Annotated in this window: 94 protein-coding genes, 2 pseudogenes and 4 CRISPR repeat arrays (1 of these 100 only partly in view); of the genes and pseudogenes, 59 read left to right on the top strand and 37 right to left on the bottom strand. The window is 68.1% G+C overall.

All coding sequences use genetic code 11. The annotated features are described in order from the left end of the window. Positions 1 to 810: 810 nt before the first annotated feature. From AB0H82_RS11120 to AB0H82_RS11075, 10 genes are all read left to right on the top strand, one after another. Positions 811 to 1,182 carry a hypothetical protein gene (locus AB0H82_RS11120; protein ID WP_362991142.1) on the top strand — a complete coding sequence of 124 codons (372 nt, stop codon included), beginning with the start codon at positions 811 to 813 and terminating at the stop codon, positions 1,180 to 1,182. A 70-nt stretch (positions 1,183 to 1,252) separates the two neighbouring features. Then, positions 1,253 to 1,765 carry a hypothetical protein gene (locus AB0H82_RS11115; protein ID WP_362991140.1) on the top strand — a complete coding sequence of 171 codons (513 nt, stop codon included), beginning with the start codon at positions 1,253 to 1,255 and terminating at the stop codon, positions 1,763 to 1,765. Between the two features lie 115 nt (positions 1,766 to 1,880). Beyond that, complete coding sequence (locus tag AB0H82_RS11110; RefSeq protein WP_362991138.1) at positions 1,881 to 2,468, top strand: hypothetical protein; 588 nt, start codon at positions 1,881 to 1,883, stop codon at positions 2,466 to 2,468. A gap of 497 nt (positions 2,469 to 2,965) precedes the next feature. Next, positions 2,966 to 4,171 (top strand): DUF932 domain-containing protein, encoded by a 1,206-nt coding sequence (locus AB0H82_RS11105; RefSeq protein ID WP_362991136.1) that lies wholly within the window; start codon positions 2,966 to 2,968, stop codon positions 4,169 to 4,171. Between the two features lie 1,167 nt (positions 4,172 to 5,338). Then, positions 5,339 to 6,208: a hypothetical protein gene (locus AB0H82_RS11100; RefSeq protein ID WP_362991134.1), complete on the top strand. Its 870-nt coding sequence runs from the start codon at positions 5,339 to 5,341 to the stop codon at positions 6,206 to 6,208. Between the two features lie 1,115 nt (positions 6,209 to 7,323). Beyond that, complete coding sequence (locus tag AB0H82_RS11095) at positions 7,324 to 8,199, top strand: hypothetical protein (RefSeq protein ID WP_362991162.1); 876 nt, start codon at positions 7,324 to 7,326, stop codon at positions 8,197 to 8,199. A gap of 683 nt (positions 8,200 to 8,882) precedes the next feature. Continuing rightward, positions 8,883 to 9,443, top strand: coding sequence for a hypothetical protein (locus AB0H82_RS11090; RefSeq protein ID WP_362991132.1), 561 nt, complete (start codon positions 8,883 to 8,885; stop codon positions 9,441 to 9,443). A 358-nt stretch (positions 9,444 to 9,801) separates the two neighbouring features. After that, a complete protein-coding gene (locus AB0H82_RS11085) occupies positions 9,802 to 11,268 on the top strand; it encodes a ParB N-terminal domain-containing protein (protein ID WP_362991130.1) in 1,467 nt (488 codons plus the stop codon). 83 nt (positions 11,269 to 11,351) lie between these two features. After that, positions 11,352 to 11,723 carry a hypothetical protein gene (locus tag AB0H82_RS11080; protein WP_362991128.1) on the top strand — a complete coding sequence of 124 codons (372 nt, stop codon included), beginning with the start codon at positions 11,352 to 11,354 and terminating at the stop codon, positions 11,721 to 11,723. Positions 11,724 to 12,186: 463 nt separating this feature from the next. Then, complete coding sequence (locus tag AB0H82_RS11075) at positions 12,187 to 12,708, top strand: single-stranded DNA-binding protein (protein WP_362991126.1); 522 nt, start codon at positions 12,187 to 12,189, stop codon at positions 12,706 to 12,708. A gap of 252 nt (positions 12,709 to 12,960) precedes the next feature. Here AB0H82_RS11075 and AB0H82_RS11070 read toward each other — a convergent pair whose 3' ends face one another. Continuing rightward, on the bottom strand, positions 12,961 to 14,757 hold the full coding sequence (locus tag AB0H82_RS11070) for a pentapeptide repeat-containing protein (protein ID WP_362991124.1): 1,797 nt from the start codon (positions 14,755 to 14,757) through the stop codon (positions 12,961 to 12,963). A 420-nt stretch (positions 14,758 to 15,177) separates the two neighbouring features. Between AB0H82_RS11070 and AB0H82_RS11065 the strand changes: the two genes are divergently transcribed. Next, the gene (locus tag AB0H82_RS11065; protein WP_362991122.1) at positions 15,178 to 15,864 is read left to right on the top strand and encodes a hypothetical protein; all 687 of its coding nucleotides are present in this window, start codon (positions 15,178 to 15,180) and stop codon (positions 15,862 to 15,864) included. Positions 15,865 to 16,012: 148 nt separating this feature from the next. Here AB0H82_RS11065 and AB0H82_RS11060 read toward each other — a convergent pair whose 3' ends face one another. Next, positions 16,013 to 16,399 (bottom strand): hypothetical protein, encoded by a 387-nt coding sequence (locus tag AB0H82_RS11060; protein WP_362991120.1) that lies wholly within the window; start codon positions 16,397 to 16,399, stop codon positions 16,013 to 16,015. On the opposite strand from AB0H82_RS11060, the gene AB0H82_RS11055 reads away from it, so the two are divergent. The 4 genes from AB0H82_RS11055 (at position 16,389) to AB0H82_RS11040 (ending at position 19,658) form a co-directional block, all read left to right on the top strand. Further along, positions 16,389 to 16,637, top strand: a complete 249-nt coding sequence (locus AB0H82_RS11055; RefSeq protein WP_362991118.1) for a hypothetical protein — start codon at positions 16,389 to 16,391, stop codon at positions 16,635 to 16,637. The genes AB0H82_RS11060 and AB0H82_RS11055 overlap by 11 nt on opposite strands. 397 nt (positions 16,638 to 17,034) lie before the next feature. Continuing rightward, positions 17,035 to 17,385, top strand: a complete 351-nt coding sequence (locus tag AB0H82_RS11050) for a hypothetical protein (RefSeq protein WP_362991116.1) — start codon at positions 17,035 to 17,037, stop codon at positions 17,383 to 17,385. A 120-nt stretch (positions 17,386 to 17,505) separates the two neighbouring features. Continuing rightward, positions 17,506 to 18,225, top strand: coding sequence for a hypothetical protein (locus AB0H82_RS11045; RefSeq protein WP_362991114.1), 720 nt, complete (start codon positions 17,506 to 17,508; stop codon positions 18,223 to 18,225). A 560-nt stretch (positions 18,226 to 18,785) separates the two neighbouring features. Continuing rightward, positions 18,786 to 19,658, top strand: a complete 873-nt coding sequence (locus AB0H82_RS11040; RefSeq protein WP_362991112.1) for a replication-relaxation family protein — start codon at positions 18,786 to 18,788, stop codon at positions 19,656 to 19,658. 539 nt (positions 19,659 to 20,197) lie between these two features. Beyond that, positions 20,198 to 21,445: a CRISPR direct-repeat array (repeat unit 29 nt; unit sequence GTGCTCCCCGCGTCCGCGGGGATGGTCCC). Positions 21,446 to 21,908: 463 nt separating this feature from the next. Here AB0H82_RS11040 and AB0H82_RS11035 read toward each other — a convergent pair. Further along, on the bottom strand, positions 21,909 to 22,595 hold the full coding sequence (locus tag AB0H82_RS11035; RefSeq protein WP_362991110.1) for an HNH endonuclease family protein: 687 nt from the start codon (positions 22,593 to 22,595) through the stop codon (positions 21,909 to 21,911). A gap of 186 nt (positions 22,596 to 22,781) precedes the next feature. Here AB0H82_RS11035 and AB0H82_RS11030 point away from each other — a divergent pair, with 186 nt between their 5' ends. Beyond that, entirely contained in the window at positions 22,782 to 22,994 is a 213-nt protein-coding gene (locus AB0H82_RS11030) for a hypothetical protein (RefSeq protein WP_362991108.1), read from the top strand. Between the two features lie 429 nt (positions 22,995 to 23,423). Here the strand turns inward: AB0H82_RS11030 and AB0H82_RS11025 are convergent, their stop codons facing one another. From AB0H82_RS11025 to AB0H82_RS10990, 8 genes are all read right to left on the bottom strand, one after another. Then, complete coding sequence (locus AB0H82_RS11025; RefSeq protein WP_362991106.1) at positions 23,424 to 23,582, bottom strand: hypothetical protein; 159 nt, start codon at positions 23,580 to 23,582, stop codon at positions 23,424 to 23,426. 25 nt (positions 23,583 to 23,607) lie between these two features. After that, on the bottom strand, positions 23,608 to 23,880 hold the full coding sequence (locus AB0H82_RS11020) for a hypothetical protein (protein ID WP_362991104.1): 273 nt from the start codon (positions 23,878 to 23,880) through the stop codon (positions 23,608 to 23,610). Positions 23,881 to 23,901: 21 nt separating this feature from the next. Beyond that, a complete protein-coding gene (gene tgmC / locus AB0H82_RS11015; RefSeq protein ID WP_362991102.1) occupies positions 23,902 to 25,044 on the bottom strand; it encodes an ATP-grasp peptide maturase system methyltransferase in 1,143 nt (380 codons plus the stop codon). Next, entirely contained in the window at positions 25,034 to 26,002 is a 969-nt protein-coding gene (gene tgmB, locus AB0H82_RS11010) for an ATP-grasp ribosomal peptide maturase (protein WP_362991100.1), read from the bottom strand. The genes tgmC and tgmB overlap by 11 nt, the downstream gene beginning before the upstream one ends. Continuing rightward, positions 26,002 to 26,211, bottom strand: coding sequence for a putative ATP-grasp-modified RiPP (locus tag AB0H82_RS11005; RefSeq protein WP_362991098.1), 210 nt, complete (start codon positions 26,209 to 26,211; stop codon positions 26,002 to 26,004). The genes tgmB and AB0H82_RS11005 overlap by 1 nt, the downstream gene beginning before the upstream one ends. A gap of 349 nt (positions 26,212 to 26,560) precedes the next feature. Beyond that, entirely contained in the window at positions 26,561 to 26,755 is a 195-nt protein-coding gene (locus AB0H82_RS11000; RefSeq protein WP_362991096.1) for a DUF397 domain-containing protein, read from the bottom strand. Positions 26,756 to 26,840: 85 nt separating this feature from the next. Then, the gene (locus AB0H82_RS10995) at positions 26,841 to 27,050 is read right to left on the bottom strand and encodes a DUF397 domain-containing protein (protein WP_362991094.1); all 210 of its coding nucleotides are present in this window, start codon (positions 27,048 to 27,050) and stop codon (positions 26,841 to 26,843) included. A gap of 29 nt (positions 27,051 to 27,079) precedes the next feature. Next, positions 27,080 to 28,009: a helix-turn-helix transcriptional regulator gene (locus AB0H82_RS10990; RefSeq protein ID WP_362991092.1), complete on the bottom strand. Its 930-nt coding sequence runs from the start codon at positions 28,007 to 28,009 to the stop codon at positions 27,080 to 27,082. Positions 28,010 to 28,310: 301 nt separating this feature from the next. On the opposite strand from AB0H82_RS10990, the gene AB0H82_RS10985 reads away from it, so the two are divergent. The 9 genes from AB0H82_RS10985 to AB0H82_RS10945 all read left to right on the top strand — a co-directional run bounded on the left by AB0H82_RS10985 (position 28,311) and on the right by AB0H82_RS10945 (position 34,339). Further along, positions 28,311 to 28,805, top strand: a complete 495-nt coding sequence (locus AB0H82_RS10985) for an ATP-binding protein (RefSeq protein WP_362991091.1) — start codon at positions 28,311 to 28,313, stop codon at positions 28,803 to 28,805. Then, positions 28,805 to 29,215: a DUF6415 family natural product biosynthesis protein gene (locus AB0H82_RS10980; protein ID WP_362991160.1), complete on the top strand. Its 411-nt coding sequence runs from the start codon at positions 28,805 to 28,807 to the stop codon at positions 29,213 to 29,215. The genes AB0H82_RS10985 and AB0H82_RS10980 overlap by 1 nt, the downstream gene beginning before the upstream one ends. A 47-nt stretch (positions 29,216 to 29,262) precedes the next feature. Beyond that, positions 29,263 to 29,697 carry a DUF6302 family protein gene (locus AB0H82_RS10975; protein ID WP_362991089.1) on the top strand — a complete coding sequence of 145 codons (435 nt, stop codon included), beginning with the start codon at positions 29,263 to 29,265 and terminating at the stop codon, positions 29,695 to 29,697. A gap of 281 nt (positions 29,698 to 29,978) precedes the next feature. Next, positions 29,979 to 30,548, top strand: a complete 570-nt coding sequence (locus AB0H82_RS10970; RefSeq protein ID WP_362991087.1) for a hypothetical protein — start codon at positions 29,979 to 29,981, stop codon at positions 30,546 to 30,548. 149 nt (positions 30,549 to 30,697) lie between these two features. Beyond that, entirely contained in the window at positions 30,698 to 31,189 is a 492-nt protein-coding gene (locus tag AB0H82_RS10965; protein ID WP_362991085.1) for a LuxR C-terminal-related transcriptional regulator, read from the top strand. Between the two features lie 253 nt (positions 31,190 to 31,442). Beyond that, positions 31,443 to 31,643, top strand: coding sequence for a DUF5999 family protein (locus tag AB0H82_RS10960; RefSeq protein ID WP_362991083.1), 201 nt, complete (start codon positions 31,443 to 31,445; stop codon positions 31,641 to 31,643). Then, the gene (locus AB0H82_RS10955; protein WP_362991081.1) at positions 31,640 to 32,791 is read left to right on the top strand and encodes a hypothetical protein; all 1,152 of its coding nucleotides are present in this window, start codon (positions 31,640 to 31,642) and stop codon (positions 32,789 to 32,791) included. The genes AB0H82_RS10960 and AB0H82_RS10955 overlap by 4 nt, the downstream gene beginning before the upstream one ends. A gap of 10 nt (positions 32,792 to 32,801) precedes the next feature. Beyond that, complete coding sequence (locus tag AB0H82_RS10950; protein ID WP_362991079.1) at positions 32,802 to 33,371, top strand: NUDIX domain-containing protein; 570 nt, start codon at positions 32,802 to 32,804, stop codon at positions 33,369 to 33,371. Between the two features lie 80 nt (positions 33,372 to 33,451). Continuing rightward, a complete protein-coding gene (locus AB0H82_RS10945; protein ID WP_362991077.1) occupies positions 33,452 to 34,339 on the top strand; it encodes a TauD/TfdA family dioxygenase in 888 nt (295 codons plus the stop codon). Positions 34,340 to 34,442: 103 nt separating this feature from the next. On the opposite strand, the gene AB0H82_RS10940 is transcribed toward AB0H82_RS10945, so the two are convergent. Beyond that, positions 34,443 to 35,216: a glycosyltransferase family 2 protein gene (locus tag AB0H82_RS10940; RefSeq protein ID WP_362991075.1), complete on the bottom strand. Its 774-nt coding sequence runs from the start codon at positions 35,214 to 35,216 to the stop codon at positions 34,443 to 34,445. 63 nt (positions 35,217 to 35,279) lie between these two features. On the opposite strand from AB0H82_RS10940, the gene AB0H82_RS10935 reads away from it, so the two are divergent. The 5 genes from AB0H82_RS10935 (at position 35,280) to AB0H82_RS10915 (ending at position 40,722) form a co-directional block, all read left to right on the top strand. Beyond that, positions 35,280 to 36,536, top strand: a complete 1,257-nt coding sequence (locus AB0H82_RS10935; protein ID WP_362991072.1) for a nucleotide sugar dehydrogenase — start codon at positions 35,280 to 35,282, stop codon at positions 36,534 to 36,536. A 52-nt stretch (positions 36,537 to 36,588) separates the two neighbouring features. Continuing rightward, positions 36,589 to 37,929 carry a hypothetical protein gene (locus AB0H82_RS10930; protein WP_362991070.1) on the top strand — a complete coding sequence of 447 codons (1,341 nt, stop codon included), beginning with the start codon at positions 36,589 to 36,591 and terminating at the stop codon, positions 37,927 to 37,929. Between the two features lie 41 nt (positions 37,930 to 37,970). Beyond that, positions 37,971 to 39,086 (top strand): glycosyltransferase family 4 protein, encoded by a 1,116-nt coding sequence (locus AB0H82_RS10925; RefSeq protein WP_362991068.1) that lies wholly within the window; start codon positions 37,971 to 37,973, stop codon positions 39,084 to 39,086. Between the two features lie 84 nt (positions 39,087 to 39,170). Beyond that, entirely contained in the window at positions 39,171 to 39,551 is a 381-nt protein-coding gene (locus AB0H82_RS10920; protein ID WP_362991066.1) for a hypothetical protein, read from the top strand. A gap of 421 nt (positions 39,552 to 39,972) precedes the next feature. Continuing rightward, positions 39,973 to 40,722 carry a hypothetical protein gene (locus tag AB0H82_RS10915; RefSeq protein ID WP_362991064.1) on the top strand — a complete coding sequence of 250 codons (750 nt, stop codon included), beginning with the start codon at positions 39,973 to 39,975 and terminating at the stop codon, positions 40,720 to 40,722. 31 nt (positions 40,723 to 40,753) lie between these two features. On the opposite strand, the gene AB0H82_RS10910 is transcribed toward AB0H82_RS10915, so the two are convergent. From AB0H82_RS10910 to AB0H82_RS10900, 3 genes are all read right to left on the bottom strand, one after another. Continuing rightward, a complete protein-coding gene (locus AB0H82_RS10910; protein ID WP_362991062.1) occupies positions 40,754 to 41,260 on the bottom strand; it encodes a hypothetical protein in 507 nt (168 codons plus the stop codon). Continuing rightward, positions 41,257 to 42,348 (bottom strand): helix-turn-helix transcriptional regulator, encoded by a 1,092-nt coding sequence (locus tag AB0H82_RS10905; protein WP_362991060.1) that lies wholly within the window; start codon positions 42,346 to 42,348, stop codon positions 41,257 to 41,259. The genes AB0H82_RS10910 and AB0H82_RS10905 overlap by 4 nt, the downstream gene beginning before the upstream one ends. A 174-nt stretch (positions 42,349 to 42,522) precedes the next feature. After that, entirely contained in the window at positions 42,523 to 42,795 is a 273-nt protein-coding gene (locus tag AB0H82_RS10900) for a hypothetical protein (protein WP_362991058.1), read from the bottom strand. A gap of 442 nt (positions 42,796 to 43,237) precedes the next feature. Between AB0H82_RS10900 and AB0H82_RS10895 the strand changes: the two genes are divergently transcribed. Further along, the gene (locus tag AB0H82_RS10895) at positions 43,238 to 43,582 is read left to right on the top strand and encodes a low molecular weight phosphotyrosine protein phosphatase (protein ID WP_362991057.1); all 345 of its coding nucleotides are present in this window, start codon (positions 43,238 to 43,240) and stop codon (positions 43,580 to 43,582) included. Positions 43,583 to 43,665: 83 nt separating this feature from the next. Here AB0H82_RS10895 and AB0H82_RS10890 read toward each other — a convergent pair whose 3' ends face one another. Further along, a complete protein-coding gene (locus AB0H82_RS10890; protein WP_362991055.1) occupies positions 43,666 to 44,859 on the bottom strand; it encodes a UDP-N-acetylglucosamine--N-acetylmuramyl-(pentapeptide) pyrophosphoryl-undecaprenol N-acetylglucosamine transferase in 1,194 nt (397 codons plus the stop codon). Between the two features lie 262 nt (positions 44,860 to 45,121). Then, positions 45,122 to 45,898: an alpha/beta hydrolase gene (locus AB0H82_RS10885; protein WP_362991053.1), complete on the bottom strand. Its 777-nt coding sequence runs from the start codon at positions 45,896 to 45,898 to the stop codon at positions 45,122 to 45,124. A 112-nt stretch (positions 45,899 to 46,010) separates the two neighbouring features. Here AB0H82_RS10885 and AB0H82_RS10880 point away from each other — a divergent pair, with 112 nt between their 5' ends. Beyond that, positions 46,011 to 46,838, top strand: a complete 828-nt coding sequence (locus AB0H82_RS10880) for a helix-turn-helix transcriptional regulator (RefSeq protein WP_362991158.1) — start codon at positions 46,011 to 46,013, stop codon at positions 46,836 to 46,838. A 906-nt stretch (positions 46,839 to 47,744) separates the two neighbouring features. Here AB0H82_RS10880 and AB0H82_RS10875 read toward each other — a convergent pair. The 5 genes from AB0H82_RS10875 to AB0H82_RS10855 form a co-directional block, all read right to left on the bottom strand. Next, positions 47,745 to 54,233, bottom strand: a complete 6,489-nt coding sequence (locus AB0H82_RS10875; RefSeq protein ID WP_362991157.1) for an RHS repeat-associated core domain-containing protein — start codon at positions 54,231 to 54,233, stop codon at positions 47,745 to 47,747. Between the two features lie 112 nt (positions 54,234 to 54,345). Then, positions 54,346 to 58,443: a LamG domain-containing protein gene (locus AB0H82_RS10870; RefSeq protein WP_362991051.1), complete on the bottom strand. Its 4,098-nt coding sequence runs from the start codon at positions 58,441 to 58,443 to the stop codon at positions 54,346 to 54,348. Between the two features lie 377 nt (positions 58,444 to 58,820). After that, a protein-coding gene (locus AB0H82_RS10865; RefSeq protein ID WP_362991049.1) for an IS5 family transposase occupies positions 58,821 to 59,638 on the bottom strand; the annotation gives its coding sequence in 2 pieces (ribosomal slippage) (positions 58,821 to 59,300 and positions 59,303 to 59,638; 816 coding nt in all). A 141-nt stretch (positions 59,639 to 59,779) separates the two neighbouring features. Next, positions 59,780 to 60,517 carry a DUF6082 family protein gene (locus tag AB0H82_RS10860; RefSeq protein ID WP_362991047.1) on the bottom strand — a complete coding sequence of 246 codons (738 nt, stop codon included), beginning with the start codon at positions 60,515 to 60,517 and terminating at the stop codon, positions 59,780 to 59,782. Between the two features lie 22 nt (positions 60,518 to 60,539). Continuing rightward, positions 60,540 to 61,235 (bottom strand): DUF6313 family protein, encoded by a 696-nt coding sequence (locus AB0H82_RS10855; protein ID WP_362991045.1) that lies wholly within the window; start codon positions 61,233 to 61,235, stop codon positions 60,540 to 60,542. A gap of 760 nt (positions 61,236 to 61,995) precedes the next feature. Between AB0H82_RS10855 and AB0H82_RS10850 the strand changes: the two genes are divergently transcribed. After that, positions 61,996 to 64,299 (top strand): hypothetical protein, encoded by a 2,304-nt coding sequence (locus AB0H82_RS10850; protein WP_362991043.1) that lies wholly within the window; start codon positions 61,996 to 61,998, stop codon positions 64,297 to 64,299. 76 nt (positions 64,300 to 64,375) lie between these two features. Here AB0H82_RS10850 and AB0H82_RS10845 read toward each other — a convergent pair whose 3' ends face one another. Continuing rightward, on the bottom strand, positions 64,376 to 65,059 hold the full coding sequence (locus AB0H82_RS10845; protein WP_362991041.1) for a hypothetical protein: 684 nt from the start codon (positions 65,057 to 65,059) through the stop codon (positions 64,376 to 64,378). A 198-nt stretch (positions 65,060 to 65,257) separates the two neighbouring features. Continuing rightward, positions 65,258 to 66,211 (bottom strand): IS481 family transposase, encoded by a 954-nt coding sequence (locus tag AB0H82_RS10840; RefSeq protein WP_362991039.1) that lies wholly within the window; start codon positions 66,209 to 66,211, stop codon positions 65,258 to 65,260. Positions 66,212 to 66,402: 191 nt separating this feature from the next. On the opposite strand from AB0H82_RS10840, the pseudogene AB0H82_RS10835 reads away from it, so the two are divergent. Beyond that, a pseudogene (locus AB0H82_RS10835) lies at positions 66,403 to 66,588 on the top strand (transposase); the annotation flags it as partial. A gap of 158 nt (positions 66,589 to 66,746) precedes the next feature. Next, positions 66,747 to 67,507: a CRISPR direct-repeat array (repeat unit 29 nt; unit sequence GGGACCATCCCCGCGGGTGCGGGGAGCAC). Positions 67,508 to 67,598: 91 nt separating this feature from the next. On the opposite strand, the gene cas2e reads toward AB0H82_RS10835, so the two are convergent. From cas2e to cas3, 8 genes are all read right to left on the bottom strand, one after another. Continuing rightward, a complete protein-coding gene (gene cas2e, locus AB0H82_RS10830) occupies positions 67,599 to 67,949 on the bottom strand; it encodes a type I-E CRISPR-associated endoribonuclease Cas2e (RefSeq protein ID WP_362991037.1) in 351 nt (116 codons plus the stop codon). After that, positions 67,946 to 68,929 (bottom strand): type I-E CRISPR-associated endonuclease Cas1e, encoded by a 984-nt coding sequence (gene cas1e / locus AB0H82_RS10825; protein WP_362991035.1) that lies wholly within the window; start codon positions 68,927 to 68,929, stop codon positions 67,946 to 67,948. The genes cas2e and cas1e overlap by 4 nt, the downstream gene beginning before the upstream one ends. A gap of 4 nt (positions 68,930 to 68,933) precedes the next feature. After that, positions 68,934 to 69,722, bottom strand: a complete 789-nt coding sequence (cas6e, locus tag AB0H82_RS10820) for a type I-E CRISPR-associated protein Cas6/Cse3/CasE (RefSeq protein WP_362991033.1) — start codon at positions 69,720 to 69,722, stop codon at positions 68,934 to 68,936. Continuing rightward, on the bottom strand, positions 69,722 to 70,468 hold the full coding sequence (gene cas5e, locus AB0H82_RS10815; protein WP_362991031.1) for a type I-E CRISPR-associated protein Cas5/CasD: 747 nt from the start codon (positions 70,466 to 70,468) through the stop codon (positions 69,722 to 69,724). Before cas5e ends, cas6e begins: the two co-directional genes overlap by 1 nt. Then, the gene (cas7e, locus tag AB0H82_RS10810; protein ID WP_362991029.1) at positions 70,465 to 71,658 is read right to left on the bottom strand and encodes a type I-E CRISPR-associated protein Cas7/Cse4/CasC; all 1,194 of its coding nucleotides are present in this window, start codon (positions 71,656 to 71,658) and stop codon (positions 70,465 to 70,467) included. Before cas7e ends, cas5e begins: the two co-directional genes overlap by 4 nt. Next, positions 71,655 to 72,350 (bottom strand): type I-E CRISPR-associated protein Cse2/CasB, encoded by a 696-nt coding sequence (gene casB / locus AB0H82_RS10805; protein ID WP_362991027.1) that lies wholly within the window; start codon positions 72,348 to 72,350, stop codon positions 71,655 to 71,657. Before casB ends, cas7e begins: the two co-directional genes overlap by 4 nt. After that, entirely contained in the window at positions 72,347 to 73,963 is a 1,617-nt protein-coding gene (gene casA, locus AB0H82_RS10800) for a type I-E CRISPR-associated protein Cse1/CasA (protein ID WP_362991154.1), read from the bottom strand. Before casA ends, casB begins: the two co-directional genes overlap by 4 nt. A 76-nt stretch (positions 73,964 to 74,039) precedes the next feature. Beyond that, positions 74,040 to 76,976, bottom strand: a complete 2,937-nt coding sequence (gene cas3 / locus AB0H82_RS10795) for a CRISPR-associated helicase Cas3' (protein WP_362991025.1) — start codon at positions 76,974 to 76,976, stop codon at positions 74,040 to 74,042. Positions 76,977 to 77,204: 228 nt separating this feature from the next. Then, positions 77,205 to 77,538: a CRISPR direct-repeat array (repeat unit 29 nt; unit sequence GTGCTCCCCGCACCCGCGGGGGTGGTCCC). A 191-nt stretch (positions 77,539 to 77,729) separates the two neighbouring features. Here cas3 and AB0H82_RS10790 point away from each other — a divergent pair. From AB0H82_RS10790 to AB0H82_RS10770, 5 genes and pseudogenes are all read left to right on the top strand, one after another. Next, positions 77,730 to 78,308, top strand: coding sequence for an SMI1/KNR4 family protein (locus tag AB0H82_RS10790; RefSeq protein WP_362991023.1), 579 nt, complete (start codon positions 77,730 to 77,732; stop codon positions 78,306 to 78,308). Between the two features lie 602 nt (positions 78,309 to 78,910). After that, positions 78,911 to 79,261: pseudogene (locus tag AB0H82_RS10785) on the top strand (DUF6192 family protein); the annotation flags it as partial. Positions 79,262 to 79,331: 70 nt separating this feature from the next. Beyond that, positions 79,332 to 79,913 (top strand): DUF6192 family protein, encoded by a 582-nt coding sequence (locus AB0H82_RS10780; RefSeq protein ID WP_362991152.1) that lies wholly within the window; start codon positions 79,332 to 79,334, stop codon positions 79,911 to 79,913. A 4-nt stretch (positions 79,914 to 79,917) separates the two neighbouring features. Continuing rightward, a complete protein-coding gene (locus AB0H82_RS10775) occupies positions 79,918 to 80,331 on the top strand; it encodes a hypothetical protein (protein ID WP_362991021.1) in 414 nt (137 codons plus the stop codon). Positions 80,332 to 80,355: 24 nt separating this feature from the next. Next, complete coding sequence (locus AB0H82_RS10770; RefSeq protein WP_362991019.1) at positions 80,356 to 81,210, top strand: IS5 family transposase; 855 nt, start codon at positions 80,356 to 80,358, stop codon at positions 81,208 to 81,210. 13 nt (positions 81,211 to 81,223) lie between these two features. Here the strand turns inward: AB0H82_RS10770 and AB0H82_RS10765 are convergent, their stop codons facing one another. Further along, complete coding sequence (locus AB0H82_RS10765; RefSeq protein WP_362991017.1) at positions 81,224 to 81,949, bottom strand: nucleotidyltransferase domain-containing protein; 726 nt, start codon at positions 81,947 to 81,949, stop codon at positions 81,224 to 81,226. Positions 81,950 to 82,078: 129 nt separating this feature from the next. Then, complete coding sequence (locus AB0H82_RS10760) at positions 82,079 to 82,762, bottom strand: GNAT family N-acetyltransferase (protein ID WP_362991015.1); 684 nt, start codon at positions 82,760 to 82,762, stop codon at positions 82,079 to 82,081. 427 nt (positions 82,763 to 83,189) lie between these two features. Next, a CRISPR array of direct repeats spans positions 83,190 to 84,199; the repeat unit is 29 nt; unit sequence CTGCTCCCCGCACGCGCGGGGATGGTCCC. A 271-nt stretch (positions 84,200 to 84,470) separates the two neighbouring features. On the opposite strand from AB0H82_RS10760, the gene AB0H82_RS10755 reads away from it, so the two are divergent. Continuing rightward, positions 84,471 to 85,601 carry an IS630 family transposase gene (locus AB0H82_RS10755; RefSeq protein ID WP_362991013.1) on the top strand — a complete coding sequence of 377 codons (1,131 nt, stop codon included), beginning with the start codon at positions 84,471 to 84,473 and terminating at the stop codon, positions 85,599 to 85,601. Here AB0H82_RS10755 and AB0H82_RS10750 read toward each other — a convergent pair. The 3 genes from AB0H82_RS10750 to AB0H82_RS10740 form a co-directional block, all read right to left on the bottom strand. Beyond that, positions 85,566 to 86,099, bottom strand: a complete 534-nt coding sequence (locus AB0H82_RS10750; protein ID WP_362991011.1) for a GNAT family N-acetyltransferase — start codon at positions 86,097 to 86,099, stop codon at positions 85,566 to 85,568. The genes AB0H82_RS10755 and AB0H82_RS10750 overlap by 36 nt on opposite strands. A gap of 293 nt (positions 86,100 to 86,392) precedes the next feature. Beyond that, on the bottom strand, positions 86,393 to 86,758 hold the full coding sequence (locus tag AB0H82_RS10745) for a DUF4440 domain-containing protein (protein ID WP_362991009.1): 366 nt from the start codon (positions 86,756 to 86,758) through the stop codon (positions 86,393 to 86,395). 1,157 nt (positions 86,759 to 87,915) lie between these two features. Continuing rightward, positions 87,916 to 88,440, bottom strand: coding sequence for a hypothetical protein (locus AB0H82_RS10740; RefSeq protein ID WP_362991007.1), 525 nt, complete (start codon positions 88,438 to 88,440; stop codon positions 87,916 to 87,918). 1,079 nt (positions 88,441 to 89,519) lie between these two features. Between AB0H82_RS10740 and AB0H82_RS10735 the strand changes: the two genes are divergently transcribed. The 19 genes from AB0H82_RS10735 to AB0H82_RS10645 form a co-directional block, all read left to right on the top strand. After that, positions 89,520 to 90,428, top strand: a complete 909-nt coding sequence (locus AB0H82_RS10735) for a conjugal transfer protein (RefSeq protein ID WP_362991005.1) — start codon at positions 89,520 to 89,522, stop codon at positions 90,426 to 90,428. Further along, complete coding sequence (locus tag AB0H82_RS10730; RefSeq protein ID WP_362991003.1) at positions 90,428 to 90,754, top strand: hypothetical protein; 327 nt, start codon at positions 90,428 to 90,430, stop codon at positions 90,752 to 90,754. Before AB0H82_RS10735 ends, AB0H82_RS10730 begins: the two co-directional genes overlap by 1 nt. Beyond that, positions 90,751 to 91,347, top strand: coding sequence for a hypothetical protein (locus tag AB0H82_RS10725; RefSeq protein ID WP_362991001.1), 597 nt, complete (start codon positions 90,751 to 90,753; stop codon positions 91,345 to 91,347). The genes AB0H82_RS10730 and AB0H82_RS10725 overlap by 4 nt, the downstream gene beginning before the upstream one ends. Beyond that, a complete protein-coding gene (locus tag AB0H82_RS10720) occupies positions 91,347 to 93,977 on the top strand; it encodes an ATP-binding protein (protein ID WP_362990999.1) in 2,631 nt (876 codons plus the stop codon). The genes AB0H82_RS10725 and AB0H82_RS10720 overlap by 1 nt, the downstream gene beginning before the upstream one ends. Then, positions 93,977 to 94,339, top strand: coding sequence for a hypothetical protein (locus tag AB0H82_RS10715; protein WP_362990997.1), 363 nt, complete (start codon positions 93,977 to 93,979; stop codon positions 94,337 to 94,339). Before AB0H82_RS10720 ends, AB0H82_RS10715 begins: the two co-directional genes overlap by 1 nt. Beyond that, positions 94,336 to 97,047, top strand: coding sequence for a hypothetical protein (locus AB0H82_RS10710; protein WP_362990995.1), 2,712 nt, complete (start codon positions 94,336 to 94,338; stop codon positions 97,045 to 97,047). Before AB0H82_RS10715 ends, AB0H82_RS10710 begins: the two co-directional genes overlap by 4 nt. Beyond that, positions 97,044 to 98,204 carry an NlpC/P60 family protein gene (locus AB0H82_RS10705; protein WP_362990993.1) on the top strand — a complete coding sequence of 387 codons (1,161 nt, stop codon included), beginning with the start codon at positions 97,044 to 97,046 and terminating at the stop codon, positions 98,202 to 98,204. Before AB0H82_RS10710 ends, AB0H82_RS10705 begins: the two co-directional genes overlap by 4 nt. Further along, positions 98,201 to 98,839: a hypothetical protein gene (locus tag AB0H82_RS10700; RefSeq protein WP_362990991.1), complete on the top strand. Its 639-nt coding sequence runs from the start codon at positions 98,201 to 98,203 to the stop codon at positions 98,837 to 98,839. Before AB0H82_RS10705 ends, AB0H82_RS10700 begins: the two co-directional genes overlap by 4 nt. Further along, the gene (locus AB0H82_RS10695; RefSeq protein WP_362990989.1) at positions 98,836 to 101,427 is read left to right on the top strand and encodes an ATP/GTP-binding protein; all 2,592 of its coding nucleotides are present in this window, start codon (positions 98,836 to 98,838) and stop codon (positions 101,425 to 101,427) included. Before AB0H82_RS10700 ends, AB0H82_RS10695 begins: the two co-directional genes overlap by 4 nt. A gap of 536 nt (positions 101,428 to 101,963) precedes the next feature. After that, on the top strand, positions 101,964 to 102,512 hold the full coding sequence (locus AB0H82_RS10690) for a hypothetical protein (protein ID WP_362990987.1): 549 nt from the start codon (positions 101,964 to 101,966) through the stop codon (positions 102,510 to 102,512). 332 nt (positions 102,513 to 102,844) lie between these two features. Further along, positions 102,845 to 103,390: an ATP/GTP-binding protein gene (locus tag AB0H82_RS10685; protein WP_362990985.1), complete on the top strand. Its 546-nt coding sequence runs from the start codon at positions 102,845 to 102,847 to the stop codon at positions 103,388 to 103,390. 15 nt (positions 103,391 to 103,405) lie between these two features. Then, positions 103,406 to 104,104: an SAF domain-containing protein gene (locus AB0H82_RS10680; protein ID WP_362990983.1), complete on the top strand. Its 699-nt coding sequence runs from the start codon at positions 103,406 to 103,408 to the stop codon at positions 104,102 to 104,104. A 5-nt stretch (positions 104,105 to 104,109) separates the two neighbouring features. Beyond that, positions 104,110 to 105,033 carry a hypothetical protein gene (locus AB0H82_RS10675; RefSeq protein WP_362990981.1) on the top strand — a complete coding sequence of 308 codons (924 nt, stop codon included), beginning with the start codon at positions 104,110 to 104,112 and terminating at the stop codon, positions 105,031 to 105,033. Next, positions 105,026 to 106,546 carry an ATPase, T2SS/T4P/T4SS family gene (locus AB0H82_RS10670; RefSeq protein WP_362990980.1) on the top strand — a complete coding sequence of 507 codons (1,521 nt, stop codon included), beginning with the start codon at positions 105,026 to 105,028 and terminating at the stop codon, positions 106,544 to 106,546. Before AB0H82_RS10675 ends, AB0H82_RS10670 begins: the two co-directional genes overlap by 8 nt. Then, positions 106,543 to 107,505, top strand: coding sequence for a type II secretion system F family protein (locus tag AB0H82_RS10665; protein WP_362990979.1), 963 nt, complete (start codon positions 106,543 to 106,545; stop codon positions 107,503 to 107,505). The genes AB0H82_RS10670 and AB0H82_RS10665 overlap by 4 nt, the downstream gene beginning before the upstream one ends. Then, positions 107,502 to 108,404 carry a hypothetical protein gene (locus tag AB0H82_RS10660; protein WP_362990977.1) on the top strand — a complete coding sequence of 301 codons (903 nt, stop codon included), beginning with the start codon at positions 107,502 to 107,504 and terminating at the stop codon, positions 108,402 to 108,404. Before AB0H82_RS10665 ends, AB0H82_RS10660 begins: the two co-directional genes overlap by 4 nt. A 49-nt stretch (positions 108,405 to 108,453) precedes the next feature. Then, positions 108,454 to 108,675, top strand: a complete 222-nt coding sequence (locus AB0H82_RS10655; RefSeq protein ID WP_362990975.1) for a hypothetical protein — start codon at positions 108,454 to 108,456, stop codon at positions 108,673 to 108,675. Next, entirely contained in the window at positions 108,672 to 109,076 is a 405-nt protein-coding gene (locus tag AB0H82_RS10650) for a TadE family protein (RefSeq protein ID WP_362990973.1), read from the top strand. Before AB0H82_RS10655 ends, AB0H82_RS10650 begins: the two co-directional genes overlap by 4 nt. Then, positions 109,073 to 109,297, top strand: partial view of a TadE/TadG family type IV pilus assembly protein gene (locus AB0H82_RS10645; protein ID WP_362990971.1) — the 5' end (the start) only. The gene runs 282 nt beyond the window's last position; the window shows 225 of its 507 coding nt (coding positions 1-225); it begins with the start codon at positions 109,073 to 109,075; the stop codon falls past the right edge of the window. The genes AB0H82_RS10650 and AB0H82_RS10645 overlap by 4 nt, the downstream gene beginning before the upstream one ends.

Below are 109,297 nucleotides of genomic sequence, written 5' to 3'. Positions count from 1 at the left end.
CTTCGCTCTGCCTCCGGCAGCCGAATACTCGCGGCCTCCGGCCGCTCCGTTTCGCGCGTCCCCGCGCGAATTGCCCGCCTCCGGCGGCATGTTGTGGAATGGGCCTCCGGCCATTCCACAACATGCGTTCCTCCGGAACGAAAAGAGATGTGAAAAGTTTGGGTGCCTCCGGCACTCACTTCCGGATGGGATTCTAAATACTCCGTATTTAAGATGAAGTTGACTTACCATCAGGCCTTATGGCCTGACCTTTTTTAGTGAATGCGATTCCCTCCGGGAATCACTAGGGAATTTCCAATTCCCTTCATCTGGTACATCATTTCCGGGAGAGATAAGCAAACTCCCGGAAATGCAAGGGTGGTTGGCCCTCCGGGCCAACCACATCGGACAGAGCCGCCAGGGGCGCCCTCCGGGCGCCGCTGTGGATCTGCGGCGCCCTCACAGGCTCGGCGCCCGGGCGCGGCACCCTGGAGCCGCGCAATACCTCCATCCCCCTCCCGAGCCCGGAGGCTGGCCATGTTCACCGCGTCCGCTCACCCCCCATCATTCAACGGGCACGGGGGCAGGGGTAGCAGAGGGGATGTCAGCGGGCCGACCATGCCCGGATAGCGTCGCCTACCTGCGGTGCCATCTGGGTCCCCTGCAAGTCGCCGCAACACCCATTGCAACCTCTATCGCAACGCCGTGGCGCAACATCCAGCGCAACCCGTAACGCAACAAGGGGTTCCCCCCGCGCCAGTGAAGACACTAATATTTGAAGTACTGGGGTGGCGCCCCCAGGAACCGCAAGGGACCAACGAAGGGGAAGACGTGGAGATCCAAATCTCTGGCGGAATCGTCCGGCGGGTGCGCGGAGGTATGGACGCGCCCATGAACGGCCTTGCAATCCAGGCTCGTACAGTCGCGAACTTCCTGCCCCTGCTTTGCCAGCGCGCAGGGGCGAAAATCGTCCACAACTCCGACGCGAATTACACCGGGATTCGCTTCGACACCAAGGTCGGCCCGGTCGTGCTGGAAATGCCAACGGGGGACGGCTCTTACCGGCTCGTGCACGAACTCATCGAACCGGACACGAACGGGCGCACTGAAGTTGAGATGCGTCGATTCCCGCAGATCTACAAGCCTCAAGGAGTCGCGCACATCACGGCTGAGTTCCTCCGGTCGCGCGGATTCCTGAACTAGTCCGTGCGCGGGGGCGCCCCGGATGGGGCGCCCCCTTCCATCCGCCATCACGGAAAGGGAAAGGCAAGCAGTGAATAACACACGAAGTGCGGAGCAGGTCGAGGAAGCCGGAGCGCCTCTCACCGACGCCGAGCAGGACCAAGCCGGTTATGCGCTGCGGCAGCTCGCCCGCAGCAGGACCGACCCGGACGCCCTGAAGATCCCGCAAGAGCAGTTGGATATGGTCCGGCCGTTCTTCGAACTGGGTTGGGCCCTGGGGGTACGCACCGGTCACACCGGTCCGGCCATGGCCGGTGTGCCGGTAGATCGCGCTACGGTCGCGCACGCGTGGGGCATGCTGCGATGTGTGCGGGTGGTGCCGCAGCTCGCCGGACCGGTGGTGTGGCAAAAGGTCAGGTATCACGGCAGCCTGACACAGCGTCACGGCGCCTACTGGGTCTACGCGATTCACACGTACACCGCGCCGTTCAGTGAGGTACCCGAGTCGCGCTATGACCTGTGTGACCTGCGTGGTGTCGGGGCGGTCAAGAACGTGCGGCGCATGAGTCTTACGCCGCTGCATCAGTTCCGCGCGCTTGCCTAAGGCGCAGGTCAGGGGGTGGGTTCACCCCACCGAAAGAAACACTATTATTGCAGTTGTTCGGGGGTGGTGGCCCCGCCCCCGAGCCCGCAGAAACCAACGTCGAAGGGGAACGGCAGTGGCAGACCAGGAAGCCCGGCAGATGCTGCCGGAGGTGCAGAAGTACCTCGAGACCGTCGAAGCGGCCGCCACGGCTCGCAACGCGGCCATCAGCGCGGCAGAGAGTAGGTACCCGGAGCGGTACAGCTCCAACGAGGACGGTCGGCGCCAGTACGCCGCATACGTCAAGCAGGTCAACAACGCCTATGAGGCTTGCCGCGTCACCTGGGAGGCCGCCTGGGAGGCCCTCAAGGCATCCAGTGATCCGCTGGTGAAGTGGATCGCCGAGAACTGCGCGGAGTACCGGGGCGAGGCTCGGCACGTCCTGGCAGCCCTTCCTGCCACGGTCGATGAGCTGGATGATCTGGCGGACACGCAGGGCTGGTGCGGGGTCTGGGGCGAACTCCTTCAGCGGGCCATTGACGCCGGTGTCGCACCCGGCGTCAATCCCCCGAGTCCGGCCAGGAAAGCTGTCTTCGAGCAGATCGATCAGGAAAGCTGCTGTGGCATAGGGCTGATGGCCCAGCGACGCATCAACAAGGCGCTGGACGCCCTGATGCAGGAAGCCCTGGCGGCTCAGGCCAGCACCACAGAGCCCCCGGCGTGACCGAGACGGGACAGCAGCCGCCTGAGCGCGAGTTACAACAACACCGAACCGCCGCGCCCTGCTTCCCCCACCCCGGCAGGGCGCGGCACCCCGGCGGACCTCCTGTCCGTCCGGCGGGGCGCCGTCCCGGCAGCCACACCCGTCAGCAGTGCCGAGAGGGGCGAGGCGCGCGAACAGCCGGGCCCCGGGTCCTCAGGGACCGCGGCCAAGACTGCAGCAGCAGCCGCACCCCGGTTGCCCCCTGGGGTGCCGCTCACCGCCCCCGCCCCGCGCCGGCGGTCGAGTCCCCTCTCCTCGGAGCAGCAGTGCCTGCTACGGATGCCCAGCTGCCAACTCGGACATGCACGCAGTTCCGGCCTGCCGTGGTCGGCGCCTGCTGAGGCTGAAGAACTCCAGCTCAGGGGTGGGTTCACCTCCGACCTAGACACACTATTATTTACATTTGGAAGCGGTGGCCCCGCTCCCGAACCCGCAGAAACCAACGTCGAAGGGGAACCGTGAGCATCACCGACGTAAACACCGCGTTCGCCGCCGAGAAGGCCGCACAGGTCGAAGCCGTCCGCGAACAAGAGCGCGCCCTGCAGGCCCGTGTCGATCGGGGCGAGGTCCGCATGATCGGCTCCGACCGGTACGAAGTCCTCACCGGCTGGGACCGGGGCGAGACGTTCACCGTCTCGCGCAACACCGAGGGGCAGATCCAGCAGATCATCGCCAACCACGGGCTCGACAGGCAGGCGGACGGGGCCATCGCCCTGTACACGTCCTCCCCGGCCTGGCACGGCCTCGGTCAGGTCATCCCCGGAGGCACCACGGACATTGACGAGGTGCTGCGTCTGTCCGGGCTCGACTTTGAGGTCACCACGGTGCCCGCCCTGTACGAGTGGCAGGGCGAGATGCGCGAGCACGCCGACCAACAGCACACCGTTCGCACCGACACCGGCGCCGCTCTCGGTGCGGTCGGCTCCCGCTACACACCGATCCAGAACCGGGCGGGGTTCGTCTTCCTGCAGGAACTGGTGAGCCGCTATGACGTGGTGTGGGAGTCCGCCGGACTCCTGCGCGGCGGGAAGCGCGTGTTCATCTCCATCCGCCTCCCGGAGGCGGTCACCGTGGATGCCGACGGCATCAGCGACATCGTGGTCCCGTACATCGCCGTCATGAATGACCACTCCGGCAACGGCCAGTTCCAATGCGTCGTCACCCCCTGGCGCCCTGTCTGTGCCAATACCGAGCGGTTTGCCGTCCGTGACGCCGTCACCCGCTGGGCCGTCCGGCACACCGCAGGAGCCACCAGCCAGATCAAGGAGGCCCGCCGCACCCTGGGCCTCTCGTCCCAGTACTTCGAGCGGTTCGCCGATGAGGAAACCGCGCTGGCCCGCACGGACATCGCCATCGCCGACTTCCACCAGACGATTGCCGACCTGTGGCCCCTCGACCAGGACGCCTCCAGCCGGAAGCGGACCAACCACGCCACCCGGCTGGACGCCCTCGACAAAGCATTCCGTACCGAGAGCGAACGCGTCGGACGGACCGCCTACGCGGCCGAGCGTGCCATCACCGGCTACCTCGACCACGTCACCCCCAGGCGCCCGCCGCAGTCCATGACCGAGGAAATCGCACGCGCCACGGCCGTACTCGAAGGCGCCGACGACGAGATCAAGAACAGGGCCCACCGGCGCCTGCTCCAGCTCCGCACCCGCTGAGTGCCGAAACCGGCAGCCTCAGCTGACAGACCCCCGTGCGGGCCAGGAACCTTCCCCGAGCCCGGCCCGCACGGGCCAGCCTTTTCCGGGGCCGCGAAGCGCGCGTTGCCACCCCGTTCAGGGAGGACGGAGCGTGCCCGCCCCCGCAGCGGCGGCGCGACGCGTCTGCGCAGCGGACCCCGGGCCTACTAAACGCCTGTTGGTCCCACGGGAGCAGTGCGGCCGGCCTCCGAAGCTCACCGCCCCTCCACAGCACGACCCGGTACGCAGGTAGGGCCGTTCAAGGACCCGACGGCAGGGGCTGCACCTGATGCCCCAGCCTGACGACGCCCTTCCGCGGCCCGCCGCATCCGCACCAGCTGCCGGGCAGCTGGCCCTCCTATCCCCGGTGACTTCGCCGAATGCCTCCAAGCGACGGTGTACCTGATCAAGTCCGCCGCGGACACGCCCTGGCGCAAAAGACGGCAGAGACAGAGACACCCACCGCCGTCATGTGTGCCTGCGCGAACCATGTCGCGCGCCGCAATGACCCGCCCGACATCCTCAACGTCCCCACCAGCGCGGCACCCCGCCCGGTTCCGCTTCCTCATACAGTGGGCAGTCCGAGGGCCAGGTGGACCGCTGCACATAGTTCGTACCCGGCCTGGCTGTTGATGCTGGCTGACCTCCCTGCTCGCAGTCCCCCAGATCGCTGGCACTCCCCGCCGACACTCAGTTCCTGATTGGAATCCTGGGAAGCGCAGGTCAAGGCCGCTTTGTGATCCGTGGGGCAGAAGTCGCCGTTCCGAAAAAGCGTCTCGGTGACAGTTGTTCGGAACGGCTCGCGCATCCGTAGTAGGCGCTTGGCCGGGAAGGCCGATGATCACGGTGATGCCCGTGTTCTTCCAGGCCGGTCCAGCTACCGGTACAGCCTCTCGTGCTCCGGCAAGAGCACGGATGCACTGTGGCGGAGGTATCCAATCAGGCACTTAAGCTAAGGGCTTTCACGAGAACCGCCCTCCGGCGGCGGCCGAGGTTCCAGACCACCGCACGGGCGGGAATGCGCCAGAGCGGCCCAAAGCGACACCGGACTCATGTTCGCCGTACGAGCATTCCCTTGTCGCTCGGGCCGACCGGCCGACACTCACAACTGAGGGCTTCTCGCCCCAGGACGGACAGGAATCGCGCATGTTCCGACTCAGACGACTGCGTGCCCTCTCGGCCGTGGTTGGCCTCGCTGCCATCGCGGCACTGGTCACCGGCACCGGAATCGCCCAGGCGCAGGACGAGGCCACGGCGCTCAAGCGCGTCCACAACGCCATGCAGATAGCCGATCCGTCCAATCCGGACGCCTTCTGCACGATCGGCGCGGTGGGCACGGATGATTACGGGCGCAAGATCGCTATCTCGGCGGGCCACTGTGGGGGCGGTCCGAACGCTGATCGCGAGATCCACGAGAACAACTACCCCGTCTACGACCGAAAAGACTTCGCATTCGGCCCGATCGGGTACGTACGGTACTTCAAGAGCCCCGAAGGGTCGACGATAGGACACCCGACCAAGGACTACATGATCATTGAATTGGTCCCGGAGGTCACGCCCTCGTCGCAGGGGCCGAATCTGAAGCAGACCGGGCAACTTGAGGTCCCCGGCGGAAAGCCCAGCCCAAACGCGATGAGCCCCGCACGCGCCGACGAGCGTCTGCTGGGCGCTGGCCTCTTCGACAACAATGAGCTTGTGGTCTCTGGCCAGTTGGGCGTCTGGTACGGCCGCATAACGAACAACTCGAACGGCATCTACCAGTCCTTCGCGCATCACGATGCCGGAGACTCTGGTGGCCCGGCCATCTGGCATGTGCCGGGCACCCCCTACCCCGCCGAGGCCAACGGCTTCCAGGCGGAGGGGCCTTGGGCCGGCATCACCAAGGCGCGCGTCCTCCACTTCCCGTTCTACGTCTACACCAGCTCGGCTAACATCCTCGCCGACCTACGAGCCCGCGACGCCGCCGACCCCGCCGACGTCTACGGAGCAGGCTTCGAGGTCACCACCAACACCTGAGCTGAGTGCCTGATTGGAATCCTGGGAAGCGCAGGTCAAGGCCGCTTTGTGATCCGTGGGGCAGAAGTCGCCGTTCCGGAGAAGCGTCTCGGTGACGGTTGTTCGGAACGGCTCGCTAGGCGCTTGGCCGGGGAGGCCGATGATCACGGTGATGCCCGTGTTCTTCCAGGCCGGTCCAGCTACCGGTACAGCCTCTCGTGCGTGCTCCGGCAAGAGCACGGATGCACTGTGGCGGAGGTATCCAATCAGGCACTCAGCGGCGGTGGCACCCTTCTGCTCGCCGAGGCCACCCGCACGCCGCCAACGAACCCTGTTCAGCGCTGCAATGACCACGGAGCCGCCGCAGCCAGTCCGGGGAACCCGCAGGTGAAGGGGTAGGTTCACACTCACCCAAAAGACACTAGTATTTGTCGTGTGAGAGGGGCGTCCCTCTTCCACCCCACCCATATCCCGCCCGGGCCGAGCGAAGAAGGCATTGTGCCGGGGCAGTTCATGTGCACCCGCAGCACCGGACAGTGGTCCACGCGCTCGCCGTACCGCTACCGCAGGCCCGGCCCGTACGGCCGCCCCCGCCACCGTCCCGCCCGGTGCGGAAGACACCCTGATCATGCGTTGGCTGATGAGCCTCGGTGAGCGCACCCGGCAAGCCGACAACCCCGTCCCCTGATGCCGGACCTGTACACCCAGCCGTCCTGGCCGCTCCTGACCAGCCGCCCGAACACAATAGGGAGCACACCTTGGCAACCTTCGACCACATCACCCACGAGCGCTGCGACGAGTTGGGCCGCGCCCTCACGGCGGCCAGTCTGCCCTGGACAGACAACGGCCGTCAGGACAACCCCGCCCTCTTGACCTACACCGCTACCGACGCTCATGGCCGCGAGTGGTGCATCAGCCCGGCCACCAGCAACCAGATCGTCCCGTCCCGTCCCGCGAGTATCTGGCAGGCCCGGTCCGCCGAGCTGATGCACCAGACACGGCCCATGTCCGCACAGGCAGTCGTCGACCACATCCGCAACTCCCCGACGCCCCGGCCCTCCGAGAACCGCCAGGACGAGCCCCTCGACGAGCGAGCATGCGTGCGGCAAAGCCCTGTACGCACCGAGCGCCAGACCATGCGGCGCGCCCTGCGACGCGAGATCACCGGAACCATAGGCCTGCTCGCCGACGAACACGATTTCCGTGCCATGCGGCGTTACCGGAGCTTCGCCTTCGACGACTGCGCGGCCTACTGGAACGCGGTCGAGGAGCTTCTCAAGGCGCGCGCCTCCCGGGGCATCTACACCACGGTGGCTCTCTTCGACCCGCAGGAGTATGCCGACTTCTGCGCCGACTCCGGCCTGGCCCCGGACGCCCCGTCCAGCCGGACCCGCTTCACCGCCGAACTCGCCATCATGGGCCCGGTCATCCCGTACGACGGCCAGCCGCTGTCCGAGCTGATCCCTGTCCTGATCGACGAAACGGTCCGCCAGGCCACCTGGGAGTACGCCTCCACAGCCTTGGCCCGCCTCGGCAACTGCGCCACCTGCGGCGAGGACATCGGTCGAGCAGCCTTGGCCCGTGCCGTGGAGCTCCTCTCCCGCATCCTCGACACGGCCCGGTCGGGCAACCACTCCCTCGTCTGCAGTGTGAGGGCGGCAGCGGCACCCGAACCCCTCATCTCCACCCTCCACGCAGCTACCGACGCCGACAGCACCGCGCCACTCGATGAAGCCGAAGTCCTCGAATTCACCACGGTTTTCGCCTTCGGCCTTGCGAGCCGGAGCCCAGGCGGGCTCGTCATGCGCACCACCGCCCCGAACACCACCGACCGGGCCTGCGGCTGGCGGTTTCGCGGGGGGCACCTTGAAGCCCTCACGGCAGGCGAGGTCTTCGACGCATACTGCACCGACATCGATTCGGGCGATCCCATCCCGCCGGAGCCAGCCGTCGACTACTGCGCGGCGCCCGATCTCGGGCAAGAGCGCCCGAAGCCGGGCCACCACCATTGAAGGGCCTCCGGAACACCTTCGGCCGCCTGCCTGACGCGCACAGGCGGCCGAAAAACCGCAGGTCGGGCGAGGGTTCACACCACCACTTCTCCGACCACGAAGAGTTCCATGGGCGAGTTGGCACAAAGAAAGGTGTGTCACTCATCCCCCGCCGACCGGCCTCCCTCCCCCTTCCAGTCTTGGGAGTTGCCGTGCTCCGACCGCTGATCCGCGCCCTGCGACCGGCCCGTCGGCGCATTACCACTCGCCGGGTTATGGCCAAGGTCGCGGTCCTGCCGTCCACGGCGCGCGAGACGTGCGGCCACGACGTCCGTGCCGGGGAGGCCATCGCCTACAACCGCGGTCGCGTCGCCGCCGCGACCGCCGTCGTCCTCTGCCGCAGCGGCTGCACGCTGCCGGTACACGACCTCGGCCTGGACGACGCCGTGCCCGCCCTCCGCCCCGATCTGGGGAACCTGCGCGGCCATCCGCCCCGTCCTCGCCGTCCTGGGAGCCGACGACTCCCTCCCGCTGACCCTCACACGCCATGCGGGGCGCCGGCCTGCGGGCCGACGCCCTGACCTGTACCGCCATCCAACCGACAGCAAGCCCGTCGACACGCTCGACCCGCGCCGAGGCGGATGGCGTCACCAAAGAGAGCGCTCACGATCCAGATCCCGTCGGCATTGAGGAAAGAAGGAAGCATGAGCAATAAGCAGACGGCCGCCGCGTTCACGGACACGGCGGCCGCCCGCCTCGCGGGCCAGATGATCGCCTCCATCAAGGCGGCCTCTCAGCGGATCAAGCAGGGGCCGGACGCCGACGGCACGCCGTGGGGCCCCGAGCACGCCGGGTACGCGCTCCTGCACTCGCTGGACCGCTGCACGGACGACCTGCAGGACCTGGTCAAGAAGAAGGGGTGGACGCTCCAGCAGACCGAGGTGCCCCGCACCTGGGGTACGCGGCGCGTGAAGGTCCACGCCCTGGAGACCGACGACATAGTGAACATCAGCGGCCGCTGGACCGAGGTGCGCGACGTGTGGGGTACCGAGGAGGGCCAGGACCCGGCCGAAGACCTAGGCGAGGACCACGACGACGTACCGAAGATCCGGGAGATCCTCGACCCGGCGCTGCCATACACGCGCCTTGCGCTGCGGGTGATCGACCCCGAGCGGTCGTTCCCGCACGAGATCGTGTGCGCGGTCATCGGCTTTGACTATCAGGACCTGGTCACGATGCAGGTTCCGGCGGTGCTCCATGCCTGACGAGGACCTGTTCGAGCCAGGCACCGCCTGCGTCACGAAGAAGATGCGCCCGCCGGCCTGCGGGAGAACGATGTCGTGACCGTCGACGGCATGTGCACATGAGCGGCGCAGGAACAGGGGCGCGCAGTGTCAGGCCGGTACAAGGCCGCTGTCCATTGCGCCCGTGCCGCCGCAGAGCACAGTGGCGGCCGGTTCCCTGTCCGGCCGCTGCGCAAAACGCCCTGGGGGCCCACTCCAGGAAGCCGCGTTTTCGCGGGTCAGAAGGTATCTAGACCCTCCAACAAGAAACACTATTATTTAACTTAAAGCGAGGGGCCCCTCACCCCCTCGCTGATCAGGCAAGGAGAAGGAGATCCCCATGGCCACCGCTGCCTCGGTCCCGGCCGACACCCCGGGTATCCACGAGGAGAACGTGCCTCAGTACGTCTATCTCGACCCGGCGCTGATTCTGCGTGATGAGCAGAACGCCCGCGAGCACGACACCGAGCCGGACCAGGAACTGATCGCCTCTGTCAAGGAGATCGGCGTCCAAGACGCCATCAGCGTCCGGCCCCTGCCCGACGGCACCTACGGTGCCTTCAAGGGCTGGCGCCGCGTCCAGGCGCAGCAGATCGCCAACGCGGCCGCTGAAGAGGACGGCCGCCCGGTCCGCAGGATCAAGGCGTACGTGCGCGACGACCTGGTCGGGCGGGACGGCTGGACGCGGTTCCTGTCCCTGGTGGAGAACAAACACCGCGAAGGGATGAGCGAGCGCGACATCCTGCGATCCCAGGAACTGTCCCTGATCGACATGAGCGACATCGAGCGGCGCCAGGCCGCCAGGGCCCTGGGGGTGGGCCGTAATGCCGCCACGCACGCCAAGGCTGCGCAGAGGCTCGACGACGCCGCGCTGCGCCGGGCGGCGGCCGGAGGCATGGACCTGGAGCAGACTGCTCAGCTCGCCGAGGTCGAGTCCATCACCGGTGCGGAGCGCCGTCTGCTCGCCGCTCTCCGGCGTGACCAGGAGGAGGGCCAGGGCGGGCGCGGGCACTGGGATCAGGAACTGGCCCTGCTGCGCGCCGAACATGACTACGTCGCCGAGCGCAAGAAGGTCCTGGCGAAGCTGGAACAGGAGGAGATCCCGGTACTGCGGGCGGCTTCGTGGGGAGAAAGGGACCCCTCCAAGCCGCTGTCCCAGCTCACCACCGGTCTGGGGAATCTGCTCACCGAGGAGAACCACCGCCGGTGTCCCGGTCACAGTGCCCGGCTGGATGAGGAGAACAGGCCGGTCTGGCACTGCGCCCGGCCGGACGAGCACGGTCACAAGGTCCGGCCGCAGCCCAAGAAGCCCCGCACGCAGGAGGACGAGCAGAGAGCGGAGGAGCGCCGCAAAGTCATTGCCTGCAACCGGGCGTGGAAGGCCGCCATCGGTCCGCGCCGTGCGTTTGTCACCCGGCTCGTGCGTATGAAGGCTCTGCCGGACGCGGCTCGCGTCTTCGCGCAAGACGTCCTTTTCACTGTTCCCTGCTTCTACAGCTCCTGGACGGACAAGCACGATTTCGAGACCGTCGCGTGCTTCCTGGGGGTCAAGCAGCCCCAGAACGCCGACCCGGCAAAGACGGCGGCGCAACTGCCCAAGACGCGTGTGGCGAGCGCCCTGTTCGCGCATGTCGCCGCTGCGTGTGAGTACGACATCCGCGAACCCAGGACCTGGTCGAACCTCACCGAGCAGCAGGCTCGCTACCTGTTGCTCCTGGAGGAGCTCGGCCAGAGCGACAACGGCAGCTACCGGCTGTCGGAGGTCGAGAGCCAGGCCGTGGCCAGCCACCGGCCCGCCGTCGCGTAACCGCGTTTCCCCAAGCCCCGGCCGGGCACGCCCGGTGCCCAGCTGGTCTCCCCATCCCTCGTGTCCCAGAGAGGCGAAGAGCAATGCCCATCACCATGGCCGAAGTCCGGCATTTCATCAGTCAGTTGCCCGATCCGACCGCCGTCGCGCAGGTCCAGGAAGCCGCCGCGAAGCGGCTCGGCGAGATCGATATGGCCGCGTATGCGGGCGTCGTGGCCGGACGACGGGCCCGCCTCAACGACTCCCTGCGCCCGGCCTTCCTGCGCCGCCTCACCGGCACCGTGCAGGAACGCAGCCGACGCGGTAACCGCCGCGCAGGCTTCCTGCTGGACGAGGAGTCCACCCGCGTCCTGCGTACCGACTCACGCAACAGCCGCTACCGCATCTCCGAGGACACCAAGCGCTTCCGGCTCTCGGACATCCCCGTCGCCTGCATGGATGTGATCGAGGACTGACCAGGCCATAGGGCGGCGCCCCGGAGAGGGGCGGTGTCTGCCAGCAACCGCAGGTCAACCGGCCGGTCTCTTCACGGCCCGGCTCGCGCACGAAGGGCCGCCCTGGCCGTCCAGCAGGCGTCGTCCCTCGACTCCGACGGCAAGGCGTATACCGCCCTGTGAACGCCGCACTGCACCGCCTGGCCCGCACGGACTGGAAAGGAGCTGCGCACGGTCGTCATCCCCGAGCACCGCTGTCCCCGCGCTGGTGCTCTTGCCCTTTGGCTGAGCAAGCACCGGAATCGGGGCGGCGCGCGCAGCGGCTGCCCCGGTCTCCCGTCAGCCGGAGCGCCCTGCATGACCGGGTGAGGCATCCGCCTGATGCGGCTCGCCTGGCGCCGCACGGCACTGTGGCGGGAAGCGCCAGCAGAGGGGTCAACCCGCGCCCATAACACACCATTATTTTCCCTTTGGAGGTGCTCGCATGGCCCCGTCCGTCACGCATGTGTCCGGCACTGTCACCGGTGACGTGGAGGTCCGCTTCACCGAATCCGGCGTCGCTGTCTGTCGGTTCCGCCTCACCGCGACCCCCACCCAGTGGGACGCCGCCGCACGAAAGTGGCGTGACGGGACCGCGCTCCACTACGTCTGCACCGTCTGGCGGGACCTGGCCCGCAACGCCACCGAGTCTCTCGTCAATGGTGTCGGCGTCCTGGTCAAGGGGCGCATCACGGAGGTCAGAAACAACTCCATCTATTTGAGCACCGATGACATCGGCATCAGCCTGCGCAGGCGCATCGCCTACACGGAGACCAGTCTGCCCAGTCCGGCCGCCGCTCCGATCATGCCGCCCCCAAGGCCTCAGCCGACAACCGCGTCCCGCACGGCCACCGGCCGACCGGGCAACCTGTCCGCTTGGTGGGAGGAGGAGAGGGTCTCCGGCTGGTCCTCCTCCAGTGCCTCTCCCACAGCCGCCGACGGCGCTCACCCTCTCGTTGGCCACTGAGCAGGTGCTTCTCTTCCTCAACGCCGCAGTTCAGAGCCCCTGTGGTGCCCGTGGGGCAGAGGTAGCCGTTCCATGACCGCGTTTCTGCAACGGAGATACCGACCGACATCATGGCGAAGGCTATGCCGGAAAGGCCGATGATCGCGGGCGTCCCCCCGCTTGGGCTAAGCGCCGCGCCATCAGTACAACTCTCTGAGGTGGGCCCCGGTCAAGGGATTCGTGATGGCCTCGCCGGAGGTACAAACACGCCCCTCAGGGACCTGTTGGCTGCCAGGCTGCTGGCAGGGTGAGTCCAGGTGGCACGGGGGTTCCTGCCGCCGGAACCAGGCCAGGCGGCGCTACACCCTGTGCGTCAGTCAGGTCGACCGTTCCGCCGGAGAACGTTGCCCTGTCGAAGTTGACCGTGCCGTCGAAGAACGTCGCCCCGTCGAAGTTGACCGTGCCGTCGAAGAACGTCGCCCCGTCGAAGTTGACCGTGCTGCCGGAGAACTCCGCCACGCCGAAGTCGACCGTGCCGCCGGAGAACCTCGCCGTGTCGAAGTCGACCGTGCCGCCGGAGAAGGTCGCCATGCGGAAGTGGACTGTGCCGCCGGAGAACGTCGCCTCATCGAAGTTGACCGTGCCGTTGGAGAACGTCGCCCCGTCGAAGTGGACTGTGCTGCGGGAGAACGTCGCCTCGTCGAAGTTGACCGTGCTGCCGGAGAACGTCGCCGTGTAGAAGTGGACTGTGCCGCCGTAGAACTGCGCCATGCCGAAGTCGACCGTGCCGCCGGAGAAGGTCGCCACCACAAAACTGACGGTGCCGCCGGAGAACTCCGCCGTGCGGAAGTAGACTGTGCCGGCGCAGAACGTCGCCACGCCGAAGTTGACTGTGCCGCCGGAGAACGTCGCCTCGTTGAAGTTGACTGTGCTGCCGGAGAACGTCGCCTCATCGAAGTTGACTGTGCTGCCGGAGAACTCAGCCACGCCGAAGTCGACCATGCCGTCGGAGAACGTTGCCACGTCAAAACTGACGGTGCCGCCGGAGAACCTCGCCGTGCGGAAGTGGACTCTGCCGCCGGAGAACGTCGCTCCGTCGAAGCTGAGAGCGCCGCCGCTGAACGTCGCCCCCTTGAAGTGGACTGTGCCGCCGCTGAACGACGCGCTGTTGCAGGACACCTTGCCGCTGGAGAACGACGCCCCGTCGAAGTGGACTGCGCCGCTGGAGAACGACGCCCCGTCGAAGTGGACTGCGCCGCCAGAGAACGACGCCTGGTCGAAGTGGACTGCGCCGCCGGAGAACGCGGCCCTGTAGAAGTCGACCTTGCCGCCGGAGAACGACGCCCTGTAGAAGTCGACCTTGCCGCCGGAGAACGACGCCCTGTTGAAGGACACCTGGCCGCCGGAGAACGTCGCTGCGGAGAAGTCTCCGCCGTCGAACGTGACGTCAGTGAAGTCAAAGTCGTGGCCCTGCCAGGAGTGGGCGTGCTCGGGTTCGAGACGGAGGTGGTCCCGGATGAGCCGGATGACGGTGTGCCGGACTTCCCGCAGCGACAGGTAGGTGTGCCGGGCTGCGGCGTCATCTGCCGGAAGGTCGGTCTTGGCGGTGTAGGGCAGGCGCAGGTAGGCACACAGGACATCGATGCAGGTCTGGCGCAGCTCGCGGGTGGGGGCGTCATCGGCGAGGCCGGCCAGGGCGTGCACGCCGCCCAGGCGCACGGCCGCGGAGTCGTCGCCGAGTTGGGAGACGGCGGTGGTGAAGCGTTCGGTGTGCAGGCGGGTGGCGTCTCGCAGGGCGCCGTCCTCGTCGACTCGCTGGCGTCGATAGGCGACGACCAGGGCGACCAGGGCGCCGGCCCCGGCGACCGCGCCGAAGGCCAGCTTCACCAGGTCGAAGAGCGTCTTGGAGTCGATGCGGTGTTCCTGTTTGACGTCGCGGGCGCCGAGCAGGTCCCACCCGGTGTAGAACACTGCGGCGGCCACGAGGAGTGCGGCGGTGAAGGCCGCGGCCAGGACGGGGCCGACCGGCCATAGGCGCAGGCCGCGCTGTTTCGTCCGGCGGCGGGGCACGGGTGGTCTCATACACCATCAGGACGGCCCGGGTCCCGCCGCCGGTTGCGGCAGGGCCGGCCTTTGCCGGCGCCCGCGACCGGCCCGGCTCCCGGAAACGGTGGCTCCTCCCGGCTTCCCCATCGGGCAGAAGTCGCCGTTCCGCGTCGGCGTTGCCGTAACGGGGATGGCGGACGGCAGTACGTCCCTAGCTAGAAGGGTGGCTATGCCAGGAAGACCGATGATCACGGGCGTCCCCGTCTCGCCACCAGTACAGCCCTCTGACGTGAGTCCCGGCAAGAGGCCCTTGATCGTCGCGTCGGAGGTTGAAAGACACCTACTGACCGCCCTTCCCCGCCCCCTCCTTCGCTCGCCCCGCCCTGCCCCGCGCGGCGCCGGTCCGCCTGCAGGTACCGCACTCTGCACAACGGCCGTACCGCCGTGCCAGAACGCGCCACCTCTTGTCCAACCCGGGCTGCCTCGCTGGCCGCGAACTGCGAGGAGCTGGCCGAGGGGAACCGGTTGACCAGGCTCTGCGTTGGCGGGGAGCGCCAGACGTCGGTCCGCACGGCCTTTGACCACTCCGACGCAGTCCTAAAGCCAGTTGTTGCGCGGCTCTTCGCTCTGCTCGGGCTGCATCCCGGGCGGGACTTCACCGCGGAGGTGGCCGTGGCCCTGCTGGGCGCCGCGCCAGCCGCTGCCAAGCGCCTTCTGGAGCAGTTCGTTACCGCTAGGCTGGTGCAGCGCACCGCCGCCGGCCGGTTTCAGTTCCACGCCCCCCTGCGGCTATCTGCCGCCGTACGCGCCAGTGCCGATCCAGACCGGGCGGAAGCCTGGCAGCGGCTGTGCCCGTGGCGTCTGGCCGTCACGGATGCCGCCACCGCCTTCGACTACAGCGGTCGGGCCCAACTGTCTCGGCCACACCCGGCGTCTGACCGGTTCGCCGACCGAGAACAGGCATCTGCCTGGTTGGACGAGGAGCGCGTCAACCTCGTCGCTGTCATCTGCCACGCTGCCCAGGCAGGTCCGCGCGTGTTCGCCTGGCAACTGACCGACCAGCTCCGCATGTGCCTCTACCGCTGTCGGCACCAGCGCGAGTGGGAGGCGGCAGCCACCGCTGCACTGTAGGCGGCGCAGCGAGACGGTGAGGTGCTGGTCCAGGCGTCAATGCAGCACAGTCTGGGCCTGCTGCAGGGTTATGCGGAGACCGCGCTGGAGACCCTGCACGGCGCACTGACCGGGTACCACAGCACCGCGTTCGCCCCTGGCGAGACAGCTATTCTGAGCAACCTGGCGCTCGTGCACGGCCAGCCAGCGGGGCCAGTTGCGCCAGGCACAGCAGTGGCAGAAGCAGGGCATCGGGGTTCTCTCCTGCCTCGATCGCGGAGTGCAGCTCAGTGGTGCGCTCGACACTCTGGCGGTGATCCATTCGTTCCTCGGTGAGTTCGGCCCGGCCGTGGAGCGTGTCACCGAGGTGATTTGAATCTGCCTCAAGGAAGACACGCCGCAGGCTCTGATCAGCCCGCTGATCAATCGGGCCCTCGCGTACCACGGGCTGGGTCGGTACGAGGTGGCCCTGGCCGACAGCACCGAAGCTCTGCGCCGCTGTCAGGACCATCACGACCGCCACGACGAGGCGAACGCCCCGGGTGGTGGCGATCACGCACCGCGGCACCGGGCGCGCCGACCTGGCCGCCATCCAGGCTGAGCTGGCGCTCCAGGCGGCCCGCACGTCCGGTGACCCGGCCAGTGAGATCGACGCCCTGATCACGGGGAGCAGCGTGGACCAGCTGCGCGGAAACATAGCCAGCGCCGTCGTCCTGCTGAGCAATGCCTTAACGATCGCCGAGCGCCACGGCTTCCGCCAACAGCACGCCGAGGTACAGACCTGGCTGTCCTAGGCCTCCCTCGCCGCGGGCGACGCCGACCGCGCCGCGGACCACGCGGAAGACGCCCTCGCTACAGCTCGTGACCTGGAGCTCCGCCCGATCGCCTGCCTGGCATTGACGGCGCTCGCAGCCGCCCTGGCAGGCCACCGGCGATCCCACCACAGCGGTCCAGCATGCTGCTGAGGCCGAGCAAGTCGCGCAAGAGACCGGCTACCGCAGACCACCCGGAGCAGGCCTCACCTGAGACTCATCACGGCAATGAAGCGGCGGTCGCCTGCGGCGCCGAGGCACTGCAGCGCCGGGTGGTCGACAAGGAAACCCGAGTCTGGCTCGGGGCAACGGCCGTGCCATGTGCGCGGCTGCCGCTGACCCCGCACCGGCTTTCGCTCCCGTTTGGGAGGCATACTCGATGATGATGACGACGACCCAGCGCATCCTCGACCTCGCTGCGGCGGCACGGGCCAGCCTCGACGAGGAGCTGGTGCTGCTCCTGCACGAGGCGAACGAGCTGTACCAGCAGGGACTGCATGATCTGCACCGGAGTGTGGCGGCGCGCCTCGGCGAACTGACCACCGCGGAGCTGATGACCGCTGCGGAGACGGCCGGTATGCCCTGTGATTCAGCGCAGGGCCGCGATGAGGTGATCCTGCTGCTGGCTGTGGCCGAGTGGGAGATGACGCCGGCCGCCATGGCGTACGCGGAGATGGCGGAGGACGCCGCGCGGCGCGGTGTGTGCTTGATCCCTGAAGCTGAGCCGTGAGCGCGGCCGTCCGGGAGAGACCTTGAACTGCTGGCTGGACCTCCTACCGCAGCTCCTGCCATTATTTGCGTTGTGGGCCGGGCAGGCCGGTCTACTTCTGACAGGACGGACGGTTCTGCCATGGCCTCGCGTCGTGATCCTCGCCTGGCCGACGCTGCCGAGATCGCGGCTGAACAGGGTCTGACGTCCGCGCGCATCAGCGGCCTCTATGCCGAGCGCGCGAAAAACGCGGACGGTGTGTCTTTTCCCGAGATCGCGGGTATGCGCGGCCGCGCCCGTCTTTGGGACCACGAGAAGGTCACCGAGTGGTTCGCCCACCGCAAGCCGGCAAGGCTCCAGGAACACTCACCGCCTTCCCGTGACCCGGAGGAACTGCTGAACGCTGCCGATGCCTCACGGTTCCTCGGCTACAAGAACTCCAACCAGGTCACCACCTTCGTCCGCGACCACCCCGGGTATTTTCCCGAGCCGGACGTCGTCGAAGAGTTGGGCACGGCCGAGAACCCCTACCGCCGGCAGCTGTGGCGCGTGCAGACCCTGCTGGACTGGATGGCCACCCGGCCCGGCCGCGGTAGACGAGCGGGAGCCAAAGCGGCACCGCGCCTGCCTGACGTTCCCATCGACGGTGATCCCGACGAGCTTCTGGGAGCAACGGAGGCGGCCGCCCTGCTGGGATACAAGTCCCTCGGCTCCTTCTCCAGCAGCCTGTCCCAGGGAAACCTGCCGCTGCTGAAAACCACGGACGGAGTCGCCGAGAACGCCGGGCGCCAGAACGGACGCCGACGGTGGACGCGCCGGCGCATCCTCAAGCAGGCCGCCCGGCGCAAGTCCAAAAAATGAAACCCCGCGGTGAGCCCGTCTCGCTCACCGCCCCAAAGACGCGGCAGCCGGTTACGGGCGTTGGTCCCTTGCGGGCCGGCTGTCGCACGATGGCCGGCATGGCGTGGCTCGCCACCACGCCCCCGCAGCAGATCCTGCTGCGGGCCGGCCATCGCCTCCATCCCGCCCGCATCTGCCCAGGACGTCTCCTGATACATCCTGGGGCCCAGTGCTCTGTCCTCCCCTGTGCCCTCTCCCGTGACTCAGCCTCGCCGTCCCGCAGTTGCAGGCAGGCCAGCCCCTGCTGGCCGTCACCAACTTGGAAACCGGTGGTCTGGAGTACGTGGTCCGGGCCGGCCCTGAAGTGGTGGAAACGTGTCGTGTTCGTGATCGTGGCCGGGCCTTGGTGGTCGAAGGCTTGGCCGGGGGTCTCGGGTTTCCTCCCCACAGGCGAGCACGACGACGGTGGGGAGCAGATCCTCACGGCCCTGGTGCGCAGCCGTACAGACGCCCTTGGCCGGGTGAGCGGACTTCGACAAGGTCTCCTCGTGGCCGGGCGCCGCTGTGAGGAGAGGAGCCCTATGACCGGTGAACTGCTACGCCACCAGGTGCTGGCGGCGCTCGCTCAGCACCGCATCGCCACCACGAGCCAGCTGCATCAGATGCTCCGGCCCAACGGCACCCGGCAAGTGATCTCGCGTGTCCTGGTCAGACTGCGGGTCGAGGGGTTCATCGACTTTATGGTGCTGCCCAGCGCATCCCTGGCGCGTCCCCGCGCCTGGCACCTCACCGAGCAGGGCGGCCGTCTGGTCCGGGACTTGCCCGTCCTTCGGGGGCGCCAGCCCTACACCATCGCTTCCACAGCAGCAGCATCACTGAAGACACCACACACGCTCGCAGTCGTACGAACCCATCTGACCTTCAGCGCAGAGGCCCGTCGGCACGGTCACGAGCACGGGCCCTGGGACTGGACTCCTGAGGTCTCGCACTCCATCGGCGAGGGCGACCGACTGGTGGCCGACGCCGTCATGCACTACACCCTCATCGAAGACACCCAACGGCGAAAGCTGCGCGCCTTCGTGGAAGTCGACCGCACCACCATGAGCAGCGAGCGCCTGGCCACGAAACTGATCGATTACGCACGGCTCTATCACTACGACGGGCAGCCCATGGGGCGCCGCAGGGCGCCCGCCTCATCCGGGCCGGGCTGGCTTCGCTGGTATCCGGTATTCCCGCGGGTACTGTTCGTACTGACCGGCGCCCCCCGCACCCGGCTAACCAGCCGGGTCAGCGATCTGCAGGAAATGGTTGCCCAGCATCCCCTCGTCGCTTCCCTGGGCCGCGCAGTCCCACTCGGCGCGGCCATTCTTGAAGACCTCGAGGAACACGGGCCCGCCAGCAACGTGTGGGCGCCGTTGAACGGCGGCTGCCCCCGCTCCTGGGCCGCCCTGTGAAGTGCCCTCGAGGCCCGCTCTCGACCGGTCTACATACCAATAGGGGGGGGCCAGGGCTGTAGGAGTAGTCCTGTTGTCCGTCGCCCCCTGGCTCACGGCAGCCGGAGCAGCGTTGTCGGTGATGTGGTTCCAGCCGCTCTCGCGAACATCTCCACGCAAACGTGCTCGCCTCTCAGCATCTCTGCCATACACCGGAGATGCCCACTCCCCCAACCTTCAGCGACAGGCTCAGCACGGCGAGCACCGTCGAGACTCTGGTCAAGGGCCGCACACCAGGCCGGCCGACTACGTCGCGACGTGGGCATGGGCAATCTGGTACTGCTCGCTCTCCATCTGGCATCCGCGTCCTCTCCCCAGGAGCTGGAGCAACCCGGCCTTTCCGCGCAACCACGCCTCTGTGCGGACGGCACGTTCCGGCATCATGCATACTCAACACATAAATTCCCGCCCCTCGTTCGCCCCGAATGACTGTTATGACCAAATCAGTGAAAGTGCTCGAAATCAGCTCCTGTCAGTAACAAACTTGCAGGTCGAGGAGTGTGCTCCCCGCGTCCGCGGGGATGGTCCTTCGACTTGCAGTTGGACTTGTAGTTGCGTTGCGTGCTCCCCGCGTCCGCGGGGATGGTCCCGGGCGGGACAACAAGCCAGCCGGGCTGTACGTGTGCTCCCCGCGCCCGCGGGGATGGTCCCTCTTCGAGGAGCGCGACCCCAAGGGGGAGCGGGTGCTCCCCGCGTCCGCGGGGATGGTCCCGCCGAGTTCTTCGACTTCCGCCCCGTCGGCAAGTGCTCCCCGCGTCCGCGGGGATGGTCCCACCTTCAGGTCGCTGGACTTGAGGAGTTCGAGGTGCTCCCCGCGTCCGCGGGGATGGTCCCGTTCCGCCACAGCGTAGAGACTTCGCCCGTGGGTGCTCCCCGCGTCCGCGGGGATGGTCCCAGGGTGCCGCCGCTCTCGCGGATACGGAGCCAGTGCTCCCCGCGTCCGCGGGGATGGTCCCGGAGCGCAGACCATCATGAACAACTCCGTCCGGTGCTCCCCGCGTCCGCGGGGATGGTCCCAGGTGCAGACGTCGTACACGGTCGGCGGGAAGGTGCTCCCCGCGTCCGCGGGGATGGTCCCGAGGAGAACTACGCGGTGTGCCTGCTCGTCGGGTGCTCCCCGCGTCCGCGGGGATGGTCCCGAGGAGAACTACGCGGTGTGCCTGCTCGTCGGGTGCTCCCCGCGTCCGCGGGGATGGTCCCGTCCACAGCGACGCCCCGTCGAGGGCGGGGGCGTGCTCCCCGCATCCGCGGGGATGGTCCCACGGGCTACCCCGGCAGCAGGGTCCTCGGCGTGTGCTCCCCGCGTCCGCGGGGATGGTCCCGTCCGGCAGGCCGGGCACCGTTCCGTGCGGATGTGCTCCCCGCGCCCGCGGGGATGGTCCCCGTCGGCGAGGTACCGGCCCGAGCGGGCCTTGGTGCTCCCCGCGCCCGCGGGGATGGTCCCTACCGCTGCTACGACTGCGGATACCCCAAGCTATGCTCCCCGCACCCGCAGGGATGGCCCCTATGACGACGGCAAGTGCAGCTCGGAGTCCGCATGCTCCCCGCGCTCGCGGGGATGGTCCCGTGGAGATCCGCCGGAACCGGGAGCTGGCGTCGTGCTCCCCGCGCTCGCGGGGATGGTCCCGGCGATGCCGACCAGAACCTGCCCGGCTACACGTGCTCCCCGCGCCAGCGGGGATGGTCCGTTTGGACGTACCGGCGTTCCGGCGAACGCACACGCTCCCCGCGCCGCAGTGACGCTCCGGCGTGACCCGGTACCTGCGCAGCAGTCGGCGAGCGGTGCGGGAAGCGGTACTTCGCTGCCCAGGAGCCCCTGCCTCAGAGGGCGAGGCAGGAGCTCCTGAGGTTCAGCTATCGGGCGAGTTGCACCTTGATCGGTACGCCCACTGAAGCCGAGCGGCTCCGGGGTGAGCAGGCCCGCCCTCCGGTCCCGCACTGGATCGTAGAACGAGGCCAGACGTAGCGGCGCACCCTTCAGTCCTGGCCGGCGCTGCGCCGGTAGTCGTACATCCGCCGTCCGGTGCGGGAGGCCGGCGGGTGGTCGTGCACGGGCGGATTCTTGGCCTTGCGCACAGCGACCGCGATGTCCTGGAATTCCTGCGCCGAGCCGGACTGCCGGATGCGGAGAAGCTGCTCAACGATCCCGCTTGGGTGACGTGGCGGGGCAGGCGGACGCACCATTACGAGGCGGCGTAGTCCCACCGTCCGCTATACCGCGGCCGTGTCGGTTGGCGCTGGCACGTACTCGACCTGCTGGCGGCCGCAGCCCTCGGCGAGCTTCTCCAGCGCGGCGACCTCGCCCTTGTTGGCGGTCAGCTTCCAGCGGAGCTTGGTGGCAGTCCAGTCGGCTGCGTAGGTGCAGCGGGCGTCGGCGAGTGGCGGCAGCCACTGGGCCGGGTCTTGATCGGCTTTGCTGCGGTTGCTCTTCGCGGTGACTGCGACCAGGCTGCGCTCGGCGTCGAGGTCGTTTGCGTAGGCTTCGCGGTGTTTGGGCGTCCACTTCGAGGCACCCGAGTCCCAAGCCTCAGCGAGCGGCACCATGTGGTCGATGTCCAGCCCCTTGGGTTCGGTGACGGTCTTTCCGTCGTAGTACGAGTACCAAGTCCCGCCGGTCACCTTGCACTTGCCTTCGATCACTGGCTTCGTGCGGGACTCGGAGATCAATACCTCCGCGCGGGTGGCGCACTTGTCGTGGTCGGCGTCTACCCAGTGCTTGAAGCTGGTGCGCACGTAGCCCTCACGGGCCTCGGTAGCGCGCGGCAGCTTGTCGATGGCCTTGGCGAGGGACAGGCGGTGCGGCTCGGGGGCGGCCGATGTGGAGTGGGCGGGCGTGGCGGCCAGGGTGGGCAGGGCCAGGAGGGCGACGGCGAGGCCGCGCTTCAAGGGGTTGGTCATGCTTCGGTGATAGCCGTGCCAGGCAGGCACGGCAGGGCAAAACATTCGGTGACCACCCGCCTGGGTGGATCAGTCATACCGAGGAAACGTCTCGCCAGGTCCTCGACCCTGTGGTATCCACAGGCACACCTGTTCCTGTGCGCCCTGCCCTACTGTGGCGCCCTCGACGGAGCACAAGGGGGCGTCATGCGCAGGGTGGAGCTGACGGACCAGGCCGATGCAGTGATGGAGGCGCTGCCGGACGACGTGCACGAGGAGGTGCTCGCCGTCATCGACGCCGTGGCCGACGCCCCGGACGCACGGGCAGGGCAGGCCGCGGTGTTCGGGGCGTCGAGCTGGGTCACGTTCTCTCTGGCAGGCGAAGTCGTCAGCGTACTCGATGTGGGCTGGACGGGCTGAGCAAGGCTGACCTGCGGTCCTGGGACCGGAAGCACCGCCCCGCTGGCTCGTGGACCGCCAGCACGGATTGCCCGGGGCGCGCGTGACACGGTCGTCCCGCCCCGCAGTGCCGCGAACTCCTTCTCGGTCACACGAAGGGTACGGCCACGGCCTGGCCGTCGCCGTACCTGAAGCTGTCAGGTCTTCGTGTGCACACGACGTTTGAGTCCTGGCGCGACTTGATCAACGACATCAAGTTGTTGCGCCTGGACTCGTTCCAGATCGCCGACCAGCTGCGGGCGCTGAAGGCGACCTAGGCCGCGCGGTCAGTGGTGGCCGTTGCCCTGGTCTTCCTCACGGTCGGCGGGCGCGTCCGCCACCCCGTCCTGGCATCCGGCTGAGCACGGGACCGTGCCCCCGTTCACCGTGATGGTGCCCTGCCCGCCGCAGTTACTGCACGCCGCCATCAGCTTGGCGCCGGGCGATGACCTGATGCATGCGCAGCGCGAGCCGCCGCTGCAACGCCTTGCGTTCGACGAGCTGGAGCAGCCGCGTGTACTGCCCGTCTCGCTGCAGAGCGGGGATCCATTTGCGGTCGACGACGCTCATGCAGATCCTCCCCTGAAGGATGGGGTCAGGCAGCAATCCCGGCGGCAGCCGCGAGTTCTCGTACGCCCGGCACCCACGGGTGCCTGCAGTGGGTCTCGGCGACGGTGTTCTTGATCGAGGGGCGGTCGCGGACCTCGCCCAGAGAGATGCGGGCCGCGGTAAGGAAGGAACGCGTGGCCTGCTCGGGCCTGCCCGCCATCCACTGCACGCGACCGAGGTCGGTGTGGATGCGGCACTGGCGCTCGGCTGTCGTGAACTGCCCGGCGTGCAGATCGCCGACCGGCTGCGAGCCATGCATCTGCCGAGGGGCTGAGCCCCGTCAGGCGGGCAGGCGCCATCGGGGGCCGTCCGGGGAACCTAGCCAGACCGTCTGCTCCAAAGCGGTGTCCGAGACCGTCATGCCGAACTCCGTCAGTGCGGGTGCCCCGGCCTCCTGCCAGGCTTCCAGCGCCGCTTCTACTTGGTCCCACAGGCGTAGGGGCCCGTGCTGGTGCACCGTGGTGCCGTTTCCGTCTGGTTCGGTCCATGCCTGGGATCCGGTGGCCACGTCCCGCAGGATCACGCCGGCGCTCGTGGTCATCAGCTCGGCGGAGGGTGCGGCGAGTTGGGCGACGAAGTGACCAGCCCATTCCTGGAGCAGAGCGGGGTCCACGCGTGCGGGGCGGGTGTTGCCGTCGTGCCGCAGGAGGCTCGGGTGCGGTGGGCGCTCGTGCGGGCGGGCGAGCATGTAGGAGATGGGGTCGGCGGTGAAGCGGCCGTGCGCCGCGCCGGTGTCGTCCAGGGTGAGGCGAATGAGTCCGGAGGCGAGCATCCACCCGCTGATGGTGGTGGTGATGGACCCGCCGTCGGCCAGTTGCCACAGCCAGGACCGGGGGATGAAGCGGACCGCGCAGGTGGCGATGACCGTGTCGTAGTCGGCCTGTTCCTGGTGTCCTTGCAGGCCGTCCCCGACTACCAGCGTGGGCGCGTACCCGGCCTCATTTAGGTGCGTGGCCGCGCGCGCGGCCACAGCGGTGTCGTACTCGATGCTCACGACCTGCTTCTCGCCGAGCCGGTGGCACAGGATGGCCGTGGAGTAGCCGGTGCCTGTGCCCACCTCCAACACCTTCTCGCCGCCTTGCAACCCAGCCACTTGCAGCGTGCGTACGACGAGGGAGGGAAGGGTCGCCGAGGAGGTGGGTGTGCCTGAGATGGGGCCCGTCGCGTCGGTCGCGTCCACGCCGTCGACCTGGGTCACCAATGTTCGGTCGGCGTACACCAGGCGCAGCCACTGCTGCTCGCTCACCTCCCTGCGGCGCACCGGCTCCCACCGGCTGCCTGCGGGCCGGTAGAGCGCGGTATCGAGGAACAGGTCACGGGGCACTGCCGCGACCGCGTCGCCCCATTGGGGGGCGAGCGTCGGGTTGCTGCTGCAGATCTCGGCGGCCAGGGCACGGCGCAAGGGGGCGGTGTCAACGGTCACGGTGTTCTCCCGCATGCTGAAGCTGGTCGGCGACGGCGCAGACGAGTTGACTGGTGATCGGTTCGGGGAACCACGCGAACTGCCCGTTCGGATTGCACTCGTACCACCATGCGCGGTCGGCCGCGTCCAGGCCGAAGTCGAACGCGCCGAAGACCAGCCCGAAGGCGTCCAGGTAGGCGCGGACCCCCTTGGCCAGCTCGGGCGGGGTGTCGATGAGCGTGTAGGTGAGGGCGTCGTAGTGACGGCGCCAGTCCGGTCCCGGCGCGCCGTCGATCCGCATGGTGAAGACCTTCTTGCCCACGGCCGTCACGCGCAGATCGGCTACCGATGGCACCCGGTGCTGGAACTGGTGCATGGTCTGGGCGATGCCCGCGGTGAGGTCTGCCGGGTCCACCTCGTCGACCCACACGGTCAGCGCCTGCCCCTGGGCATCGTGGTAGTCGGTGTTACGCAGCGGCTTGTACACGACGGGGCCGTGCTCGCGGGCGAAGTCGCGTGCTGCGGCCGGGTCGTTGGTGAGCAGGGTCGGGGGGACTTCGAACCCGCACTGGGCGGCCACGACCAGCTGGGCCGGTTTGTACTCGGCATCCCGGTTCCGCCATGGATGATTCACGTAGTGCGCGCCGGGCAGCGACGCCAGTAGGCCGCCCAGACCGAAGCGGGCCTCTGCGACGGACCAGCGAGCGTCCTGCTCCTCCAGGCCCGCCGGGGCGGCGTACGGTCGGGGCCGGCGCCAGTACACCGACCGTACCCGGTCCAGCTCCGCAACTCGTGTCGTCGTCCGCACATGCCCGCACAGCCCGGAGCCGTCCAAGCGTGCGTCGACGCCGATATTCTGCGGGAAGTCGGCCGGGTCGAGCCGCACGACCGGGACCCACCGCCGGTTCAGCTCCTCGATCACCACATCGGCCGTCGCGTCATCCGTCCGGGAGACCACCAGGACCGGCGCAGACGGCATCAATCGGTGTCCCCGTCCTGGTCAGAGCCCTGGTCAGGAGTGCCGTCCATGCTGGTCTTCGTGGTCGTCTCCTTCGACGTCTCGGACCGCTTGTGCCGGTCCAGCACAGGTATCTCCAGCCCGTCCGGCCCCAACCACAGCCCGGTCTGAGACTCCGGGTCCAGAACCACCTCGGCGGCCGGCAGCGCCGCCTCGGGGAACGGCCTCATTCGCGATACGCCCCACGGTGCCGCGGTATGCCCGCTCATCTCCACCCTCCCGGTGTCCGTTCTGGCGCCCAGTGTGTCGCCTCGAGAACCTGCACGGAAGGCGGCGTCAGCCCACGGCTGAGAACGTCTGGCCGGTGGCTGCACTGGCACATCACCGCGGCCTGCCGGATCGCCCGCGAGCGCGGACTGCTGTAGGAGGTTCTCGCACAGGCACTCGGGCTCTGGGCTGCCATGCGACGGGTTGTCGAGTGGGTACGCTTCGGCGATCAACGGGTACGGCTATACGCGAGCGGCCCGCATCCTCCTGTTATGGGCGGGGGGATGCGGGCCGCTCGCGATTGCTGGCAGGTCAGGCGCTGAGCTGCCCGTGCTTCACCGCGTCGACGAATAGGTTCCAGAAGACTGGAGGGAACACGAAGGCAGGACCGTGAGGGGCCTTGGAGTCGCGGACAGCCATTCCGCCGCCCATCCTCCCTGCCTCGACGCAGTGGCCGCCCTGATCGTTGCTGTAGCTCGACGCGAACCGGTCGACGCTCAGGTCCATGGCTCAGATGGGCACCAAGACTCCTAGCCTGCGGTGTGAAGCATGCATCAGAGACTGCTGGTCCCTTCCGAAGCCGGTGGGGACGCTACTTGTTGACGATGCCGAAGTCGACGTCGCCGGAGCACACGAGCCCGACGAACGAGCTCCATGCGGCAGCCGGTACGACGAGTGCTTGGCCGGTCTTGTTCTTCGAGTCGCGGATGCCGACCTGCCTGGTCAGTGCCGCGACCTCAACGCAGTTGCCGCCTGTGTCGTTGCTGTATGAGGACTTGATCCAGGCGGACTCTGGGGCCACATCAGGGGCCGTGATGTTGGTATTGATGGCTACTTCCACTCTCGTGCTAGTTGTTGCAGGAAACCGGCCGTTCGAGCCGGAGGCAAAGCGCTGTCGCGCATGGCGTCAAAGCGGCGAATGTTGCGCTGGACCTCGCGCCGCTCGTCGCTCACGCTGATCGTGTTGGGCATGTCGACCTGCACGACAGGGTCAAGGGCGTCAGAGAAGTCGAGGATCGTGAAGTTGCTTTCCGAGCGGTAGGTCACCACGTCGTTCGGCAGAATCTGGATGGTCACATTGTCCAGTTCGCCGAGCTTCACAATCTCGTCGTACTGATCACGCATCACTTCGGGACTCCCGACCATCCGCCGGACAGCCGTCTCGTCCATGATGACGCGCAGCTCGAGTGGGTCTTCCGAGCGGGTGATCAGTTCCTTCCGTTCAAGCCTCAGCCTGACGTTCTGCTCGATGTACTCGGTCGTCGTCTCGTCTACCGGCTTGGCGGTCTGGTAGAGCGCTGTCGCGTACTCCTTCGTCTGGAAGAGGCCATACACGAATGCAGGCTGCCAGGCCCGCATCGCCGTGGCGTCCATCTCCAAGCCACGGAACGTCGGCATCTTCGATGGCATATACGCCTTGTACGGCGTCCACGGCTCATTGCTCAGCGACTCCCGATGCAGCTGGAGCAGTGTCTCCCTGTCCTCTCGTGGAAGACCGGGTTCGAGGTAGTCGATGAGGGATTCCAGATCTTTCACGCGCGGTAGATCGTTCTCTCCGATCTCGACCCGCGCCAGCTTCGTGTGGGAGAAGCCGAGGGCCTTAGCCACTTCCTGCGCTGAGTCTCCCTTTTTCTCCCGTAGCTTCCGCAGCTCCTTGCCTAGTTCCCTGCGTCGGAACGTCGCCCCGCGCTTCGCTGCCACTCTGTAACCCTCTCCCCAGCGCTGTCGGTCGTCAACACGCCCCCTGTCGGTCGTCAACACGCACTGTGCTTGGTGTTGTTACGGGCCGTGTCCCTGAGTCTGTCACCCCCTGTCCCCTGTTGAACAAGCCCTTGCCTGTGTTTTGGCATGTGCCAATTTCAGTGCTCTAGCCATGGCTCTTGCATAGTAAATCGCACATGCAGCACGGTAGTTGAGCGAGCTGATCACGAGGGGCCATTCCTCGCAGCTCCTGGGGACTGTGCTCCCAACACCATGTCCGCGCCCTGGCCGGCCAGCCTGAGCAAGCTCGGTTCAGGACGTACCAGACCTCACCCCACTCCCGGACGAGCCGAGGCCAGCGATGAGCCAGAGCGTCACCCCCTACCCGGCCACCACAAACGAACGCATCGACGACTACCTCCCGTTCGCCCCTGAGAGCGTGCTCGACGACCTGGATTGCCTGGTTGAGGTCGGCCCGCGGCCCTCAGGCAGCTCTGTACCGCGACACACCGCGGAGTGGGTCGGGCGCTTTCGCCGGATCGGCGCGGCCAAGCTGCGGCACCACGGCCTGGAAGCGCTCATCGACGACATGATGGTCTTGGCCAGCGAGTTGCTCACCAACGGGCTGCTGTACGGGAACGGCGTCCTCGGCTTCCGCCTGCTCATCACTGCCGACGCAATCGGAATCGTCGTCTTTGATGGCTCGATCAACACGCCGCAGGTACGCGGCGCCTCCGTGACTGAAGAGAACGGTCGCGGCATGTTCATCGTCGACACCCTCGCGACCGACTGGGGCGTGAGCCCCGACGGCATGGCGACGTGGTGCACCCTCGCGATCCCGGCGAGGCAGTCGTGATGGGCACCCCAAGAGCTGTCGCACGGTGGGCTCCACCTCTCGACGCCGACACCCTGGCGGACGTCCTGGCGAAGGTGCAGGGGTGGCACCCCCTGCCGATAGCGGACTTCTTCGCTGATCTGGACCTTGCGCTGGAGAGCCCGGAGCCCCCGCCGGCCCCTGAGTTATCCGCGCTCATCGACCGCTTGCGCGCTCACCTCAAGCAACTCAGCGGCATCGCGGCGGTAGCTGACCCGCACTTCCCGCCCTCCGACGAGCTGAAGAGCCTCATCGAGCGAAGCGCGTCTCTGTACGAGGAGGAGACGCCCCAGAACTACCAGGCGGCCCTTGGACTGGCCCGGCGCATGGGCTCTACGGTCCACGACCTGCTGGACGAGCAGAAGATCGCGACCCTCCGGGACGTCGAATGATGCATTACCCCACGACCTGCAAGCACCCGTCTGCGGCCGTTGTCCTGATGCCTCCGCGGGAGGCGTACGACTTCGAGTATTACGCGCAGCGGATCGCCGAGCCGGAGCTGCCGGAGGGGAGCTGGGCGGTGCGCATGATGCGCATGCCGCTGCTCGCGGTCCGAGTCGGAGGCACCCGCCGCGGCGGGTATCACCCCGTGCCCTGTCCCTGCTTCGCGCTGGCAGTCCGAGACGTGTTGCAGGGCCGGCCCGGCTACCCGCACCTGCGGATGCGGTGGTCGATGGGCCCGGAGGAGGGATATGTCGTCGAGTGGGGCGAGAGGCCGCCGATGCTCTGGCCTGATGCCGACGATGCCGCCGTGGGGCGCTTTTACGGCTACAGCGAAGCCGCCATCGACCAGTACACGGCCTGCCGCAGCCAGGTAGTGACCGTTCCCCCGGCCTCCTGCTCGGTGTTCTCGCCCCAGCAGCCCCCCATCTGAGCACTTCGAGAGGAAGAGCCCACGTGTCTGTGCACAAGCCTCCCAGCGTCGACGCGGTCGACCAAGCTGCACACCGTCCCCGGGGACTACGGCAGCGGCTGCGCTTCGCTGTGCGAGGGCCCAAGGGTTCTCAGCAACTGCGGCATCCTGCTCCCCGTCGGAACACGGGCAGTCCCGCACTGGTCCTCGCGCCTGGGCGAAGCCGTGGCGGGAGCGCGCAGCGGGGCGCGATCCCCTACATCACGGCTCGCGAGGGCGAGACGGACCAGTCCTTCCTCGCCTTGCGCGCTTCCCTCACCAGCGCCGGGGGAAGCCGCATCAGCTACGCGGACGAGAGGCCCGGGGACCGAGACGCACAGGGTGCCCTGTGGGCACGGTTCTCGCAGTCCCTCGACGAGCACGGGGAGCCGACTGGTGCCCCGCTGTGGGGATTGATCAACCCTGTCCGGCTGCGCGAGACGATGTCGAAGCTGTTGTGCCAGTTCTGTCGCGAGCCCGCCCGTACGCCCCACGGATTTCTGTTTCTGCGCAGCATCGAAGAGGGTCTGCCCGAGCCCAGCACCGCGGTCCGCACCGCTCAGCCGCCGTTCTGCCTCACGCACGCACGCATGGCCGCGAAAAGGTGCCCCCACCTCGTCGAGCACGGGTACGCCGCGCTGCTGGCGCAGAGCGCACCGCGGTATGGCGTCATCGGCACGCCGCACCGCTATACCGCCGATCGCAGCATCCAGGTCCTGGCGAGCGACGGCGTCCCGGTGCCCTACGGCGCCGCCGCTATGGACTGGCTCGTTGGGGCCCAACTGGTCCGCACGCTGCGGGCGTTCACCGTCGTCGACCTGGCTGACCTGTAACCGCCCGAGCCCTCAGACAGCCGCTCGGCTGGCCGGAGAGCACGTGCCCGGCCCGTCGAACGGCGCGACCCCCGGCATCGGACCGCTTTCTGCCGGCCAGCGGCCCGATGCCGGGCCCCGACCCCGCTTCCACGACGAGAGAGGTGACCATGACCATCACCAGGACACCCCCCACCCTCACGGCCCGTGAAATCGAGGTGATGCGACTGCTTGCAGAAGGGGCGCGCGAGGGCGAGATCGGCAGCCGCCTCCTCATCCGGGCCTGCACCGTCAAGAGCTACACGCGACTGGTGCGACAGAAGCTGGGGACGGCCGGAGCCGCCCACAGCGTCGACGTCTGCTACGAGCTCAGGCTCATCGCCCTGCCTGCCCGCGAGCCCCACGAGATCGAGCTGCCGCCCGAACAGCAACAGCTGATCCCGCTGATCGCGCGAAGTCTGAACGGAGTTCAGATGGCCGCCGAAACCGGCAGGCCTCTCGTGGACGTGCGCCGCGATGCCAACGCCCTGGAGGAAGCCCTGGAAGCGAGGAGTTGGGCGCACCTGGTCACCCGTGCCCGGCAGTACGGCCTCCCCACCCGAAGCGTCGACACCGACGGCCAAGAAGCGGCCTCCAGCCTGGCCCTTGCCAAGCGGACGTAGCCCCCAGACTGGGCTTCCTCCTCTGGTCTCAGTGCCCACCGTGCCCCCGTGCGGAAAGGGCCTGAGACCACCGCGGGAGGAGGAAGCGGCACTCCCGCCCATGTTCAGCGGGAGATGCCCCGGCCGCCCGCCCGCGGCGGCCGGCCACCCCCGATCGACCTCCCTCGCCACCGGCAAACCGCCCCGGCAGACAGCTGGTGGTGATGCGTGTGCACGTCCCACATCCGACCCACTGCCCAGATAGGCCACTACGATGTGCCAGCACAAGCCGCCGTGCCCGACAGCCGACTCCCCCGACCGGGAGGCCGCGCTCATAGAGGCGAGTCACCCGGAGCAAGGCTGGAGCCGGTTGTGCAACGGCGTTCTGCTCTTCGAGGACACCGGCGAACTGCTGCCGGACGGTCAGATCATCGCCCCGCACCGGCCCGCGACCGCCGCGATGGTGAGCACGTGACGCACCCGCCCACCCCCCGAACGGCGCCCGGCACCCTGCACGGCTCCGCCGCACGGCGGGCCCTACGCCACGCCGCCGGACTGCTGCTGCTCGCATCCCTGCCCTCGGCGATCGACGCGATGGTGCAGCTCGGCCACCTGTACGGCGTGACCTGGCCGCAGCGCACCGTCCACTACCTCAACGTGATCAATTGCGCAGTGGCTGTCGCGCTCTTCTTCTGGCTGGCCTGGACGGTGATAGGCCGCACCACGCTGGATCGGGTCACCTGGCGATGGCGCCTGGTGCAGCGCGGCGTTGCAGTGCTGTGCGGTACGGCGAACCTCTACGTCGCCGCTCCGGGGCACGGCTTCGGCAGCTTCGACGGGGCCATTCTCGGCATCACACTCGCCTGGCTCGCGCTGGAGGTCTGCCGCTCGCACGGCATTGTCCTGGAGCGAGCATCGGGTGAGACAGATCCGCGGCGCCGGCGGGCGCTGACCTGGGACCTCTCCGAGCGCGCCTTCGGCGTCTGTTTCCTCGGATCGCTCGCGGCCTCGCTGCTGATGTGGCCGTTGCGGCTTCTGGGGCCGGAGACGCTGCCTGTCATGGGCGATCAGCTCACTACCCTTGGCATCAGCAGCATCGGAGATGTCCTCGCCGGCGTCATTCTCGCGGCGGCCCTGGAGGACGTGGTCATCGTGGCCGCCACCGCCGCTTTGATGACGGCCTCGAACCGACCCCTGTGGCAGATCTACACCACCATCGGCCTGGTCGAGATCGCCGTCCACGCCTACTTCGGGCTGCCCGCCATCGGCATGCTCGCCTTCGCCATGGGACGCATCAAGCTCTTCCTGCTCTACGGCCGGGTGCTCCCGCTGATCTTCGGACACGTTGCTTTCGACCTGACCGGGATCCTCAGCATGTCGCTTCCGCGGCTCTACAGCTACGTGGTGGTCGTTCTACTGCTGCTCGTACTGCTCCAGATCGGTAAGCGGGTGAAGGCGCCAGCGTTTCCCGATGCTTCTTCTGCAGTGCTCTCCCCCGCGATCCGGGAGCTCATCCTGCACAAGCCGCCCCGGGACACTCCTGTGGCCTGCGCGGGCAGTCAGAGCGACGCCGCCTCCGCCTCGGACGGGCCCCCCGCCGAGACCGCGGATAAGACCACTTGACCACCGACTGGTGAAGGGACCGATTCCTGTGCACGAGGACACCGACTACGCCGCCCCGGGGCACCGCCGCATCGGCGGCCAGCTCCTCATCCGCAATGACGCCGGGCACGTCCTGCTCGTACGGCCCTCCTACAAGCCCGGGTGGATCATGCCCGGCGGAGACGCTCTGCCCGATGAGGGGGCCGCGGCCGCGGCCTGTCGCGAAGCCCGCCAGGATACCAGCCTGACCATCAAGGTGCAGCGCCTCCTGCTCGTCGACCGCATTCCGGCCAACCCCGAGGGAGCGGTCGAGGGCTACAACTTCGTCTTCGACGGCGGCGTACTGGCCGCTGACGCCATCAGCGAGATCACCCTCCCCACGGCCAGACCGGAGCGGCAGCCCGAACTGCTCGACTTCAAGTTCGTCCATCCCGACGACCTCGTCGGCCACTGCAAGCCGTACCACGGGCGGCGTGTCACAGCGGCCCTCGCGGTGCTGACGAACGCGCTCGCACCTCAGTACCTGGAATTCGGGCGCCCGGTCAGTGACCTCGAAGAGGAGCACGGGAAGCGCGCCACCACGGAGCTCCAGAAGCCGTAGGACGCCGGCACTTCGATCGGTCCGTCCTCTCGCCGAGCTCGGACCGATCTCCAAGACCCTCAAGAGACAGGAAGCCGCACGTGTTCATCGACATCCCAAGTGAACTCGAAGCCGCTCTGATCGACTGCCCTCTCCCGATGCGGGAACTGGACGGCCCGTTCCTGGCGAAGTCCACCATCGAGCGGTACCGGACCGAGCTGACGGCCGCCCCGAGCTTCACGGAGACAGCCACGACGCTGCGCCACGCGCTGACCGGAGAGGGCGGCGGATACGCCGTGCTGCGCCTGGGGAACCTCGCCAAGGCGCTGAGGGCCGACGACAGCCGGTTCCTGCGGCTGGCGACGGGCTTCGCGGCCCAAGTGGCGGTCCCCTTCTCGCCCTTCCCGCGGTGGATCCTGTGGAAGGACATCGGGGTCAAGGTCGACAAGGACCCCGGCAAGTCCAGCGGCATCGGGTACAACGCGTTCCACATGGACCTGGTGAACGCGACCCGGCCCCCGGACTACACCACGCTCCTGTGCGTTCGCCCCGACCCGCTCGGCGGCGGCCGCAGCATCCTCTCCGACGCCCACGCGGCAGCGGCGCGGTTGCCGCAGGAGTGCCGCGCCCTGCTGGCCGAGTCGGCCTACCACTACGGCGTGTTCTTCGACCTGTTCGGCGTGGGCGAGGAGTACTCGCCGTTTCCGGTCCTGGACGGCTCGGACCTGGAGGGTTTCGTCCGGTTCACCGGCAAGATGCTGCAGAGGTCCCAGCTCGGCCAGGCGCACGCCGACGCCGCCAGCCAGCTCGCCGAAGAGCTGGTCCGGGGGCAGGTCTCCTTCATGCTCCAGCCCGGGGACTACCTCATCGTGGACCAGCGCCGCTTCCTCCACGGTCGGGAGGCGCTGCACAGCGGTCAGGAGACCGTCCCGGTCGCCGACCGGCGACTGCTCCTCCAGTTATTCCTACGCGCACCGGCCGCCGTGTAGCCGACCGACGGCACCGGTGCCCCGTCGAGTCCCGCCCCACGGCCAGCCGCCGAGCACGCGGCACGGCCAGGGGGCGGGGCCCGGCCGGGCAGCTCCCCGGGGCCTAGATGCGCGAGTTGCGCAGCGACTGCCACGCAGCGCCGGCCAGCGCGCGCGTCGCCCGCGGGACCGACAGATGCTCGTGGCCGCGGTACAGCTCCCAGTTGTACTTGACCAACGACAGCTTGTTGGAGCTGAGCGATCCCGCCTGATGGGCCCGGTACACGGCCAGCGGCTCGGCCAGGCCCCGGGCGTCAGCGCCGTCCCGCATAATCGACAGCCAGAGGGCGTAGTCCTGGCGCTTACGCATCTCCGGCATCAGCCTCGTGCCCAGAACCTTGCGGTCGTACATGGCCGTCAAGGCACCGATGTAGTCCCGGCGCAGCATCGCGCGGTAGTCCACGTGCGCGACCGCCCGGATCACCCGCCCGTTCGGAACCCAGTCGGTGCTCTCGCCGGAGTAGTCGGCGTCCATCTTGAAGTACGAGGTGAACGTCAGCGGCGCATCGCCTTCAGCGGCGAAGGCGAGCTGCTGCTCAGTCTTCTCCGGAAGCCACATGTCGTCGCTGTCGAGAAAGGCGATGTAGTCCCCGCGGGCCCGCTCGATCGCGAGATTGCGGGCCCGGCCGGCGCCGCCCCGCTCGGGTGCCGACTGAGGCAGGACGCGCTCGTCCTGCTCGGCGATCTCGCGGAGCAGATCCATGGAGCCATCACAGGACTGGTCGTCGGTGATCAGCAGCTCCAGGTCGCTGTGGGTCTGCGTGAGCACCGACCGGACGGCTGCGCCCAACGTCGTTGCCGAGTTGTACACGGGCATCACGACAGACACCAGGGGCACGGCTTCTCCTTGCCAGACGGGGATGACGGTCCATTCAAGCACCGCGATCGAGCAGGAGTTGTCATGGAGATAGTTGTCGCTGGTCAGGGCTACGTAGGGCTTCCACTGGCCGTACGCGCCGCAGAGGTGGGCCACAGTGTCGTCGGCTATGACGTGGACCCGCGCCGCGTCCAGCAGCTCGCCGCCGGCCACTCCTACGTCGAAGACGTGACCTCCGCGCGGCTCCGCGCGGTGCAGGACACCGGGGCCTACTTCGCGACCTCCGCCGCTGCCGCGCTGGCCGGTTTCGACATCGCGGTGATCACCGTGCCCACCCCGCTGCGGGACGGCGTGCCCGACCTGACCTACATCGAGACCTGCGCCCGGACCCTGGGCGAACACCTGCGCCCCGGCGCGACCGTGATCCTGGAGTCCACGACCTACCCCGGCTGCACCGAGGAACTGCTGCTGCCGATCCTGGAGAAGACGTCGGGCCTGCGCGCCGGGGAGGACTTCCTGGCCGGGTTCAGTCCCGAGCGCATCGCTCCGGGGAACAAGAGGTGGTCGTTCGACGGGACGCCGAAGGTGGTGTCCGGGATCAACGCCATGTCCCTCGATGTGATCAAGAGCTTCTACGACGGCATCTTCCAGACCACGGTCCCGGTGTCCGGGCCCGCGGTCGCCGAGCTGGCGAAGCTGCTGGAGAACACCTTCCGGTTCGTCAACATCTCCATGATCAACGAGCTGGCGACGCTGACCGATCGCCTCGGAGTGAACCTCTGGGAGGCGATCGACGCGGCCGCAACCAAACCCTTCGGCTTCACACGGTTCACCCCGGGGCCAGGCGTCGGCGGGCACTGCCTGCCCGTCGATCCGCTGTTCCTCTCGTGGAAGGTCGAGCAGGAGCTGGGCACTGCCTTCCGGTTCGTAGAGCTCGCCGACGACGTGAACCGCCACATGCCCGACTACGTCGTCCAGCGTGTCGTGGATGCACTCGACCGGCGCGGCATGGCCATCGCCGGAGCCCGGATCCTGCTGCTCGGCCTGACCTACAAGTACAACGCCACCGACCTGCGCAATTCCCCTTCAGCGCGGGTCGCCGAACTTCTCCTCGGCCTCGGCGCCGAGGTCCGCGGCGCCGACCCCAACATCCCGGACGGCGCCGACGCCGAGCTGACCGTACGGCGGGTGGACGCGACCTCGCAGGAGGTCGCGGCCTCCGACGCCGTGGTGCTCCTCATGGACCACACCCGATTCGACCTCGCGATGATCCAGGAAAACGCGCCGTACGTGCTCGACTGCCGCAACCGCATGTCCGGAGCGAACGTCGAGGTCCTCTAACTTCCCGCGACCCGACCCGACCGGCTGCTGCCCCTCCACCCCGGGAGCTTCCTTGCGCGACGAATGGGACCACGCCCACACGGACTACACCCTGCCCGCGCAGCGCCGTCTTCCCGCCTCGCTGGCCGAGAGCGAGAGCGACTGGCGCCACTACCTGGAACGCTCAGCTCCCAACGGCTGGTTGATACGCCACAACGCCATGACCGAAGCGCTCACCAGCGGACAGCCGATGTACCTGCTGCACATCACCCGGGACATCGACGCCATCCGCACCAGCCGGGAGCTACACGTCTCCACCGGATGCCTGGTCGGGGCCCTGTACTGCTCGCCTCTCGCCCCGCAGCGCAAGGGCCTGCGCCCCCACAACCTCGGCGCCTACCTGCTGCGGACGAAACCTGCCACCACACCCATGGTCGTCGAGGTCATCCCCGATGCGCCGATCCGGCCCAAGGGCATCGACTACCTGCATCTCGGCGCCATCCACCTGCGCACCTACCAGCGCTATCAGCACCTGCTCACCCCGGACGAGCACAACCAGCTCGACCGCACCGTGCTGGCCGGGCTGCACGGCGCGGCCGCCTTCTTCGACGTTGCCCTGCGCAACGCTGCCGGCCGTGCGACTCCGGCCCCCGCGTTCATCGACCAGTTGTCCGACGCCGCCGCGGCCGTGCCGTTCCTCGGATACCTGTACTTCGAGGTTCTGTCCGAGTACCTGATGCTCCACTCCGCCACTCCGGAGACCAAGGCCTGCGCCCAGGAGGGAGAGCTGAACAACTGGCTCTACAAAAGACTCGCCTTCACCGCCGTGGACGGCATGCACGAGCTGTTCGACCTGGCCCGGTTCCATCCTCGCCACCACCGGCTCGTGCAACTCGTCGACGGCTTGGAGCCGGCTCTCGGCCCGGGAGTCGCCGAGTACGTCCGGCGGCGGCTGTCCCACCTGTTCGCCCGGACCGCGCTGCACCCGTCGCAGGATGTGGCGGCGTTCAGATTCCAGGGCGCTGATCTCAGCACGATCCAGAAGACCGCTCCTGGGCTGATGGGCCAGTTGGTCTTCCGCGAGATCCGGTACATGTCCCGCTATCGGCAGTTGTACCACTGCTTCGAGAAGGCCAAGGCTGTCGAGGCACGGGACTACTGGAACAAAGAAGGCATGCCTACCCCGTTCAACGGAATCCTCCCTAAGGGAGAGGTGGGGGTAAATCCCCTCTATCCTCGCTCGTCAGTCAGGGTCTGGACGGCAGAACAGGACAGCAGAGGCTATCTGCATCCCGCCGACGAGATCGCGGCCGTCGTCATGCCGCACCTGGCGGCATGGTGGGCGCCTCCCCGTCAGCGCGAGATGCAGACCGCCACCGACGGCCCAGGAGCCGATCTGGCTCTGGGAGCCTGATCTCCGATCCGCCTCGACGGGATCGATGAAGGAGTTACCGCATGACCGCCAAACTCCTGCACATCCTGACCGGCATCAACCGCACCTCCGAGCCCTCGACCGGGAGCATGATCCTCGTCAACGACCTCTACAGGGCGATGCCTGAAACCCACACGACCTTCCTGGGCAGGGCACCGGTCGACCAGACTTGGAAGACCGCGTTCGACCGGCTGCTCACCCTCTCCACGACGAAGCGCCCGCAAGGCCCGGACTTCGCCCCGTACGTTGACGAGCTGACGCGGGAGGTCGGTGCGCTCGTCGCGCAGATCCAGCCGCATGCCATCCACGCCCAGTACCTCGGGTTCGCGCTCAGCCTGGCCCTCACCCGAACTGCCGGCAGCATCCCGATCATCTCCATCGCCCACGGCCCCGATGTGATGGCGGCCGAGCTCAGCGCATCGGAACGCGATTGCATGTACGAAGTCGCTGCCGCAAGCGCCGCGATCGTCGTCCCGACCTCTGCCCTCGCCGAACGCATCGACCGGCTCACCGAACGCCGGTTTACCGATCGGCTCACCGTCATCCCGTGGGGCATCCGTTTGAGCGACGCCCAGGTACGCAATCGACCGCCCTCGGGAGCCGGCCCGTTGTCTCTGGTGCACGCCGGTCGTCTGGACGACAACAAATCCACGATCACCGCAATCGAAGCCCTCGCCCACACCGATCTACCCCACCACCTGACCGTCATCGGCAAAGGAACCCTGCGGGAGTACCTGAGCCAGCGGGCTATCGAACTCGGGCTCCGGGACCGGGTTCGCTTCGCCCCGTTCCTGCCCCGCGCCGAACTATGGCGCCGCCTGCCGAACTTCGACGCGTTCGTCTTCACAACCAGAGGTCTGGAGGCCTTCGGGCTCGTCCTCATCGAGGCTCAGGCCCACGGACTGCCGGTTGCCTACTCCGCTCTACCCAGCGCGAGGGAAATCCTCGGGAGCAGCGGTGCTTCCTACACCCCTGGCGACTCGCGCTCGATGGCTGTAGCTCTAGACGAGCTGGGCCGGGACGTCCACCGACGCAGGACCCTGAGCGAGGCCGCTCTCACAAACGCGCGCCGGTACGACATCAGCACCACCGGCCGCCGGCTGCGCGAACTCACATTGACAGCCCTGCGCGCTTCTTGACGTAACGGAAGGCGTCCCTGACGCGTCTTTGTGAGTGACCATGGCCTTGGAGCAGGCCCAGAATCCTTTGGGAGATACCTGCACGTGACCGACGAGTCATCACACCGTCTCGCCACCACAATCAGTCACCCGCACAAGTGGGTTGTCGCTGCCGAGATCACCGTCGAGGAGGCCGTGGCGCGCGTCGCGGACTTCCGCGGCTCCTTCAAGACCAAGGTCGAGCAGCGCATCGACGCGCTGGACACCTACTGCAGGAATTGCAGGCGGCCCTTCGCCGACGTCTCCGACTACGACTGCGAAGCCCTCGTCGACAACCGGCATCTGATCGGTGGTGACCAGTCTGTGCGGGCGAAGCGCAAGCCCGCCCCGGCCCCGCCGCCGGGCACCAAGCTCGTCGAGGGCGGCACCTACAGCCGGTACGGCCTCAAGGCCTACGTTGCCGACGTCTCCCGCCCTCACATGTAGGACCAGGGCGGGTGACCACGCGACGTTAACCCGGGGCGTTCCTAGCTTCCGCCGGGTGAACACGACATCCAAGGACAACCCCGGCCGCCATCGTGCCGGGGCGCGGCTCGCACGCGAACTGGCGGGGCTGCTCCTGGTGGTCACCGGAGTGGCTGGCCTCGTCACCGCCGCGTTCGCCGCGCGTCCAGCGGCCCGGCACTGGGCTGGTCGCCGCGGTGTTGCTCGGATTCGGCTCGTGGACGATGTATCAGCGGCCCCGGCCGGGCCAGACTGCTCACCAAGTCGGTGTCTGCTCCACTGTGGCGGGGGTGGCGCTCGCGCTCGCGTTGATCTGGGTCTTCTCCCCCATCGGCTGACTCGCCGCGGTGTCCGCCCTCGGTGTCGGCGCGGGCATGTGGCTGACCTCGGGTGTGGTGCGCTGATGGCCGGCCGCCGCTTCCTTCCCGCCCTGCACTTTCTGCTGACCGGTGACTCTGCGCCGACCGAGCCGGAGACGAAGACGATTTCCTGGTCGGGAGGCGGCGCCTACACGTCGACGATGTACGCGGGCACTGGCAACATGTGGGGCACCGGGGGCCGCGCGGACGGCTGGGACATGGACCGTGTCGTCACCGAGGGGTACGAGCGCGTCGTCTGGGTCTTCAAAGCCGTCGACACCATCGGCAAACACGCCTCCCGGCTTCCGCTGGAGCTGGGCCGCGGCCTGACCGAAGAGGGCGAGTTCGATGAGACCTTCCCCGATCACCCCCTTCTACGGCTGCTCAACGGGCGAGCGAACCCGCTGGAGACGGGCCCGATGTTCCGCGAGCATCTCTCCGGGCAGATCCTGCTCAGCAAGCGCGGGGTGTTCGTCGAGAAGACCCACAGCCGCGCCGGCACCCTGACCCGGCTCGATCTGGGGTCGGAGTACGCCGGTCACCTGTCGGTCATCGCCGGTGTCGACGTAGTCCGTACCGCCGGGGCCGGAGCGGCCAAGCCCCGCGCCATGAACTACGAGCATGCCTCCGCGAACGCCAAGCTGGAGATCCTCGCCGCGTTCGGCGCGCCCGAATCCGTCACCGGCAATGCATCCGGGCGGACCGCCGAAGCCGGAGGCGCAGCAGCCCCAGCTCGGCGACGACGACAGGGCCAGGACAAGGGCCAGCAGCAGCACGGCAGCGAGAACCTGTAGGGCACCGGTGACTTTGTCGCCCTTCCGCAGCTCAGTACACCAACCCCGGCGCCTGCCAGGTGCGCACGAGATGGTTGAGCATGGCGGTCTCGATGCCGATGGCGGCGGCCACGGCCGTGAGCGGGTGGCCCAGGCCGTGGTGGAGGACGGCCACGTCGTACTGCAGTGGCGAGTGGGCGGTCAGGGGCAGGGGGCAAGAGCGGCTGCCGGTGTGGGCCACGAGCTGTTCCCAGGCGTAGGCACCTGGATTGGGGCGGCTAATGACGTACGGCCAGTGGGTGATGAGGTGGCCGAAGGTGGCCGCGACGGCGTGCTGCGCCTCGTGGTGCGGCAGATGGGCGTGGGCGTAGCCGAAGTAACAGTTGTGGTGCAGGGAACAGAACGCCTCGAAGGCCGGCGGGAGGGCGAGCGGGGTGCCTGCCCCGATGGTCGGGGTGGTGAGCCGCGGGCGGCTGGGTGCGCCGCGGGGGCCTGGGTGCCGGCACGGCGGGTCCGGTGTGGCGGGGCGGAAGGTGGAGGCCCGGGCGAGGTTACTCATCCGAAGGCTCCGGCAGGCAGAGGGCTGACATCCGGGGCGGTGATGCGGTCGGGGTGAGGCCTGGCGGCCGCCCAGAGGGGGCGGATGGTTTCGGGACGTCCGTGCAGGGCGCTGACCAGGCGCCCCATCGTTTCCCATTCGGGGACGTGGGCGCCCTCCAAGATGGTGGAGATTTCGTGGGTGGACAGGGTGTGGTCCAGGCGTGAACTGAGCTGTGCGACGTCGGGGTTGGCGTCGGCGAGCAGGAGGCCGCGTAGGGCGGCGCTCAGGTTCACAGGTTCGGCGGGGCGCAGGCCGCGGGCTTCATTCCACAGGGGCAGCAGGTCGGCCGGGTCGGCACCGCAGGCGGTGGCGATCACGCGGGTGATCCGCCAGGAGGGCAGGCGGTCACCGGTCAGGACGCGGGAGATGTAGGAGCCGGAGACGCCGGCTTTCCTGCCGAGCGCGCGCAACGTGAGGGTGCTGGTGCGCTGGAGTTGGGACAACGCCCGGGCCAGTACCTGGCCGGGGTGGTCCAGGTCCCTGGCGGGGATTCCCTCATCGGTGGTCTCCGTGGTCTGCTCCCCCGGGCCCGGAGCTGCGGTCCGGTGCGGAGGGCGCTGGCGGGGGACGGCCCGCACCGGCGCGGCGGCGGCCGGCGGCGGCTGGCGGCGCTGGGCGCGCAGCTGACGGCGGCGGCCAGCGGCTTCCGCGGACCAGTGGCGGCTGACGTTGTCTGTGCCGACGTTCAGGGCGCGGGCGATGTCCGCGGACTTCTTCTTGTGCCCGCGGGCCTGCTGCACCACAGCGGCGGTCAGGTCCTGCACCTCCCGTTCGAACAGCGCGATCTGCTCGAGGGCCTCGAGCGGCCGCCCCTCGGTGATGAGGTCCTTGACGCTCTGCAGGTGGTGGACGCATTCACCGACGACCTGCTCGGCATAGGCGTCGTGGTCGCTCTCACCCTGGAGGCCGGACAGCTTGCGGTAGGCGCGCCCGCACGCGTCGGAGCAGTACCGCGAGGGCCGGCCCGGGCGGGGCTTGGCAGTCTGCGGGACCGGCTTGGTGCAACCAGGGTTGGCGCACCTGGGGGCCTGGTCCTTCGGAGTCATGTCGTGTAGTCCCTTTCGGGGGTGTGCTACCGGGAATCTCAGGTGGAATTGGGGGGTTCCACAGCGCCCCGAAGATTGCTCTCGGGAGCTTCTCTGATCGCCGCCCGGTCCGCGGGCGACCCAGCCGGGTGCCGTGGGGCCGCTGTCGGCAGCAGCCCCACGGCACCGGTGGCGTCAGGTGACGGAAATACGCCGGTAGCGCACATACGAGCGGCGCAGGGCGAGCACGAGGAACGGCACGACGGTAAGCGCGAATTCGCTCGACTCGGGCCGCATGACGAGCACGACGACCGCGAACAGTGCCGAAATGACCCCGCCGAGCTGCATGTTGACCTGCTGGTCACGCTGCTCGCAGGGTTTAGCCCAGACCTGTCGAGGGATGCTAGCTTCGGGTCCCTTCAGCCGGACGGTCCGCACCGGTCGGCTTGGAATGTGGTCGGGAGGCATACGCCCTCCTAGATCAGTGATCCGAACAGATGGCGAGTCAGCCCTGGTTCAGATGTGGCGTCCGGGCCGGGGCTGCTCGTACGCCGCCGAACGTACCGTTCACGCAGACGAGGCACCATCACTACAGTCCGTTAATGGGACACTTGCGGTTCTCTCTCGTTCGCTTTTGCGACTCCGATCGGAACTCGATCCAGATCGGTCAGACTGCAACGCAACAGAGCGCGAATATGCGCCAGTCACTCAGCCGGGTATGGCGGACGATCGCGCCAGGTCGCGCCACCCCTATGCCCACGCACCACCCCGCGCTCACCGACGCGCCGCCTCCTGAACGAGCGCCGAGCCCCCTTCGGTACCAAGCGACGCCAGCACGATCCAACGCTGGCACCCGCGACGGTCTCCGTAGCGAACGCCGCCCGGCAGAGCATCACGCCGTGGAGGGCACGTGCACATCCTGACCGTGTGCCTCGGCAACATCTGCTGCTCTCCCTATGCCGCCTGTGTGCTCGCGCACCGCGGCGGCCCGGCCGTGGAGGTGCGCTCGGCAGGCCTGCGCGACAAATGGGTCGGCATGCCCGCCCACCGCTACATGATCGCTATCGCGGCCGCCCACGGCTACGACCTGCGCAGCCACCGCGCCACCCAGATGAGCACCACTCTGCTGGAGTGGGCGGACACCGTCCTGGCGATGGACCGCGCAGTACTGACGGAGCTGCGCGGCTGCACCGATGAAGCGATCGCCGGCAAGCTCGCCCTGTTCCTCGGCGACCAGGACGTCGCCGACCCCTAGAGGCAGGGCGGGGACGTGTTCACCGCCTGCGTGGCCACCATCGAGGCGGCCGTGGCGCAGCACCTTGCCTGACCGGCAGGGGCCTACGCTCTGGCGGCCGCGAGCACGACATCGACCAGGCGCTCGGCGGCGTCGGGGCGCCCGTAGGACCGGGCCAGTTCCGCCATCGCCGAGCGCTGCTGCGCATCCGTCAGCAACGGTGCCACCGCGGCCTGCAGCCGCTCGGCCGACACCTCGTCGACCAGTGCGACGGCCGCCCCGTTGTCCGCCAGGTGACGCGCGTTGTGCACCTGCTCGTTGCCGACCGAGGTCGCGAGCGGGATGAGTACCGCCGCCTTGCCCAGCGCGGTCAGCTCGCTGATCGTCCCGGCACCACTACGGGAGATCACTACGTCGGCCAGGGCCAGCACGTCGGGCAGCTCGGCACCGACGTAACCAGTGAGGTGAAAGCGCGCCGCGCTCGACGCAGGCAGGTGTGCTGTCTGCTGGCGCAGGTTCTCGACGTTGTCGCGGCCGCATTGGTGGATGACGTTGGCGTGCTCGAGCAACCACGGCAGCGCCCCGCACACGACATCGTTGATCTGCTGCGACCCCTGGGCGCCACCCGTGACGTAGATGGTCGGCAGATGACGGTCGAACCCGTGCAGGTTCAAAGCCTGGATGGCCTTCTCTCCCTGACCGGTGAAGACTTCGGGGCGCACCGGGTTGCCGGTGACCACCGTCAAGGCACGCACCGCTTCCGGCAAGAGTGGCACGGTGGACTCGGAAGAGACGGCCACACGGGTCGCTGCTGCGGCGAGGGCCTTGTTGGCCACGCCCAGCCGCACCATCTGCTCGTGCACCACCAGGGGTACGTGGCACAGCCTGGTGGCGGCTACCCCGACGGGCACTGCGACGTATCCGCCGGTGGCCAGCACCACGTCGGCACGGAACCCGTTGATCACCTTACGTGCCTGGAAGACGCCAAGGGGGACACGGCTCATGTCCGCGACGTTCGCCGGTGAGACGAGTTTCAGGGGGTTCTTCGAGCGACGGATCTTGCCCGTGGCGACTGCCGTGAACGCGATTCCCTCGGCGGCCGCGACCCTGGATTCCAGACTGTCAGCCTTGCCTACCCACAGGACTTCCAGGGCGCGGCCTTGTGCCGCGAGCCGGGCCTGCAAGGTACGCACCGTTGTGAGGGCCGGGTACGTGTGGCCACCCGTCCCTCCACCGGTGACGATCAACCGGAGGGCCCGCGGCTGAAGGCGGTCGGCCTCTGCAACACGGTCGACCATCCAGCCGCATAGGCGCCGATCCACAGAATCGCCGGCCGGCTCAACCAGATGCTCCCCGCTCTGTTCTTCCCCAGTGACGACGAGCGGCTCGAGGAAGCACGGGTCCTGCCGAGAGTTCAGGGACCCCCGGCCGGCCGCGGCAAGCAGGTCTGGCGGAGTGCCTATCAACGCGGGAGGGCTGGGATTCAGTCTCGCGCTGTCATGCGGCGGGGCGTCCCGCGTGTGATCGTGGACGAAGTCGATTTGCAGGCCGTGCTGATGGTCAGACTGCTGGTGCGAAGGCCGTGATTGCCTCGACGAGATCGGCCGGAGCTTCCAGCGGGATCAGGTGACCCGTGTTCGGGATCACCGTGAAGTCGGCTCCGGAGAGGTAGGGCACCAGGTTGTTGACGAGCTCGTCGACGGGCTCGACATGGTCGTTCTCTCCGGCGACGACGAGGGCGGGGACGCTGATCATGCGAGTGTGCTCGCAGATGTCCTCCGCGATGCCGCGCAGCGGCCACTCAGTGCGGGCGGCATCGGAGCTGGCCCGCGAGTCGGTCGCGATCTGCGACTTGATCGATTCGGGCAGCTCGGTCGCGGTGAGGATGTGATCCCGTGCGCCGGCGACGGACTCGTCAGAGTCGTAGGCGTGGGAAAGGCCTTCCTGGTACTCGGCAGTGATCTCTACGGCGGGCTTCGCCGGAGCGGAACCGACGAGGATGATCCCGCGCAGGCCCACGGGCCGGGTCGCCGCTATGAGCTGTGCGATCTTGCCACCCATGGAATGCCCGACGAGGAGGTAGTCGGTGACGCCCGCGTCGGCGATAACGGCGAGCGTGTCGTCGGCGAGTTGGCGGAGGCTGTAGGGGCCGACCAGGTTGCTCGAGCGGCTCCACCCGCGGAAGTCGACAGTGAGCATGTCGCGTCCAGCGAGGCGGTCGACGACGAAGTCCCAGGTGCGGGCGGATCCACCCCAGTAGTGCAGGAATACCAGGGTCGGTCCGGTCCCCCGCCGGTGGTCGTAAGCGGGCAGTAGCGGCTGCTGCGTCATGTTCATCGTGACTCTCCCGATCAAGGTTCTGAGGCGGTTGTTCTGTGTGTTCATCGAATCTCTTCCGCTGCGCCGGGGCATCGGCACGACTGGTCGCCTGATGGTGGAAACTGGACAGATGGCCGTGATCCGCCAGATGACTTACCAGCGCGTCGGGCGCCGTGCCGCCACTGTCGAAACCATGACGTTCGACCGCCTTCGCGAGCTGAACGACGGCGGGACGCAGCGTGCCGACTTCCACGTCCTCGCCGTCGTCGATGCCGGGCACGGATCCGTCACCGTGGACTTCCTCCGACACCCGCTCCAGGAGCGGTCCGCGGTGTGGGTCGCTCCTGGAGCTGTGCACCGATGGGATGACATCGCTGGCGTGGCTGGGCACGCCGTGCTGTTCGTGCCGACCGCGCCGGTCACCCACGCCACCCGGGAACTCGTCGCGTCCCCGGACCTGGTCGCACACTGGTGCATTCCCGACGCGGACTGGCCGTTCGTCGACACCGCGCGCGACCATCTCCTCCTCGAAGCATCCGCCCCACCCGGGGATATCTCGATGGAGCTGCCTGAGATCCTGCTCTCCGCGCTCATCGCCCGGCTACGGCCTCCCCACGCCGAAGTACGGTCGATCAATCCGGTGTTCCGGCTGTTCCGGTCCAGCGTCGACGCGCACTTCCGGGAACATCACGATGTTGGTTACTACGCCCGGACACTGGGATACGCCCCCCGCACCCTCACAAGAGCGGTGCAGCAGGTCACCGGCCGCAGCGCGAAGGCGTACATCGTCGATCGGATCGTCCTGGAAGCCAAACGGCTCCTCGCACACGACCGCCTCACTGCGGCCGCCTGCGCCAACACGCTCGGCTTCCCCGACGCGTCCAACTTCTCGGTGTTCTTCCAGAGGGCGACAGGCATGCGCCCGGGCGCATGGCATGCGATGGTGGCCGCCGAGTGAGGGGATGTACTTAAAGCCACCGGACGACCTAGCCCCTGGCCGACGTCGTTTCGCAGCAGACTCCGCGACGCTCACCGCCCGGCAGAGGTCAATGCGATGGACTGGAAGCACAGTGACATCACACGGTCTGGTCGCCGTCGCTACCTCGGCATGCCGCATAATGATTTCATGACTTCAATCGTTCCAGTGGACAGAGAGAGCTTGCTTCACTTCCTTAGGGATTGGTACGGAGAGCCGAATCTGCCTGCAGTGCGTACGGCCAAGTCGAGCCTAGCGCCAAGTGCGCTAGTAGAGTGGCATGAGATTGCATCCCGATGGGGTGATGTGATCAACTCTCACAATTATGCTATTCCGTTGCCGGAACTCCAGCGCGAGGGCGGGAAAGTTCCGTTCTGGGTGGAGAACCAGGGAAATTGGGTTTGGTCCTTCGATCCTCGTAGGCAGGATGGTCCGGTATATGAAAGAGATCCATCTGGTGGGTCGGAGTGGACTCCCACGGGTGAGAATCTTTGGGAATTCTTGATTCATGCGACCGTGCTTGAGGCGGTCTTGGGTGCGCCAGTAAAGAAGACTGCATCCGGAGTAAGTGAAGAATCTATCTCCGCGTGGCCTGATGCCCGCGAGCTGCCCTTCCCTACGTGGAATTGGCCAGCCCCAGGGGCAAGAGTTGTGGTCGGCCAGGAATGGCTGGCGCTGGTGCATCCGGGAGATCTCCCTGAAGCCGGATACGACGTCATGTTGGCGGCCAATCAGCTGCGGAACCTGTATTGGTCGGAGCATTCGGAGATTGAGTGGCTCTCGCATCTAGACACTCGTGACGTAACGGAAGAGCCGCTACCCTGGTAGGCCGTACGCGAAGGGGAGGGTCGAATCTCCAAATTCGACCCTCCCCTTCATCTATATTTGTTAGTCTGCGCGACCAACGAATGTTTCAGTCTTTCGAGGAGAAACAACCCACAGCTTAACGCCTTCCGGAAGCATGTCGGGCAGCGTGCTCTTGCACGTGCCGCACGCTCCCGTCGGATAGTCGATGTACAGCACCGCTTTCTTGATTCCTGCATTAGATCGCAGGAATGCGGCGGCGTGTGTTTCTACGTGATTTGAATTCGCCTTCAATCGACCTGGGAGGTTCTTTAGCAGTTCGGACTGCCCTCCGGGGCCGCTGATCATAGGAAGCCGGTCTCCCCCGACATCAAGGATTCCCACGGTACGCCGCGAGTAGTCCTTAGGCAGGTCCTTGAGGGCTCCCCCGACGACCGCCTTGCTGGTAGCGGACTTGGCCGCAGCTCCAACGAGGCTCCGTGCGAGGCCTCCGGGCCCTACATCGATTGATCCAGTGAGAGGCACGACTTCTTTGCAGTCCGTGCGATCATCTGGGTTGCATAGAGTCCGAGGATCCGGGCCCTTGGTGATCTTGCGGACGACGGCTTTGGCCGCGCTCGCTAGCGTATCCAAGAAGTCGGGGACCGGGGTGTGGTCTTGCGCCTGAGCCTTGAGGAACTTGTCCCCACCGGTACCGTAACCAGACTGCGGGCAGAACCCGCCGCATCGATACTGCTGACGAGCCTGAGAGCCGGCTGTGGTGCCGGAGTTGCTGCCGCCGCCCCAGGTGTGGCCACCACCGCCCCCGCCGCGTCCTCCGCCACCCCTATTACCGCCGCCGCCCGTGCACACCATGATGGAGCAGGTGGAACCACAGGATTGCTTGACGCCATCCTTGCAGGGAATTTCGCCCGTGGGGTCGGGGAAGGTGAGGGGGTTGTTGTTGCCGTATGTGTAACCGTTGTTCTGCTGGGGGTCCGTCAGATCCATTATTGGGTCTACGGAGAGGAAGCGGCCGGTGGATGGGTCATACTCGCGGGCGCCAAGGTGGGTGAAGCCCGTCGACTTGGTGTCGTCGGTGCCGCCAACGAAGCCCTTGGTGCCTGGCCACGACTTCGGTGTCTCGCCGCGCAACCCACCGAAGGGGAGCGTGCGACGCTGGGCCAGCTTCAGATCCGCTGCCCCGATGGAGAGTTGTCCCGTGCCCTGGTGGTCCGCGGTGGTGAAGGTGATGGTGCCGTCGTCGTCCTTGACGGCCTGGTGACCGCTGCCGAGGGGGGTATAGCGGGTGGCTTTGGCCTTAGCGGCACCCTTGGGAAGGATGACTTCGGTGTGGCCGAGGTAGAGGGTGGTCTCGGTCGGTGTGCGGCCGATCAGGCGGTTGCCTGCCGTGTCGTAGAGGTACTCGGTGACCTTATCCTTCTCGCCCTCGACAGGTTCACTGACCTTGGCCAGGTGGCCTTCGGCGTCCCAGGTGAGTGTCTGGGTGTCACCGCGCAGGGTGCGGGTGGTGGTGTTGCCGGTGGGGTCGTAGCCGTAAGAGTCCTTGGTGGTGGTGCCTCCGGGCAGCTCCGTAGTGACGGAGGTCAGGGTGTGTGGTTGTGGTGTGCCCGGCTTGGGGTAGTCGTAGGTGCGCTCGGTGTTCTTGCTGCTGTGTCCGCCGACGTCATGGAGGGTTTCCGTGAGTCGGTTACCAGCTTTGTCGTAGGTGTAGGAGTGCCAGTACGGGGCCGGTCCGCCGGTCTTGCCCGCGGCTGGGGCGGTGGCGCATGTCTTGTCGCCCTGGGTCCAGGCTTCAGTCAGCCGCCGCAGGTAGTCGTAGGTGAAGCACTGGGTGTCGGTGCCGGTGCGGGAGACGTCTGCGACGGAGAGGATGTTGCCCGCTTCGTCGTAGCGGTAGGAGTTGTGCTGATCCACTCCGCTTTGGTCTTGGCGGTCGACCCGTGAGGTGGCCAGGCGCTGGGTTCCCTGTTCGTAGCTGTAGGTGACCTTGGTCTTCTTGCCGTTGGTGCTGCCGAATTCGTTCCAGTAGGGCTTGCCGGTGTGGGTGTAGCTGGTGTCGGCCTGGAAGCCATCACCCAGTACGGAGATGGGGCGCAGCGTCTGCTTCTCGTAGGTGGTGGAGTACCCGCCGGCGGGCAGGGAGCCCGCCTCCGAGTAGCTCACGCCTTTGACCAGGCCGGAGGGAAAGTAGGTGGTGCCGCTCTGGTAGGTGCCTGCCAGTTCCTTCTCGCTGTCGGGGATGACCACAGCGGTCATGATCGGCCGGTACTGCGAGTCGTATCGGGTGACCTTTGAGGTGTAGGCCTGCCCGTCCACGTAGCGGGTGGACTCGGCCAGCTGCCCCTTGGCCCCGGCGATGGTGTCGTAGACCCACTTGGCGCGCAGATCGCCCGTGGCGCCGTCCTTGCGCAGCTCGGTTCTGCGGCCGAGGTTGTCGTAGATGCTGGCAAGCACGGTGCCGCGCTGGTCAGTGGTGGTGGTTAGTTGCCCGCGGTCGTCGTAGGTGGAGTCCGTGGTGCCCTTGTCAGGGTCGCTCGACTTCGTCTGGCGGCCCAGCTGGTCGTACTCGTACGTCCAGTCGTTGCCCGCGGGATCGGTGACCTTCTTGAGCTGGCCACCGGGGTAGTAGCTGTAGGACGTGGTGTCGAAGACCGCGCTCTGGCTGCGGGTGTGGTGCTGGCGCAGCTCGGTCGTCTTGCCGCGGGCGTTGGTGAGGGTGGTGGTAGCGGTGGCGCCTGCTGGCGGGATGACGGTTGTGCGGTCGCCGCGGTAGATGGTCTTGGTGGTGGCCAGGACCTTGCCGCCGTCGCCGGTGCCGGCGATCTGCTGCTCCTCAACGGGGCGTGCGAGTCCGTCATAGGTGGTGCGGGTCTGGCTCTCCACGCTCCAGGCGTTGTCCGGCTTGAACAGGGCTCGACCCGGTGCTTCCTTGGCCTCGAAGTAGGGGGCGAATGTCTTACTGGGCAGGCCGCGTTCGTCGTAGAAGGTGTCGGTGAGAATGCGGCCGCCGTCGGGGCCGGGAGTCTGAGTCTGGCGTTCGCGCAGGAACCCGTCGTAGATCGTGTAGGTGGCGACCTGGCCGCCTTCGTTGTTCAGTGTCTGGCTGCGGACCGCGACTTCCTTGCCCTCGTCCACGAAGTAGCTGAACTGGTAACTGGGGGTTTGGCTCGTCTTGCGGTCGGCCAGCCAGACTTTCGCGGAACGGCCCAGCGCGTCGTACGTCATCTCGATGCGCTTGTCGTTCGTGTCGATCTTGGTGGCGGGCTGGCCGCGCAGAGGCTCCAGTTCGGTGACGGTGGTCTGTGCCGAGGCCGGGTCGGCTGCCTTGGTAGGCGGGCTGGTCTCGGTGATCTTTGTGGCTATCCCGGTGGCCGGGCTGTAGGCCGTGGTGGTGGTGCGGCCGTCCTTGCGCACGGCCACGACCGGGTCGCCGGTGCCGGTGACGGTGACATCCGCCGTCAGGTCGGTGGTGGCCAGTGTGCGGCCGTAGGAGTCGAAGGTGGCACGGGCTTCCAGGTAGGTGGCCTTGGTGCCGTCGTGCTTCTTCAGCGTCGCGGTTGCGCTGGCATCCCCCTTGGTGGGCGCGGCTCCGTAGGCTCCGCCGTCGTAGGCGGTGCGGACATCGGAGAGGACGTCCTTGGCGCGGTCGGGGGTGTCGGCGCACTTGGTGGCGACGGTCTCTTCCCGGGAAGGCAGGGTGAGGATGTTGTCTTCGGTGTTGGTGGCGTAGGTGGTGCGGGTGCACTGATTGTCGTCGGCCGTGCTGTTGTCGCCGAGATCATCGACCTGGGTGACGCGCCCGGCCACGGTGTCGTGTTCCGTCGCGGTGGAGGTGATGCGCCAGTCCGCGCCCGCCCCGTCGTCCAGGGAGGTCCAGGTCTTGGAGTGAGCGGTGCCGGTGAAGTTGGATGTCACCGTGCCCCAGTCGCGGCTCTTCTTCCCGGTCTCGTGGTGCCAGGGCCGGTCTACCGTCTTGGCCAGGACCTTGCCGCCCGGGCCCGAGTAGGTGACAGTCTTGTAGGGGAAACCTTGCGCCGACTCATGATCGGCGATCGGGTCGCCTTCGCCGTCGCCCAGACTGACCGAAACGTTCTTCGTACCGCCGGAGGGTTCCTTGCGGTCTCCGTCCATGCCCCGCAGGAAGTAGCTGTCCTCCTGCGACTTCAGTGCATCGGCGCCGCCCTGACCGCCGGTCTTGGTGCGGACGTGGCCGTAGCCGCGCCACTGCGACCAGGTCTTGAACTTCTGCTTGGTCAGACCGTCGTCATCGTCGTAGTGCCAGGCCGCGTCGCCCAGGTACTCATACGTTGTCGCCGCATCCGCCGCGCCGCCGGTGCGGTCGGTGGTCGTCGTGGAGGTGACGACGTACTTGTTGAACCAGTGCCGCTCCGGGTCGTCGCTGGTGGAACCGCCGATGTACTGCGGGAAGCAGCGGGTGGTGTTCGACTGCGGGCTCGGCAGGGCGTCGAAGGCACACGCCGGCTTCGAATAGTTCACGTTGATCTGGCCGCCGGACTCATCCGAGACACCGGACAGGCGGGCCTTGATGTACGGCGCGTAGCCGTCACCGATCTTGTCCAGGCGGTTTTCCATCTGGCTGTAGGCGAAGGTCGTCTTCGGCACGGTGACTGCGGGGTCGGCGGTGTGCCCCGTGCGCTGGACGGAGTTGAGCAGCAACTGGTAGTCGACGTCCGCCTGGCCCCACTCGTGGGTCAGCTTCCAGGAGTCGACCTTGCTGTAGGCGTCGCCGTTCAGGATCTGGGTGGTGACGCCGGTCAGGCGCTTGCGGGTGAAGAACGACGGGGAGAGGCGGCCCTTGTCGCAGTCCTCGCTTTCGCCGCAGTTCATGTCCCAGGGGGTGTCGTACCAGTAGAAGGCGTCCTTGCCGATGTCGCTGCAGTCGGTCTTGCTAGTGGGCAGGCAGCGCTCGGAGGTGGTGAAGTCGACCTTGGCCAGGGGCTTCTTGCTGTAGAGCGAGGAGGACTTCAGCCCATACTCGATGTGGTCCAGCACGCCGCCGCGCACATAGCGGGTGTTGTCCTTGGCCTTGAGATTGCGGCCGTAGGAGTTCTTCTCCTGGTCGTAGTAGTAGGCGATGGCGTTGCTGTGCGGGTCGACGACGTAGTCGAGGTTCCACCGCCAGCCCTGCTGGCACCATGAGTCGGCGAAGGTGTCCTTGTGGCACTCTTCGCCCGCGTTGTTACCGAAGACCGGAGCCGTCCACGTGGAGTTGGTGGTCGGCGCGCCCTCCTTCCAGCCCGGCAGCCGGTTGTATCCGAAGTAGTAGCGGACGCCGTTGGGGTCGGTCAGGCGCCAGTATTCGCCGTTGTCGTCCCCGTTGCCGCGCCCGGTGGAGGACATGCGGACGATGAGGGTCCCGTCATCCTGCTTGAACCGGTACTCCTCATCCGTTTCCTTGTCCTTGTCGGCGTCACCGGGCAGCGGGACCAGTTCACCACCCTTGCCGTTGAAGGTGATGAAGGCGTTGTCGTAGCCCCAGCACTGGTCACCGGGCTTGTTGCCGTCCGTGCCCTTTTCCCCGTCTTCCGAGCAGGGCTTGTAGCGGCGTTCGATGTAGCCGGGCCACAGGTCGAAGCCGTCGCCGGCCCAGGAGGACTGGTTGTTGGTGTTGCCGGTGCGCCCATCAATTGCTCCCGAGGAGTAGGACAGGCCCACTTCCGGAGTCAGGTCGCCCGGAACCTTGGGCACCGGCATGTCGTATGACCACGAGAAGTCACCGGTGTTGAGGTTGGTGTCCCAGGTGGCCGAGGCAGACAGCGAGGTCGCCTTGTAGTCGCCGCTGACGCTCTTCTCGTCCGCGACGGCAGCCAGAACCGTGGCCCCGCCCGCCCGCAGAGCCACCGAGTCCGCGGTCAGTGTCTTCTTCTCGGTGTTGTTGACCGTACGAACCGGTTCGGGCGTGCGGCACTGCTGCTTATGCGGCGTCTTCAGCACACATGCCGGCAGTTCGACCAGGGTGAGGCGGGAGCCGTACCCGCCGCCGAACGCCTCAGCGAAGCGGGAGTAGTCGACAGAGGCCCGGACCTTGCCCTGCGCATCGCTCGTGGCCTCACTGGCTTCGAGCGAGAAGAGCACGCCACGCACGCCGGCTTTCTGCGTGGTCTTGCGGTCGACCACCCGGGCCGTGATGTCGCCCTGCGGCGCCTCGCCGGTGACTGCTCTGGCGCCTTGACGGCTGCGCTTGACGGCAGCCGCCTTTGGGGCGCCCACAGCCAGAGGCAGGCCCTTGGCCTTGACGGGCTGCGCCTTGTTCGCGGATCCGCTGCCAGCGAGGTCGACTACGGCGGTGCCGGGCTCGGGCCAGGCCGCCTTCGGCGCGTTCTTGGGCGTCTTGAGGCCCTTGGACTGCAGCCGCGGGCGGGCCGCCTTGGCATCCCGGCCCTTGACTGGCTTCTCGGTAACCCCCACGGGCAGGCGCTCAGCGTCATCCGCCGCGGCCAGCGGGGCGGTGGCAGCTTGCAGCAGGGTTCCCACCAGTGCAGCCGACACCGCTAGGGCCGCCCGTTGCCGCCAGGCGGCATGGTGGCGAGCTCTTCTTTTGCTGTTCATCCTCAACAATCAATCTTTCAGGGCGACGCACACCGCTGCGCGGCATGGCATGGCCAGCTCAGTAAGGGAACAGGGGTGCGGCCGGGGAGCAGGCCGCTCCCCGGCACGCGGGTCAGCTGTCGCCGGGAATGTCGGTGGGGAGGCCGAAGAGGGAACTGGCCATCTTCGTGATCTGTGCATCCGACAGGGCACCCTGGATAGTCCATACGTCGTCGACCTGGCCGGCGAAGTACGTTCCCGTCGCGTCCCCCTTGGCCTTGCCGACCTGCAGGGATTTGGTGGCGGAGAACGCCAGAGCGTTGTCCGCCCACGCGATCAGGTCTTCGCAGGCGGTGTCGTCGGCTTCCCCGTCTCCGTCCGCGTCACCACAGGCGACTTCCTGCAGGTTGCCGTTGACGTAGAGGCGGATCTCCTTGGCGAAGCCGTCGTAGACCACCGCCAGGTGATTCCACTGGGTGACGGACTCGAACTCCGTACTTGCCACCTTCGTCACCGGTGCGTCCGCGCTGTCACTGGCCGGGAGGATGAGCTCCCAGCGGCCGAGCCCCTCGGCGGGGTCTTTGGCGTCGGGCACGAAGCGGACCTCGAAGGCGCTGCGGATGTTGCCTTCGGCGCTGAGCACGGCCATGTCGTGTTCCGGTGCCGCGGCCGCCTGGGCCCAGGCACTGACGGTGAAGCTGGACTTGGTGTCCACAGGCATCGTGGACGTGGCCGCGTAGGCGGTGGTGCCGTTCAGCTCCAAACCGTGAGCGTTGATCATGGACTCGCCGAGCTTCGCGCCTCCGTAGAGCTTCATCGGGCGCTTCTCCGCGGAGAGATCCGGCGTGGTGGCGGGAGAGGAGCTGGAGGTGTCCTCGAAGTTCCAGCGGCCCTTGACCAGCGGCCGCTGCTTGAACATCTGACGGACTTCCTCGGCCGAGACGGGACGGTCCAGCAGACGCACGTCGTCAATAGTTCCGGGGAAGTGGTTTTTGACCTCGCCGCTGTAGTTACCGGCAGCGAGGTACATGGACTGATCGGCATAGAACGCGCCGGCCAGCGGGACGGATCCGGCGCGGCTTCCGTTGACGTAGAGGGTCAAGGTGTTGGCCACTGTGTCGTGCACACCCACCAGGTGCGCCCACTCCCCCACGTACGCCTTATCGTCTTCCGGTTGCATGGCGCGGATGGGCGTCGCATCGGCTGCGTCGGCGGAGTACTGGTTGACGGCCCACCGGTTGTAGGTGGAGGAGTAATACAGCTCGAAGCCGGGGCGCTCCTTGCCGGCCTGCGCAGCGATGATCGCCGCGCCGTCGGGCTTCTTGTCGAGCTTGGCCCAGGTGGAGACGGTGAAGCTGCGCGAGGTGTTCACATGTGGGCCGCTGGTCTGGCCGATCTTGGCGTAACCGTCGGTGCCGTTGAACTCGGCTGCCTTGCCCGCCACGCCCGGCATGCCCGTGGTGACACCCCCCTTATATTGCGCGGGGAGTACTCCGCCGTGGCCGGTGATCTCGGTGGCGTCGGCCGCCTCGTCCAGGTCGAAGACGGCTGTCGCGGGCCGGCCCGGGTCGCCGATGGTGTCCTTGGCGTGCAGCTTGTCGACCTCGTCCTGGGCGAGGGGCTTGTCGAAGAGCTGTACCTCATCGATCGCGCCGGGGAAGAACGCGGAAGGTGCACCGTTGTAGGAAGCCGCTCCCAGTTGCAGCCCTCGGCGGGCTTCCCACGGCTTGTCGTAGGCCATCTGGCCCACGAGCTTGCCGTCGACGAACAGCTCCAGCATGTCGCGCGCCGAGTCGTAGGAGCCGATCAGATGAGTCCACTTGCCGGCAGTCGCGCCGCCGGGCTTGTCCGCCATGGCGCGAGCGATACCCGCATCCGCGGTGTCGGACTTGTACTGGTTGAAGGCCCAGCGGTCGTAGGTCTTGGAGTAGTAGAGCTCGAAGCCGGGGCTGTGGTTACCCGGCTGGGTGGCAATGACCGCGGCTCCCTCAGGCATCTTCGACAGCTTCACCCAGGCCGATACCGCGAAACCGCGGCTGGTGTCGACCACCGGAAGGTCGGTGGAGGCATACCCGTCGACACCGTCGAAGGACACCGCCTTGCCCTGCACGCCCGACGCGCCCGGGGTAGCACCGCCGTGCAGTTGCGCGGTGCGCGGCGGTGTCGAGCCCGTGCTCTGGGAGGCGTCTGCGGCCTCCTCGTCCAGCTGCCAGGTGGCCCGCTCGGGCTGACCGGCCCTGACTCGGTACTGGTAGGTGCGGATCTCACTGCCGTTGCCGGCAGAGTCGAAGGCGCGGGCCGTAATGAAGTTCAGCCCCGGCTTGGCCGGCAGCACCTCGGCTACCTTGGCGGCACCGCCGGACGTGGTGACCTTGTGCAACGGGGTGGGGTCACCGTTGATGCCGTACCAGTACGACGTCACATCACTATCCGCCGCGTCCAGCCCGAAAGAGCCGTACTTGCCCACCCCGTCCCGCCAGGGGTCGTTCGGGTCCTCGGGATCAGACTCGGGGTAGTCGCCGGAGGAAACGGCGGGAGCCTTGGGGACCTTGGTGTCGTACACGAAGTAACAGGCTGTCGGACTGCCCGCGTAGGACCAGGGCGAGTACTGCTCACCGTCGTGCACGCGCGCGTACCAGTTGATCTCCTTGTTCACCGGGATCGTCGAGGGCAACTTGATAGCGAAGACGGACCCTGAATCCTTGGCCGTCGTACGGCTCGGCTTCCAGCTGCCGCCACTCCACTTGGCCTGGAACTGTACGGAAACGTCGTCGCCGTCCGGATCCTTCACATCGACGGCGTAGACGTTCCCAAGCGTGCGCACCCGTGCGGCCTTATCCGAGCTCTTGCACGTGCCGCCGTAGGCCATCGTGAGCTGAGAGGCCTTGAGCTGCGCGGGCGGACGGTTGTACTTCACCCGTAGGAAGGCCTTGTCCGAGAACCGCTTCCAGCCGTAGGCATCGGACTCACTGGCCGCCTGCAGGCCGAACGTCATGGTCTTGTCCCGGCCATCGGCGGCATCCTGCACAGCCGCCTGCACCGAGAACTCGGCATCCTTCGCCGCACACCCGCTGTAGCCGTAGGCAAATGACTTCGAGGACAGCTTCTTCTTCCAGAAACCCGACTTGTTCTGCGAGTTCCACGTCGTGGAACCGGAGATGTCGTCGGTCGCCCAGAGCTCCACGGTGCGATCCGAGCAGGAGGCCGACCACGTGTTGCGCACCACGAACTCGGCGGACAGGATCGACTTGCCGGCGAACCTGGAGACGGGGATGCGGTAGAAGAGCCGCTTGGTGTCGTACGGCTGGCAGTAGACCCAGTTGCAGTAGCCCATGCCCGCGTCGTGCTCACCGTTGAACTTCCACTGAGCTGAGTCGGCCCAGTGCTTGGACGCCATCGTCCACGCCGTCGCATGGGGTGAAGACCACTGCGGGTCGATGAACACTGGGTAAGTGGTGTCCTTGCCCTTCAAAACGCCAGTATCCGGTGTCAGCACCAGCTCCTGACCGCCGGCAGGGACATCCACCTCGACGGGGCCGAGCTTCCCGGACTCGCCGGCCGACGGCTCCTCACCGGTTGCCATCTGGCCTTCCCGGCTCGCTGCCGCACTTCGTGCGGACTTGGCCCTGGCGGCCGGCGCAGTGCTCGGGCCCGGGCTGGAGTCCCACATCATCGGCTTTGGGGCCTCGAAGACCGTGCCCTTGGCACCCTCGTCGATGGCCTGGAGCCCGCCCTGGGCCGTCTCTTCGACCTCGACACCATTGGCGGCCAGCTTTAGCCGCAGCTGCGCCAGCTCCGGATTCTCCGCTGCCTTGGCCGACTTCACGACCAGAAGCTGCGTGAAGCCGTCCTGCTGCGCCCCCATGCGGAGGTCCACCCCTGGCAGTACCTCGCCATAAGTGGCCGTCGCTCCCTCAACCTGCGGTTCAGGAAGCTTGCCCGGCCAGGACAGCGCCAGCTCACGGCCGGCCTTCGTCATACGTACCAGCGGCGCATCACCGCCCGCAGAGAACGTGAGGCCAGTTGTCGTCACCTTCGGAGTGAGGGAGCCGTCAGCAGCCTTCACAAGATCGGTGTCGACCGGCTCCCATTTCCCGTCTTTGCGGGCACGGACCGGTCTGAGGTACTCACGCGCCTCGAGGTTCCCGTCAGGCGTGGCGTACACATCGCTCGATTCACCGCGCTGGGAAAGCACCTCCACCGGCTCCCCCGTGCGCTTGGCCTTGGCCATGGCAGCGTCAGTGCCGTCCTGCCCCGCGGAAGGGGGATCGCTTGCAGGCTTCGCCGCTGCCGGTGCGGGAGCCGAGGCCTCAGCCACAGGCGAGAACGGCACCAACGTTGCGACCACGGCCGCGCCCAGCAAGCTCGCCAGCACTCCGGTGCCCCCGCGCGAACGCGCGTGTCTCCACATAACCCACTCCGGCCCGTTACGAAAAATGAGAATTCCCTTTACAAGGAACCGAGCCGTGACTGTATGCAGTAGCCATGTAACTCACCAGGAGACCACTCGCCACGAAACGGACAAACAGCCGTCTCTGAGTGTGGCGTTACTCATGGTTGTGCCGCAATGAGGAGCAACTCGACAACTATCCGCAGGACTTACAACCCCTAACAAAGCGGTTGCACGTGGCGGTGGGTGATCAGGCAGACGGCGAGTCCGAGGAATGCTTCGTGGATGTCATCGCGTCGTTCCCATCGGATGCGCAGGCGGCGGAAGCCGTGGAGCCAGGCGATCGTGCGCTCGACGACGTAGCGGAAGGTACCGAGGCCGGTGCCGTGGGGTTCGCCCCGTCTTGCGATCACGGGCCGGATGCCGCGTTGCCAGAGCTGGCGGCGGTAGATGTCATGGTCGTAGCCGCGGTCGGCCAGCAGCGCACTCGGGCGTCGGCGGGGCCTGCTGACCCGGCCCGCAACGGGCGGGATCTTGTCGAGCAGGGGCAGCAGTTGGGTGACGTCGTTGCGGTTGCCGCCAGTCAGCGTGACCGCGAGCGGGATGCCCTGGCCGTCGACGATGAGGTGGTGCTTGCTGCCCGGACGGGCGCGGTCGACCGGGCTGGGCCCGCTTTTGGGCCCCGGCGGGCAGCCCGCACATGCGAGGAGTCGATCACCGCCCGCTCCCAGTCCAGCTGGTTCTTCGTCCGCAGCTTCTCCAGCAGCAGCACGTGCAGCTGGTCCCACACACGGGCCTCGTTCCAGGCAGCCAGACGCCGCCAGCACGTCATGCCCGAGCCAAAGCCCAGCTCCTGGGGCAGGTACTCCCACTGGATGCCGGTGTGCAGCACGAACAGGATGCCGCACAGGGCCTGCCGGTCCGGCACCCGCGGTCTGCCCTCCACCAGCTTCGGCCCCGGCTTCGGCAGCAATGGCTCGATCAGTGACCACAGTTCATCCGAGACGATCCACGGCCGTGACTGACGGTTTCCCATACCCAGACCTACGGACAGAACCGCCAACCGACTCATGATCAGCAGCTTTTGTTAGAGCCTCTAAGGCATGGGTCAGGCGCCGGGCGGTGTAAGTGTGTTGTGGGCCAAGCGCCGCCTTTGGTCGAGATAGGGATCCGGTGGTCAGAAGTCCTGCTCGCCGGGGGGCTGTCCCACGGTCCACCACTCTTCTTCGGCTTCCTCGAGAGCCTGGACCAACCTGTCGATCATTTTGGCTACTTCTGCCTCCGGACTGTCAGCCGCCAGACCGGCCCGCTCAGGCTGGGTGGCATACCAGTACTCCCGTACGAAGGGGTTCTGCAGGAAGGCCCGCATGTGCACGAACAGGTCATCCCAAGGTATGGCGCCCGTGGCCCATGAGAGGACCATGTTTTCGTACATCGCCCGCACGAAGAGGTACTGGCGACGCCGCTCTGGTGTCTGGGGAGCCATGAAGCCATCGCCGAGGTACACGGTCTCTGCCAAGGCGGGATCGTTCATGGCCCGCAACAGCAGCTCCATGCGGCGCTGACCAGCCGCGATCAAGGCCTCCTGGCGGTGGGTCTCTTGCCAGAGGGTCTCCTGCCGTTCACCCTCTGCCCTGCGCCGCCGGAACGGCGACCACCGTCGACGCCTGGGGGCGGGGCCCCGCTCACGGGGGCTCCCGGAGCGGGGAGTCGCGGTAGGCGGTAGCTCAAATGGCAGGAGCCGACCCCGGTAACGGGCCGCAAAGGCCCGCGCATCAGCCTCCGTTGGCTCGCGCCGCAGTGCGACATCAGCTGTGGCACGAGCGGCGTCCTGGATCACGCTGTAGGAGGCCTCCGGGAATGAGGTGCCGAGCATCCGCTCGACGACCCGGTCGGCCGACTCCTTGGGCGCCATGAGACCACCGTAGCGGTCAGCACTACACGCGACGGTTTTGGTCGCACACGAAGCACCGGTCCAGCTGGGCTGCGTTGAACGCGGCTGCACGCGCAAGCCGCTCGGCCTCAGCTGCGGCTACCGCGGGCGTCAGTCCTTCAAGCCGCGCCCAGTTGTCCGCAACGAACTGAATGGTGGCGCTCCAGTGCTCCTCAGCCGCCTCGCGGTTTCCGGCGTGCGGGCCCTCGACGTACCGCTCGACGAAACGGCGCCCCTCCCCCTCATCGGCCTCCAGCTCGACGAGCGAGCGGATGCGGAGCCTGTGGGCGCGGTCGGGTCCCGGCGTCGCGGGTTGCTCCGGGCTTGTTACCCGATCGCGGATCTCCTCTTCTGACAGCGGCCGACGAGCATCAATCTGGCGGCCCAGAAAGTAGCCCGCAGCGCCACCGATAATCGCGGGTACGAGCAACCAGCCGGACAGGCTCAGCACATAGGCGAAAGCCGAATGCCGGGTCTGGCCCGGAGCCGTCAGGCCGAGGAGAACTTCGTACGCTGCCCGCCATCCGAGGAAGGCACCCCCTGCCACATACAGAAGTCCGAAGGTCAGCAGCCACCAGGAAGCTCCGGTGAGGAGCCAGTGCGCTGCCCGGTTAAGGAAGGATCGCGCGCCCATCCGGTTCCGCAGCCGCTGTCGGAGGGTGACGTCCGATGGGGTGGGCGGGTCCGGAGGCGTCGACATGCCGTCAAGTTAGCGGGTCTGGCGGGGGCTTGGGCTTCGAAAGCGTGGGCTGACACCGGCCTGCCCACCGGTGTGTTGCCGGCTGCGGAGGCCTACGTTCGCCGCCGCCCGTGCTTCTGCTCTGGGCCGTGGCGCAGCTTTTGCACAGCCGGTGACTCCATCGACAACGAGGGGAGACAGCTTAGCGCTGCAACGCGACAGACCTGCGCGGCCGTGTGCCCAAGGCTCGCAAGACGCTGTACCTGTCCCACGAACCTGCCGGTGAACAGCCTTCTCGCCGACCCCTCGCCATACCGGTCGACGTGGTCGCGCACCAGCTGGTGCTCGGTGGCGGAGCGGCGGCCTCCTAACGGCGGCCTTCACGACCGCCATTGCCCCTCCTTCGACATGCCCGCCGAGTTGCTCTCAGGCTGCTGCCTGCCACGCTCTATGCTGCGCTGGCCCGTGCATGGCCCATGGCGACAGGGATGCCCACCAGATCAGCGGGAGCGAGATGGGCGTCCGCCCTGCGCAGCTCACCCAGCCTGCCGCCTGCGGGGCACCCGTGGCGAGACGCTTCGACACCTCATGCAGATGCGAGGAACGCTGCCCGGCGATCGGGTGGTTCTAGTTCACCCGAGCGTGGATTGGTCCAGACCAGGGGGTAGAGTCCCATGCCTGGTGCCGGACATAAGTTCGGCACCAGGACACCGAACAGGAAAACAGCACAGTGAAGTACCGGGTATCGGGCGCCTTCACCATGAGGCGCACCTCCCTAGCCATGACCATAGCCATAGCAACGCTCCTCGGTACCGGAGCAGAGACGGCGATCGCCCTCGACACCGTCAGCGCGACCGCAGCCGACGAGAAGCCGTCGGCGACACCGCCCCACGTGTTCGGCGCTCCCGGCGCAGCAGGGCGGGCCGCAAACGGGATACCGAACACCCCCAAGGGGCCCCAGGTCGGGCCGCCGTTCACGCAGACCTCCGACGTGTGGCAGACCAACACTGAAACACCCGCCCTGCGGAACACGGTCATCGACCCGGACGGCGACACCACGACCTCCACGTTCGAAGTCTGGACCGCAGACGCCGCGTGGAAGCCGGTCTCCAAGGTCAAGCTGAGCGACACCAACCAGTACGGCGTCCTCGTTTCCGACTTCGTGGCATCCGGCAAGCCCGCCTCGGTCAACGTCCCCAAGGGCAAGCTGAAGAACGGCGTCTCCTATCTCGTCCGCTCCTCCGCCTACGACGGCAAGGCGTACGAGTCGGACTGGTCACCGTGGTCCAAGTTCAAGGTCGCAGTGCCGGTCGTGGAGAAGCCGGCCAAGCCGACCAGTGTCGCCAACAACGGTAAACCGGGCGAGTTCACCGTCAATCTGCCCGCCGGCCACACGGCGAAGTGGGTGGAATGGCAGCTCGACGGTGCCGCGTGGAAGCGAGTTGACGCCGTCGGTAAGACGTCGGTGACGTTCGACACTAGCCTGCGTTCCGCCGACACCGGCCTGCATTCCGCGGTCGCCCGCGCCTCGCACACCCTGAACGTCCGCACCGCCAACGATGGCGGAGCATCCGACGTCGTCAGCGTGGCGTTCAGCGGAAACGGCACCAGCACCGGTGGCGATTACTCCGTCGACCTCAAGCTCCCCGATCCGGATACGAACAGCCCGAACCCGGACCAGTCGGCACAGGTCCCGACCGGGCTGATCACCCGCCCCCTGGGAGCTCCCGTCTCCAACAGCCCTACGGCGAGGAAGACCCCGCTCAAGGAGCAGTGCGGCCCGGTCGACAAGAACGGTGCCCAGGCATGCTTCGGCCCGTCCCTCACGTTCGACGAACTGCCCCCCGAGGTCCAGCAGAAGCTGAAGGAACAGCAGAAGCGAGCCAAGGAGAAGGCCGCTCGCGCGCCGGGAGCCCTCGCCGCCAACGGCATGACCGACTGGTGCGCCACCAACCCCTCGGGTGAGAGCAGGGCCGCCTTCGCGACCCGCACTGTCGAGTGCGAGAGCAAGACGCTCCCCGCCTACTACAAGATGGACGGCAAGCCGTACGCCACCGCGTACTTCAGCATGACCCGCGAAATCTCGCTGGACGGCACCACCACCTGGACGCAGCGCGTCAACATCAAGCCCGTTCTCATCTCGCCGCTGTTCCGGGCCATCGAGATGGTCATGAAGGACCAGTTCTGCACCGGTCATACGCAGTGCAAGGACCCCGGCAAGGCGCCGTACGAGGACTGGGACGGCAAGCCGCTGTGGACGTCGGCCGCCGACACCCACGAAGCCAACCTCAAGACCACGTTCACTTGGGACGACACAGAGAAGGAGCGGACCTTCGACTTCCGCACCGACTTCCGCATCGACGGGATCCTGCAAGCCGGTAACATGCCCGGCCTCCAGGACGTCGGCTACCAGTGGGGCATGGACGACCCGTCCGACCTCGAAATGATCCGCTGCGACACGAAGAAGGCCTTCGGCAAGAGCGGCTGTATCTTCGTCAACGTCGCCCCCACGTACACGTTCAACGCGGCCAAGTTCCCGCAGGCCGCAGCACACGCCTGGCTGCTGCAGGAGAAGCTGCCGAACACCATGGGCGTGAAGACCCGTAACACGCCGCTCTACTACCTGCCAGGTGGCCGCAACGGCAAGAACCGTGCCGTGGTCTGCGACGAAGACGGCTGGGCCAACAAGTACGGCGACCTGGGCGCGATGCAGGATGCGACCGACAAGCCGAACTGCGACGAGTTCGCGTTCAACGCCTCGTACAACAGCGCCGGCCAGCCCAAGAGCGAGGACGGCCTCAACCCGGTGGCTTCCGGCTCCGAGTGCGTGCAGACCTTTGCGAAGAAGCAGGCCGACGGCGTGCACCTGCTCAACATCGACGGGATGAAGCCGACCTGGAAGGAGGTCTGCGGACGCTCGGCGATCTCCGGAAAGCACAACTCCGGGTCCATGTCCGCGTTCTCCGCGGGCTTCGCGAAGAAGCTCCGTCTCGACGACCGCGATGCGTACTGGCTCGAGACCGGCATGAGCGGCGACTGCGAGGACAAGAACGGCCTCTTCAAGTGCACCATGAAGACGAGCTGACCCTGTAACAGCACAGGGCAGGGGCGGCACACCAGCCAGGCGTGCCGCCCCTCCCCTCTTTGTGTCCTGGTCGCGTCTACACGGGCTCCGGCAATACCACCGCGGGCAGCTGTCCCTGTTCGACGTCCTCCCGGTCGATCCGGATTCCGAACAGGCAGCCGACAGCCCGATACACGGCCGGCGCCCAGTCCGACAGGCCCATCTCCGACCACGGACGGGCCGGAGGAGCGAGCCGGGCATGGACGGCACCGCAAGCAGCAAGCCTGTCGTCAAGAACGGACAGGCGGGCCGCGGTGTCTTCGGGAAGCGCGGAGTATCCGTCCAGGAAGGCCGTGCCGAAATCAGCCGACCATGCCATCCGGTCATCGGCCGGAGAGGAGTAGAGGATCATGGCAGGCGCATCGTGGCGGTTGAGCGTCACGCACACCATCTCCTCTCCTTCACGGGACAAAACGTCATCGTTGTCGAACTGGGACAGGAACACTGTGGCCGCGTCCCCGTCCTCCAGAACAAAGGACCAGTCGCCACTGGTTCCGACCATGGCGAGCGACCCTTCGACGTGGTCCGGGATGGTGTAGTCCCGGTACGCGGCCGGCATCCCGGTCGTGACAGCGCCTAGGCGGTCGAGCCACGCGGACGTGTCAATGCCGCGTATCGCGGTCAACGAAATCCCGTCACGCATACCTGGTGTGTCGCGAGACGGCGTGTCGGCGTAGGCGTGCTCGCCGATCCAGGAGAGATCGTGGTGGTCGTTGTGCATACCCCCACGGTATCCGTCGGTCCGGGTCAGAGAATCAACTCACCGACAGGATGGCCGCAGGCCACGCCTGGAAGGCAGCGGCCACAGCCTGGTCTTCACCACCAAGAACGGCACGCCCATCGAGCCACGCAACCTGAACCGCTCCTTCAAGGTGCTGTGCGTCTGGGCCTGCGTGCTGAGGCCGGCACAGGCCCCGCCCTAGGTGTGTTGTTCTGACACGTTGGTGACGCGGCTGGCTGGGGTTTGGCCGCTGATTCCGGTGTGGGGTCGGTGGTAGTTGTACCAGTCGAGCCAGTCAGTAAACGCTGCTTGGCGTTCGGCATCGCTGGTGTAGGGCTGGTGGTAGGCCCATTCATCGAGCAGGGTGCGGTGGAAGCGTTCGACCTTGCCATTGGTCTGCGGACGCCAGAGCCGTGTCCAGCGTGGCTGGATGCCCAGCCGCCGGCAGGTCTCGTGCCAGGTGGTTTTCGTGTAGGCCCAGGCATTGTCGGTCAGCACTCGTTCGACGGTGATGCCGTGGCCGGCGAACCAGGCGGCGGCCCGCTGCAGGAAGCCCGCGCAGGTGGCCGCCTTCTCGTCGGGCAGGTCTTCGGTGTAGGCGAGCCGGGAGTGATCGTCCAACGCCGTATGCAGGAAGGCCAGTCCGGCCCTGTCGCGGTTCTTGCGGCCCGCGGCCCGTCCCAGCACTCGGTGGCCGCCGCCGTCGGGGATGCGGCCCAGCTTCTTGACGTCGATGTGGAGCAGTTCACCGGGCCGGATGCGTTCGTAGCGGCGGACGGGCCGGCCGGTGGCCCGGTCCAGCGTGGCCAGCGGCGGGAGGTGATGGTCACGCAGGATGCGGTGAACGGTCGAGGCGGCGATGTGGCTGCGGACTGCGATCCGTTGGGGGCCGATGCGATGTTCCTGGCGTAGTCGTGCCACCTGTTCCTCGACACCGGCCGGCGTCTTGGCCGGTGAGTGGTGCGGGCGGCTGGAGCGGTCGTACATGCCCCTCCAACCTTGGAGGCGGTATCGGTCGGCCCAGCGTTTGGCGGTGGTGTGACTGACCTGGAACCGCTCGGCGGCCCGCCGCAGCGGCCAGCCGTCCTCCACGATGCACCAGGCCAGGCGCATCCTGCCGGTGGGAGTGAGCGGCGCGTTACGGTGGCACATGAGGGCCTCCTGCATCGGCGGTAGATGTCGCAGTCACCACCGAAACCAGAAGGCCCTCACCCATGCAAGACCACACTCGCGTCACCAACGTGCCCGAACAGCACACCTAGGCCGTGTGTCGAAAGTGGATCTTGAGTGATGAATGATCACGGTTCGTGGCACGGGGAGATCTCACGGACGAACAGTAGGCGGTGCTGGAGCCGCTGTTACCGAAGGGGACGAAGGCGGGACGGCCGCCGGTCTGGTCGCGGCGGCAGCTGATCAACGGCATACGGTTTCGGGCACGGACCGGTGTTCCGTGGCGGGACGTGCCTGTCGAGTACGGGCCGTGGGGCCGGATCTACGATCTGTTCCGCCGATGGCAGCGGGAGGGCATCTGGCACCGGATCCTCAGCCACCTCCAGTGCCTGGCCGATACGGTAGGTGCGATCGTGTGGGACCTGAGCGTTGACTCCACGGTGTGCCGCTCCCGCGGCGGCCGGCCGCCGCGTTTCGACCCGTTTCGCCGAGCCGGAGAGTTGGTGCGGGAGGGCCCGGGACCATCCCCGCGGGTGCGGGGAGCACACGAAGTCGATGAGCCACGAGGACTCTCGGCCGGGACCATCCCCGCGGGTGCGGGGAGCACAAGGACGCGATTCCCACAAAGGTGCGCTCCCAGGGACCATCCCCGCGGGTGCGGGGAGCACGAGATCCAGCGCCGGACATGCCGGTCGCAGCAGGGACCATCCCCGCGGGTGCGGGGAGCACACCTCGCGGGCGATGGCCGGGCCGAGGACCGTGGGACCATCCCCGCGGGTGCGGGGAGCACCGCTCATCCCGCCCTTCGTGTGGGGGGGCGGCGGGACCATCCCCGCGGGTGCGGGGAGCACACGCCGTAGACGAGGCCGACCTCGCCGACGCTGGGACCATCCCCGCGGGTGCGGGGAGCACGGGTCGGTGACGGTTTGTGCGGCCCGGCACACGGGACCATCCCCGCGGGTGCGGGGAGCACAACTGCTCCAAACGAGACGCAAGTCGTCACGAGGGACCATCCCCGCGGGTGCGGGGAGCACGTCCAGGCCGTCTACGAGCTCCTGGCCCAGCGGGGACCATCCCCGCGGGTGCGGGGAGCACTACGAGGGGCAGACCGAAGATCTCGCGAGCCGGGGACCATCCCCGCGGGTGCGGGGAGCACGGCACCCTCGACGCTGGCCCCGAGGCGAACCTGGGACCATCCCCGCGGGTGCGGGGAGCACTCGTGCCGCAGCACGCCGACGTCGTACCACTTGGGACCATCCCCGCGGGTGCGGGGAGCACACTGCCCGACCTGCTGTTTTGTCAGCCTGCAAAGCCGTTTCGGAGCACTTTCTTCGAATCGGATGAAAACGACAAAGCGCCCATAAATTAATCACCCTCTACCGAATCGGCGACGTTTTGCAGCGTTGCTCCAGCCAGCCTTCGGTGCGACGGATGCTTGCGGAAGTTGTTTGTTCGGGCGGTAGATGAGAGTCAGGCCCTCGTGGTCGGTCGGGTGCCAAGCGTGGTCATGGGTGCGGAAAGTGAAGCCCTGTTCGTTGTTGGTGGTGTGGGCTAGCAGAGCGCGGCCCTGGCCCGCGTATTGCTGGACCTCGTTCCACAAGACGTCGCGGACGCGGGCCGAGGGGTTGCCGATGAAGACACCTGCGGAGATTTCGAGAAGCCAGCGGGTGAGGAATCCGCGGAGTCCGGGCGGGCAGGTGGTGAGGACGATGACGGTCACCAGATGACCGCCTCGTCCGCGTCCGTAGGCACCTGCGTGGAGCCGTAGTTCACTCCAGCTGTCACTTCGTGGCCCTGGTCGGTCTGGAGAGTGACGCGGTCCTGTTCGCCGGCCTGGTCATCGGCCGCAGTCTGGCCATCGGGCAGCAGTAGGTACTTGATGTCGTTGACACAACGATCGAGAAGTCTGGTCTCGTTGATGCGGTCGCGCAGGCCGCGGCGGGTTCGAGGGCCCACGTCCTCGGGGCCCTCGGCCGCGACGTCGAAGGCGAGTGGGATGCCGATCTCTGTCTTGTAGAGGTCTGCGATGTCCAGGACGAAGGAGAGTTCGTGCCCGGAGTGGACGAATCCGAGGCCGGGGCTGCAGCCGAGCGAGGCGACGACGGCGTGGGCGATGCCGTACATGCACTGGGCGGCGGCGGTAATGCCTTGATTGACCGGGTCGCCGCTGCCGAAGTCGCCTGGGGTGTATTTCCTGCCGTGCCAGCGGACGCCAGTGCGGGCTGCCTGGGCGCGGTAGCAGTCTTTGACGCGGTCGCCTTCGCGTCCCAGGAGTTGCTGGCGGGTCAGGCCGTCTGGGTCCTCATCGGGAAAGCGCAGCCGGTACATGGCGCGTGCGACAGCGAGGCGACTGCGCCGGCTAGCCCACTGGGTGGCCTGGGCCTCGAGGAGGGCGGCTGAGCGGCTCAAGGCCCTGCCGCCGGCGTAGTAGCGCACGCCGTGCTCGCCTACCCAGGCGACGGCCGCTCCGGTCTCGCCGAGAACGCTCATCGCCTGGTGAGTGATGCGGGTGCCGGGGCCGAGCAGGAGGGTGGCGATGGTGGCGGAGGGGATGTGGGTGGTGCCGTCGGCGTCTTCGACGGTGAGGGCGTTGGCGTCGCGGTGGATGGTGCAGCGTTCCAGGTAGATGAAGGAGACCCGCTCGCCGGTGCGGGTGAGGTGGCGCGGGGTGAGAGCGGGACGCTTGCCGACTGTCGGCATCTCCTCACTTCCCTGGCGCGGAAGGCATCGGGACAGGGGCGAGGGTCATGAGCCCGCAGCCGTAGGCCTTGGCCTTGCCCAGCCCGTGGGTGAGGGTGCGGCGCAGGGCGTCGGCGTCGGTGACTTCGAGGCGTCCGTCGAAGGTGACCGTCACGACTTTCACCCGGTGGGCGGGTTCCGTGTCTTGGCGCGTTTTGGCGAAGGACAGGGCGCGCTCGTCGCGGAGGGTCAGCTCGTAGCGGTCTCCGTGGTGGGGGTGGTTGTGGTGGGTGGTCCCGTCGGGCAGCAGCTGTTGCTCCGGCGGTTTTTGCAGGACGCGGAATCCTGCGCGTTCTTGGCGGTTGGGGTCGAGGAGCCAGCCTTGTTGGTGGACGGGGGTGAGGTGTGCGGTGCGTTTGGTGGGTTCTCCTTCCTTGCGCCGGATTTGGTGTACCGGGTTGGCGGTGAGCCTGAACTGCCAGATGTCGCCTGTGGCAAGACGGTTGAGGAAGGGCGTGTAGGGGCGGCTCTGCCAGCCGGGGGTGTCCGGGTTGTGGGCGGCGGGCCAGCCGGCCTGCTCTACGAGGTGGGTCAGGTCGGGTTGGTCCGGGCTGACGATGTAGAGGAAGACCTCGGCGTTGGCGTTGTGGTCCAGACGCCACAGCACGCGGGGCTCTTCACCTGCGCCGGCTGCGGTGGTGGGCAGCAGGTGGGGGAAGGAGGCCATGACCGCCGCGTGTAGCGACTGCGGTGAGGAGAGCAGGCGGCGGGCACCAGGCCGTGCGGTGTGCACACGGAACCGGGTCAGATACATCAGAGGGCCTCCTCCGTTACGGCGTCGAACGGGTCGTGGTGCGGCACCGGGCGGCGGGCGGCCGGTGCGCGGCGGGCTGTTGCTGCCAGCGGGTTGGGCAACTCCACGGTGGTGCTGACAACGGGGCGCAGTGCGTGGCGCCGGTGTGCGGCGGCGAAGCTGAGGGGCTGGTCGCGCGAGGTTTCTGTGTGCTGTTCGTCTGGCCCGGGCTCCCGCAGAACGGTCAGGGCGACGGTGGGCTCGTTGTGGCGCAGGCGCTGGTACCAGCCGGTGGCCTGCCACGGTTCCTCCTGCAGGGCTTGGGAGAGGCAGATGTCGTGGGTCGCGAGTTCCACGGGCAGGGAGGGCGGGCAGGAGCGCCGGCCGAGGAAGAGGGGGTGGGCGGGGGTGCGCAGGGCGCTGTCGAGTTCGTCCAGGAGGGCGCGGTCGCCTTCCAGGGCGGCGACGAAGACGGCGTCGGCGAGGTAGAAGCGTTCGGACAGCGGCATGGATTTGCCGGTGACCGCGTGGTGGGCGGTGTGGAAGTCCCGTAGGCGGGTGCCCGGCTGGTCGATGCGGACGCCGAAGCGTAAGGAGGCCAGGCGGGCCAGGCCGGTGTCGTCGTCGCGGTGAAGGCCCGTGGCGGCGGCGAGCATGCCGATGACGCCGCTCTTGGTGGGGGCGGGCTCGGTGGTGCGGCGCACGAAGCGGGCTGATGCCCCCCAGGCTTGCAGGGGGCCGGCCAGCCGCAGGAGGAGAACGCTCATGCGGGCTTGTCCAGGCGTTCGGTGACGGCCTGGCCGACCGCTTCGACTAGGTCGCTGAGCCGGTGGGCCTGGGTGCCGAGGCCGGCGAGTGGTTCGGTGTGGGAGCCGACCCGCAGCACCCACGTCAGGGTGGTTTTCTCGTCGCCGTAGGTGCCTTCGATGTCCGCCGCGTACTCCGTGAGGCGGGTCACCGCTGCGCGCAGGTGCCCGCCTTGGGTGGTGACGGGTTCTTCGAAGGCGGCGACGTAGCTGATGGGCCGGGTGGTGCGCAGTTTGACGATCACAGCGTCGGGGAGGGTGTGGTGCCCGAACGTGTTGATCTTTCCGGTCGGCAGGGACTCCAGGAAGCTCTGCACGAACGCCTCGACCGCGCGCCGCACAGGTGCGGTACGCGGTTCCTCCTCGCGCAGTCCCTCGCCAAGGTTCTGGGCGAGCTGGTGGACGCTGAGCGCCGCGTAGCGGTAGAGGGTGGCCGAGTTGAAGTCGATGGTGCCGATCATTCCGGCGCCCGATTCGGCGTCGGTGTTCTCATCGTCCACGGCCGTGTAGTAGTCCGACTCGGGCTCGACGCGGTGCACGCTGATGGCGTGGGCGACCTGGACGGCGGCATCGACGTTGAAGTCGGCGGAGTCGGCCACCATGCGGCCGAACAGCGCGATGTCGACGGAGTGCCGGGTGTCGGCGATCTCCCGCGCGCGCGCCTTGTGGTCCTTGTCCTTGAGGTAGGCCTTGATGTCGGCCGCGCCCTCGACGGCGAGCGCGGCAAGCCCGTCGAGCTGCCGGGCGCTGAGAAACATCAGGTACTTCGATTCCGGCGCCGCCTCTGGCCCGCCGTCCTTGGCGGCATCCGCTTTCCGCTTGGGCACCTCCATCTTGGAGCCGGTGGCCGCCTGGATCACCTCGGCGGCGAGCTGGAGAGCCATGGCGCCCTCCAGTGCAGGAGCAAGGGCGGTGATGCGGACGGCGAGGACCTCGGCGACCTTCTTCGTGCGGACACCGAGTTCGCTCGGGTCGAGCAGGTGCTCCTGGCCGAAGTAGGTGCGAGTGGCGCGCTTCCAGGCCTGGCTGGAGACACGGGCGCGGGGCACCCCGCCGTAGACGGCTGACTTCGGTGCGCCGGTGTCGTCCCGGTTGAGGTTGCTGGGCGGCACCGTCTGCAGCGCGTGCACGTCGAGGAAGATGCGGTTCACGAGGCGTCCTTGTCCGTGGAGTCGGTGAGGGTGTCGGTGTCGTCGGCCGCGGCGGAGATGCCCGCCTCGTCCTGGTCGGGGGCCCGGTAGGAGTGGAAGGAGCGCCCCCACATCCGGCGTACATCCTCGCGGCCGGCGGGCTCCTGCCAGCGGTAGAGCTGCCCGGCCAGCAGGGCGTAGTCCAGGGGGATGTCCGCACCCCGCAGCAGCAGGACGAGCTCGCGCAGGCGCTGGGCCAGGGCGGTCAGGCCAGGTGCGGTGCCGGCCCGGACGAAGCGCTTACGGATGGGCTCGGCGATCTCCCCTGGCGGCATCAGCTGGCGCACCGCGGCACCGAGCGCCCTGGGCGCGGTGCGCGAGCCGGGCCGGTGCATGCCCGTGCCGCGGGACTGCTGATGCAGGGCCCACAAGGTGAGCGCCACATACACCGCGTCCTCGGCGCGCACGAGTTCATCCACGCTCAAAGGCCGCCTGCCTTCTGCGGGCCGGCCGTGAAGGGGTCCGGTGTCGGCCAGCCCCCACAAGTCCGGCATCTGAGAGACGTCCTTGCCCGCGCCCCGGCGCAGCCGGGCCAGGGCCGCCACCGCATAGGACTCATCGCCCAAGTAGCCCCGTTGCAAGGGGATGATGAGACTGCCGGTGAGAGCGCTGACCCGCTGCGCGGGGGTGGTGCTCGTGGTCGGGGTGGTCATGCGGGCTCCTTCGCCAAGGAGTCGGGCCCCATCCCGGAGCCGTCGTGCGACGGCCGGTCACGGGGGAAGGGATCGCTGAGCGCTGTGTTGAGGCGGAAGCGGAACCACTTGTCGGCCGACGCCGAGTTGAGCCACTGAGAGCCCTTACTCGTCGCGACCACGCGGCCCTCCCACGCCGCGCTCCCCGCCTGGCTGATGAGCTGTTCGGCCAGGCGCGACAGGTGCCGGTAGGCGTCTTGCTGCCAGCGGGTGCGGTGGGCGTCAGGATCTGCGGCCGCGGCCAGGCCGCGCAGCCACAGCCGGTAGGGCCCGTCCAACGCGGCAAAGCCCAGGCCGCGGGCGGCCGAGCGGGGCCCGTCGCTGTCGCGGCCCGCCGCGCGGGCGAGATCCGTGGCGAGATCACCGAGCGCGGTGACCGCCCGCTCCGCCTCACCCACCGCGTCGATGGCATGGCGGGCCAGCGCACGGTCCTGCTGGTGCAGTAGCACCACGGCCATCGCCAGCCGGTCATCGACGACTTCGTCGATCACCGACTGCTGCGTGCCATACACCGCCCCCACCACACGCGCCCGGATCAAAAAGCCGCGGGGCAGCTCCCTCTCCGTCACCAGCCGGGCGATCCATTCCAGGACGCCCGGCCGCAGCACACTGGCGGCCTCACCACCCTGAGCCGCCTCGGCCCGCCCCACGACCAGCGCTTCGATACCCCGCCAGGCCGCCCGCTCCGGATCGTGCTGCCGCGGCAGATACACCAGAGCCTCGCCACGCTTCTTCTCCTGGGCCAGGCTCCTGCGCCAAGCGGTCATCGGCTCCGCACCATGCATGTTCTGCGCGGCCAGCGGATCGCCGTAGCCCAGGACGACGCCGTAGGCACCCTCGGCGTCACAGCACAGCCGCAGCCGACGGCTCTGCCAGGTGTACAGCTCCCGCACGCCCGCCGGGCGGATACGGCCCGAGGGGCCGGGACCGCACGGCTCACGCCGCCAGGCCGGAACATCCTCGGCACCCGAGCGCACGCCGCTCATGTCGGCGGCCACCAGATTCAGCAGCAAGGTCTCGCGCAGCGTCCTCCCCTCGGCGAAGACCCCGCCGAGCGCCCCCGCCCAGCCGACCCCCAGCGGATACACCTTGCCGCCCTTGGCCCGCGTATCACCCTCGATCCCCGTCTTGATGCCCGAGGTGTCGTAGGCGTGCGCGTGCACGACCCAGCGGGCCGCCTCGGCAAAGCCGAGCCGCTCGACGGACGGCATCCGGGAGCTGAAGAACGGCTCCCCATTGGGAACATCCGCAACGATCCGGTTGAGGGAGAAAACCTCGTCACGGACGGTACGTAACTGGGCGACCTGGAAAAACGGCGTGCGCGGGTGCAGCAGATCAAACCGCTCACGGTGGGCGTCAAGATAGGCGGCCACCGGCGCGAAACAGTCCTCATCAGCCCACAGCCGCGCCCAGTGCTCGGTGTCGCGCGGGCCCTTCAGTGCGTCGTGGGCCACCGCGAGCAGCAGACGCATCAGGGCGAATTCCTGAGTGGGCAGATCCCCCACCAGGCTACGGAGGCGGCCGGCGCGGGCGAACACCTCACGCAGCGACAGCTCTTGCTGGACGCCGTCCATATCCAGCACCGCAATCCAGGGCCGGCTGCCCAGGTCGTACGTCAACGCCTGTGCTAAGGCGCCAGGTTCACCGGAGTCAGTCACTGCTCACCTCGAGTCCGTCGGTGGGGCTGTAGCGGAGTGCGAAGCCTGCCAGAGAGGTCTGACAATCCTCATCGAGCGCGAGAATCAGCTGGCCGGCCAGCCAATGACTGTCCCGGCCCTGCCAGGCCGGTATGTACAGCTCCTCCAGCTCGGCGATCGCACGGTCCATGACCTCAGGGCGCGAGAACTGCAGCGGCAACCGCAGCCCGCAACTGGCCGCGGCCCGCGCCGCGGCCGCCGAGGGAGGCCGGTCGGTGGGCAACTCCAAACCTCCCAAGCCCTTGGCCAGCCACGGCAGGGTCGCCAGCGCCCCATCGGCGCGCCGCTGCACGACCACCACCTCCAGGCTCTCCTTGCTGTCGCGGACCTGCGCCCGCCCGGCCCGGGTGTCATCCGCATCCCCCACACCCGCCGCCACCCACCCGATCAGCGGCCGCCCTGGCGGCCCCACCGCACCCAGCCGGAACACCTGCGCCCGCTCTGCCTGCTCCGCCTGGTGCTTCTCATGCCGCTCCCACGCCACCGCCATCGCCTCGGACCACGCGGCAGGCCCCGCAGGACCTTCGGCATACGCGCCCTGCACCAGCACGCTGATGTCCCCGGGCAGTCGCACCGGCCGTCGTGAATCCTGCAGATGGGGCAGCAGGGCAGCCGCGGAACGCAGCAGCGCATACGCCCCGTACACCGCGACCGACCCTCGCACTGGCACCGGCACCGGAGCGCCCCAGTCGACACCGGTGACCAGGCACCGGGCGGTCCGCAGCCGCTCGGGGCGCTCCGCCTGTCCCGCACCACGCCTATGACGGTGCAGGCGTCCCATCCTCTGCAGCATCAGATCGACCGGACACAGGTCCGTGACGAGCAGGTCGAAATCGACATCGAGGGACTGCTCGGCGACCTGGCTGGCGACCACGATGTGTGGCCCCGCCGGCCGCTGCCCGCCCGCTTTCTCCGGCGGCCCGAACCGGGCGAGGAGACCGGCGTCCTTCGCCGCCCGGTCCACATCAACAAAACACGAGTGGGCGACGGTCACGTGCTGTTCACCGAAGCGCTCCCGCAGCACCCGCGCGGTCTCCAGGACCCGCCGGACCGTGTTACGGACCACCAGGGCACAGCCGCCGCCCTCCAGCTCAACCGCCAGTCGGCTGGCCAGCAACTCCTGGTCATCATCCAGCGGTTCCAGATGAACCTCGCCGCTCCGCAGCGCAGCAGCAGCCCCTTCGACGACCGGAGCCTGCCCCGGCGATACCGCTGCCAGCAGCGGATACGAGGCAGCACCGGCCACCCGTTCGAAAGCGTCCGCCGCACCCGCACCCTCATCACCGGCCCCGGCCCCGGCCCCGGCCCCGGCATAGGCTTCCATGAGCTGACGGCGACGCCCCGAGGGCAGCGTCGCGGACAGCACCACCACCGGCACCCGGTAAGCCCCCAGCCACGCCAGCACCCGATCCAGATAGACACTCATATACGTGTCGTAGGCATGCGCCTCGTCGATCACCACGACCTTCCCTGCGACCGCCAGGTGACGCAACGCCAGATGCCGGCTCTTGAGCCCGGCGAACAGCAGCTGGTCCACCGTCCCCGCCACGAATGAGGACAGCATCGCCTTCTTCCGCCCGCGCAGCCATGCATGAGCCACCAGTTCCGCCGAAGCAAACCGCCCTGCCTCCGAAGGCCGCCACCGCCCCGCCTCACCGTCCACATCCACCGCCACAATTTTCTGCCGACCACTGCGCAGCAACTCGGCGTAGTCATCGTTGAGAGCGGCCTTGGAGTGCGCGAGCAGCACAGAGCGCGTGCCGCCTCCCTGCGCGGGCAGCCGACCGAGCCACTCCAGCAGCCGGGGAAACATCGCATTGCCCGTCGCCATCGTCGGCAGAGCGAAAAACACCCCGCCCGCACCCGAGCGGGCCGCGAAAATCTCAGCGACCGCAAGCGCGGCCTCCGTCTTCCCCTCCCCCATCGGAGCCTCAACGATCATCAGCCCCGGCGCAGGCATCTCCCGCGCCAACCGGACCGTCGCCTCCTGCACCGGCCTGGCACTCGCCCCCGACGGCAGATCAAAACGCGCGGCGACCACCTCCCCCGCACCCCCGCACGGCTCCTCCGCCCGCCACGCAGCAGGCAATCTCAACCCCTGCCAAGCCGCAGCCACGCGCTCCGCACCGCTCCGGGTTTCCTGCGGGAAATACGGAAAAAGATCCGGGCTACTGGCGATCCAGTCGGCAACGATCACCACGGCGGTGAGCAGCACCTGCACCGGCTGCGACAACCGCACCGCCCGCCAGACGCCAAGCCGCTCCCCCACGCCGTACTCCTGAGCACACGCGACCAGAAGCTCCTCCTGCACCCGCCGCCACAGCGGCTCGCTCACCCCCGGCGTCCGCAGCAGATGAGGACGGTCATAAAGATCATTAAGCTGCCCGTACTCCGGCGGCACCCCGTGATGACCACCCACAACAACCGCGAACTGGCCGCTCTGCCGGGGTGGCCAGCCATGCCGCTCCTCCAGCCACTCCTCCAGCAGCACCTGCCCCGCCCGCGCATGCGCAGCCAGCACACGATCAGCCCCATACTGCCTGCGGGTCTTCATCTGCAAGCCCTGACCCCGCATCACATCAGCCAACTGATCAACCTGACACGCAAAAGCCGGCGTCGCCTTGCCTATGTCATGCACAGCCGCCAGCCACATCACCAGACACCGGCCATCCCCCGCCCCACCCGGCAACGCCTCCGCCACCAGCCCCCGGACATTCGCAGGCAGCCACTCATCCCACAACAACCCGGCCACCGCCGCACTGTCAGCCATGTGCCGCCACAAGGGCAGCCACCCCTCGGCATCCCGGTCGTGCTTGGCCCACACCGAACGCACCGGCCCCACAAGCCGCCCCCCGAGCCCCACCCGGGACGACTTACTCTCAACAGTCATGCCAGAGGCATACATGCAAACCCGGGGCCACGGAGCCGATACGGAGAAAACGCATCTCTGTACGAACAGATCAAGGAGAATCCAGACACCAGCACACAGTGCCGCGTAGTATCCGGCCTTCCGCAAGCTCGACCACCCGCCCAATCGCCCAATACAGGAGTTATGACCGAATTAGCGAAACTGCTCGAAATTCACTCCCGGCAGTAAGAAACCTGCAGGTCCATGAGTGTGCTCCCCGCACCCGCGGGGGTGGTCCCGTCCCCCACCCGCTGGGGCGCCTGGCCGAAGGGTGCTCCCCGCACCCGCGGGGGTGGTCCCCCTGATAAGGGTCCGAATAAAGAGGCGACCACGTGCTCCCCGCACCCGCGGGGGTGGTCCCGAGCTCCGCGCCCGCCACGGCTACATCGACCGGTGCTCCCCGCACCCGCGGGGGTGGTCCCGAGTCGGTCTCGAACTCCCAGACCGGCCTGGAGTGCTCCCCGCACCCGCGGGGGTGATCCCTCTTTTCCCCGTGGCCCCGGATCTCCTTTGTGGTGCTCCCCGCACCCGCGGGGGATGGCCCCTGGTCCTCGGAGTCCGAGATGGAACTGATGTCGTGCTCCTGCGCCGCCTGAGAGGATGGTCCCGTGCTCCAGATCCTCACCGAGTACACCAACAAGCGCTCCCCGCACCCGGTGGGATGGCTCCTGGGAACAAGCTGCCGAAGCTCCTATAGATCGTCAAGCCGGGCTGCGGGGTCCATAGGATGTGTTCGTGGCTCGGTTTGATGAGGTTAAGGCGACGTTCTGGGGCGATGGCCTGTACGGAGTTCAGGCACCGCTGACCGACGTGGTCGTTCAGGATGCCGAGCGCCGACTCGGTGTCCGTCTGCCAGCCTCGTTGCTTGAGATCCTGCGGGTCCAAAACGGCGGCCTGGTGGCGGAACTGTGGAACGCGTTCCCGACCGATGTGCCGACGTCGTGGAGCGAGAACCACGTGCCGCTCGACGACATGATGGGCATCGGCCGTCCCGACGACCGACTTTCATTGCTGGATTCGCCCTACTTGGTCGAGGAGTGGAGTCTTCCATCTCCTCTGGTTCCGTTCTCCGGTGATGGTCACTGCTGGATCGCTCTCGACTACCGGGCATGCGGAGAGCGCGGGGACCCATCCGTGACGTGGTTCGACGTGGACACCGATACGGAGCTCCCGCTGGCGACGAACTTCCAGACATTCGTCGAGCGGCTGACCGCGGCCGACTCCTTCGACCTCGATGACGCGCACGGCAGCCGGCCGGGCGTCATGATCTGGCACCGGCCGAGCCTGCCGTGTCCGGAAAGCTCGTGCTCCTGAGGTGTCTGTTTCCCATGCACTTCGACCTGGTGCGCGGTGAGTGAGTGTTTGAGATCCCTGGTCGCGGGGCGTCTGCGGTTGGACCATGGAGCCCGTGGCGTCTGGCGGGATGGTTCGGCGGTATTGCCGGGAGTGTGGGGTTCCGCTGCCGCCGACGAAGTCGGCGGCAGCGGTGTTCTGTTCGGGTAGGTGCAGGTCACGGCGGTGGCGAGTCCTGGAACAGGCCCGTCGGCGGGTTGCTGCGATGCAACGTGGGGACGGGGCCGTCTGTCCGGTGTGTGGCCGCGGGTGGACGGTGGGAGTGGAACACCGGCGGTCGGCGGTCTTCTGTTCTGCGCGGTGCAGGACGAGGGCCTGGCGGGAGAAGCGCGTCACGGAATGACGTCACGGTGACGGCATAGCCGAACGCCTCGAACTCCCCGTCTGTCACAGGGATTTCGCAGAGGTCGGGAACGATGTCCTTGAGCGCCCCGGGCGCCCCCGGCCCGCGCCTGCCGCTGCCCGTCATGAGCGCTTCATCCTGGCCTTGACCTGGGCCGGAACCTCACTCATCGGCCGCCCTCTGGTGGCCGGGCGGCCCGGGGGCGAGGTGGTGAGGCGTCATGTCAGAACGAGTCGGGAACGTCACCCGGTCGCGTTACGAAGAGATCGTTGCCGAGTCCCGGAAGCTGATCGCGCAGATCGGGCGGGCCCAGTTTGCGTTGGGGGACCTGGCCCTGGAGATCGAGCCCATGAGGCCGGTGGGCGGCTCGATGCCGAACGGCACCGACGACCTGTTCACCGTCGAGGAGTCACTGGCGATCTTCGCGGACGACATCGGCGTCGCGCCGTCCACGGTCAAGGACTGGCGGTGGGTCGCCTCACGCTGGCCCAAGGACAAACGCAAGGACGACGTCGCGTTCAGCGTCCACCGCATCCTGGCCTCGATCAGCAACGACGAAGAGCGACGGGCTCAGATCGAGGACCCGCCCTTCAACCAGCGCACCGGCCAGCGCCGTTGGACGAACGACGGCGGCGAAACGCCTGGTCGGGCAACGTGTCGACACGCCGGTCTCGGTCGAGGAGAAGGTCCAGGCGGTCACCGACCTCACGAGGGACGACGACGTCGCGGCGCAGGTCGCCACCGAGCTGCTGCGCAGGCCGGCCACCACCGCGAAACTGCCCCCGGCCGAGCGAGTCCGCGTCGTCCAGGAGCTCACCCGCGATGACGAGGTCGCCACGACGGTGACGTCGGATCTGCTGCGCAGGCCGGACGTCGCGCGCAAGACGATGCGGGACGACACCGCCCGGTTCCTGGTCAACCGGGCCCAGTTCGACAACTCCGCCGAAACCCGGGAGGAGATCCGCGAACGTACCCCGGCGGTCCGCAAGATCGAACACACGATGGAGTATCTCGACCTGGTCGGCTCCTGCCACCAATACGTGGCCGCCCTGGGACGGCTGGTTCCCCGGTTGCGGGGCCAGGAGTTCAGCGAGGACGAGCGAGAGACCGTCCGCCGCGGCATTTCCAAGGTCAGGGCGGCGGCCGACTGGCTGGAGGGCGCCCTGGAGAACGGTGAGTTCACCCTGGACGAGCAGCTCGCCCAGCTCCTCAAGGGCGAGTAGCGCCATGGCCCGCCGCCGGGAGACCCGGCCGCTGAACGAGCACTACGGCGACCTGGTCCGCGTCGCGCTGATGGAGGCCAGACCCGCCGGACTGCAGACCAAGCAGCTGGTCGCCGCGACCCGCCTCAGCCCGTCGCAGGTCGCGCGGGGAGTGCGCCACCTGCGCGACGTCGGCGCCGCCGAGCACCTCACCCCGATCATCTGGCGCCGCAAGGACGGCTACCTCTTCTCCGACGAACCCGCGGACTGGATCGAATACGAGAAACAGCAGTTCCGCCTCCTCCTGGGCCGACTCGCCCGGATGATCACGGGGACCCTCGACCCGCACCTGGCCCGCTATCCCGAGGACGAATGGGCACAGCTGGCATCCGCCCAGCTCACCGGCGTCCGCGCGACCCTGGCCCAACTCATCAAATAGCCCCGTCACCTGCCCGAGACCGCCATGCCGACTGCTTCGCGACGCCGCCGCTACCCTTCCGACACCACCACCGCTGAGTGGGCGCTCATCGAGGTCCTGCTGCCCGTCCCGGCCTGCCAGACCAAGACCGGCGGCAGGCCGGAGAAATGGCACCGCCGCGAGATCGTCGACGCCATCCGCTATGTCGTCGACAACGGCGTGAAGTGGCGTGCTCTGCCCGCCGATTACCCGCCCTGGCAGACCGTTTACTACCACTTCTGGCGCTGGAACCGGGCCGGAGTTGTCGCGTTCCTGCGCGACCAGCTCCGCCGCCAGATCCGCACGGGCCAGGGACGGTGCCCCTGGCCCGTCACGCTGATCGTCGACTCCCAGTCGGTCAAGGGCGCCGAGACCGTCTCCAAAGCCACCCGCGGCTTCGACCCCGGGAAGAAGATCAATGGACGCAAGAGACACGTCGCCGTCGACACCCTCGGCCTCCCCGTGATGATCACGGTGACTCCCGCCGACACCACCGACCGCGACGCGGCCCGCGAACTCCTCTGGAGACTCCGGATCATGCAGCCCCAGATCACCCAGATCTGGGCCGACTCCGCCTATGCCGGCCAGCTCATCAACTGGTCCGAGGACTTCCTCCACATGACCCTCAAGACCGTCTCCCGACCGCGCGGCTCGAAGGGATTCGTCGTCCTGCCCCGCCGCTGGAAAGTCGAACGGACACTGGGCTGGATCATGAAATCCCGCCGCAATGTCAGGGACTACGAGCGCCTTCCTCAGAACTCGGAAGCACACCTGACCTGGGCACTCATCACCCTCATGACCCGGCGACTCACCCGCAAGGAGCCCCGAGCTGACTGGTCAAGGAAGACCAGTGCCCACTGACGTCGTCATCAACTCAGGCGCGCCACCGGTGGGAGTATCCCTCCATCAACGGTCCACCGAGCAGGTCGAGCGCCTGCTTCACCGCAGTGGCCAACGGCAGGGGGTCGGCACGCTCGGCTACGACCTGATGGCCGTCCAACAGGGCCTTACCAAGAACGGGGTCCGCACTCAGCAACCGGCGGGGAACCCATTTGCCGATACCGGTCCAGGCACCGTGGTGGGCGGTGACCAGGTCTGCTGCTTTACGCAGCACCTGGTCAGCGAGGGACAGCTGTTCGTACCGGTTACCCGATGGAGTATCGACCAGGTCGTCCAGGAAACAGGTCAGAACATAGCGACCGTGTTCCCACTCGGCTGTGGTGAGCGGAGGAGGCCCGGAGGCGAGTACGTCTTGGGCCAGCTTACGCGCACCGGCAACATGCCCGTGTGGATCAGACAGAGGTAGACCCTGGGCATAGACGAAGAGGACGGTTCCGCGACGCCGGGCGCGGTCCCATGCGAAGAATTCCGGCACGTCCGCGAGGGTGTTCAGGAACAACTCGACGATGCGGCCCTCATGTCGGATCACCTTTCGGCGGCTGGTCTCCGAGTTGGGGAGGAGAACGGCCACATCCAGATCGCTGGTCGGGGTGGCGCGTCCTTGAGCGGCAGAGCCTCCGAGTATGGAGCCCAGGGCATGCGGAAAAAGCTCTGTGACCACACGGAGAGCATGGGCTTGGACAGCTTCTTGATCATCCATGGGGGCTCATCGTGCCAGCTCCCAGAGACAGATCGCCAGGCATCGCCTGGCTAACGACGTTGCATTTCCCGGTACTCGGGCCAGTGGATCCGGTCTGTTCTCAAACACTCACCGAGGGATCGTCACCCGTCAGCTGACGCGGCCGCGCCACCGGTAGAAGAGCGTCTCGCCCGGGCCCGCACCGAGTTGGATCGGCACACCGGCCAGCAAGGTGCCGACGTCGATGGTCTGGCCGGGCCACAGCACGGTGAAGCCCTGGCGTGTGTAGTACGGCCCAAGTGCGCGCGAGGTCTCGAACCCGCCGAACAGCAGCATGTAGTCCAACTGCCAGTACAACTGAACGCATCGCTTCAGCAGGGCTGCCCCAATTCCCTGGCCGCGGACGTCCTCGCTGACCGCGACCGCTTTGATCTTCCCGTACTTGAGCACCGAGAGCAGGGCGTGCTGCTCGTGGCCTGGCAGGCGGGTGACTGTGGAGATGACCGTGCCGGACGGTACAGCCAGCAGTGCTCCAACGATCTGCCCCTCCCGGTCCTGAGCGACCAGCGGCAGTGACATCGCCGCCGCCGCTGCCTTCAAGCCACCGCCCGCAGCCGCCCGCACGAGGGGATCGATCAGACGGGCGCCTGCGAGGCCGTCCAGCAGCCACGTCCCGCACCTTCCTTCGGTGAGCGCTTCAAGGTGGCCGGTCTCCATGTCGTTGGACGCCGCCTTCAGTAGTTCAGTGACCTTGGCTGCCTCCTGCGGCCTCGCGAACCGGATCCGCACTCCGCCGGGCCCGGGTAAGCCATCGATCAGCCTCTGCTTCGTCACCCGTGTCAGCCTGGACGACGCCCCACGTGTCTTCTTCGTTTTCTTCGCCATCTCTGAGAGCTACCCCGGTCCTGTCGCCCGGCACCCGCACCACCCTGGCGCAGCCAGGCCAAGGACGATCTCAGCCAGTGCCGCCGACCGGGACGTCGGCGGAATGCTCCCCGCGCCTGCGGGGATGGCCCCAAATTCATTTCTGCATGTACGGCGATGCAGTCGTGCTCCCCGCCCCTGCGGGGTGCGCCCCGAAGGCCGACCACGCAGCAGTTGCGAGGGAAACACACCTCCGCGCGGACAGCATCTTCCGGCATCACGCATACTCAACATACAGATGCCCACTCCTCGTTCGACCCGTATGACCGTTATGGCCGAATCAGCGAAAGTGCTCGACATCAGCTCTCGGCAGTAACAAACCTGCAGGTCGAGGAGTCTGCTCCCCGCACGCGCGGGGATGATCCCCGGCTCTGACCTGGGGCTTTAGGTCTGGAAGGCTGCTCCCCGCACGCGCGGGGATGGTCCCAGGAAGCCCCCTCTGCCCTGACGGGTGGAGGGCTGCTCCCCGCACGCGCGGGGATGGTCCCGCCAGTACTGGCGCGAGCGGAAGAGCATCCACCTGCTCCCCGCACGCGCGGGGATGGTCCCTCACACTCATCCCACGTGATCCTTGACGGAGTCTGCTCCCCGCACGCGCGGGGATGGTCCCCCGACAGGCGGTTCGTCCTCTGCTCCGTAGCCCTGCTCCCCGCACGCGCGGGGATGGTCCCGGGCCGGGTCAGTAGCTGATGGCCGGGCCCTGCTGCTCCCCGCACGCGCGGGGATGGTCCCGCCACCACCACCAGGGCGCCGACCCCTACGGCCTGCTCCCCGCACGCGCGGGGATGGTCCCCAGCGCCCTGTACCTGCTGCCCGCCCCGGTGACTGCTCCCCGCACGCGCGGGGATGGTCCCGGCCAGCCGCTGCGCGCGCGGAAGTCGGTGTCCTGCTCCCCGCACGCGCGGGGATGGTCCCGATCACAGTGGAGCCCCTTACCGATCTTGGTACTGCTCCCCGCACGCGCGGGGATGGTCCCGCTTCGCCCTTGACCGCGTATCCGGTGGGCAGCTGCTCCCCGCACGCGCGGGGATGGTCCCGCGGCGGCGAGATGGGCTTTCACAGCAGGCCCCTGCTCCCCGCACGCGCGGGGATGATCCCATGCCGGTCAGATTACGCCCCAGACCCAGCGGCTGCTCCCCGCACCTGCCGGGATGGTCCCGCCGTGGCGGGGTTCGCGCGCGTTTGGCGTGCACTGCTCCCCCCACCTGCGGGGATGGTCCCGTGACGGTGCCGTCGTCGTGGACATCGAAGTGGTGCTCCCCGCACGCGCGGGGATGGCCCCCCCCCCGCCGCTCCCCGACTGTGATCCCGGCTCGCCCTGCTCCCCGTGCCTGCGGGGTGGTCCCAACGCGCGGGCCGTTCGGTCAGCCAGGGTGGGGGCGCCGGCCAGCCTCGCAGTAGTTCTGCGCAAACACGCCTCCGCACGAACAGCACTTTGAAGCATCACGCATACTCAACGTGCCAGCGCTCGCTCCTCGTTCGACCTGTATGACTGATACGCCTGAATCGATGAAAGTGCTCGAAACTTAGTGCCTTAGCAGGCAATGTTTGCCCTGTTGTGCTTTGACTCGCCGACCGGGTGCTGGGCCGGGCGGCGTGTGAACGTCACCCTGTTCAGGTGGCAGAACGAGTACATGTACGCGAGATCGAGGATGACGAAGGCCGACGGCTGCTGCGGATCATCCGCCGGGGCACCGGATCGGTGGTGACCTGGCGGCGGGCCCAGATGGTGCTGCTTTCCGCACAGGGCATGGTCGTGGCCAAGATTGCCGAAGTGACATTCACCAGCGCGGACCGGGTCCGGGACGTGATCCACAACTTCAACAACGACGGCTTCGACTCCCTCTATCCCAAGTACAAGGGAGGCCGTCCGAAGACGTTTACGCTGCCCGAGCGGCGCGAGATCAAGAAGATCGCCAAGTCCCGGCCCACCGAGCACGGCCTGCCGTTTTCCGCCTGGAGTCTGACCAAACTGGCGGACTTCCTGGTCGCGGAGGGGGTGGTCGACGACATCAGCCACGAGGGCCTGCGCATCCTGCTCCGCGAGGAAGGCGTCTCCTTTCAACGCCTGAAGACCTGGAAGACCTCCCGCGACCCCGACTACGGTCAGAAAGCCCGCGTCGAACTTCTCTACGCGATCGCCGACGGCGAGGTCATACCCGAGGCCGACGAGCCCGAATTCATCTTCTGCATAGACGAGTTCGGCCCGCTCAACCTGATGCCCCACCCGGGCAGGCAGTGGGCCGAACGCGCCGGCAAGCACAAGGACCCCGACCGCGAACCACGCCGCAGGAGGCGGGCCACCTACAACCGCTACGGCGGAGTACGGCACCTGTTCGCCGCCCTGGACCTGACCAAGAACAAGCTCTACGGACACATCAAGCCGGTCAAGAGGCGCACGCAGTTCCTGGAATTCTGCCGCTACCTGCGAACCCTCCACCCACCCGAAACCCGCATCGCGATCGTCTGCGACAACTTCTCCCCGCACCTGACCACGAGAAAATGCCAGCGGGTCGGCACCTGGGCCGCCACGAACAACGTCGAGATCGCCTACACCCCGACCAACAGCTCCTGGCTCAACCGCATAGAGGCGCAGTTCACGGCCCTGCGCTACTTCACCCTCGACGGCACCGACCACGCCACCCACAAGGAGCAGGGCAGCACGATCCGCCGCTACATCACCTGGTGTAACCGCCATGTCGACGACAAGCGCCTACGCGCCGTCGTCGACAGGGCAAACGTTGCTTGATGCGGCCGTGGTACTGAACGAGATCCAGACGTCAGGTGCCAGGTCCGGCCGGTTCGGTACCGGTCTGCGCTCCTCGGTCCAGGCGCCGCCGGTGATCTCTGTGGCGACACGACGCCAGAACTGCACCGCGCCCGGGTTGGCATCCTGGAACGCGATCTCCCACGGCCCCGGATGCCTGGCCACGATGCCCTGAGCAGCGTGCATCCCGGTCCCCGCCCGTCGTGCCCCGCGCACCACGAAGAAGCTGTTCATCACACGCGTCGGACCAATCAGACCGCGGACGAACGCGAACCCGATGGGCCGGTCACCGCTCGTCAGGAGATACGGTGCCCGATCGGGTTCGGAGAAGGCCATGTGAAGCCATTCGTCTTGGAAGGATCCGTCAGGGTCGGGCAGGTCGCTCTCCAACTCCGACATGTCATGTCGGAACATCAGCCAAAGGCGTTCGGTTGTGGGCTTGTCGGCAAGGTCTGCGAGACGCAGGGAGATGTCTGGCACGAGACTCCGTGGTGAGGGTGGTCGACTTCAGCCCGAGACAATCTGCTTCCGGGCATGAAAAAGCCTCCCTGGTGGATACGAACTCCGGACCGGGAAGGTGAGTTACTCAAGGTGAATCTAACAGGTGGCTCTATCGAGCAGTAGTAACGTCACCTCTCGATGGGTTCGGAAGGCGCCCCGATCTGCAGGATGTTGATGCATTTGAGGCATGAGGGCTACTGCCTCCGACTTCTGCCGCCTCGCAAGCCGAGCACGCGCCGAGGCTCCAGCCACGGTTGGCGGACCACACTCGTTCAGCTCGCCAAAGTGCCCTGGTGGAAGTACAGGCGCCAGCCCGTTCCGGTCATACGCCACAGGGAGCTCCGCCATACTCGGCGCCCGTTGTTGTCCGCGAAGTACGTCAGGTGAACGAGGCCCGGAGCGAGTACGCGCCCGGACATCTCGCTGACCTTGACCGGAGACTCCGGGTCCACTGAAACGGCACTCGTCACGGTGAGAATCGACGTTGTGTCCCAGCGCCTGCCGGACGCTCCGATCTCGGTGAAGTCGGGGTCAAGAAGCTGCAACACCAAGGCTGGCGTGGCGCGCACGGCGGGATCGAGAAGCCGCAGCTCCGCCTCGATAGCCGCCTGAACTGCCCGCTCACTCTCGTCTGCCATGGACGCACCCTACGGACGCCCCCCGTCCAGTCAAAGCGAATAGTTGCGTAGGGCGCAACCGGCTGTGCCATCCCTTCTCGTCAACAAGCCAGCCAGGCTGTTCCCCAACTGCTGTCGGAACCCGTCGACAAGTGCTGGCGCTAGACATCGATGAAGCCATAACAGGCGAGTGCGCGGGCCTGTACTTGTATCGCTGCACGACGAAGGTGGCCCGCCCCATGTCACCCGGCCAAATATCTGGGCGACGCGTCACACCACAACAGGGCTAACGTTGCCTGACGCGGCACTAGCTTCCGGCAGTAACAAGCCTGCAGGTCGAGGAAACTGCTCCCCGCACCCGCGGGGGTGGTCCCGTGCAGTCGCTCACGCGTATGCGGCGGTGCCAGTGTTCCCCGCACGCGCGGGGATGGTCCCGTCATGGCCGTGTGGCGCCTCTACAACGCCTGCTGCTCCCCGCGCACGCGGGGATGGTCCCCACCCGCGCTTCATGCTCACGATGGGACGGTAGCGCTCCCCGCGCCTGCGGGGATGGTCCTACAAGGGCTGGCCATCGGGTGACGCGTGAAGGGTGCGCTCGCGCTCCGGAGGGCCTACGCTCGCTTGTACTCCCCCGGTGCCTGCGCAGCAGTTCCCGCCAACATGCCTCCGCACGTACGGCGCCTTCCGGCATCACGCATACTCAACATACAAAGATCGACCCCTCGTTCGACCCGTACGACTGTGATGACCGAATCAGCGAAAGCGCTCGACATCAGCTTCCGGCAGTCAGACCTGCAGGTCGATGAGGGTGCTCCCCGCACACGCGGGGATGGTCCCTACCCCGCCTTTGTGACAGCTATCGTGCTTCGGTGCTCCCCGCACACGCGGGGATGGTCCCCGGGCCCGGGTCTCCACGGTGATCCCGCTCGTGTGCTCCCCGCACCCGCGGGGATGGTCCAAGGAGATCCGACCGCGCGCGATCAAGGCGGCCGTGCTCCCCGCACCTGCGGGGATGGTCCTGGGACCCGGGAGCCGAGCCGGTTCTCCCGCACCCGTAGAACGGACATCATCTGTTCCGGTCATCGACTGGTCCCTTCTGCGATCGCGCCACTGCCACCGGCCGGGCGGTGGTCCCAGCGCGTCGTAGGGCCCCGATAGGGTGGCACAGGGGGTAGGAGTTACGGCCGGGGCCTCTCGGGCTGGGCTCCGGTGCCGGGCCCAGGATCGTGTGCGTGTTCCGCTGGTCGCTGGTCGAGGCGGGTTTGGAGCTGAGCGAGGACGCTGGCCCGCGCGGTGGGCCCGTAGGTGAGCCGCTTTCCGGTCGTCGCGTCGAAGGCCACCACTTCACTGTGGGGTGCAGAGCACACCAAGGCCCGTTCGATGGCAGGCAGAGCGAGCCGGATGGCGTCGCAGGTACCGAAGCGGCTCAGGATGAGAAGGTCCTGGGTGACCTGCTCCCAGTCACCGACGGACGGCCAGCCGGCACCACCGTCGAGCTCGTGAGTGAGGGTGGCCAGCGGCACGATCTCCCTGGGGGCGCGGTGGCCGTTGTTGAGGATGCGGTGGATCCGGTCGCCGTCGGGCTGGCGTACCCGGCTGTGGAGCAAGGTGGCGGCCTCCACGATGGTGGTGTTGATCTCACGCAGGCCTCGGGGCGGGAAGTAGGGCTGGTGGGCGAACAAGAGGTGCGGTGCGTCCTGCACGCTTGGAAGTTCGCCGGGACGGGGGATCATGGTGGGGGCTCCTCACTTGAGGTCGGCTATATGGCGTCGGTAAGACGAGGCCCGCAGTGGGCTGTTGAACGAGCTGCATTGACTGAGCCGGTGGCCGGGGTGCGCCGCCGCAGCCGGCCGCAGCTGGTGCCTTCGGTAGTCGTGTGGCGCAGACAGTGCACTGGCCGGCGCCCTTGGGGCGCCGGAGGTTGAATAGGGCACCAGGTGGGGCGGTGGGTCCGCTAAACGGTGCGTAACCGGGCCGGACGGAAGTCAACGCACGGCGCCGGGCTGGCGGCGGAACGCTCCCAGGCCAGTGGGAGGGCTGGTTCATGCCGTGAGCCAATCCGGCAGCCTTGACCAGTTCACCGACCAACGGGCCCCGGCCACGATCACAACGGCATCACGACAGACGGTGTCGGTGGTCGGACCCGACCATTCCTGGGCCGGCAGCGGACAGGTGGCGGCAACAACGGTGCATAGCGCGAAGGGGGCCGGTGCGCAGTCCCCGATGCCTTCTGCGGCGACCGCACGTAGGCCTTTGGGGCCGGTTGGCCGTGTGGTGATCGCACCATTGGCGCTGGCGCATGGTCAGTCGTGTCTCCTGCGACGCATGGTGGGAGAGGCGACCCTGACGGCCAGTAGCCCCGACCACCATGGGGATGGCCTCGGCCACCGCTGGTCACAGCGATGCTCAGGGGCCGCCAGGACCTGACCTCCCGTAGCCAGACCTCAGGGTCCTGTCCCGCTACCGGTTCGGTGCTCGGCCCTGTGTGCACGACGCTGGGCTGTCAAAGCGCTGCACTGTGCACAGGGTCCGTGCGCGGGTGGGCGCCACCAGGAGTGTGTCTTGGTCCCCCTCTGGGCCTGTTCTGGTCTGCAGGTGGGGGCTGCGGCGCTCGTGCATCGAGACTGTGCCCGGGGTGCGGTGGTAGCTGCTCCCACGGGCCGACCACGTCTTCGTGACCGGTTCGAGGCTGTGGTCGGGGCTGTGTGGTCGGTGAAACGGTCGGGCCGGTCGGGTTCTCTCAGTGGGCATCAACCCGCCTTCCCTTCCTGGGAGTTCACGCATGTCTCGTCCCAAGCAATCGCCCGATGCCGGGAGGCCGCCGGTGGCCGCCGGGGTGGCGCTGACCCAGATGCGGCGACGTGTGCAGTGGGGCCGCGCGGGCGTCTGGGCTGCACTTGCGGCCGGGCCGCTGGCGCTGGCCGTCGCGGCGCTGCAGCCGTCCACGACGGTCGCGGCGCCGGGGGTGGCCGCGCAGCGTCCTGTCCAGCCCGCGGCCGTGGCCGATCCGGCGGGATACGTCGCGGAGTTCGTCGATGCCTGGCTGCGCAGTAGCGAGGATGCGGACAGTGCGGCCGGGCGCCGGGCGCAGTCGATGGCCCCCGGTGTCCCGCTGCCTTCCCTGGAGGAGGATGCGCAGGCGCCGCGCCGGGTGACGCCGGTGCGCAGTGTGCCGCGCGGGGGCGGGCAGTGGTCGGTGACGGTGGCCGCGCAGTACGCGGATGCGGTGCGCTATTTCGCGGTGCCCGCGCTGGTCTCTGCGAGCGGGGATTCCTTCGCGGTGACGGCTGCACCGGCGCTGGTGGCTGCTCCTGCCTTGTACCGGGTGCCTGTCTCCGCGTTTCGGGTCACCGTCCCCGAGGGCCCGTTGACGCAGACCGCGAAGGAGTTCTTGTTGGCGTACTTGGCCGGGCGGGGTGAGGTCGGCCGGTATCTGGCACCCGGGGTGGAGGTGGCGGCGGTCTCCCCTGCGGCCGCACAAGATGTCGAGGTGCAGGAGGTGGCCGCGCGTGAGGAGACGGCGGCCGAGGGCGGGGTGCCGCGGGACGGGACGCGGGTGCACACCCTGGTCCAGGTCGAGGCGGACGGGGCGGCAGGACGGTGGCCGCTGGCCTACGAGCTCACGCTCGCGGCCCGCGGCGGCCGGTGGGAGATCGCTGCGCTGTCCTCCGGGTCGGGCGGTGAGCGCTGATGGACACCGTCCACCACGTGGTTGTCGCGGGCAGGTTGGCTGACCTGGGCGATTCATGGATCGGAACGGCGAAGGACTTGGGCGCGGCCGGTCTGCAGGCAACGCTGGTCATCATCGTCCTCGTCATCATGCTGCAGCGCTTCAGCCTCAAGGCAGGGATCGGCGCTTTGATCCTCATGGTGATCGCGCTGGGCCTGTACAACTCGCGTAACCAGCTGGCGGACATGTTCGAGGACGAGGTGAAGAACCCGGCCAAGAGCGCCCCCGCCTCCGTTGCACCTCCGCGGCGTGAGGGCGGGCCGGTGGACGGGCAAGGGCCAGCATGAGCGCGGCAGCCGCCCCGCGCCGGGCACGTTTTTATACCTCCGCGCGGCGCTACCCGTGGGTGATGGGCAAGATCGGCGATTGGCGTCTGCCGCTAGGGCCTTACAACGCGGCACAGATCACGCTGGCCACCGTGGGCGGCTTCGTCCTGGTGAAATCGGTGGGGCTGTGGGGAGGGTTCGGACCGCTGTCCGCGGTGCCGGTGGCCGCCTGGATCGTGGGGATCTGGATGTTGCGGCGCCCGAAGATCGGTGGGCGTACGCCGGTCGCGGCCGCCCTGGGCCTGCTGGCGCTGGCACTTTCGCCCGCCGGCGGCCGCATGGGCCACCGGGCCGCACGGGATCAGCCCGCACGGCGCCTGGGCGGCGGCTTCACCATCGAAAGCCTTCCCCCTGTCGGCCACACGCCGCGCCCGGTACCCGCGCGCCGCCCGATCCACCCGAGTCGGCCGGATACCCGGGCCGGTGGGCAGCCGCCCGTCAACGCCCGCCGGATGCCGTCGCCGGCATCCGCAGCCCCGAGGTCACCGGTGCACGCCTTGCTGGCCCACGCCCACCTGCATGCCCAGAACCCGGTCAGGACCAGGGAGGGTTGATGCGTGTTCCCATCCGGCACATCGCCGGACACCTGCTGTGGTCCGCCCACGGGCACGTGTGGGCCATCTACCGGCTGCATCCCGGCCCCGACAGTCAGGGGCGCGGTCAAGAGAGCGTGCCGGGCACCTACGTGCCGCCCGCGGTTCGCGACGAATTGCTCGAGAAAACGACAGCGCTGGTGCGTGCGCTGTCCGGCGCACCGCGGTTGTTCGGGCTGTGCGCTCAGGTCGATGCGAGTGAGGTCGCCTGGCGCATGGTCGACGGGATCGCTGAGGCCGAGGGGTCTTTGCCGCCTGAGGCGTACCCGTGGATCGAGCATCTGGAGGCGGCACTGGATCTGCTGGAGGACCAGGAGATGCACCAGCGCTCTTGGTGGCTGGCCGTTCCGCTGGAGAGCGGCCGCCAGAATCTGCAGGCGGCGACAGCGCTGTGGGCGCAGGTCTGCGACGCGCTCGGGCTGCGGGCCGCACCCATCTCGCGCGCCGAGGTGAGGGCATGCCGGGAACAAGCCGCGCAGGTGCACGCCCAGTTGGCGGGTAGTGCCGCCTTCCGTCCGGCGCGGCCCGCAGAGATCGTGTGGATGATCCAGCATGCGGTGCACCGGGGGCTGGCCGAGCCGCTGCTCGGCCAGGCGGCGCAGAGCGAACTGTATGGCGGGCAGGTGCGCGGCGGGGTGTTGCGCTCGCCCAGCTATGCCGACCTGGGGCAGGTCCGCCTCGAGGAGGGTGGCACCGACCGCGACGCGCAGCCCACCCCCGAGCCGCCGGGAGCGCGGGCGGGGCGGGGCCGGGCGCCGTGGTGGAAGGCGCGGTCGCCATCGCCGCTGCGGCGTCGGTGGCTGCAGGTCGAGAGCGCCTCCGGCACCGGGTATCAGGCGCATCTGGTGCTGGCTGAGTGCCCACCCGCGGTCAGTGAGGAAGCGGCGGATCTGTTTACGCAGCTTGAAGTCCTCGACTTTCCCGTCGATTTCACCGTCGATCTGACGCTGGTGCCGGCGGAGACGGCCCGCGCCCAGGTGCAGCGCAAGAAGAACGAGCTGGTGGACCAGGCCGACCAGTACGAGGTGCGGCCCACCGGGATGCCCGCCTCGCTGCCGGAAGCCGCCGGTGATCTCGGGGAGCTGGATGGCCGGCTGTCCCGCAACAGCGTCGAGGTGGAGGTGCAGAGCATCACCGTGCTCACCGTGTGGGGGCCGACTGCTCAGCTGTGTGATGCGCGGGCGCGGGCGCTGGAGAAGCTGCTGGCGGGTGCCGACTACCGGGCGGTGCGCCCGTGCGGGCTGCAGGTCGATCTGTTCTCCCTCGGGCTGCCCGGGGCTGTGCGGGCACCGCGGTTGCGGGAGTTCACCCAGCATCAGGTCAGCGAGGACTGGGCGTTATCGGGAGCCTTCGCCCACAGTGAGGTCGGTGATCCGAGCGGCCTGCTGCTGGGGCTGGATCTGGACTGTGGCACCACCCGGCCGGTGTTGATCAATGTGGCGGATGCGCCGAAGCAGGATGCCTCTGCCTCCTTGGGGGTGGTGGGGGATCTCGGCGGCGGCAAGAGCGTGTTGCTGAAGTTGATCGCCGGGTCGCTCGTGGACCGGGGCAGTCGCGTCATTTGCATCGACCGGACTCCGGTGCGGGAGTGGGCACGTTTTGCCCAGGCGGCCGCGCCGGGCCGCTGCCAGATCATCGATGCCGCACAGGCCGCGCTGTCGATCGATCCGCTGCGGATGTTCCCGGGCGCCGAGGGCCGTCACTACGCCCTCAGCTACCTCGCGCTGCAGCTGGGGGTGGGGCCGATGACCACCGCCGGTGAGGTGCTGCATCACGCCGTGGAGCAGGCTGCCACCTCCGATGCCTGCTCGATGAGCGCAGTGGTCGCGGTCCTGCGGGAGATGGCCGCAGGCCAGGCGGGCAAGCGGCAGGATGCGGCTGCCACGCTGGCTGGGCTGCTGCGGGTGGTGGAACAAAACCATCTGGCCCGCATGGTGTTCGATCCCACGCTGCCTCCTGTGCAGTTGGAGACAAAGGGGCCCTCGGACTTCATCGTGGTGTCGACGAGCGGGCTGAAGCTGCCGCCCAAGCAGGCGTTCGCCCATCCTGAGGTGCTCCATCAGCAGCCGCTGGAGGCGCTGATCGGCCGGGCGGTGCTCTATCTGATCGCCGCGATCGCCCGGCAGGCCGCCTTCGCCCGGCCCGAGCAGTTTTGTGCGGTCGCTCTTGATGAGCTGTACTGGCTCACCTCGTCCACCGAGGGCACCGCCCTGGTTCACGAGATTCTGCACGATGGCCGCAAGCACGGCGCCGGATTGCTGGCCGGCGCCCACGAGGCCGAGGAACTGGGCCCCGACCGGGGGCTGATGGCCTACCGGGCGCTGGCGCGCACCACCGATCGTGAACGGGCCCGCCGTGGCCTGGAGTTCGTGGGCCTGGACGGCCGCGACAGTGCGCTGGTGCGGCTGGTCACCTCCAACCTGTCCCCCGTCGGCCAGCGGGAGCGGGCCGGGGAACTGTTGTTGACTGGGCCGCGGCAGAACACCGGCCGTCTCAAGGTCGTCATCCCCTCGCTCGCGCGGATCGCCTCGGGGATCACCACCACGCCCGGCCAGGCACCACCGGTGCCGGCGCCCGAGACGGCCGCCTGATGATCAGCCGGGAATGGGACCAAGCCCGGCGCCGCCATGCCTGCCGCCGGGCCGCCGGAATCGCGGCTCTGGCTGGTCTGATGCTGGCCGCGCTCGTCATGACCCTGCAGCTGTCGGCCGCCTGGGCGCTGCCGGACGGCCACGGGCCAGCCATCGGCCACCGCGCGTCCCCAAAGCGCACCGGCGTGTGTGTGCTGGTCGTCGGGCCGGCGCTGCGCCAAGGCGCAGCCGGAGCGGGCCGGCCAGCGCAGACGGGGCCTCAGGAGCACGTTCCTGTGGTGCCGGGCCTGCCGCCGGCCGCGGCTGCGGCCGCGCTCGCCCTGGTGATCCTTCGGCGGTCTGGGAGAGAGGACCTCTCATGATCCGGTGGCGTCCGGGGCACGGCAGGCTGCGCTCGTTCACCTACGCTCTGCTGCTCGCGGTGGTGTTCCTGATCGTCAACGCCCAGGTGGCCTACGCCGCTGAGGGCGGCGGGGACATGCTGGCCCCGCTGAATGTGGACAGTTCCGAGGGGGTGCCGATCAACGGCTATGAGCTGTCCGCGCACGGCGGGTCGATCTTCTCCCTGAAGACCAATGCCTACGCGTTTTTGATGAACGGGCTGTTCACGCTGTTGCGTCTGCTGGTCGGGCTGGCCTGCTGGGCCATCGAGTTCGCTTTGCGCTTCCCCCTGATCAAGGTGCTGGCTGATCCGGCGCAGCAGATCTCCGACACCTACAACGACATCGTCGTCGACACTCTTGGCCTCAAGGGGCTGTTGCTGGCCTGGGCGTTCATCTTCGGCGGAATCCTTCTGGTGCGGGGCAAGGCGGGCAAGGGGCTCGGGGAGATCGCCTTGACCTTGCTGATTGCCGCGTTCGCGGCATCGGCGTTCATCCGCCCGGACTATCTGCTGGGCCAGGACGGCCCGCTGGCCCAGAGCCAGCAGGCGGCCGGTGAAGTCGCCCAGGCCACCGTCGCCTCCCATGACTGGGGAGGAAAGCTGGCCAGCGGCAACGCGGGGCCGTGCGGGGCGGGGCTGTGGGGGCAGGCGCTGGAGAAGTGTCACCAGATCCAAGAAGAGCGGCCCTACTCCGCCTCCGAGGTGGCCAAGCCCATCCAGGACTCCCTGAGCAATGTCCTGGTCGTCAAGGGCTACATGCTTGTGCAGTACGGGCGGGTCCTGGACCCGGGCAAGAAGGCCGAGCGGCAGGCCTATGCGCTGCACCTCAAATGGGTTTCCGGCGGCTACAAGCCCGGCAGCCGGGAGCATGCCGAGCAGGACCAAAAGGCTGATGACGCCTGCAGCGGCATCAAGGGGCCGGCCAAGAAGTACTGCAAGGCGGGCCATCTGAACAACCAGAGGCCGGATGCGGACAAGGACCTGCCCAAGCTGACGCTGGGCAATCAGCTCCTGGAGGCGGCCAGTCCCGTCTTGAGCGAGCAGGATCAGCAGTTCGCCGCGTTTTTGGCGGAGTTGAAGAAGGCCGGGCCGGTGGGCAAGGCCTGCGCGCGCTACGCCCAGGAGCCCACTGGCTGGCGGGCGGCCGGCGTGCTGCTGCTGTTCTGCTCCGCGCTGCTGATCTGTGCGATCGCCCTGTCGGGAGCGTTCGTGCTGGTGGGGGTGCAGGCCGCGGATGCGGCGGCCGCCGCGGTCGGCGGTGTCGCGCTGGTGTGGGCGATGCTGCCGGGCCCCAACCGGCAGGCCGTGTGGAAGTGGCTGGCGCTGCTGGGCGTCTCCGTCGCCGCGATGTTCGCGGTGTGCATGTTCTTGCCCGCCTACGGCATCGGCATCGACATCATGCTGACCGACGGCCCGCAGATGCCCGCCGAGCGGCTCCTCGCCCTCAACGGACTGGCCCTGGCCGCTCTCGCCTTCCACCGCCGTCTGCTGCAGGCGATCACGTCGGCCGGGCACCGGCTGTCGCTGCGGATGCGCTACGCCAAGATCGGCGGAACCCATCTGCCCGGGGACAGCTCCGAGATCGGCGCGGCCCTGGCGGTCCACGGCAGCGGCCAGGGTGCGGGCAGCGGATTCGGGCTGCGCACCCTGGGCAGCGGATACAGCCAGCTCGGTACCCGTCAGCGCCTCATGCGCTCGCTGGCCGCGATGACGGACGGCACCGGCATGCCTCTCGACACCGGGCGGCTGCTCGCCGATGCGGGCGCGGAGGCCTCCCGCGGCCTGGCGCCGCTCGCGCTGGCTGCGACCGGCGCCCGGGTGGGGACGCGGGGGGCGTGGTGGCTGGCGGTGGGCCGCCATCCGGACGATCAGCGGCTGGAGAAGATGCGCAAGCCCACCGGCGCCGAAGACATCGACGCCGGTGCAGTCCCGCCCGGCGCGGCCGCCACGGCTGCGGCCGGGCGGCCGGGCGGGCATGGACGCCACGGGCCGCCGGACCGCTACCGGGACCAGGACGGCCTGATCGCCGACCAGCGCTCCGGTGCGGTCCTGCACGACCAGCACAGTGACCGCACCCTCTTGTCCACCCGTGCGCACAACAAGCTGGTGCGGCTGCGCGGCTATCGCCTGCTCAACCGCGCAGGCCGTATCGCCTACGGCGCCACCTACGCGCTGCCCGCCAATACCCGGCGGGGGCGGGCTCGCGCCTCGCAGTACACCCAGGACGCCCGGCAGCAGTTGGAAGTGTGGCGCAACACCGTGCGCGAGGATGGCCGGGCCTGGAGGGGGCGCGGTCGGCAAGCAGACGACAGCACTACTGCATCGGGTCCGGCGGCCGGCTCGCGGCGTCTGCCGCCGCCCTCCCCCGGCGGCCCCACCGCACCGCCGCCGGTCCCACCGCGGCCTCCGGCCGCCCCGCCGGGCTCCGTTCGATCGTCTGTCTCCCCCTCCCCCGATACGGGGCAGGCGGCGGGCCAGCCGTGGTGGGCCGCCGGCCAGGCGCGGCTGCCCGGCCCGCAGCGCACCGAGTCCTCCCCCACCGTGCTGGGCTCCAGCCCCAGTTCACGCGAAGAGGCACGCCGGCGCTTTGAGGAACTGCGGCGCCGCAGCGTGCAAGGCGACCAGGACAGCTCGCCGCGCCTGGACGTGGCCGGCGCCGACGCCGACCGTGAAGGGGGCGAGCCGTGAACCGGGTGAAAGGGCGCCGGCGCGCGAAGTGGGGGTGCCTGCTGGTCATCCTGCTGATCGCAGCCGCCTCCTGTGCCGCCCCGATGGCCGGGGTCTTGTCCGCTGCGGCCCAGCTCTCCGCCCAAGAGCCGGACGAGGACGAGACCGGCCTGGGCGGCGGCGCCGCGGACATCCCGCCGACGATGCTGGCCGCCTACAAAAAGGCCTCCCACACCATCGGCCGTCACGTGCCGCGGTGCCGGGGGATGTCCTGGCCGGTGCTGGCCGGCATCGCCAAGGTGGAGAGCAACCACGCCGCCGGGCGCCCCATCGCCGCAAACGGTGATATCCACCGGCCTCGGATCTTGGGTGTGCTGCTGAACGGGTCCGGCGCCGGGCACAATCACACCGTCTTCCCCGACACCGACGGCGGCCGCTGGGATGGCACCGCCGGCGGCGAACGGGCCGTGGGCCCGTTCCAGTTCCTGCCCTCCACCTGGCAGGCCATGGGGCGCGACGGCAACGGCGACAGGGTCAAGGACCCGCACAACGCCTTCGACGCCGCGCTGGGGGCCGCGGTGTATCTGTGCGGCCGCGGCCGCAATCTCCACCAGCGCGACCAGCTGCGCGCCGCGATCTTCCAGTACAACCGGTCGCAGGAGTACGTGCACCACGTCAGCCGGCAGATCGAGCACTACCGGGCGGCCGCCACCAGCTCGTCGACGAGTGTGGAGCTGGGGCAGGCCTCCGGCACAGCCAAGATTGTCCTCAAGGCGGCGCTCGCCCAGCGCGGGACGCTCTATTCCTGGGGCGGCGGCAACGCGAACGGACCCAGCCGCGGCACCTGCTGCTCCCCCAGCGGGGCATCCGGTGCCGGCATCACGGGATTCGACTGCTCAGGGCTGACCACCTACGCCTACGCCCAGGCCGGCATGGCCCTGCCCCGCACCGCGCATACCCAGGCCGCGATGGGTATGCGCATCCCGGCCAGCAGCGGCATCCGCGCGCTGCGCCCCGGCGATCTCGTCTTCTACGCCGACCGCACCGGCGCCATCTTCCACGTCGGGCTGTATGTGGGAAAGGGGCAGATGGTCAACGCCGCACGGCCCGGAACCCGGGTGCGCATCGACCCCGTGGACGCGATGCCCGGCTATGCGGGAGGAGCGCGCCTGCTGTGACCACCGCTTCCATTCCCCCGTGCCGGGTGCCGCGCGCGCCCTGGCTGCTGCTCGCCTGCACGCTCCTTTTCGCCCTGGGCGGCTGCATGCTCCTGGAGGCCGCCCCCGGTCGGCCCGCCGAGGACGGCCAGAGCCCCGCCGCTGCCGCATCCGGGCCGCAGGCCCGGCAGACTCCCCGCACTGCGCGCCGCCCTGCCGAGATCACCCGGGGTGAGGAGCCGGCCCGCTCCTCCGCCCCGGGCCCTGCGGTGCGTGAGCCACGGCGCAGCGGGCGGGCCACCGACCGGGAGATCCAGCAACAGCTGCAAAGCGCCTGGCCGGCGGACCTGCCCGCCGCCCAGGAGCAGCAACTGCGCCACCAGGCAGCGGCCTTGCTGCAGGCGGATGCCACCGGAGTAGGCCGCGCCCGCTTTCCCCGCCTGTTCGGTGCCCGCCCGACCGGTGCTGTGGCGCCCGCTTTCAGCCGCTTGCGGATCCAAGCGGCCATCGCCCGCCGCGACGGTGCGGCCGACCGGGCGGTGGTGCACCTGGTGTGGGCGGCCGCCGACCGCGGCGGGACCTTCACCGACGGGCGCACCAGTCGCTACGCCTTCCACCGGAGCAAAGGAGCCGGCACGTGGATGCCCCGCACATGACGCGGCAAAGCTCCGATCCCCTCGCCCACGCGGCCGGGGCGGTGCGGGTGCTGCTGTGGCTGGCCTCGCACTGGTACCTGCTCGCCCTGGCCGTGGCCGCCACGCTCATCGCTGCGCTGGTCCTGACCCACTATCTGGCGATGAAAGCCTCCCAGGAGCGGATGCATCTGCAGCTCGAGCCCGCTCCGTACTTCGATCCCACCGCAGAAGAGATCTTCCGGCGCGGCGTGGAACTCGCCCGGGCCTGCACCGCCTTGCCCTGGTGGGCGCCGCGTCGCGCCAAGGCGGTGCGGATCCGGCTGTGTGCCGATGACCGGCATCCTTTCGCCTACCGGCTCGAGGGTCCCGCGGGAGCCGAACGGCTGTTGTCCAGCACCCCGTTCGGCCCCCACGTCCGCGTCACCAAGGCACGACCGCTGGCCAACCGGCCCCGGGCCCATGAGGTGCGCGCCGAGTTCATCCTGCGCGGCAATCCGATCGCCAGACTGCGTGAGGTCCCGCTCCAGCCCGACCCCCTGCAGCCGCTCGTGGATGCCGTCGCCGACCTGCGCGCCGACCTGGGCGACCTGGCCGAGATCTGCGTCGATCTGCAGCGGGCCCCCAAGTGGGCGCTGCGGGTGCGCCGCTGGCAGCTGGTGGGCCGTGCCCGGCGTGCAGAGGAGCGGGAGGCCGCGCGCGCCGCGCGTTGGCTGCAGCGTGATGGGGCCGGGCTGGACGTCTCACTCCTAGCCCATCTGCAGCACCTGCTGTCGGGCCGCGGCAGCGGGGCCCTGCGGCAGCGGCCGGTGGTGATGCCTCCCTCAACGGGCCGCGTGGACCGCTTACAGGCGCTGGGCAAGCTCGCCGAGGACGACCAACTGGTGCGGGTGCAGATCCTGGTGCGCTGCGCCTCGGACATCGAGGGCCGCGCGCACGCCCGGATGGCACGGGTCCAGGCCGGCTTCGACGTGTTCGGCGGCTCGGCCCGGCTGGCCATGCGCGGCCTACGCCTCGGCCCCTGGCGCCTGGGGGCCGACCGCTTCCCGCACCGTGCCGTCTTCGACCGGCGCTGGCAGACCGGGCAGTGCGAGCCGCCGCGCGCGAACTGGGTGCGTCTGGAGGAGCTGGCAGGGCTGCTCAAACCGCCCACGGTGCACTGCCGTCTACCGCTGCTGCCCGCTGACCTGCCCACATGGAGACCGAAAGATCCCGAGCTGCTGCTGCAGGGCTGGTACCAAGGGCCCGACGGGCGCCGGCGCCTGGTCGCTACGCACACGAGCGAGACACTGTATGAGCTGGGCGTCGGCAAGTCGGGCGGCGGCAAAACGGAACTCGCCGTGGCCCAGGCCATCGGGTATGCCCATGCCGGGGGCGGGCTGCTGTTCGTCGACCCGCACCGCGACAGCTTCGCCCGGGCCGCCCCCTTCCTGGCCCACGAGCACATCGCGGACCGGCTGGCCCGGATCGATCTGACCGGCGTCGGAGCCACCCCGCAGGTCAGCTCGTGGAATCCGATCGGCATGGACCACCAGCGGGCCCGTCATGCGGTCGTCGAGGGTGTGGTCGACTCCTTCGCCACTGCGTTCGGGTGGGATGATGCCTCCGCGCCGCGCGCGATCGCGATCCTCACGGCAGCGCTGACGGTGCTGACCGCGGTCAACGAGCTCGCCTGCCATGCCGGGCGCCCGGCGGACCAGGCCACCATCTTCCACGTCCGTGCCCTGCTCACCGACGCGTCTTTCCGCGCCCAGGCACTCGGCGCCGTCGGCCACGTCCTCAATGAGGACTCACATGCCTGGTGGGAGCACACCTTCCCCACCTTCCCGCCCGATGCCTTCAGCATCCTGCTCAACCCGCTGACCCGGCTATCCGGCAATCCGGTCACCTACGGCTTCCTCGGTCAGGGCCAGGGCGTCTACAACATCCGTACCGCCATGGACGACCGCATGATCGTGTGGGTGTGTACGGCCGGCCGCGGCCCCACCGACCGCCTCGTGGCTGCCCTCCTCAACCGCGATCTGCTGCAGGCCGGACGCTCCCGAGTCGATCTCCCCGAAGCCCAACGGCGGCTGTTCCGGGCCTACTTCGACGAGCTCATCACGCTCGCCGAGGCCTCCTCGGACTCGATCGCCAGCATGTTCGAGGACTTCCGGAAGTACCGCGTCCAAATCCATGCACTGACACAGCTGCTGGCCCGGCTGCCCGGCGGTGTACGCCAGTCCCTGCTCCAGAACGCCTCCACCCTCTCCACCACCAAAGGATCCCGGGCCGCCGTCGCGCCCCTCACCGAGGAGTGGGGAGAACGCCCTAGCGCCGCTGAAATCGCCCACCTTGACCAGTACGACCACTACGCCACCTTCACCGTCGAAGGACGCCGCATCGGCCCCGTCCTCATCCACGGCCCTCACCTGGACGACGTCTTCGCCCACCTGGCACGCCCGGCCAGGGTCGGCCTCCTTGAGCGCTGCGCTGACCGCATGGCCGGCGCACTGCCCTTGCCTCAGCTCACCACGCGGGCCACTGCCCAGCTGAACCGGGTGATCACCTTCCTGAACGAACAGGCGCCCACTTCACCGGTCACACTCACCAAGACCAGGAGCTACCAGTGACGACGCACAGCTGCCCGACGTCCCCTCAACAGCCGATCGAAGAACCGTCGAACAGAGAGCGACTCGGCCGCCTCGCTGCTCCGGATCACGTCAGCGGCCTCCACGGGCGCAAGCCCGCCCCGGGCCCTGGCGACCGTCGCAGGCCATACTCCCGGCCCGACCCTGACACGTTCCCACGCCTCACCGCGGCCCGTGAATCTCCAAATCGATATATAGGCCCCTACGAAAGCACGCAGATGATGACCTGCGGGGAGGCTGACCAGCGACGGTGACGTCATCACTCCGTAGCTATTGCAACCATCAACTACCGGAAATACGTGACCTGTTGGCGGTGGTGTCCTAATGTACGCACCACGCACGCGGGAGGCGGCAGCCACAACTGGCGTCCGCTCGACCGGAGTTGACGGATTCGCCCAGCCTAGCGGCATTGGGTCATCGTTCTCACAACAGGCCATACGGGGAGAGCGCACATGACATTGCGATCGCATCATTACGTCCGCGCACGACGGACTATGCCCCTGGTATCTCTCACGGTCGTGCTGGGCATCGCCCTCGCCATGACCTCTTGCAGCAGTGACAGCAGTGCAGACCACGCTCACGACAGTCGACGGGAGAAGCCCACCAAGTCCGTCACGCCGACCAGCCCGCGGGCCAAGACCGACACCCCGCAAGCCAGGGAGAAGAAGGCCGTGCTCACCGCCTACAAACATATGTGGGATGAGCAGGTCAAGGCATACGCGAAGGCGGATACCAAAGGGACTGGCCTCAAGAAGTACGCCACCGCGGATGCCTTCGCTCGCGCCCAGAGTGACGTGATGGGCCTTAAGGCCAAGGGGATCGTTGCCACCGGCGAACCGGAACACAACACCACGGTCATCAGCATCGACATCGACCGTCAGGTGCCCCGCGCCGAGCTACGCGACTGCATGGACACCACGAACTGGCAGTACAAGTACCGCAAGACCGGCAAAGCGTTTCCTCTTCCTACGAAACGCATCAAGAAGTACGTCGTCACTGTCAAGGCCGAGCAGTGGAGGAAGCAGTGGATGATTCTCGACGTCACTCCGCACAAACGCGCCTGTTAGCCGCGGTATTAGTCACTGCCGTGGTCGCCTCGGGACTGGTGATGCTTACTGCACAGGCACATGCCGTACCACCTGAGACGGGATGCAGCCCCATCTCCTCCTTCATACTGTGCGACGTGGATGCCACCGAGGTCCGCCCCGGCAGTCCGGGCAAACCCGCAGGTCCCACCAAGCAAGGCAAAAGGAAAAGGAGCCAAGGGCCTTCGAACGACTGCATCGTCACCAAGATGCAGCCACAGCCTCCCGCAAGCAGCGCGTTGTGGGACGGCCACCAGCCCGGTGACGGCGCGATCTACACACGAACCTGCGCTGGCGCGCTCGTAGGCGCCGCTATGAGCGGCGGACCTGTCGTGCCCTTCCAGACCTTCTGGTCTGCCACAGCACCAGTGGCGCCGAAGATTGATCCGCGTGTCCTTGCCAGGCAGGCCGTCGACTCGATGCTCCTGACCGGGCCGGACATTGCAAGCCCGCGAGCAGCCGGAAAGTACACCGTCGGCGTGCCGATGTGGATGTGGGTGGAGCCCTCCCCCACCACGTTCGGCCCCAACACCGCCTCGGCGTCGCTGGCCGGAGTGACTGTGTCGGCCACCGCAAAGGTGTCCTCGATCCGCTGGTCGATGGGTGACGGGAAGACCGTCATCTGCCACGGGGCCGGCACCAAGTACCGGGTCTCATACGGCATGACCAAGTCGCCCGACTGCGGGCATCTCTACCGCGCCGGCTCCAAGGACCGGGCGGGAGGCCGCTTCAAGGGCACCGCGACCGCGACCTGGGCCGTCGAGTGGCACGTCACCGGCGGCGGTGAACAGGGCGAGTTCACCGAAGTCCGTGACAGCGACTTCACGGTGGCCGTGGGCGAGATGAGAGTCCTCGACTAACAGGATGGCAAGCACGTGGTGTTGAAGAGCATGTCCAAGAACAGACCGCAGGTACCCGCTCCGCCAGCCGCGGACGCCGTGATGCGCCCCGACGTCGCCATCACCGACCCCGAGCCGCCCCGCCGGCGCCGCCGCTCCTTCATGGTGATCGGCGCAGTGATGGTGCTCGCCGGTGCCATCGGCTTTGCCGGGCTGATGAACGCCTCAGGAGATCGCTCCGATGTGCTGGCTCTGGCCCGTGACGTGCCGTCCGGAAAGAAGATCAGCGCGGCGGATCTGCGGGTGGTCTCCCTGCCTGACGACCCCGGTCTCAAGCCCGTGTCCGCGGTGAAGAAGGACACTGTCGTGGGCCGCCGGGCCGCATCCGCGTTGTCCGAAGGCTCCTTGCTCACAGCAGGCCAGCTCACCAGCCGGGGAGGTCTCAGGCCCGGCGAGGCGTTGGTCGCCGTCGAGGTCAAGCGGGGCATGGCGCCGGTGGATGCGCTGCGCCCCAGCGACACGGTGAGTCTGGTGACGCGTCCCCAGGAAGGTGCGGCTCCCGGCAAGGAACCGGCCGAACTGCCCGAGGTGACTGGGCGGGTAGTCAAGGTGGGCGCGCCCGCCAGCAGCGGTGATGTCGTGGTCCAGGTCGCCGTCGGCGACGGGGACAGTTCGGTGGTGGCTGCCGATGCCAGCGCGGGCCGGGTCGCGATCGTCCTCAAGGCCGGGGGCTGAACGCGATGTCCGTCATGGTGCTCGCCAGCGGGCATGGCTGCGGGGTCACCGTGTCCTCGCTTGCCCTGGCCATGTCCAGTCCCCGCCCTTCCCTGCTCGTGGAGGCCTCAGGACGGCAAGCCTCGATCCGCAGTGGCTACCGGCAAGGGGCCTGGGGCGGCGAAGTGGGGCTATGGCATCTGGCCCAGGCCCATCTCCAGCACCACCTCGCCGAAGCTTTCGAGGCGCATCTGCGCCCGCTGGATGCGGAGGGCAACCGGCTGATTCTGCCCGGGCTGACCGATCCCGCCCAGGCCGCGGCCCTGTCCGGGATCTGGGAGCCGTTGTCGCTGCTGCTGCACGCCATGGACCAGCATGCGGGCTACGACGTCATGGTCGATGCCGGGCAGGTCATTGTGGACGGGGGCGGCGTGCATGCCGGGCTGTTCCCGGCAGTTCTCGCTCACCGCGCCGATGTGGTGCTGCTGGTGCTGCGCAACACCTTGACGTCGGTGGCCCAGACCCTGCCGGTGGCGCGTGTCCTGCAGGGCGAACTGGAACGGCGGGGCAGCGGCAGCGAAGCGCTGCGGCTGCTGGTCATTCAGGAACTGTCCGCAGCCGCAGGCGGCTTGCGCTCCGATGCCATCGCGCGCCGGTTCGGCATCCCGGTCGTGGATCTCCTGCCCTGGGATGCGGCCGCCGCCGGCCTGTTCACTCATGGTGCACAGCGCCCGCCGCGGCTGGCGAAGCTGCCCCTGCTCAAGCAAGCCCGCAAGACGGCCGCGGCGATCGCGGTAGAGGTCAATACCCGGCGTCGCGCGCTGGACATGCCCGCCGCTGCGGTCAGTTCCCCTCAGGTGGCCGGGGTGCTGCAGCGGCTGTCCGCGGCTCGGCCGCCTGGTGCGACCGTGCCGGATCCCCGGTTGCCGGGGGTGTCCGCTCATGGCTGAGCAGTCCCAGGTGTCCGGGATGCCGCGTCTGCAGGACGTCTTGCGCCAGTCCCTGGCCCAGCAGGTTCCGGACATGCCGGCCGCCCCGCCGGCGGGCACGGTGGTGCGCCCTTCGGTGGGTTCTTCTCCGTCGGCCGTGGGAGTTACCGAGCAGGCCGGGGTGTTGCCTGCCTCTCCGCAGGACATCGCCGGCCTGCGGGATGCGGTCAGCGATGACATCGTCGCGGCCGATGAGAAGGACCCGCTGGCCAACGAGAGTGCGCGCCGCGAGCGGGCCCGCTCGCTGGTGGCCACGCGTGTCTCGCGGTGGGCGGTGGATCAGGCCCGCCAGCGTGCGGCGCTGACCCAGGCGCAGGTCGAGATGTTGTGCCAGGCCGTCTATGACGCGCTGTTTCACGCCGGGCCACTGCAGAAGTACTTGGACGACCCGGACGTGGAGAACATCGTCGTGCTGGGCGACAGCGTGCAGGTCGACTACTTCAACCGGCCCACCGTAAGGGTCGCTCCGGTCGCTCAGAACGACGATGAGCTGATCGCGTTGATCAACCGGTTGGCGTCGAACTCCGGGCACCGTGAACGGCGTTTGTCGGCCTCCTCCCCCATGGTCAGCTTCCGACTGCCAGACGGCTCCCGCGCCGAGGCCACCACCCTGACCGGCGACCCGTTCTTGGGTGTACGGCGCCACCGCGTGATGGCCTCCAGCCTGGAGCAGATGCAGCAGTGGGGCACCCTCTCGCCCGCGCTCTCGGCGTTCTTGCACGCCCTGGTGCTGGCGAAGAAGAACGTTCTGATCGCCGGGGACATGGGAACCGGCAAGACGTCGCTGCTGCGCGCGCTGGCGAAGAAGATCCCGGCCGAGGAGCGGGTGGTCACCCTCGAGTCGGACCGTGAGCTGTATCTGGACCAGTTCGAGGACGGCGCGCAGTTTCTGGCGATGGAGTCCCGCGAGTCCAACGGCGAGCTGGTCGATGGCCGTCCGGTCGGGCAGATCACGGTGGCGGACATGTTCCCGCACGCGCTGCGCATGCTGTCCACGCGCGTCATCGTCGGCGAGGTCCGCGACCGTGAGGCGATCGCGATGCTGCAGGCGATGAGCGCCGGCGGTGCCGGGTCCATGTGTACCCTGCACGCCGCCTACCCCAAGCTGGTGCTGCCTCGCCTGGTCACGCTGTGCCCGGGGATGCACCGTGACGACGTCCACGAACTCGTGGGCACCGCCGTCAACTTCGTGGTCTATCTCAAGCAGATCAACCAGACCCGTCAGGGTGGGCGCCGCCACCGGTTTGTCTCTCACGTCTTGGAGGTGCAGCCCGGTGAGAGCGGCCGCCCCTCCCTCCAGGAGATCTTTGCGCCCAGTGGCTGTGATCTGCGCGGCATCCCGCAGCTGGCCCCGTCCTGCATTGAGGAGCTGGAGACGCTGGCCGGATTCGACCGGCGCTGGCTGACCGTGGCCCAGTACGGGGCGTGGCCGGCCCCGCTGGATCTGTTGCGGGCGAAGGAGGACGCGGCGTGAGTACGGATCAGTGGAACCTGCTGGCTGCGCTGTGCGGGGCGCTGCTGGTGGGCGGGCTGCTGGTGACGGTGCGCGGCGCCGCCCCGGCGCCGGTCGCCGGCCAGCGCCCTCCCTCGCGGGTGGGGGTGCGCTGGCAGCAGATGCGCGCCTCGCTGCCCGAGGCGTGGGCGCGCCGGTACCGGTTCATTGTCGTGCTCGCGGGGCTGTGCGCGGTGGGTGCCTGGCTGTACTGGGCCCGTCCGGTGCACGGTCTGCTGGCCGCGGTGGCGGTGCTGGGTATTCCGTGGATCTGGAATCCGGCCGGTACCAGCGAGCGGCAGATCGTGCGGCTGGAGGCCCTGGCGGAGTGGCTGCAGCAGCTGGCGGGGGTGCACGAGTCCGGCGGCACCCTGGACAGTGCGATCACCGCGTCGGCTACGCGCGCGCCGTTGGCCATCCGCCCGCAGGTACGTCGGCTGGCCGCGCGGCTGCGGGTGGGCTCTAATCCGCCGCTGGCCTACCGGCAGTTCGCCGACGCGTTCGCGGACGGGGCCGTCGACAACGCGGTCATGCTGTTCCTCACCCACGCCCAGGACCACGGTCCGGGGCTGAGCCGGGCCCTGCAGTCCATGGCCAGCCTCACTGAGCAGGAAGCGATCTCGCTGCGCACGCTGGATGCCAAACGCAGCCAGGTGCGCACCGGCACCCGCTGGGTGTCGGTCATCTCGCTGATGATTGCTGTCTATGTCCTGACCAATCCGTCCTGGGGGGACATCTACCGCACCGGACAGGGCCAGCTCGTGATGCTGGCGTTGGGCAGTGCGTTCGGCGGCGCCTTGGTGGGGATGCGCGCGCTTGCTCGGTCCCGGCCCGCGCCGCGGCTGCTGGCCGCCTTGCCCTCCACGCCAGGTATGCACGGGGAGGGCCGCGGGCCGGCGGATGTGAACAAGCCGAGGAAGCGGAAGGCGGCCCTGTCGTGATCTCTCCCGAAGCCCTTTTATGCGGTGCCTTGGTGGGCGGCGGGCTGTTCCTGCTGGTGCGGGAGTTGCTGCCCGCCCGGGCGGACATGGACGCGGTCTTGGACCGGCTGGAGAACACCACGCCCCTGCCCGGGCAGGCCAGGCCCGCGGGCGGCCGGGCCGCATCTCAAGCGTCGGTGTGGGAGCGGGCCGGGGCGCAGATCCTGGTCGCGCACGGCCACCGGCTGAACGTGCCGCGCGCCGACCTGGAGCTGCTGAACAAGTCGGTGACCCACCATGTGGGCACCAAGGTGCTGGGCGCCGTGGCGGCCCTGGTCATGGTGCAGGTCAGCTGGCTCCTGCTGAACCTGGCGGGCTTTGGCCTCTCGTTCGCTCCGCCGCTGCTGGTCTCGGTGGGCTTTGCCGCCTACCTCTGGTTCTCCGCGGACGCCGATGTGCGGCGCACCGCGAAAGCAGCTCGCCTGGAAGTCCGCTACGCCATCGCCTCCTTTCTGGAGCGCGCCCAGTTGGAGCGGGGCGCGAACGTGGGTCCGGAGGCGGCGGTGCAGCGCACCGCCGAGGTCGGTGACCACTGGATCCTGACCCGTATCAGTGCGGCCCTCAAACGGGCTGAGCTGGCGGGCATCCCGCAATGGGAGGCGCTCAAGCAGCTTGGCGAGCAGCTCGACATTCCCGAGCTGGCGGCGCCGGCCGAGTCCTTCTCGCTGGCCGGGGCCGGGGCCTCGATCCAGAAAACGTTGGCGACCCAGGCCCTTTTGTTGCGCCAGCGGCTGCTCACCGACCGGGAGGCCGAGGCGAACTCGGCGTCCGAGCGGCTGGTGGTGCCCGGCACGGTGCTGTTCACGGTCGTGCTGGTGATGTTCGCCTACCCGGCGTTCAGCGCCCTGACCTCCATCTGACCAGACATGTCCGCACATGTGGTGTGCCATTCAACAAGGGGAAGATGTCATGAAGTTAACGGGGTTCGAGAAGGCCACGGTCCGGCTGCACACGGCGTGGCTGATCCGCAGGGAGAAGATGGCGGGGGCGCGCCGGGACGCCGGGATGGAAACCCTGGAGAAACTGATCCTGGGCGCGGTGGTGCTGGGCGTGGCAGTCGCGTTCGGCACCGTGTTCAAGGACACCTCGACGACGCTGATCGACCGGTTCAAGGCCGCCGTCGGCGCATGAGCGGCCGCATCCGCACGTGGTGGCGCCTGCGGCATGAGGCGGTGCGCGGACAGTCGGGGGTGGCCACCTTGGAGTTCCTCATCATCGCGCCGATCTTGCTGTTCATCTCCTTGCTGGTGCTGCAGCTGGGGGTGTTCTTCCTGGCCAGTACCGCCGCCCATACCGCGGCGCGCAAGGGCGCGCAGACCGGTGCCCAGTTCCGGTCCAGCCCCGGGCAGGGCGCGGCGCGCGCCGAGGCCTGGCTCGCCCGGGTCGGGGTGGTGCAGCAGGCCCAGGTCAGTACGGCCGGATCGACCGGCCAGCGGGTGCGGGTGACCGTGTCGGGGCGGGTCATGAACTTCCTGCCGTGGGACCTGCGGATCGAGCGCAGCGCCGAGGACACCGTGGAGAAGAACCAGTGAGCCGGCAGCAGGAGCGCATCCGCGGCCACAGGCCGCGCGCGCGGATCGTGGCGGTGGCCGGCCGGGCTGGGGACGATCGGGGCTCGTACACGCTGGAGGCCGTGCTGTGCCTGACGGTGCTGGTACCGATCTTGGGCATCATCGCGGCGTTCGGGCTGGCCGGGCTCGGGGACAGCACGGCGGCGAACGCCGCGACCGCGGCCGCCCGCGCGGCCAGTGGG

The sequence above is a fragment of the Streptomyces sp. NPDC050732 genome, assembly GCF_040654255.1.
Taxonomy (GTDB): Bacteria; Actinomycetota; Actinomycetes; order Streptomycetales; family Streptomycetaceae; genus Streptomyces.
The sequence above is the reverse complement of the archived record's forward strand: the minus strand, read 5'-3'. Positions and strand labels throughout refer to the sequence as shown.

Excerpts from the sequence above, each read along its gene's own strand:
- AB0H82_RS10960 (WP_362991083.1), top strand. The coding sequence starts at position 31,443 with ATGTGCCAGCACAAGCCGCCGTGCCCGACAGCCGACTCCCCCGACCGG.
- AB0H82_RS10965 (WP_362991085.1), top strand. The coding sequence starts at position 30,698 with ATGACCATCACCAGGACACCCCCCACCCTCACGGCCCGTGAAATCGAG.
- AB0H82_RS10745 (WP_362991009.1), bottom strand. The coding sequence starts at position 86,758 with ATGGCAGACGAGAGTGAGCGGGCAGTTCAGGCGGCTATCGAGGCGGAG.
- AB0H82_RS10905 (WP_362991060.1), bottom strand. The coding sequence starts at position 42,348 with ATGACTCCGAAGGACCAGGCCCCCAGGTGCGCCAACCCTGGTTGCACC.
- AB0H82_RS11075 (WP_362991126.1), top strand. The coding sequence starts at position 12,187 with ATGGCCCCGTCCGTCACGCATGTGTCCGGCACTGTCACCGGTGACGTG.
- AB0H82_RS11040 (WP_362991112.1), top strand. The coding sequence starts at position 18,786 with ATGACCGGTGAACTGCTACGCCACCAGGTGCTGGCGGCGCTCGCTCAG.
- AB0H82_RS10975 (WP_362991089.1), top strand. The coding sequence starts at position 29,263 with ATGCCTCCGCGGGAGGCGTACGACTTCGAGTATTACGCGCAGCGGATC.
- AB0H82_RS10860 (WP_362991047.1), bottom strand. The coding sequence starts at position 60,517 with ATGGCGCCCAAGGAGTCGGCCGACCGGGTCGTCGAGCGGATGCTCGGC.
- AB0H82_RS11020 (WP_362991104.1), bottom strand. The coding sequence starts at position 23,880 with ATGCATGGCTCGCAGCCGGTCGGCGATCTGCACGCCGGGCAGTTCACG.
- AB0H82_RS10675 (WP_362990981.1), top strand. The coding sequence starts at position 104,110 with ATGTCCGTCATGGTGCTCGCCAGCGGGCATGGCTGCGGGGTCACCGTG.
- AB0H82_RS10770 (WP_362991019.1), top strand. The coding sequence starts at position 80,356 with ATGCCGACTGCTTCGCGACGCCGCCGCTACCCTTCCGACACCACCACC.
- AB0H82_RS11005 (WP_362991098.1), bottom strand. The coding sequence starts at position 26,211 with ATGAGGCCGTTCCCCGAGGCGGCGCTGCCGGCCGCCGAGGTGGTTCTG.
- AB0H82_RS10775 (WP_362991021.1), top strand. The coding sequence starts at position 79,918 with ATGGCCCGCCGCCGGGAGACCCGGCCGCTGAACGAGCACTACGGCGAC.
- AB0H82_RS10720 (WP_362990999.1), top strand. The coding sequence starts at position 91,347 with ATGCGTGTTCCCATCCGGCACATCGCCGGACACCTGCTGTGGTCCGCC.
- AB0H82_RS10890 (WP_362991055.1), bottom strand. The coding sequence starts at position 44,859 with ATGGTCGACCGTGTTGCAGAGGCCGACCGCCTTCAGCCGCGGGCCCTC.
- AB0H82_RS10840 (WP_362991039.1), bottom strand. The coding sequence starts at position 66,211 with ATGTGCCACCGTAACGCGCCGCTCACTCCCACCGGCAGGATGCGCCTG.
- AB0H82_RS10855 (WP_362991045.1), bottom strand. The coding sequence starts at position 61,235 with ATGTCGACGCCTCCGGACCCGCCCACCCCATCGGACGTCACCCTCCGA.
- cas6e (WP_362991033.1), bottom strand. The coding sequence starts at position 69,722 with ATGTATCTGACCCGGTTCCGTGTGCACACCGCACGGCCTGGTGCCCGC.
- AB0H82_RS11030 (WP_362991108.1), top strand. The coding sequence starts at position 22,782 with ATGCGCAGGGTGGAGCTGACGGACCAGGCCGATGCAGTGATGGAGGCG.
- AB0H82_RS11095 (WP_362991162.1), top strand. The coding sequence starts at position 7,324 with ATGCGGCGCGCCCTGCGACGCGAGATCACCGGAACCATAGGCCTGCTC.
- AB0H82_RS11045 (WP_362991114.1), top strand. The coding sequence starts at position 17,506 with ATGGCCTCGCGTCGTGATCCTCGCCTGGCCGACGCTGCCGAGATCGCG.
- AB0H82_RS10850 (WP_362991043.1), top strand. The coding sequence starts at position 61,996 with ATGACCATAGCCATAGCAACGCTCCTCGGTACCGGAGCAGAGACGGCG.
- AB0H82_RS11025 (WP_362991106.1), bottom strand. The coding sequence starts at position 23,582 with ATGAGCGTCGTCGACCGCAAATGGATCCCCGCTCTGCAGCGAGACGGG.
- AB0H82_RS10695 (WP_362990989.1), top strand. The coding sequence starts at position 98,836 with ATGACGCGGCAAAGCTCCGATCCCCTCGCCCACGCGGCCGGGGCGGTG.
- AB0H82_RS10650 (WP_362990973.1), top strand. The coding sequence starts at position 108,672 with ATGAGCGGCCGCATCCGCACGTGGTGGCGCCTGCGGCATGAGGCGGTG.
- AB0H82_RS11080 (WP_362991128.1), top strand. The coding sequence starts at position 11,352 with ATGCCCATCACCATGGCCGAAGTCCGGCATTTCATCAGTCAGTTGCCC.
- AB0H82_RS11035 (WP_362991110.1), bottom strand. The coding sequence starts at position 22,595 with ATGACCAACCCCTTGAAGCGCGGCCTCGCCGTCGCCCTCCTGGCCCTG.
- AB0H82_RS10935 (WP_362991072.1), top strand. The coding sequence starts at position 35,280 with ATGGAGATAGTTGTCGCTGGTCAGGGCTACGTAGGGCTTCCACTGGCC.
- AB0H82_RS10730 (WP_362991003.1), top strand. The coding sequence starts at position 90,428 with ATGGACACCGTCCACCACGTGGTTGTCGCGGGCAGGTTGGCTGACCTG.
- cas5e (WP_362991031.1), bottom strand. The coding sequence starts at position 70,468 with ATGAGCGTTCTCCTCCTGCGGCTGGCCGGCCCCCTGCAAGCCTGGGGG.
- AB0H82_RS10900 (WP_362991058.1), bottom strand. The coding sequence starts at position 42,795 with ATGCCTCCCGACCACATTCCAAGCCGACCGGTGCGGACCGTCCGGCTG.
- AB0H82_RS10735 (WP_362991005.1), top strand. The coding sequence starts at position 89,520 with ATGTCTCGTCCCAAGCAATCGCCCGATGCCGGGAGGCCGCCGGTGGCC.
- AB0H82_RS10880 (WP_362991158.1), top strand. The coding sequence starts at position 46,011 with ATGGCCGTGATCCGCCAGATGACTTACCAGCGCGTCGGGCGCCGTGCC.
- AB0H82_RS10925 (WP_362991068.1), top strand. The coding sequence starts at position 37,971 with ATGACCGCCAAACTCCTGCACATCCTGACCGGCATCAACCGCACCTCC.
- AB0H82_RS10715 (WP_362990997.1), top strand. The coding sequence starts at position 93,977 with ATGATCAGCCGGGAATGGGACCAAGCCCGGCGCCGCCATGCCTGCCGC.
- AB0H82_RS10725 (WP_362991001.1), top strand. The coding sequence starts at position 90,751 with ATGAGCGCGGCAGCCGCCCCGCGCCGGGCACGTTTTTATACCTCCGCG.
- AB0H82_RS10765 (WP_362991017.1), bottom strand. The coding sequence starts at position 81,949 with ATGGATGATCAAGAAGCTGTCCAAGCCCATGCTCTCCGTGTGGTCACA.
- AB0H82_RS10670 (WP_362990980.1), top strand. The coding sequence starts at position 105,026 with ATGGCTGAGCAGTCCCAGGTGTCCGGGATGCCGCGTCTGCAGGACGTC.
- AB0H82_RS11100 (WP_362991134.1), top strand. The coding sequence starts at position 5,339 with ATGTTCCGACTCAGACGACTGCGTGCCCTCTCGGCCGTGGTTGGCCTC.
- cas3 (WP_362991025.1), bottom strand. The coding sequence starts at position 76,976 with ATGACTGTTGAGAGTAAGTCGTCCCGGGTGGGGCTCGGGGGGCGGCTT.
- AB0H82_RS10910 (WP_362991062.1), bottom strand. The coding sequence starts at position 41,260 with ATGAGTAACCTCGCCCGGGCCTCCACCTTCCGCCCCGCCACACCGGAC.
- AB0H82_RS10710 (WP_362990995.1), top strand. The coding sequence starts at position 94,336 with ATGATCCGGTGGCGTCCGGGGCACGGCAGGCTGCGCTCGTTCACCTAC.
- AB0H82_RS10845 (WP_362991041.1), bottom strand. The coding sequence starts at position 65,059 with ATGCACAACGACCACCACGATCTCTCCTGGATCGGCGAGCACGCCTAC.
- AB0H82_RS10985 (WP_362991091.1), top strand. The coding sequence starts at position 28,311 with ATGAGCCAGAGCGTCACCCCCTACCCGGCCACCACAAACGAACGCATC.
- AB0H82_RS10875 (WP_362991157.1), bottom strand. The coding sequence starts at position 54,233 with ATGAACAGCAAAAGAAGAGCTCGCCACCATGCCGCCTGGCGGCAACGG.
- AB0H82_RS11085 (WP_362991130.1), top strand. The coding sequence starts at position 9,802 with ATGGCCACCGCTGCCTCGGTCCCGGCCGACACCCCGGGTATCCACGAG.
- AB0H82_RS10980 (WP_362991160.1), top strand. The coding sequence starts at position 28,805 with ATGGGCACCCCAAGAGCTGTCGCACGGTGGGCTCCACCTCTCGACGCC.
- AB0H82_RS10885 (WP_362991053.1), bottom strand. The coding sequence starts at position 45,898 with ATGAACATGACGCAGCAGCCGCTACTGCCCGCTTACGACCACCGGCGG.
- AB0H82_RS11050 (WP_362991116.1), top strand. The coding sequence starts at position 17,035 with ATGATGATGACGACGACCCAGCGCATCCTCGACCTCGCTGCGGCGGCA.
- AB0H82_RS10655 (WP_362990975.1), top strand. The coding sequence starts at position 108,454 with ATGAAGTTAACGGGGTTCGAGAAGGCCACGGTCCGGCTGCACACGGCG.
- AB0H82_RS11090 (WP_362991132.1), top strand. The coding sequence starts at position 8,883 with ATGAGCAATAAGCAGACGGCCGCCGCGTTCACGGACACGGCGGCCGCC.
- cas1e (WP_362991035.1), bottom strand. The coding sequence starts at position 68,929 with ATGCCGACAGTCGGCAAGCGTCCCGCTCTCACCCCGCGCCACCTCACC.
- AB0H82_RS10685 (WP_362990985.1), top strand. The coding sequence starts at position 102,845 with ATGAGCGGCGGACCTGTCGTGCCCTTCCAGACCTTCTGGTCTGCCACA.
- AB0H82_RS10915 (WP_362991064.1), top strand. The coding sequence starts at position 39,973 with ATGGCCGGCCGCCGCTTCCTTCCCGCCCTGCACTTTCTGCTGACCGGT.
- AB0H82_RS10870 (WP_362991051.1), bottom strand. The coding sequence starts at position 58,443 with ATGGCCAAGGCCAAGCGCACGGGGGAGCCGGTGGAGGTGCTTTCCCAG.
- AB0H82_RS11000 (WP_362991096.1), bottom strand. The coding sequence starts at position 26,755 with ATGGACCTGAGCGTCGACCGGTTCGCGTCGAGCTACAGCAACGATCAG.
- tgmB (WP_362991100.1), bottom strand. The coding sequence starts at position 26,002 with ATGCCGTCTGCGCCGGTCCTGGTGGTCTCCCGGACGGATGACGCGACG.
- casA (WP_362991154.1), bottom strand. The coding sequence starts at position 73,963 with ATGGACGGCGTCCAGCAAGAGCTGTCGCTGCGTGAGGTGTTCGCCCGC.
- casB (WP_362991027.1), bottom strand. The coding sequence starts at position 72,350 with ATGACCACCCCGACCACGAGCACCACCCCCGCGCAGCGGGTCAGCGCT.